The 115,343-nt window shown below is 51.4% G+C and carries 98 protein-coding genes and 1 pseudogene (2 of these 99 running past the window's edge); 38 read left to right on the top strand and 61 right to left on the bottom strand.

Features of this window, described 5'->3' with window-relative positions; all coding sequences use genetic code 11:
* From AC4BAN_RS01010 to AC4BAN_RS00995, 4 genes are all read right to left on the bottom strand, one after another.
* A protein-coding gene (locus AC4BAN_RS01010; RefSeq protein ID WP_490562495.1) for a HEAT repeat domain-containing protein crosses the window boundary here: on the bottom strand, nt 1–401 show its 5' portion. It extends 247 nt beyond the left edge of the window; 401 of the gene's 648 nt are visible here — the first part of the coding sequence; it begins with the start codon at nt 399–401; its stop codon lies beyond the left edge, outside the window.
* 458 nt (nt 402–859) lie between these two features.
* On the bottom strand, nt 860–2,095 hold the full coding sequence (locus AC4BAN_RS01005) for a YaiO family outer membrane beta-barrel protein (RefSeq protein ID WP_490562494.1): 1,236 nt from the start codon (nt 2,093–2,095) through the stop codon (nt 860–862).
* Nucleotides 2,092–2,463, bottom strand: coding sequence for a response regulator transcription factor (locus AC4BAN_RS01000; protein ID WP_490562493.1), 372 nt, complete (start codon nt 2,461–2,463; stop codon nt 2,092–2,094). The genes AC4BAN_RS01005 and AC4BAN_RS01000 overlap by 4 nt, the downstream gene beginning before the upstream one ends.
* 47 nt (nt 2,464–2,510) lie before the next feature.
* Nucleotides 2,511–2,894, bottom strand: coding sequence for an Hpt domain-containing protein (locus AC4BAN_RS00995; RefSeq protein ID WP_490562492.1), 384 nt, complete (start codon nt 2,892–2,894; stop codon nt 2,511–2,513).
* Between the two features lie 225 nt (nt 2,895–3,119).
* Between AC4BAN_RS00995 and AC4BAN_RS00990 the strand changes: the two genes are divergently transcribed.
* Entirely contained in the window at nt 3,120–4,895 is a 1,776-nt protein-coding gene (locus AC4BAN_RS00990) for an aminopeptidase P family protein (protein ID WP_490562491.1), read from the top strand.
* 175 nt (nt 4,896–5,070) lie between these two features.
* Here the strand turns inward: AC4BAN_RS00990 and AC4BAN_RS00985 are convergent, their stop codons facing one another.
* A complete protein-coding gene (locus tag AC4BAN_RS00985; protein WP_490562490.1) occupies nt 5,071–5,709 on the bottom strand; it encodes a hypothetical protein in 639 nt (212 codons plus the stop codon).
* 54 nt (nt 5,710–5,763) lie between these two features.
* Complete coding sequence (locus tag AC4BAN_RS00980; RefSeq protein WP_490562489.1) at nt 5,764–6,297, bottom strand: CopD family protein; 534 nt, start codon at nt 6,295–6,297, stop codon at nt 5,764–5,766.
* 254 nt (nt 6,298–6,551) lie between these two features.
* Between AC4BAN_RS00980 and AC4BAN_RS00975 the strand changes: the two genes are divergently transcribed.
* Nucleotides 6,552–7,670, top strand: coding sequence for an alanine racemase (locus tag AC4BAN_RS00975; RefSeq protein ID WP_490562488.1), 1,119 nt, complete (start codon nt 6,552–6,554; stop codon nt 7,668–7,670).
* Nucleotides 7,671–7,703: 33 nt separating this feature from the next.
* Nucleotides 7,704–8,498 (top strand): glycoside hydrolase family 25 protein, encoded by a 795-nt coding sequence (locus AC4BAN_RS00970; protein WP_490562487.1) that lies wholly within the window; start codon nt 7,704–7,706, stop codon nt 8,496–8,498.
* 87 nt (nt 8,499–8,585) lie between these two features.
* Here AC4BAN_RS00970 and AC4BAN_RS00965 read toward each other — a convergent pair whose 3' ends face one another.
* The gene (locus tag AC4BAN_RS00965) at nt 8,586–9,515 is read right to left on the bottom strand and encodes a dermokine domain-containing protein (RefSeq protein WP_490562486.1); all 930 of its coding nucleotides are present in this window, start codon (nt 9,513–9,515) and stop codon (nt 8,586–8,588) included.
* 113 nt (nt 9,516–9,628) lie between these two features.
* Nucleotides 9,629–11,362 carry a glycosyltransferase family 2 protein gene (locus AC4BAN_RS00960; RefSeq protein WP_490562485.1) on the bottom strand — a complete coding sequence of 578 codons (1,734 nt, stop codon included), beginning with the start codon at nt 11,360–11,362 and terminating at the stop codon, nt 9,629–9,631.
* A 385-nt stretch (nt 11,363–11,747) separates the two neighbouring features.
* Here AC4BAN_RS00960 and AC4BAN_RS00955 point away from each other — a divergent pair, with 385 nt between their 5' ends.
* The 4 genes from AC4BAN_RS00955 to AC4BAN_RS00940 all read left to right on the top strand — a co-directional run bounded on the left by AC4BAN_RS00955 (nt 11,748) and on the right by AC4BAN_RS00940 (nt 15,973).
* Complete coding sequence (locus tag AC4BAN_RS00955) at nt 11,748–12,959, top strand: glycoside hydrolase family 2 TIM barrel-domain containing protein (protein ID WP_490562484.1); 1,212 nt, start codon at nt 11,748–11,750, stop codon at nt 12,957–12,959.
* A gap of 233 nt (nt 12,960–13,192) precedes the next feature.
* Nucleotides 13,193–13,948 carry a nucleotidyltransferase gene (locus AC4BAN_RS00950; RefSeq protein WP_490562483.1) on the top strand — a complete coding sequence of 252 codons (756 nt, stop codon included), beginning with the start codon at nt 13,193–13,195 and terminating at the stop codon, nt 13,946–13,948.
* A 3-nt stretch (nt 13,949–13,951) separates the two neighbouring features.
* Entirely contained in the window at nt 13,952–14,710 is a 759-nt protein-coding gene (locus AC4BAN_RS00945; RefSeq protein WP_490562482.1) for a metallophosphoesterase family protein, read from the top strand.
* Nucleotides 14,711–14,902: 192 nt separating this feature from the next.
* The gene (locus AC4BAN_RS00940) at nt 14,903–15,973 is read left to right on the top strand and encodes a fatty acid desaturase family protein (protein ID WP_490562481.1); all 1,071 of its coding nucleotides are present in this window, start codon (nt 14,903–14,905) and stop codon (nt 15,971–15,973) included.
* 74 nt (nt 15,974–16,047) lie between these two features.
* On the opposite strand, the gene AC4BAN_RS00935 is transcribed toward AC4BAN_RS00940, so the two are convergent.
* The 9 genes from AC4BAN_RS00935 to AC4BAN_RS00895 form a co-directional block, all read right to left on the bottom strand.
* Entirely contained in the window at nt 16,048–16,530 is a 483-nt protein-coding gene (locus tag AC4BAN_RS00935) for a DUF4126 family protein (RefSeq protein ID WP_490562480.1), read from the bottom strand.
* A 165-nt stretch (nt 16,531–16,695) separates the two neighbouring features.
* The gene (locus AC4BAN_RS00930; protein WP_490562479.1) at nt 16,696–16,956 is read right to left on the bottom strand and encodes an acyl carrier protein; all 261 of its coding nucleotides are present in this window, start codon (nt 16,954–16,956) and stop codon (nt 16,696–16,698) included.
* Nucleotides 16,957–17,085: 129 nt separating this feature from the next.
* Nucleotides 17,086–20,265: an efflux RND transporter permease subunit gene (locus AC4BAN_RS00925; protein ID WP_490562478.1), complete on the bottom strand. Its 3,180-nt coding sequence runs from the start codon at nt 20,263–20,265 to the stop codon at nt 17,086–17,088.
* A gap of 230 nt (nt 20,266–20,495) precedes the next feature.
* Nucleotides 20,496–21,548: an efflux RND transporter periplasmic adaptor subunit gene (locus AC4BAN_RS00920; RefSeq protein WP_490562477.1), complete on the bottom strand. Its 1,053-nt coding sequence runs from the start codon at nt 21,546–21,548 to the stop codon at nt 20,496–20,498.
* 13 nt (nt 21,549–21,561) lie between these two features.
* Nucleotides 21,562–22,917, bottom strand: a complete 1,356-nt coding sequence (locus tag AC4BAN_RS00915) for a TolC family protein (RefSeq protein ID WP_490562476.1) — start codon at nt 22,915–22,917, stop codon at nt 21,562–21,564.
* A 72-nt stretch (nt 22,918–22,989) separates the two neighbouring features.
* Nucleotides 22,990–23,451: a GbsR/MarR family transcriptional regulator gene (locus tag AC4BAN_RS00910; protein WP_490562475.1), complete on the bottom strand. Its 462-nt coding sequence runs from the start codon at nt 23,449–23,451 to the stop codon at nt 22,990–22,992.
* Between the two features lie 211 nt (nt 23,452–23,662).
* Entirely contained in the window at nt 23,663–24,112 is a 450-nt protein-coding gene (locus AC4BAN_RS00905) for a hypothetical protein (RefSeq protein WP_490562474.1), read from the bottom strand.
* Between the two features lie 367 nt (nt 24,113–24,479).
* On the bottom strand, nt 24,480–25,505 hold the full coding sequence (locus tag AC4BAN_RS00900; RefSeq protein ID WP_490562473.1) for an SDR family oxidoreductase: 1,026 nt from the start codon (nt 25,503–25,505) through the stop codon (nt 24,480–24,482).
* Nucleotides 25,506–25,917: 412 nt separating this feature from the next.
* The gene (locus tag AC4BAN_RS00895) at nt 25,918–26,559 is read right to left on the bottom strand and encodes a hypothetical protein (protein ID WP_490562472.1); all 642 of its coding nucleotides are present in this window, start codon (nt 26,557–26,559) and stop codon (nt 25,918–25,920) included.
* 175 nt (nt 26,560–26,734) lie between these two features.
* On the opposite strand from AC4BAN_RS00895, the gene AC4BAN_RS00890 reads away from it, so the two are divergent.
* The 3 genes and pseudogenes from AC4BAN_RS00890 (at nt 26,735) to AC4BAN_RS00880 (ending at nt 29,971) form a co-directional block, all read left to right on the top strand.
* Complete coding sequence (locus tag AC4BAN_RS00890) at nt 26,735–28,294, top strand: vitamin K epoxide reductase family protein (RefSeq protein WP_490562471.1); 1,560 nt, start codon at nt 26,735–26,737, stop codon at nt 28,292–28,294.
* Nucleotides 28,294–29,607, top strand: a pseudogene (locus tag AC4BAN_RS00885) (amylo-alpha-1,6-glucosidase). The gene AC4BAN_RS00890 and the pseudogene AC4BAN_RS00885 overlap by 1 nt, the downstream one beginning before the upstream one ends.
* Before the next feature lie 130 nt (nt 29,608–29,737).
* Entirely contained in the window at nt 29,738–29,971 is a 234-nt protein-coding gene (locus AC4BAN_RS00880; protein ID WP_490562470.1) for a hypothetical protein, read from the top strand.
* 47 nt (nt 29,972–30,018) lie between these two features.
* Here the strand turns inward: AC4BAN_RS00880 and AC4BAN_RS00875 are convergent, their stop codons facing one another.
* From AC4BAN_RS00875 to AC4BAN_RS00810, 14 genes are all read right to left on the bottom strand, one after another.
* A complete protein-coding gene (locus tag AC4BAN_RS00875; RefSeq protein WP_490562469.1) occupies nt 30,019–30,468 on the bottom strand; it encodes a DMT family transporter in 450 nt (149 codons plus the stop codon).
* 150 nt (nt 30,469–30,618) lie between these two features.
* On the bottom strand, nt 30,619–31,251 hold the full coding sequence (locus AC4BAN_RS00870; RefSeq protein ID WP_490562468.1) for a DUF3347 domain-containing protein: 633 nt from the start codon (nt 31,249–31,251) through the stop codon (nt 30,619–30,621).
* A 142-nt stretch (nt 31,252–31,393) separates the two neighbouring features.
* The gene (locus tag AC4BAN_RS00865; protein WP_490562467.1) at nt 31,394–32,605 is read right to left on the bottom strand and encodes an efflux RND transporter periplasmic adaptor subunit; all 1,212 of its coding nucleotides are present in this window, start codon (nt 32,603–32,605) and stop codon (nt 31,394–31,396) included.
* 61 nt (nt 32,606–32,666) lie between these two features.
* Nucleotides 32,667–33,983, bottom strand: coding sequence for a heavy metal-binding domain-containing protein (locus tag AC4BAN_RS00860; protein ID WP_490562466.1), 1,317 nt, complete (start codon nt 33,981–33,983; stop codon nt 32,667–32,669).
* Between the two features lie 83 nt (nt 33,984–34,066).
* Nucleotides 34,067–35,275, bottom strand: a complete 1,209-nt coding sequence (locus tag AC4BAN_RS00855; protein ID WP_490562465.1) for a TolC family protein — start codon at nt 35,273–35,275, stop codon at nt 34,067–34,069.
* 100 nt (nt 35,276–35,375) lie between these two features.
* Nucleotides 35,376–37,274, bottom strand: coding sequence for an efflux RND transporter permease subunit (locus AC4BAN_RS00850; RefSeq protein ID WP_490562464.1), 1,899 nt, complete (start codon nt 37,272–37,274; stop codon nt 35,376–35,378).
* Between the two features lie 109 nt (nt 37,275–37,383).
* Nucleotides 37,384–38,679: an efflux RND transporter permease subunit gene (locus AC4BAN_RS00845; protein ID WP_490562463.1), complete on the bottom strand. Its 1,296-nt coding sequence runs from the start codon at nt 38,677–38,679 to the stop codon at nt 37,384–37,386.
* Nucleotides 38,680–38,835: 156 nt separating this feature from the next.
* The gene (locus tag AC4BAN_RS00840) at nt 38,836–39,270 is read right to left on the bottom strand and encodes an HYC_CC_PP family protein (protein ID WP_490562462.1); all 435 of its coding nucleotides are present in this window, start codon (nt 39,268–39,270) and stop codon (nt 38,836–38,838) included.
* A gap of 313 nt (nt 39,271–39,583) precedes the next feature.
* Nucleotides 39,584–40,987 (bottom strand): alkaline phosphatase family protein, encoded by a 1,404-nt coding sequence (locus AC4BAN_RS00835; protein WP_490562461.1) that lies wholly within the window; start codon nt 40,985–40,987, stop codon nt 39,584–39,586.
* Nucleotides 40,932–42,212: a metabolite traffic protein EboE gene (gene eboE / locus AC4BAN_RS00830; RefSeq protein ID WP_490562460.1), complete on the bottom strand. Its 1,281-nt coding sequence runs from the start codon at nt 42,210–42,212 to the stop codon at nt 40,932–40,934. Before eboE ends, AC4BAN_RS00835 begins: the two co-directional genes overlap by 56 nt.
* Nucleotides 42,213–42,273: 61 nt before the next feature.
* The gene (locus tag AC4BAN_RS00825) at nt 42,274–43,446 is read right to left on the bottom strand and encodes a 3-dehydroquinate synthase (RefSeq protein ID WP_490562459.1); all 1,173 of its coding nucleotides are present in this window, start codon (nt 43,444–43,446) and stop codon (nt 42,274–42,276) included.
* A gap of 116 nt (nt 43,447–43,562) precedes the next feature.
* Nucleotides 43,563–44,471: a UbiA-like protein EboC gene (eboC, locus tag AC4BAN_RS00820; protein ID WP_490562458.1), complete on the bottom strand. Its 909-nt coding sequence runs from the start codon at nt 44,469–44,471 to the stop codon at nt 43,563–43,565.
* A 1-nt stretch (nt 44,472) separates the two neighbouring features.
* Complete coding sequence (locus AC4BAN_RS00815) at nt 44,473–45,414, bottom strand: TatD family hydrolase (RefSeq protein ID WP_490562457.1); 942 nt, start codon at nt 45,412–45,414, stop codon at nt 44,473–44,475.
* Nucleotides 45,415–45,457: 43 nt separating this feature from the next.
* Entirely contained in the window at nt 45,458–46,354 is an 897-nt protein-coding gene (locus tag AC4BAN_RS00810; RefSeq protein WP_490562456.1) for an EboA domain-containing protein, read from the bottom strand.
* A gap of 413 nt (nt 46,355–46,767) precedes the next feature.
* Here AC4BAN_RS00810 and AC4BAN_RS00805 point away from each other — a divergent pair, with 413 nt between their 5' ends.
* Nucleotides 46,768–47,037 (top strand): hypothetical protein, encoded by a 270-nt coding sequence (locus AC4BAN_RS00805; protein ID WP_490562455.1) that lies wholly within the window; start codon nt 46,768–46,770, stop codon nt 47,035–47,037.
* Nucleotides 47,038–47,347: 310 nt separating this feature from the next.
* The gene (gene glgP, locus AC4BAN_RS00800) at nt 47,348–49,045 is read left to right on the top strand and encodes an alpha-glucan family phosphorylase (protein ID WP_490562454.1); all 1,698 of its coding nucleotides are present in this window, start codon (nt 47,348–47,350) and stop codon (nt 49,043–49,045) included.
* A gap of 88 nt (nt 49,046–49,133) precedes the next feature.
* On the opposite strand, the gene AC4BAN_RS00795 is transcribed toward glgP, so the two are convergent.
* From AC4BAN_RS00795 to AC4BAN_RS00770, 6 genes are all read right to left on the bottom strand, one after another.
* The gene (locus tag AC4BAN_RS00795) at nt 49,134–50,597 is read right to left on the bottom strand and encodes an aminoacyl-histidine dipeptidase (protein ID WP_490562453.1); all 1,464 of its coding nucleotides are present in this window, start codon (nt 50,595–50,597) and stop codon (nt 49,134–49,136) included.
* A 119-nt stretch (nt 50,598–50,716) separates the two neighbouring features.
* Nucleotides 50,717–51,355, bottom strand: a complete 639-nt coding sequence (locus AC4BAN_RS00790; RefSeq protein WP_490562452.1) for a YczE/YyaS/YitT family protein — start codon at nt 51,353–51,355, stop codon at nt 50,717–50,719.
* A gap of 154 nt (nt 51,356–51,509) precedes the next feature.
* The gene (locus AC4BAN_RS00785) at nt 51,510–52,403 is read right to left on the bottom strand and encodes a transglutaminase-like domain-containing protein (RefSeq protein WP_490562451.1); all 894 of its coding nucleotides are present in this window, start codon (nt 52,401–52,403) and stop codon (nt 51,510–51,512) included.
* A gap of 245 nt (nt 52,404–52,648) precedes the next feature.
* The gene (locus AC4BAN_RS00780) at nt 52,649–53,203 is read right to left on the bottom strand and encodes a GNAT family N-acetyltransferase (protein WP_490562450.1); all 555 of its coding nucleotides are present in this window, start codon (nt 53,201–53,203) and stop codon (nt 52,649–52,651) included.
* A 213-nt stretch (nt 53,204–53,416) separates the two neighbouring features.
* Nucleotides 53,417–54,403: a hypothetical protein gene (locus tag AC4BAN_RS00775; RefSeq protein WP_490562449.1), complete on the bottom strand. Its 987-nt coding sequence runs from the start codon at nt 54,401–54,403 to the stop codon at nt 53,417–53,419.
* 214 nt (nt 54,404–54,617) lie between these two features.
* Nucleotides 54,618–55,427, bottom strand: a complete 810-nt coding sequence (locus AC4BAN_RS00770; protein ID WP_490562448.1) for an FRG domain-containing protein — start codon at nt 55,425–55,427, stop codon at nt 54,618–54,620.
* 370 nt (nt 55,428–55,797) lie between these two features.
* On the opposite strand from AC4BAN_RS00770, the gene AC4BAN_RS00765 reads away from it, so the two are divergent.
* The 4 genes from AC4BAN_RS00765 to AC4BAN_RS00750 all read left to right on the top strand — a co-directional run bounded on the left by AC4BAN_RS00765 (nt 55,798) and on the right by AC4BAN_RS00750 (nt 59,842).
* Nucleotides 55,798–57,102 carry a PQQ-dependent sugar dehydrogenase gene (locus AC4BAN_RS00765; protein WP_490562447.1) on the top strand — a complete coding sequence of 435 codons (1,305 nt, stop codon included), beginning with the start codon at nt 55,798–55,800 and terminating at the stop codon, nt 57,100–57,102.
* A gap of 51 nt (nt 57,103–57,153) precedes the next feature.
* A complete protein-coding gene (locus AC4BAN_RS00760) occupies nt 57,154–57,834 on the top strand; it encodes a type 1 glutamine amidotransferase domain-containing protein (protein ID WP_490562446.1) in 681 nt (226 codons plus the stop codon).
* Between the two features lie 123 nt (nt 57,835–57,957).
* Nucleotides 57,958–58,839 carry a cysteine synthase CysM gene (cysM, locus tag AC4BAN_RS00755; RefSeq protein WP_490562445.1) on the top strand — a complete coding sequence of 294 codons (882 nt, stop codon included), beginning with the start codon at nt 57,958–57,960 and terminating at the stop codon, nt 58,837–58,839.
* A 148-nt stretch (nt 58,840–58,987) separates the two neighbouring features.
* Nucleotides 58,988–59,842, top strand: a complete 855-nt coding sequence (locus tag AC4BAN_RS00750; RefSeq protein WP_490562444.1) for a pirin family protein — start codon at nt 58,988–58,990, stop codon at nt 59,840–59,842.
* A 131-nt stretch (nt 59,843–59,973) separates the two neighbouring features.
* Here the strand turns inward: AC4BAN_RS00750 and AC4BAN_RS00745 are convergent, their stop codons facing one another.
* From AC4BAN_RS00745 to AC4BAN_RS00735, 3 genes are all read right to left on the bottom strand, one after another.
* Nucleotides 59,974–61,002, bottom strand: coding sequence for a pseudouridine synthase (locus tag AC4BAN_RS00745; protein ID WP_490562443.1), 1,029 nt, complete (start codon nt 61,000–61,002; stop codon nt 59,974–59,976).
* A 125-nt stretch (nt 61,003–61,127) separates the two neighbouring features.
* Nucleotides 61,128–62,099 (bottom strand): 23S rRNA pseudouridine(2604) synthase RluF, encoded by a 972-nt coding sequence (gene rluF, locus AC4BAN_RS00740; RefSeq protein ID WP_490562442.1) that lies wholly within the window; start codon nt 62,097–62,099, stop codon nt 61,128–61,130.
* Between the two features lie 237 nt (nt 62,100–62,336).
* Entirely contained in the window at nt 62,337–62,957 is a 621-nt protein-coding gene (locus AC4BAN_RS00735) for an HAD family hydrolase (RefSeq protein WP_490562441.1), read from the bottom strand.
* Between the two features lie 273 nt (nt 62,958–63,230).
* Between AC4BAN_RS00735 and AC4BAN_RS00730 the strand changes: the two genes are divergently transcribed.
* Nucleotides 63,231–63,494 carry a hypothetical protein gene (locus AC4BAN_RS00730; protein ID WP_490562440.1) on the top strand — a complete coding sequence of 88 codons (264 nt, stop codon included), beginning with the start codon at nt 63,231–63,233 and terminating at the stop codon, nt 63,492–63,494.
* A 71-nt stretch (nt 63,495–63,565) separates the two neighbouring features.
* Here AC4BAN_RS00730 and AC4BAN_RS00725 read toward each other — a convergent pair whose 3' ends face one another.
* Nucleotides 63,566–66,010 (bottom strand): zinc-dependent metalloprotease, encoded by a 2,445-nt coding sequence (locus AC4BAN_RS00725; RefSeq protein WP_490562439.1) that lies wholly within the window; start codon nt 66,008–66,010, stop codon nt 63,566–63,568.
* Nucleotides 66,011–66,153: 143 nt separating this feature from the next.
* Between AC4BAN_RS00725 and AC4BAN_RS00720 the strand changes: the two genes are divergently transcribed.
* Together AC4BAN_RS00720 and AC4BAN_RS00715 are read left to right on the top strand one after the other, a co-directional pair.
* Complete coding sequence (locus AC4BAN_RS00720) at nt 66,154–66,630, top strand: c-type cytochrome (RefSeq protein ID WP_490562438.1); 477 nt, start codon at nt 66,154–66,156, stop codon at nt 66,628–66,630.
* Between the two features lie 43 nt (nt 66,631–66,673).
* Nucleotides 66,674–67,558 (top strand): SMP-30/gluconolactonase/LRE family protein, encoded by an 885-nt coding sequence (locus tag AC4BAN_RS00715; RefSeq protein ID WP_490562437.1) that lies wholly within the window; start codon nt 66,674–66,676, stop codon nt 67,556–67,558.
* A 13-nt stretch (nt 67,559–67,571) separates the two neighbouring features.
* Here AC4BAN_RS00715 and AC4BAN_RS00710 read toward each other — a convergent pair whose 3' ends face one another.
* On the bottom strand, nt 67,572–68,195 hold the full coding sequence (locus tag AC4BAN_RS00710) for a class I SAM-dependent methyltransferase (RefSeq protein ID WP_490562436.1): 624 nt from the start codon (nt 68,193–68,195) through the stop codon (nt 67,572–67,574).
* A gap of 123 nt (nt 68,196–68,318) precedes the next feature.
* On the opposite strand from AC4BAN_RS00710, the gene hutU reads away from it, so the two are divergent.
* The 3 genes from hutU to hutG all read left to right on the top strand — a co-directional run bounded on the left by hutU (nt 68,319) and on the right by hutG (nt 72,440).
* The gene (gene hutU, locus AC4BAN_RS00705; RefSeq protein ID WP_490562435.1) at nt 68,319–70,028 is read left to right on the top strand and encodes a urocanate hydratase; all 1,710 of its coding nucleotides are present in this window, start codon (nt 68,319–68,321) and stop codon (nt 70,026–70,028) included.
* A 169-nt stretch (nt 70,029–70,197) separates the two neighbouring features.
* Nucleotides 70,198–71,454, top strand: coding sequence for an imidazolonepropionase (gene hutI / locus AC4BAN_RS00700; RefSeq protein ID WP_490562434.1), 1,257 nt, complete (start codon nt 70,198–70,200; stop codon nt 71,452–71,454).
* 11 nt (nt 71,455–71,465) lie between these two features.
* A complete protein-coding gene (gene hutG / locus AC4BAN_RS00695; protein ID WP_490562433.1) occupies nt 71,466–72,440 on the top strand; it encodes a formimidoylglutamase in 975 nt (324 codons plus the stop codon).
* A 38-nt stretch (nt 72,441–72,478) separates the two neighbouring features.
* Here hutG and AC4BAN_RS00690 read toward each other — a convergent pair whose 3' ends face one another.
* The 8 genes from AC4BAN_RS00690 to AC4BAN_RS00655 form a co-directional block, all read right to left on the bottom strand.
* Nucleotides 72,479–72,895 carry a T9SS type A sorting domain-containing protein gene (locus AC4BAN_RS00690; protein ID WP_490562432.1) on the bottom strand — a complete coding sequence of 139 codons (417 nt, stop codon included), beginning with the start codon at nt 72,893–72,895 and terminating at the stop codon, nt 72,479–72,481.
* 54 nt (nt 72,896–72,949) lie between these two features.
* Entirely contained in the window at nt 72,950–73,876 is a 927-nt protein-coding gene (locus tag AC4BAN_RS00685) for a DUF1835 domain-containing protein (protein ID WP_490562431.1), read from the bottom strand.
* A 101-nt stretch (nt 73,877–73,977) separates the two neighbouring features.
* Nucleotides 73,978–74,853 (bottom strand): NHL repeat-containing protein, encoded by an 876-nt coding sequence (locus AC4BAN_RS00680; RefSeq protein WP_490562430.1) that lies wholly within the window; start codon nt 74,851–74,853, stop codon nt 73,978–73,980.
* A 65-nt stretch (nt 74,854–74,918) separates the two neighbouring features.
* Nucleotides 74,919–76,034, bottom strand: coding sequence for an AMP-binding protein (locus AC4BAN_RS00675; protein WP_490562429.1), 1,116 nt, complete (start codon nt 76,032–76,034; stop codon nt 74,919–74,921).
* A 364-nt stretch (nt 76,035–76,398) separates the two neighbouring features.
* Nucleotides 76,399–76,854 carry a DoxX family protein gene (locus AC4BAN_RS00670; RefSeq protein WP_490562428.1) on the bottom strand — a complete coding sequence of 152 codons (456 nt, stop codon included), beginning with the start codon at nt 76,852–76,854 and terminating at the stop codon, nt 76,399–76,401.
* Between the two features lie 189 nt (nt 76,855–77,043).
* The gene (gene menD / locus AC4BAN_RS00665; protein WP_490562427.1) at nt 77,044–78,744 is read right to left on the bottom strand and encodes a 2-succinyl-5-enolpyruvyl-6-hydroxy-3-cyclohexene-1-carboxylic-acid synthase; all 1,701 of its coding nucleotides are present in this window, start codon (nt 78,742–78,744) and stop codon (nt 77,044–77,046) included.
* 18 nt (nt 78,745–78,762) lie between these two features.
* Nucleotides 78,763–79,944 (bottom strand): chorismate-binding protein, encoded by a 1,182-nt coding sequence (locus tag AC4BAN_RS00660; protein WP_490562426.1) that lies wholly within the window; start codon nt 79,942–79,944, stop codon nt 78,763–78,765.
* Between the two features lie 3 nt (nt 79,945–79,947).
* The gene (locus tag AC4BAN_RS00655) at nt 79,948–80,367 is read right to left on the bottom strand and encodes a hotdog fold thioesterase (protein WP_490562425.1); all 420 of its coding nucleotides are present in this window, start codon (nt 80,365–80,367) and stop codon (nt 79,948–79,950) included.
* 59 nt (nt 80,368–80,426) lie between these two features.
* Between AC4BAN_RS00655 and AC4BAN_RS00650 the strand changes: the two genes are divergently transcribed.
* The 3 genes from AC4BAN_RS00650 to AC4BAN_RS00640 all read left to right on the top strand — a co-directional run bounded on the left by AC4BAN_RS00650 (nt 80,427) and on the right by AC4BAN_RS00640 (nt 84,865).
* Nucleotides 80,427–81,086, top strand: a complete 660-nt coding sequence (locus AC4BAN_RS00650) for a histidine phosphatase family protein (protein ID WP_490562424.1) — start codon at nt 80,427–80,429, stop codon at nt 81,084–81,086.
* Between the two features lie 88 nt (nt 81,087–81,174).
* Nucleotides 81,175–82,887 carry a pyruvate dehydrogenase complex dihydrolipoamide acetyltransferase gene (locus AC4BAN_RS00645; protein WP_490562423.1) on the top strand — a complete coding sequence of 571 codons (1,713 nt, stop codon included), beginning with the start codon at nt 81,175–81,177 and terminating at the stop codon, nt 82,885–82,887.
* Between the two features lie 145 nt (nt 82,888–83,032).
* On the top strand, nt 83,033–84,865 hold the full coding sequence (locus AC4BAN_RS00640) for a glycoside hydrolase family 15 protein (RefSeq protein WP_490562422.1): 1,833 nt from the start codon (nt 83,033–83,035) through the stop codon (nt 84,863–84,865).
* A 27-nt stretch (nt 84,866–84,892) separates the two neighbouring features.
* Here AC4BAN_RS00640 and AC4BAN_RS00635 read toward each other — a convergent pair whose 3' ends face one another.
* Complete coding sequence (locus AC4BAN_RS00635; protein WP_490562421.1) at nt 84,893–85,417, bottom strand: GreA/GreB family elongation factor; 525 nt, start codon at nt 85,415–85,417, stop codon at nt 84,893–84,895.
* Between the two features lie 179 nt (nt 85,418–85,596).
* Here AC4BAN_RS00635 and hslV point away from each other — a divergent pair, with 179 nt between their 5' ends.
* The 3 genes from hslV (at nt 85,597) to AC4BAN_RS00620 (ending at nt 88,631) form a co-directional block, all read left to right on the top strand.
* Complete coding sequence (gene hslV, locus AC4BAN_RS00630) at nt 85,597–86,139, top strand: ATP-dependent protease subunit HslV (RefSeq protein ID WP_490562420.1); 543 nt, start codon at nt 85,597–85,599, stop codon at nt 86,137–86,139.
* A 162-nt stretch (nt 86,140–86,301) separates the two neighbouring features.
* Nucleotides 86,302–87,273, top strand: a complete 972-nt coding sequence (locus tag AC4BAN_RS00625) for a deoxyhypusine synthase family protein (RefSeq protein ID WP_490562419.1) — start codon at nt 86,302–86,304, stop codon at nt 87,271–87,273.
* 104 nt (nt 87,274–87,377) lie between these two features.
* Complete coding sequence (locus AC4BAN_RS00620; protein ID WP_490562418.1) at nt 87,378–88,631, top strand: porin family protein; 1,254 nt, start codon at nt 87,378–87,380, stop codon at nt 88,629–88,631.
* A gap of 74 nt (nt 88,632–88,705) precedes the next feature.
* Here AC4BAN_RS00620 and AC4BAN_RS00615 read toward each other — a convergent pair whose 3' ends face one another.
* Both AC4BAN_RS00615 and AC4BAN_RS00610 read right to left on the bottom strand, forming a co-directional pair.
* Nucleotides 88,706–91,306, bottom strand: a complete 2,601-nt coding sequence (locus tag AC4BAN_RS00615; protein ID WP_490562417.1) for a M1 family metallopeptidase — start codon at nt 91,304–91,306, stop codon at nt 88,706–88,708.
* Between the two features lie 74 nt (nt 91,307–91,380).
* On the bottom strand, nt 91,381–91,932 hold the full coding sequence (locus AC4BAN_RS00610; protein WP_490562416.1) for a 2'-5' RNA ligase family protein: 552 nt from the start codon (nt 91,930–91,932) through the stop codon (nt 91,381–91,383).
* Between the two features lie 340 nt (nt 91,933–92,272).
* Here AC4BAN_RS00610 and AC4BAN_RS00605 point away from each other — a divergent pair, with 340 nt between their 5' ends.
* A complete protein-coding gene (locus AC4BAN_RS00605) occupies nt 92,273–94,207 on the top strand; it encodes an ABC-F family ATP-binding cassette domain-containing protein (RefSeq protein ID WP_490562415.1) in 1,935 nt (644 codons plus the stop codon).
* 53 nt (nt 94,208–94,260) lie between these two features.
* Here the strand turns inward: AC4BAN_RS00605 and AC4BAN_RS00600 are convergent, their stop codons facing one another.
* Nucleotides 94,261–95,862, bottom strand: coding sequence for an alpha-amylase family glycosyl hydrolase (locus tag AC4BAN_RS00600; protein WP_490562414.1), 1,602 nt, complete (start codon nt 95,860–95,862; stop codon nt 94,261–94,263).
* 450 nt (nt 95,863–96,312) lie between these two features.
* Here AC4BAN_RS00600 and AC4BAN_RS00595 point away from each other — a divergent pair, with 450 nt between their 5' ends.
* From AC4BAN_RS00595 to AC4BAN_RS00585, 3 genes are all read left to right on the top strand, one after another.
* Complete coding sequence (locus tag AC4BAN_RS00595; protein ID WP_490562413.1) at nt 96,313–96,759, top strand: OsmC family protein; 447 nt, start codon at nt 96,313–96,315, stop codon at nt 96,757–96,759.
* A 133-nt stretch (nt 96,760–96,892) separates the two neighbouring features.
* Entirely contained in the window at nt 96,893–98,218 is a 1,326-nt protein-coding gene (locus AC4BAN_RS00590; protein WP_490562412.1) for a type IX secretion system plug protein, read from the top strand.
* A 226-nt stretch (nt 98,219–98,444) separates the two neighbouring features.
* Complete coding sequence (locus AC4BAN_RS00585; protein WP_490562411.1) at nt 98,445–99,386, top strand: prolyl oligopeptidase family protein; 942 nt, start codon at nt 98,445–98,447, stop codon at nt 99,384–99,386.
* Between the two features lie 78 nt (nt 99,387–99,464).
* Here the strand turns inward: AC4BAN_RS00585 and ychF are convergent, their stop codons facing one another.
* Both ychF and AC4BAN_RS00575 read right to left on the bottom strand, forming a co-directional pair.
* The gene (gene ychF / locus AC4BAN_RS00580) at nt 99,465–100,562 is read right to left on the bottom strand and encodes a redox-regulated ATPase YchF (protein WP_490562410.1); all 1,098 of its coding nucleotides are present in this window, start codon (nt 100,560–100,562) and stop codon (nt 99,465–99,467) included.
* 300 nt (nt 100,563–100,862) lie between these two features.
* Complete coding sequence (locus tag AC4BAN_RS00575) at nt 100,863–101,225, bottom strand: DUF3276 family protein (RefSeq protein ID WP_490562981.1); 363 nt, start codon at nt 101,223–101,225, stop codon at nt 100,863–100,865.
* Nucleotides 101,226–101,356: 131 nt separating this feature from the next.
* Between AC4BAN_RS00575 and AC4BAN_RS00570 the strand changes: the two genes are divergently transcribed.
* Nucleotides 101,357–101,770: a septal ring lytic transglycosylase RlpA family protein gene (locus AC4BAN_RS00570; protein ID WP_490562409.1), complete on the top strand. Its 414-nt coding sequence runs from the start codon at nt 101,357–101,359 to the stop codon at nt 101,768–101,770.
* A 12-nt stretch (nt 101,771–101,782) separates the two neighbouring features.
* Complete coding sequence (locus tag AC4BAN_RS00565) at nt 101,783–102,694, top strand: DUF58 domain-containing protein (RefSeq protein ID WP_490562408.1); 912 nt, start codon at nt 101,783–101,785, stop codon at nt 102,692–102,694.
* 100 nt (nt 102,695–102,794) lie between these two features.
* Here the strand turns inward: AC4BAN_RS00565 and AC4BAN_RS00560 are convergent, their stop codons facing one another.
* Together AC4BAN_RS00560 and pgi are read right to left on the bottom strand one after the other, a co-directional pair.
* Nucleotides 102,795–104,384 carry a hypothetical protein gene (locus AC4BAN_RS00560; RefSeq protein ID WP_490562407.1) on the bottom strand — a complete coding sequence of 530 codons (1,590 nt, stop codon included), beginning with the start codon at nt 104,382–104,384 and terminating at the stop codon, nt 102,795–102,797.
* Nucleotides 104,385–104,499: 115 nt separating this feature from the next.
* Entirely contained in the window at nt 104,500–106,164 is a 1,665-nt protein-coding gene (pgi, locus tag AC4BAN_RS00555) for a glucose-6-phosphate isomerase (RefSeq protein ID WP_490562406.1), read from the bottom strand.
* A gap of 385 nt (nt 106,165–106,549) precedes the next feature.
* Between pgi and otsB the strand changes: the two genes are divergently transcribed.
* Together otsB and AC4BAN_RS00545 are read left to right on the top strand one after the other, a co-directional pair.
* Nucleotides 106,550–107,383 carry a trehalose-phosphatase gene (otsB, locus tag AC4BAN_RS00550; protein WP_490562405.1) on the top strand — a complete coding sequence of 278 codons (834 nt, stop codon included), beginning with the start codon at nt 106,550–106,552 and terminating at the stop codon, nt 107,381–107,383.
* A gap of 139 nt (nt 107,384–107,522) precedes the next feature.
* Nucleotides 107,523–108,521 (top strand): 1-phosphofructokinase family hexose kinase, encoded by a 999-nt coding sequence (locus tag AC4BAN_RS00545; RefSeq protein ID WP_490562404.1) that lies wholly within the window; start codon nt 107,523–107,525, stop codon nt 108,519–108,521.
* A gap of 54 nt (nt 108,522–108,575) precedes the next feature.
* Here the strand turns inward: AC4BAN_RS00545 and fbaA are convergent, their stop codons facing one another.
* The 3 genes from fbaA to AC4BAN_RS00530 all read right to left on the bottom strand — a co-directional run bounded on the left by fbaA (nt 108,576) and on the right by AC4BAN_RS00530 (nt 112,434).
* Nucleotides 108,576–109,652 carry a class II fructose-bisphosphate aldolase gene (fbaA, locus tag AC4BAN_RS00540; protein ID WP_490562403.1) on the bottom strand — a complete coding sequence of 359 codons (1,077 nt, stop codon included), beginning with the start codon at nt 109,650–109,652 and terminating at the stop codon, nt 108,576–108,578.
* 103 nt (nt 109,653–109,755) lie between these two features.
* Nucleotides 109,756–111,258, bottom strand: coding sequence for an exonuclease domain-containing protein (locus tag AC4BAN_RS00535; protein ID WP_490562402.1), 1,503 nt, complete (start codon nt 111,256–111,258; stop codon nt 109,756–109,758).
* 39 nt (nt 111,259–111,297) lie between these two features.
* The gene (locus AC4BAN_RS00530; protein WP_490562401.1) at nt 111,298–112,434 is read right to left on the bottom strand and encodes an AI-2E family transporter; all 1,137 of its coding nucleotides are present in this window, start codon (nt 112,432–112,434) and stop codon (nt 111,298–111,300) included.
* A 342-nt stretch (nt 112,435–112,776) separates the two neighbouring features.
* Between AC4BAN_RS00530 and AC4BAN_RS00525 the strand changes: the two genes are divergently transcribed.
* Together AC4BAN_RS00525 and AC4BAN_RS00520 are read left to right on the top strand one after the other, a co-directional pair.
* A complete protein-coding gene (locus AC4BAN_RS00525) occupies nt 112,777–114,639 on the top strand; it encodes a DNA topoisomerase IV subunit B (protein ID WP_490562400.1) in 1,863 nt (620 codons plus the stop codon).
* Nucleotides 114,632–115,343 carry the 5' end (the start) of a DNA gyrase/topoisomerase IV subunit A gene (locus AC4BAN_RS00520; RefSeq protein ID WP_490562399.1) on the top strand. The gene runs 2,057 nt beyond the window's last position, so only the first 712 of its 2,769 coding nucleotides appear in the window; the start codon lies at nt 114,632–114,634; its stop codon lies off the right edge, out of view. Before AC4BAN_RS00525 ends, AC4BAN_RS00520 begins: the two co-directional genes overlap by 8 nt.

Genomic DNA, 115,343 nt, shown 5'->3' with positions numbered 1-115,343 from the left:
ATGCCGGTTAGCACAGGTGCAGCCTCATGGGCTTCCAGGTTTCGGAGTGTCACAATAGCCTCTTCCAATACCCGCTCAGAAGGGTGCCCGAGTAACTGCATGATATGGGGGAGGGCACTGTGCTGCCCGTAATAGGAGATCATGCGAAGACTGAAAACGACAATGGTCTCCTCGGCGTTATTAAGCCATTTTTTAAACTCAGGGATGGTCAGGAGCTCTGCCTTTGTGGCAGCGCGGGCTAGCTGTAACTGTTGCCAGTCGGATAAAGGCTCTTGCAGCTCATCCAAAATGGTGACTAAACCGTTGCTTTTAAGCTTTAGAAGCGCAACTTGCGCTTCCGACCTAATAACCGGGTGCGGATGGTTTACAAAAGAGCGGATAAGCTCCGCGTATTCCCGCATATCCATTTGTGCTAACTCTCCAATGGCGGTCGCTATATCACTCCAATCCTGGGAATAAAGTTTTTGTTTTGCGTATCTGTTTAATCCTAATTGGTTGTAAAGTTTATGCAACTGTTCAGCCGATGCACCGATAACGCTTTTATGCAGGGCCAGTAGATTCTTTAACACGATAGCTCTGTTTTTGGGGCTCAGGACATAGCTAGTCCGGAAAGCCCCCAAATTTTCCGGGGTGTGAGTATCCTCAAAAATATAAACAGATAAAAAAGACTGGATATTTTTTTCGATACGGTTTGTACGTGCCTGGCGGAATCTGTCTATATACCTGCTGATCGTGATAAAGGCAAAAAGAAAAGCGGTTATGGATAAGAAAGTAGCCGAAAGTATAATGTTCGTGCGAAGCACACTGGCTTGCGGCAGAATACTCAGAAAAAAAGATATGTCGCCCTGGGGTTCCATTTTTAAAACTTGTGTTGCAGAGTAAGGCCGGTAGAGAAACGTTTACGGGAACTGCTCTCCGTGTATTTCTCCCATTCATATTGTAATGCTCCTCCCATAAGCAATTTTGGGCCTATACGGAACTGTCCATCTAAACCCACTTTGGTTGCATCCAACCGGTCTATCTCCTGCAAGGCAACCTGTATGGCAGGTGTGCTGCCCTTTGAGAAGGACATATTCAGGTACTCATCGGCATGCTTAAAATACCTCCTGAACTGTAAGATGCCGGTGGCTTGCCAGTTATCGTGTTGGTATTGCACGAAGGGCCGCACTGAAACCCAGTATTTGTTAAAATACTTTCCGACATGGCCTGTGTAAAGCCATACGGTTTCCTGCGCATAGAATAAGGAACGGAAACCCAGGGAGGCCTCCATGTGGTGTGGCAGGATCTTGTAAAGTTCGGCGCCTGCCCGGAAATCAGGAAAGAGCTGGCTTGCAGAGAATCCGGCATTCAGGTAAGCGTAGGTTTTATCGTTCAACCTGGGCCAGGCATCTACCTCGCCCTGAACTGCCCTTTTTCCAAAACGCTCAGCGTAATTCAGTTTCGAAGTAAGGATTCCTTTCGAGGTGTTGCGGGTGTACTGCACAGTGCCCAGCTGCCAATTAGGAATGTCCTGATCGAAGGTTGAGAATTGGTAACTAACGCCTATCAGGTTCAGACGGGCTAAATCTTCAATTTGTGCTTTAAGTGCTATAATGCTGGAGTCCGAAATATTTTGGGCTATGGCAGCCTTTAAAAAGGCAGTTGCCTCGTGGTATTTTTTTAGATCGCGCAAAGCGGAAGCCCTGGCAAGTATGAGCTCAACGGATGTGGGCGCATAGGCCAGGCCTTGCTCTGCGTAGCCCAGGGACTGAGCAGGTTTGCCGTCCCATAGCTCGACAGATGCCAGCACCAAAAGCACCTGCTGGGGAGCGTCAGTGTTTGCCAGGGCAGGCAGAAGTACAGCGCGAGCCGAGTCGTAGGCCTGTTCCCATGCATAGGTGCGCCCGATCAGCAATGTGGCGTCAGTGTAACCTGGCGCAATGGCCAGCACTTGCAGTGCCTTTTGGCGTGCGGCTGCAAAATATTTTTGTGAGGCCAGCTGCTGCGCTTCCTGCAAAAGAGAGTCGGAGTTTAATCCGGACTGGGCAATAGCGCTGCTACTGGTAAAAGTGAGCACGGCAAGGCAGCAAAGAAAAGTAAGCAGCGGGAGTCTCATCGGGAAGAGGAACTGCGAATGAGCAAACGCTTCACCCGCAAGGATAACTCGCCGGGACTAAAGGGTTTGGCAATGAAATCGTCAGCACCCAGCTTAAATGCCTCCATCACAGTGCTTTCTTCGTCGGCGGCAGAAAGCACGATAACGGGCAAGTCCGGGTTAACCGATTTAATATAGGCAAGCAGTTCCATTCCCATCACAAAGGGGAGCATCAGGTCTGTTATGACTAAATGATAGCTTCCGGTCTTCAGCTTTTCCAGGGCTTCTTTGCCTGTGCGCGCCATATCTACCTCATAGTTCTCTTTCTTAAGCCTGAATTCAAGCGCAAGCAGGATCATCTCGTCGTCTTCAATAACCAGGATTTTCATTCCGCCGAAAGTTAAATTATTTTAAGTATGGTGGATATTAAACTGTATTAAGCAAGAAGCGGTTCCAGTTCTACCTGTATGGCTTTAAATATTTGTGCCAGTCTTCTGTGTAAAGCACTTAACTCGGCGCTGCCAAGTCCTGCCGCTATCGCTTCTTCGGTGTCTTTCACTACAAGTTGCATGCTCTCAGCGCCTACCATGGCGGTAGAAGACTTCATTTTATGTGCAATATTTTTTGCTGTCGCTACATCACCCTCCGTTGCCGCCAGATTAAGCTTCTCCAGCTCCGTGGGAACTTGAGTCAGAAACAGCCGGACCATCTCCTTTATAAAATTTTTATCCCCGCCTGACATACGGTGCAAATATGCAAGGTCACAGAGCATCAACGGATTGGTTTCATCAGGAAATGCGGGAGTAAGTTTCTGACTCATCTCTATATCTAATTGCTAGGCTAACCTACTTAAAATGAAAGCGGAACCACGCCAGGTTGGCAGTGATTCTATCCTTGCAAATGTCATTATAAAATTGGTATTTATACAATAAAGGGTAAAAGAAATTTAGTGGCCCCACGAAATCGATTCGGTGTTACAAATGAATGGCATGCAGGTTTTCTCCCGATCTTTCTTTAATTTGCCTCAAACAGTAACACGATGCATATGACCTACAAAGAAAGATTATTAGCTATCCGAAGCCAGATGAAGGGCGAGGGGGTAAATGCTTACATCATTCCTTCTGCAGATCCCCATATAAGTGAGTATCTCCCGGACCGATACAAGTGTATTGAATTTGCCTCGGGTTTTACGGGTTCAGCCGGAACCCTGGTAATTACAGAAGATTTTGCCGGGCTTTGGACCGATGCCCGTTATTTTGTACAAGCCAAGGAGCAGCTGGAGGGCACCGGGTTTGAACTGGTAAAGCTAGGGGTGCAGCACGCACCTGAATACATTACCTGGTTGGGGGAGCGTTTGCAGGAAGGCGCCACAGTGGCTTATGATGCGAAACTGATCTCAGTGGGGCTGGCTCAACAGTTGGAGGCCCTCCTGTCGCCGTTGGGTGTGCAACTTAACAGCGACCGCGATTACCTGAACCCTATCTGGAACGACAGGCCGGGACTGCCTGACGCACCGGCCTATCTGGTGGGTGAGGAGGTCGTGGGCGAGTCACTGGGGAGCAAGTTGGAGCGGCTGCGCGCGGCCCTTTCCAAAAGCAGGGCCGACTATCACCTGATCTCCTCCTTAGACGACCTGGCCTGGCTGTTTAACATCCGGGGCGCTGACGTGAAGTGTAACCCGGTGGTCTTGTGCTTTGCCCTGATCAGCCAGGATAAGGCCATGCTTTTTATTGACGCGACTAAACTGAGCGGGCAGGATCAGCAGAAGTTACAGGATGCCGGCGTAGAGCTAGAGCCCTATGACCTGGTAGAGAAAGCCATTGCCAACCTGCCTGCCAGCAGCATGCTGATCGACCCGAAGCGAAATTGCTTTGCCTTGTTCAAACTGCTGCCAAAGTCGGTGAGAGTGGTGCAGGACACCAACCCAACCACTTTTTTTAAGGCCAGGAAAAACGAGGTGGAGATTGCCCAGACCCGCAAAACCATGATAAAGGACGGCGTGGCCCTGACCCGCTTCTTTAAGTGGCTGGAAGAGAACTTAGGCAAAACCAAGATATCCGAGCTTTCTGTGGCTGATAAAGTGCGTGCGTGCAGAGCCGAACAGGATGGTTTTGTAGGGGAAAGCTTTGATACTATTGCCGGATACAAAGCACATGGCGCCCTGCCACATTACCGCGTGACAAGTGAAAGCGATGCAGAACTGCAGCCGGATGGCTTATTCCTTGTCGATTCCGGTGGCCAGTATACTTCCGGCACAACCGATATCACACGCGTGGTGTCGTTGGGCAACCTGACAGAGGAGGAGCAGGTGGATTATACGCTGGTGCTGAAAGGGATGATTGACGGGTCTACAGCCCGGTACCCGAAAGGAACAAAAGGCTATCAGATTGATGCGATAACCCGCAAACCGCTCTGGGACCACGCCATTAACTTCGGGCACGGCACCGGGCACGGGGTCGGGTTCTTCCTGAATGTGCATGAAGGCCCGCACGTGCTGAACGCATCTCCTACGGCAGTAGACCTGGAACTAGGCATGATCTCGTCGGTGGAGCCGGGGATATACCGTGACGGTAAACATGGCATCCGGATCGAAAACCTGGTGCTTACAGTGCAGGATGAGACAAATGCGTTTGGCGAGTTCTATACTTTCGAGCACCTGACCATGGCCCTGATCGATACCGCGCCTGTGAAAAAGGAGCTTTTGGACGAGCGCCAGATTAGCTGGCTGAACGCCTATCATCAGGAAGTAGTGGAGAAACTCGGTCCGCACCTGCAAGAGGATGAGTTGGCCTGGCTCAAAGAGAAGGCGAAACCGATCTAACCAGCCTTTGCTTAAAAGCAGAGAGCGACTTTGTTTGTTAACGCAAACAAAGTCGCTCTCTTTTCATATTGGCAGGTGTTATTTAGAGTGCCACATCATCATACATTATCCGAGTGCACTGGCACCAATCGCTGATGCCTACTCAGTTTAAGAATTGGAGAGTTTGTTAAACGCACTAATCTTCTGGCTCCTGGTAAGTATCCAGTTTGATCTTTTCGATCAGGAGGTAATTTTTAAACTGGTGGATCAGCTTGTCCATCTCGCGTTCTTTTTCAGTCAGGGCCTCAACCTCTTCATCGGAGGTCTGAAGCACAGGGCGCAGGCGGAACAGGCTATCCTGTAACTGGGGAATAGCTGCCTCGGTATGTTGCCTTACCTCATCGTGCTGCTCTTGCAACAGGCTTTGCTCCAACTCCTGAATGTACAGCTCCAAAAACTCCACCATGTGCCAGGGGTTGTTCGGGCGGTTCCAGGTAAAGGTGGTATTGCAACGGCGACAGCGGTAGGTGTTACTCTTCCAGCCGTGTTCGTTGCTGGCCACGCCGTTTTTCTTCAACATGTCTGCCTTGCCGCATTTGGGGCACTGGGCATTGTCCTCTATCACCTTCTCCAGCCGCTCGCGCTTGTCCAGGATGGCAGCACGGTTTTTTGCATGGCTGTACAGCTGCGTTTCCAGGTTCTCACAGGCTTTTGTAAGCTGCTCGTGTTCCTGGCTCAGCTCACCGGTTTCCATAAGCAAGGCGGCGCGCTTACTAAAAAAACGAATAAGCTTAACTAATTCTCTCTCGTTGGCCTTCAATGCTGTATTATCCATATAAATAAGCTTTATACAAAGGTACTAAATTTCATTTAACTCCTTAATAATACCTCAATGGGCCTCTCTCAGGCGCTTGTAAATCCGGATGGCCAGCATCAGGATAAGTGAGAAAAGAATGAGCCCTATAATACCCCAAAGCATACTCAGCGAGCTTTTCAGCACCACCAGGAACACAATGCTGATCAGGAAAAGCGTTGCTACCTCGTTCCAGATGCGTAAAGCCGTAGAGCTATACCGGACAATGCCCTGTTGCTGTTGCCTGAAAATCTGGTGGCAGAGAAAATGATAGCCATACAGCCCTGCCACAAAAGCCAGTTTCCAAATGAGCCAGCCCGGTAAGGAGCCATACAGGTACAGCATGGTGCCACCAAATACAAGGGTAAGCACAGCCGAAGGCCAGGTAATGCCATACCACAGCCGCTTTTGCATGATCGCAAACTGGTTTAACAATATGGATCTCTCCGGCTCTGGCTTTTCAGCGGCTTCTGCATAGTAAATAAACAAACGCACGATATAGAACAAGCCCGCAAACCAGGTGACTACAAAAATGATGTGCAGCGCTTTTATATAGAAGAAGTAGCTCATGGGGGCAACAGGGTTTCTGCAAAGGTAATTGAAATGTTTAATTGCGAGAAAGCGGCGGTTGCGAAAAAGCGCAGGTCCACAGGTTGCTTTCTAAGGTGCAGCACCGGAACGTTATCTATGCAAAAGTATAGATGGCGTGTTCTCAGGGCCGGTGACAGCAGCTGGCAAAATTAAAGCGGGGCGCAGGTAAAGCAGGTTTGGCTAAAGATTATTAATTTCACCATACGTTAGGCACCAAATTGGTTTTTTGCAGCATGAGAATCACCGTCCCCACCCTGTTACTTGATAAACAAAAGGTTCTGAATAATATCCATAGGATGTCGGATAAAGCCGCCCATAACAATGTGCGGTTGCGCCCGCATTTTAAAACACATCAGTCGGCTCAGATAGGGGAGTGGTTCCGTGATTATGGCGTTCAGGCGATTACCGTGTCCTCGGTGCGCATGGCCGCTTATTTTGCCAGCCACGGGTGGACGGATATCCTAGTGGCATTCCCGGCCAACGTTCTGGAAATCGAAAGTATAAATAAACTGGCTGCCCGGATAGACTTGCATCTCGTGGCCGTAAACCTGGAAACCGTCCAGATCTTGGCTGAAAAGCTGCGCGCACCCGTGAAAGTCTGGCTGAAGATAGACACAGGCTACCGCCGAACCGGCATCCTGCCGCACGACCAGACAAGTATCGATCAGTTGCTTGCCGAGATCAAGCTGTCCGACAAGCTGCACTTTGAGGGTTTTATCGTACACGACGGGCACACCTACAAGCAAACAGACACAGACGCCATCCAAACGATTCACAACACCTCAGTCTACTTGCTGCACCTGTTGCGGGATCGGTATAAAAAGCAGTTTCCAAACCTGCAGCTTTCCATAGGCGATACGCCTTCCTGTAGCATTTTGCCCGATTTGAGCGGTGTGGATGAGATCAGGCCTGGCAATTTTGTGTTTTATGACCTGACCCAGCAACGCATTGGCTCCTGCACCTACGAAGACATTGCCGTTTGCCTCGCCTGCCCCATCGTGGCCATGCACCCGGAAAGGAATGAGCTGATCTTGTACGGGGGCAGCGTCCATTTTTCAAAGGATGTATTGCTGCACGAAGACGCCTCGCCAAGTTATGGCCGTATTGTAGCGCTTAACAGCAAGGGTTGGTCGGAGCCACTGGATGCCATAGACCTGGTTTCCCTGTCTCAGGAGCACGGCATCGTGCACGCTTCCCCGGACATGTTCAGCAAGTATAAAATCGGCGATGTATTAGGGGTGCTCCCCGTACATTCCTGCCTGACCGCTGACCTGATGCGTGGCTTTACTACCCTGGAAGGGGAGCAGTTGGAACACCTGTCCGGAATACCTCCATTGGAATTTACCAACTAAAGCACGCTTTATAAACCAATAGAAATAAGCGAGATGGCTTCCCCTATACTTCCTGCAAAACGCGTTACGCGCGCCAGGACAAAAAAGAAAAAGAAACCCGAAAATGCCTCGCTCAGGTTTTGGGTATGTGTTTCAGCACTGGGTGTGCTGGTGCTGCTGGTGCTATACGTAGAGTTTTTTGTAGCGAAAGCCCCGCCTAAGTGGCCTGAGGGGCATTCGGTGTACGGCGTTGATGTTTCGCATTTCCAGAAGGAGGTGAACTGGGCTAAAGTGCGCGAGAACCAGGTTGCGTTCGCTTTTATCAAGGCCTCTGAGGGTATCACTTTACAGGACAGTCAGTTTAAAAGCAACTGGATAGGGGCGGGCAGTGCCGGCATACTTCGGGGAGCGTACCATTTTTATCTGCCCTACCTGGCCCCGGAGAAGCAAGCAGCAAATTTTATTGCGAACGTTACGTTGCTGCCCGGCGACCTGCCCCCTGTGCTGGATGTGGAAAGGAAGGGGAAAAAGCCTGCAGAGCAATTAAGGCGCGACCTGAAAGTATGGCTCAACCAGGTAGAGCAGGCATACGGAACCCGGCCCATCATTTACACCGGATACTCTTTTTACAAAGATAACCTGGCAGGCTACTTTGACGAGTATCCCCTCTGGATCGCCCATTACGAAGTGCCTAAACTGAAACTCGAGAAAGACTACAAAACAAAACTGTCCTTTTGGCAACACACCGAACGGGGCAAAGTAGATGGCATTGGCGGTAAAGTAGACTGTAATGTTTTTTATGGCAGCATGCGCGAACTGCGCAGCCTTTGTATTCAGGGCAAACAATAGGTAAAGGGATTTCAACTACGCACCCAAAAAAGGAGGCATCGCTCACGAGCGTTGCCTCCTTTAAGTTAAAATAATTTTGCCCCAGGTTTAGAACCGATCATGCTCGCGCCCGCTGTTGCGTTTGCGGCCCTGGCTACCTCTAAAACTATGGTTTGGGTCATAATCATAGTCGCTGTCTGGGTGTTGTACCCTGGTATTATACTTATCGCGGGCATAGGTTTCGTTGGGATACTGCTTTCCGCGGCTGCCACTAAAAGAACCACTGCTGATGTAGGAGTCATCATTACCGGAGTTGCCTCTTTCATAAGAACCCATGGAACCGTAATTGCCAGTGCCATACTCCTGCTCCGATGTTCTGTTATAGCCACTGCCCATGTAATTACCCTCGGAGCCTCCGTAACTGGCTGAGCCAAAGTTCTCGCGATTACGTCCTGAACTGTAGCCAGACCTGTTTCTGTCCCGGTCGCTGTCCTGGTTAAAGTGGTAGCGGCCCTGATCGGTGCCCTGGAAACGCCTGGATACGTTATCTCCGTAGAGACTGGAGTCGTTTTCGCGGTTAAAGTTGGAGCCAGCACTGTCGTAATCGCTTCGGTAGCCGTAGGAGCGATGCGCGTCCGGGTGAGACCTGCCTGTTCTGGAGTCGCCTGTGGAGCCCATTCCGCTTTCGTAGTGATACAAGGAACCCTGGCTCTCGTGTCGTTGAGAAGGATACCCCCCTGTAGCTGACCCATAGCCCTGGGCTCCGCCATAGCTGCCCATGTTGCCGAAATTCCGGCTTGTGCTATAGGTGCCGCTTTGATCACGGCCGCTTCTGTTGCGAGAACCTCCCATTTCGTTACCCTGGTTTCCCCAGGTTCCGCTGTGCCCTTCGTCGCCGTAGCCTCCTCTCGATGAGGAGCCGTAGTCGTCGAAGCGGTACCTGCTTTCATTTTCGGGATGTCTGTAGCGCTCAGAGCGTGGTGTGTTGTAATTGCCGCGCTGATTTCTTTCGTAGCGGTCAGATTCGTTTCTGTTCATAGCTTTCGGATTTAAAATTGATAAAATGCGTTTTACTTTTTATCTAAACGAAAGCCACAGTCAGGGGTTAACATAAATGAGGCATCAGAAACTTTACATCACCTGGCCGCCATTTACCGGTGGTTGGTTAAAGTCACCGAAACGGGCTGCTTTTCTTGCTGTTGGGTTACAGGCACCTCCTTAAACGGCGTTTCTGACCAGATGTGCAAGACTTGTTCTTTGGCAAACGTGTATCCTGCTGAAATGATAAAGGCGATGATCACTACCACGATGGCCATACTTCTGATCCCATCATAGAATCCATGTCTCGTCCTCCAGATTAGCATGCGGATAGGGGAGAGCACCGGCCGCAAAAGAGAAGCATGCACAAAATGTCGCCTGACCCACTCCATAAAGCTTTCCTGCCCGATAACAACGATTGTTCCGATGATCATTACATTGGTAAGAGCAAACACGGCCATCATCTGCACATAAAAATTATCGTAGAGGTTACCGTATACATGTTGGCTGTACGCAATGGCGCCTATGCTTAGCAGGCATACCAGCAAGTTTGGCATACTGAGCAGGAAGTTGTTTTTGGGTTTATCATCTTTGGGTGTCGGGATGTAGGGTACCTTGATGCGCAGGATAGCATAGATGAACCCAAGCGAGAATATCCACCAGGTGCCCGTTCTCAAAATCCCCCCAAACAAGTGAAATCCCTTTTCATTTTTCTCGTGATACCATCGTTGGGCATATTGCCTGATACAGATGGAGATAAGCAGGAAGGGAAGAAACATGACCAGGAACTCCCCTAAAGAGACATACCATGGAAATTCGGCCAGCACCAGCGCCATCACGGGTATCAGGAAATCGATCAGGTTGAAAACGCCGAACAGGTAATACAGCGGCAGCGTGAAGTAATGTATCTTCTGGCGCAGGGTAAAGTGCCTGAACAGTTTGGGATAAACCGCAAAAAGCAGCTCAAAGGTGCCGCGTGCCCATTTGATCTGTTGTTTATAGTAGGAGCCCAGCGTTGCCGGAACAAGGCCCCTTGTCAGTATTTTAGGCACGTAGGTTGATTTCCATCCTTTGGCATGTAGCTGCATGGCGGTGTGCATGTCCTCGGCTAAACCTGCAGCATGCCCGCCAATGCTATCCAGTGCCTTTCTGCGGAACGTGCAGTTCGCACCGATGGCCTGCACTGTTCCGTAGCTGTTCATGCCCATCATCATGGGGCCATAAAAGCTGTAAGTCTGCTCGGCAGCCCCATAAGCGATCAGGCTCTCCTTCCGGTTGCTGTACGCCTGCACCACCTGTACGAACCCTATCTCCGGGTCCTCAAAATAGGGAAGCACTTCATCCAGAAATTCTGGATCCGGCACATGGTCAGGATCCAGGATCAGGCAGATGTCTCCGGTGGCCTGCCGTAATGCATTGTTAATGTTACCAGCTTTGGCATCAATTTTAACAGCCCGGGTAACATGCTTTACACCGAGGCGTTCACATTCGACTTTCAGAAGCGGGTCGTCGCCTTCGTCACATAAGTAAGTTGTATGCGGATTGCGGATCTTTTGAATGGCCTCTAAGGTGTTGATCACCATGCTGTGCGGTTCACCGGGGCAAAATGTAGTTAGGATATCTACGGAGTAGCTTTTAGTAAGCACAGGCCGGGTGGGGGCACTTACATTATAATAGTGGTACCACTCGTGCAGGGTTCGCAGCAGCTTAAAGCCCAGGGCAACGGTCAGGAGCCAGAAGAGGGGAGGATAGCCGATATGATCCTCGTCTAAGAACCAATAAAGGAAGAAGCCCATACAAATCAGGCCCAGTAGAATCATGGCCCTGATAATGCGTACTTCTCTCAATTTTGGGGCAAGGTCAGGTGAAACTACCGGACGTGGATGCTGATCAGGTGAAAAAAAAGACATCATTTTAGAATGTCGTAACAAGGGTATAGAAGTTTATTTAGCTCAATCAGCGGTAGGTTTGTTCTTATTAAATTGACTTTCGAAAGCAGGAACATATAAACCTTGGCTCCGTAACTATACCTTGTATTCTTTTAAAAGTTGGACTGATTCAGCGAAATATGTTCACTATATTTATATAGTTCTATTTTTTCACCCTATGTTAAAATTAAAGTCCCTTTTCCCCTTTTTGGGCTTCCTTTTCTTCTGTATATTTTTAATTTTCTGGTTAAGCTGCTCCTCCAAATCTCCTGCGCAAAACAAATATGTTCTCAGAGGCAGGAAGGTGGAGGTGGTCAAGGAGCAGAATCAGTTTGTACTTTACCGTAACGGCAAACCATACTTTATAAAAGGGGCAGCTGGCTATTCGTATTATGGTCGGTTAGCAGCCTATGGCGGCAACTCGGTGAGGGTGTGGCATGCCGAGGATGCCAAAGAAGTACTTGACGCGGCGCAGGAACAGGGCTTAACCGTTACGCTCGGCTTGTGGATGGCACGGGAACGGGAAGGATTTAATTACTACGATAAAGAGCAAGTGCAGCGGCAGCTGGAGGAAATGAGAGAGGTGGTAATGAGGTTTAAGGACCATCCGGCCTTGCTGATGTGGGGAATCGGGAATGAGTTGTACGCCGAAGGCTCCAATGTGAAAGTATGGGATGCCGTGAACCAGGTGGCGGAGATGATCCATGCCGAAGATCCCGACCACCCAACCACCACCACAATCATGAACGTGCCCCTTAAAGTGGTTAACCTGATCACGGACCGTTGCCCCGCCCTGGACGTGCTCTCCATCAACGCATTCGGTAGTTTAATCAACCTCCAGCAAGAATTAGCTAAAACCGATTGGCAAGGGCCCTACGTGATCTCGGAGTTTGGCGCACGGGGGTATTGGGAAGCGTATTATACCTGGTGGATGGCCCCCATCGAGCAAACCAGCTCTGAGAAAGCAGAATTTGTGAAGCAACGCTACCAGCAAACCGTTTTGCAGGATAAGGACAGATGCCTGGGGTCCTATATTTTTATGTGGGGCAATAAACAGGAAACCACCCAGACATGGTTTTCCTTATTCAACCCACTAGGCGAGGAAACCGCAATCGTACAGGTGATGGAAGAACTCTGGAGCCAGCGAAAAAGAAAGAATGAGGCTCCCTACATTGCGTTCGCCACCCTGGATGAACGCTTTGCCTTTGACCATATTTACCTGAAACCCGGGCAAAAATTTCAGGCAAAGGTTTTAACGTTCGATCCGGATCAGGACTCCCTGCAAATTGATTGGGAGCTTCTGCCTGAGGCGGAGGTTCAGGACGGCAACGCGGACCAACAGGTGAAACCCAACCCACTGCCAGGCCTGATCGCCACGGTGGCGAACGACAAAATTTCTTTAACCACTCCCCGGAAGGAGGGGCCTTACCGCCTTTTTGTGAATGTGCGTGATGGCCATAATAACCTGGCCACTGCCAACATCCCTTTCTTTGTAACACACAAACCCCTCCATTAAAATAAAAATAAATAAAGTTATATTTTAAGACTTTAGCGCCTGCTTCCCTGTCAATTCTTATGATTCGTTCTCAGCTGCGTAAATAAATATTTCACAACTATCTGTTTTCTAAACAAGTAAATGTCTCTAATGAGTATAGTTGGCTTAGTGCAAATTAGCATACAGGTTGCATAAGCCTTTCATGATTTGTACAGGGCCTTTTATTTAGAGACAGGGAAGAAGGAAATATAAGAATGGCAAAAGTAATTGAATTGAACGACGGAGTGCACCAACGTAAGGCGCATGATTTTTACAAGGACGCCCTGAAAATACTGACGGAGAGTAAAGTGGAGTTTTTGGTGGGAGGGGGTTTTGCTCTACGGTTGTACACAGACCTGATGCGCGATACGAAGGACCTGGATGTTTTTTGCAGATCAGGCGACTGCCCTGCCATTCTAAAGGCTTTTAAAGCCAACGGCTATGACACAGAACTGACGGACTCACGCTGGCTGGCCAAAGCGATCTGCGGTGAATACTTCATGGATATCATATTTAATAACCCCGGAAACCATTGCACAGTGGACGACGGTTGGTTTGAGCGATCCGTGAAAAGTGAGTTGTTAGGATTTAAGGTCCGCGTTATACCGGCTGAGGCCCTGATCTGGTCTAAACTGTACGTGCAGAACCGCGAGCGCTTCGATGGAGCTGATATTAACCACATTATTTTGCGCTATGGCCAGAAACTCGATTGGAAATGGCTTTGGACGCATATGGAAACACATTGGCAACTGGTGCTGGCACAAATTCTCAACTTCCAGTTTGTTTATCCTTCAGAGCGCGACCTGGTACCCAAGTGGTTGTTTGATGAGTTAATGAAAAGGGCGCAGGAACAATATGACATGCCGGTTCCGCTGGAGAAAATTTGCCGCGGCCCCTTGATTGATCAGACTCAATATGCAACCGATATAATAGAATGGGACTATAAAGTGGTTACCATCAGATCTGTTTAAAGTATGACAAAGGCACCAAAGGAAAAAGTAAAGGGAAATAGCACGAAGATTGCCGCCGTAGGCGACATACATGTCCGGGAAAACGATACGGGGAAATGGGAAGGTTTTTTCAGGGAAGTTTCGGAAAAGGCGGATGTTCTGCTGCTGTGCGGCGACTTGACTGATACCGGCAGGGTTTCGGAAGCCCGGGTGCTGGCCCATGAATTAAAGGCCTGCAACATTCCGGTGATCGCAGTACTCGGTAACCATGACTACGAGCGTGGGCAGCAGGAGGAGATTCGGAGCATACTGGTGCAGGAGGACGTGCACCTACTGGATGGGGACTACCTGGTGCTGGGTAACATTGGCTTTGCGGGGGTAAAGGGCTTTGGAGGTGGTTTCGACAAAGGGATGTTAGGTATGTTTGGTGAGCAGATGATCAAGGATTTTGTGCAGGAGGCTGTAGATGAGGCCCTCAAACTGGATGGTGCCCTCTCCAGGCTGGACAGTGAGCATGAAGACCTTAAAAAAGTGGTTCTATTGCATTATGCCCCCATTAAAGCAACCGTAGTGGGCGAACCAGAGCAAATCTTCCCGTTCCTGGGCTCCTCACGCCTGGCTGAGCCTTTAAACCGCCGTGGGGTTGAGGCGGCTTTTCACGGCCATGCCCATATCGGCACCCTGCAAGGGGAAACCTCAAAGGGTGTGAAAGTTTTTAATGTGTCGAAGCCCATATTGGATAAGGAAGGCTACGCTTTTCCTTTTTACCTGCTTGAATTATAGGCACAACTATTGCACTGGAATTGATAGAAACAGGATATTAGCTTTTCTGACTGAATTGCCTGGTATTCTCTTAACAACAAGCCCTTCTTACGTTTGAAAGTATTGTTAGAAATATGTGTTATCTTTAACACCTGTTTTAATGTGCCCATCCGTAACAATATAAACAGACGTTAACTTGCTTATTTATCACCTATGATTGCACCGAAGTTCAGAGCACAAAAAGATTCCTTTCATGCTGAGTTGAAAAGAAGAATAAACGATTATTTCCTGGAGGAGGGTATTTCAACCACAGGAAACTATAAACTTTACACCAAGGCTATTGTGTTAACTCTCAGCCTGTTACTGATCTACGTTCACCTGGTTTTCTTTACCCCGGCCTCTGTTTTGCTTGGTTTGCTGGAGTGCGCAATGCTAGGCGGACTAACCGCAGGTATTGGCTTTAATGTGGTGCATGATGGCTCGCATGGCAGCTTTAGTAAGAAAAAGAAGCTGAACGAGATGGCAGGCCTCTGCCTGAACGTGCTGGGCGCGAATGAGTTTATGTGGAATACCAAGCACAATGTGATTCATCATGCCTATACAAACATCGACGGCATAGATGATGATCTGGACGCTGGGCCGTTCTTAAGACTTTGCGAAACACAAAAACTGCGAAAGATACATCGTTTTCAGCATTTTTATTTCTGGGCGGCTTACTCCCTGCTTTTCTTCTTCTGGGTTTTCTTTTCTGATTACCAAAAATACTTTACCCAAAAAGTAGGAGCCATGCCGCTGAAAAAGATGAAGACCAAAGACCATGTTAGTTTTTGGGGATTTAAGGTTGCCCACGTGCTGTTTTTCGCGGTGCTGCCTATCTACACCGTCGGCTTTCTGCCTTGGCTGCTAGGCTTCGCTATTTATGGCATTGTGGTTGGCTTTGTCATGAGCATCGTTTTCCAGTTGGCACATACTGTTCGTGAAACGCATTTTCCGGTTGCTGAAATAGCTACCAACAAAATGGAGGATGAGTGGGCAATCCATCAGTTACGTACAACTGCCAATTTCGCCACCAATAACAAACTGGTAACGTGGTTTGCCGGCGGACTCAATTTTCAGGTGGAGCATCACCTTTTCCCCAAGATATCTCATATTCATTACCCGGCCCTGAGTAAGATTGTAGCGCAGGCCTGTGCAGATTTTAACATCCCATACCATAACATTCCAGGTATGCGCCTGGCCGTTATTTCGCACGTATCGCATTTAAAGCAGCTTTCCAGGGCATGAGGCCTTTGCAAGTATAAAACCACAAAGCCACTCCCATACGAGTGGCTTTGTGGTTTTATACTTTAATCGCCGGGCTAGCTTTTTGTGATGGCCAACCCGCTGCCGAGCAATATAGCATCTTCAATCACGCCGCTGAACGCATCCGGAAAATTGGTATGCTCCCGGACGAATTTTCGGAGGTAAAAGCTAGCATACGTTCCCGCTACTGCAGCCACGGCACCTAACGATGCGCCGATAATAGCTCTACCTTTATTGGCCTTATACAGGGTGGCACCCACCAGGGCGCCTGAAGCCGCCCGTCCCAGTAAAGCAGGGGAGCTTATTCTATCCGGAATACCCGGAAGCTTGTCGCCCAGCATTTCAGAGGCGGCGATCACCTGGAGCCCGGTAGCTACTACCCCTGCTTGCATGTAATGCAACGGGCTTTCAGACAACCTCGCCGTCGGGAGCCTGCTTAACTCATTGCTCAGTAGGGCAGGAGCCGATATGGCCCGCATTCCTGCAATGGCCCCTAATCCTATGGTCTTCCAAATGTAACTGTCTTTATCGTATAGCATCGTCTTTCCTTTATTAGCTGTATACGGTAAAAACGATTCGTGTTTAAGGACTTTCTAAAGTCGACTTAACAAGCGCCTTTGCAAAAAGCAGCCTCATAACATAAAAAAGGAGCTGAATACTATTCAGCTCCTTTTCGCATTTATACTTTTATATTTTAATAAAGATCAGCTAGCCGGATCCATGGTTTGCTTGCTAATGAAATTCACAAAGTCATCTACCGTGTAAACCGGCACATCATCCGGTATGTAGATGCTGTAGGTTTTTTCCACCTCCAGAATGATATCCACCACATCCAAAATGTCGAAGTTCAGCGCTGTCAGGTCATTGACCTCATGCAGCTTTTCAGGTTTTATTCTTTTAAGCGAACTGATAATGTGGATGACCTCCTCTCGAATGGACTGCGTAGAAAATTTAAATGTGCTCATAATGCCAATTTTAACCAAATTTTATTACGTGTGCAGAGACAGGTTTTAAATACGTTAAGGTATCTCTAGCTGCGTTTATTAACCGGAGTAGCAGTGAGGCTTGCTCGCCACACTACTACTCCGATAAATTTAATGCACCAGTTCGTGCGCCATCTTCTTCTCTTCCAACTCCTTTGTCTCGTGCTCCAGCTCTTCCAGCGACTTATCCTCCAGCTCGATATGCGTCTTTTTGTCTAAGCCGAACTTGGCCAGTACACGGTCGAAGCCGTAGTAGATGATTGGCACCACAATGAGTGTCAGGAACATGGAGGAGCTCAGGCCTCCGATCAAAGCCCAGGCAAGGCCGTTTTTTGTGGCGGCCACAGAGCCTCCTGCCAGTGCAATCGGCAACATACCGATCACCATCGCCAGCGTCGTCATCAGGATCGGACGGAAACGGATTCGCACCGCCTCAATCAACGCCTCCTTCACGAATACGCCTTCATCTTTCAGCTTGTTGGTAAAGTCCACTACCATAATGGCGTTCTTGGCTACCAGTCCGATCATCATGATAATACCCAAAATAGAGAAAATGCTCAGCGACTGCGCGGCCAGTGCCAGGGCAAGCAGGGCACCGATAATAGCCAGCGGAATAGAGAACAGCACCACCAGCGGGTACACGTACGAGTCGTACAGCGCCACCATGATCAGGTACACGAAAATGATGGAGGCCATCAAGGCAATACCCAGTGTGCCAAAACCTTCGCTCTGGTTCTTCTGGTTACCGCCAACCTCAATGCTGACGCCGTCAGGCATTTTCACTTCGGCAATCTTGGTCATGATATCGGCACCCACCGAACCAGACGGACGCCCGATCACCTGCGAGTTCACGTTTACCGAAGTCACCCGGTTGTAACGCTCCAGCTGCGATGGGCCTGTGGACTGCCTGATATCGGCGAACTGGGCCAGGCGAACCACCTGGCCTTTACTGTTCACAAAAGACAGGTTACCTATGTCGGTTACGCTGCGTCGGTCAAACTGATCCAGGCGGATGTTGATGTCGTAGTCTTCGGTGCCGGAGCGGAAGGTTACGTCTGAGTTGCCGCTGAAAGCCAGCTGCATGCTTGCGCCCACATTCTCCAATGACAGGCCAACGTTGGCCATCTTGTCGCGGTCCACTACCACCTCAATCTCCGGGTTTCCGCCCTCCACCGACATCTCCACGTCGGCTGTGCCTTGCACGCCCTCGGTGATGTGCATCACTTGCTGCGCGAATGTCATCACCGAGTCTAGGTTTGAGCCGGATATGATGAGCTGGATCGGCGCCTGGGAGGTTCCTACCAGGCCTACCGGAACCGGTGTCAGTTGCACGTTCGGTAACTTGCTTTCGATGTCGGCCTTGGCCTGGCGGCTAAACTGCTCAGTACTGAAGTCACGCTCTTTCACATCAACCAACGAAACCGAAACGTCTGCTTTGTAAGCGGTGTTCTGGCCAGCCTGTGCCGATGAGGTAGTACCTACTGTAGTGAACACCTTCTCTACTTCCGGGATAGCCTGCAGGTATTGCTCCACTTGCTTGGTGGCAAAGTTGGTTTGCTCTACCGTCGCGTTCTTGGGTAGCTCCAGCTGCAAGCTTACTTCGCCACGGTCGCCGGCAGGAATAAACTCCGATCCGATAAAGCCAAAAGGAACCAGCATAAACGAACCGACAAGCATTAACAGGGTAAGGGCCAGCGTGATAAACTTATGATTAAACGCCCAGTTCAGTGCGGCGGTAAAGCAATCAATGATGCTGTCCAGCAAGCGCTCGAAGGCAAGTATAAACCGTCCGAATATATTCTGGTCAGATATATGCTCTAACCTGGAGAAACGGCTGGCCAGCAGCGGAATCAGGGTAAAGGCCACGAACAGCGAGATCATGGTTGCCACCGCCACCACCACCGCAAACTGACGCAGAATATCAGACACCAGACCGGAGGAAAGGGCAATCGGGATGAACACCACCACAATCACCAGGGTAATGGACGTAACCGTCGCCATGATCTCGCGGATACCGTCGTAGGCAGCCTGCGCCGGTTTTTTACCCATCTCCATGTGGCGGTGAATGTTCTCGATCACCACAATGGCATCGTCCACGAGTATACCCACCACCAGCGAAAGCGCCAGCAGCGACATCAGGTTAAGCGAGTAGCCCAGCAGGTACATGCCGATGAAAGTTGCCACCAGCGATGCCGGTATAGAGATCATCACGATAATAGCGTTGCGCAGTGAGTGCAAAAACAGCAGCATCACGACAGCCACCAGTATAACCGCAATCAGCAGGTCGTGCATCACCGAGTCGGCTGCCTCCAGCGTAAAATCTGAGGAGTCGTTGGCGATGTTGAAGTTCAGGCCCTGGGCTGCGTATGTTTGCTCCAGTTTGGCAAGCGCCTCTTTTGTCTGGCGGCTCACTTCCACGGCGTTGGCATCCGACTGCTTCTGGATGGTGATACCCACAGATGCTTTGCCGTTATTACGGGTCAGTACCTCCACGTCTTTCTGCGTGTCCTGCACCTCGGCCACGTCGGCAAGGCGCACAATGCCGTTCTGGTCTTCGCGGATGATCAGGTTGCTCAGCTGGTCCAGCGACTGGAACTTGCCGGCCAAACGGATCTGTGTCTGTCCGCTTTCCTGCTTGATCTTACCCGTCGGGAAGTCGAGGTTAGAGTTGCGGATCTTCTGCTGCACCTGCAGGATAGACAGGTTGTAGGCCTCGAGTTTATCCGCATCGATGTTTACTTTGATCTCACGCTCCTGACCGCCCAGAATCTTAATGGCAGCCATACCGGGCACCCGCGACAGCTCCGGCTTGATCTTTTTGTCGATCAGGTCATAGAACTCGGTGGCCGGCAGGTTTGATGTGGCTCCCATCTTGATGATCGGCAGGTCGTCGAAATCGAACTTGTTCAGCGTTGGGGCATCGGCGTTATCCGGCAGTTTGGCCAGAATGGTGTTGATCTTTCGCTGTGCGTCCTGCAAGCTCAGGTCTACGTCGGTGCCCTGTTTCAGCTGGATGGTGATGATCGAAAAGCTCTCCAGGGAGGTGCTTTTCATCTCTTTCACGTTCTCCAGCGACGAAAGCGCGTCTTCAATCTCTTTGGTGACCGAGTTCTCTACTTCGTTCGGCGAAGCACCCGGGTAAATGGTGCTGATGGTCAGCACCGGTGGGCTGAACTTGGGTAACAGCTCGTAGTTAAGCGATTGGTAACTGACCACCCCGAGCAGCGTGAGGACGGTAAACACCACCACCACCAGGGTTGATCGCTGTATCGATAATTTTGTTATGTTCATTTTATATTTTCTCTTTAAAAGAAGTTATTGCTTTTACCAGCCTTAAACATGCCGCCAGTTTGAGCGTAGCGGTAACTGGCGGTTGCTACTAGCCGCCAGTTTGTAACTGGCATAATGCGAACTATAGTTTAGCCAGTTACAAACTGGCGCTATGCTCAGCCACAAGTTGCGCTGACGCTGAACTTGCGGCATAGGGGGAACCGAGGAATGATCAGTGCGTTGAAAGGCAACTACAGCACCATCACTTTCGTACCTTCGCGCAGGTTAATCTGGCCTGTCTGCACTACTTTCTCGCCGGGCTGCACACCTTCGAGTACCTCTACTTTGTCTTGTGTTACTTTGCCTACTTTTACCTGGCGCATAGAAGCTACACCGTCTTTCACCACATACACGCTCGGGTTCTGGATGCTGCCTACAATGGCCTCACGCGGCAACAGCTGCGCGTCGCGCTGGGCGGCAACATCGAAGAAAGCGGTGCCGTACATGCCTGCTCTCAGGTTGTTGGCAGCAGAGTTTTTCACTTCCACCTCCACATCAAACTTCAGCGTAGGGTCGGCTTGTGCCCCGATAGCGGTTACCACGCCTTCGTATTCCTGGCCAGAGCCGGCATCGGCCTTCACCGTCACTTGATCTCCTTTGTTGATCAGCAGCACTTCGCTTTCGTTCACCTTCGCCTCCAGCTTCAGCTTGTCCACATTCACGATGTCGTAGAGCTTGGTGCCGGAGTTCAGGAAAGAACCGACTTCTATATAGGTCTCGTTGATCTCGCCGCTGATAGGGGCCGTGATGCGTGTTTTAGCCAAACGCTGGCGGGCAGCCACTAGCTGCCCCTGTGTAGATTTGGCAGCCAGGCGGGCATCTTCCAGTTGCCTTTGCGTGATGGCGTCGCCGGCAGCCAGGTTCTCGAAACGCTCCAGGTCTCGTTTGGCTTTCTCAGCGTTTGTCTGGGCCGTAGCCAGGTTGGCCGCCATGGTGGTGCTTTCCACCACCGCCAGCAGTTCGCCGGCTTTTACCTTGTCGCCCTTGCGCTTCAGCACGCGCTTCACCTGGCCCTGCGTCTCCGACATCAAGGTCAGGCGCTGGACTGGGGCGAAGTTCCCCTGCGCGGTAAAGGACTTGTCCAGCTTTGCCGTTTCAACCGATGCTAATGTTACCGGAATGGCGTCGCTCTTGATCTCTGCCACTGCTGCCTTTGTCGCCATCTGCTCTTTGTTGCGCATCAGCTTAAAACCGATAGCGCCTAAAATTGCGATAACAACTACGATATAAATTACCTTCTTCATGTTCGTGTATGTCTTATTTGGTAAGTGATTCTAATTCTCCTTTGGCCTTCAGGTAGTTCAGCTGGGCCATCTGGTATTTCAGCTTCTCGTTGTTCAGGTTAGTCTTAGCCTCGCGGAGCGTCACCTCCGAGTCAAGCAGGTCTGTTAGTGGCGAAATGCCCTCCTTGTAAAGTTTGTTTGTGGTGTCGTAGACCTCCTGTGCCAGGCTCACGTTTTTTTCTTGTGCTGAAATGGCACGTTGGCTGTTCTGTAACTGGCTGATGGCATTGATCAGCTCTACCTGCACACTTTTATCGAACTTCTGGATGTCCGTTTCTATTTTTCTGGCTTCGAGTTCCCGTTGCTTTACCTGCGCGCTTTTCTTAAACCCGTCGAAAATGGGCACATTCAGTTGCAAGCCCACTACGGTTGTTTTAAACCAGGGCGTATCTGAGTTAAAAAGCTGCCCCTCGTTGCGCTGTGTTTGGTAGGCATAGCGGCCATAGGCCGACAGGGTAGGGTAGTAGCCGGAGCGGATACCCTGAATCTCAAGGTCTTTCAGTTCTTTCTGCTTGTTTAGCAGCTGGTATTGCGTGCGCAAGGCAGAAGCGTTCTCCTGGTGTGCTGTGGCAAACTGTGCTTCCATTGTTATTTCCGATTCGTGTAGCGCAATTTGCTCTTCCAGAGGCATGCCCATAAAGAACTTGAGCATGTTCAGTTGCTGCTCGTACCCTGTCTGCAGGTTTTGTTTGGTGTTTTCGAGGTTGGTGCGGTTTACCTGTATACGCGTCACATCCACTTTCTTCACCAAGTCGTTCTTATACTGCAGCGTCAGGATCTTTTCGAGCTGGGCCAGCTTTCCGAGGTTTGCGTCGATGTTCTTGAACTGCTCTTTGGTTTGCTGCACCTGGAAAAAAGCTGTCCCTACGCTGTAGATCACTTCCTGCGTCGTCATTTCTTTGCGCAAACGATACAGGTCCTCGGCGCTTTTGGCAGCCTTTAGCCCCACAAAGTACGATTGGCTGAAAAGCAGCTGTTGAAGCGTGATGCCTCCCTGCACATTATAATCCTTACCGAATTTCACCGGCACATCAGTACCAGGTTTGCCTATAATGGCACCCGGCAGGATTTGGGTCGGCAGGTTGGGGTAATAATCAAAACTACCGGTAGCGTTTACCTGTGGCAGTCCGGCACTTTTTGCTTCGTTTATCTGGAACCGGGAACCCATTTCATCGAACGAAGCTTTTTGGATATCCTCGTTATGCTCCAGGGCATAGTTTATACTTTCCTGCAGCGTCAACTCCTTCAGGCCGGCTACACCTTGCTCCTGTGCGAAGGCTGGCTGTAGGAAAACAGCCAGTAAACCTATGAGAATGCGTTTTTTGATCACGTTGTTTTGTTTATAATAATTTAATTAAAACTATTTAGTTCTGAATAAGATGAACTTATGGGCCAAAAAAAATCACGCCCTGCTTTTCTCCCACTTCTCTAGCAGTACCGGGAGTTCCTGCTGCATATACTCCAGAAAATCCACAAACTCGGAAAGGCAACTGTTAAACTCCGAGGCATTATCCGACCTGGTTTCGAGTACTTCAACCAAAAGCGACTTAAAGTTGATGATGTTGTTGAAACGCTTTGTCAGAGAGTCGCGCCAGTTAGAGGTCTTCAGCTTAAAGTAGCGCTTCCTATCGCCCGGAAAAGTGATATATTCCACAGGGCCGGTTTCAATCAGCAGATTAAGGGCGGTGCTGGTGGCACTCTTGCTGATCTTCAATGTCTCACGGATTTCGTCAAATGTAAGCTCCGGCCTGTCTGAGACAAACATCAGCCCCATGATACGCCCCGCCGCTGGCTGCATGCCGATCTTTTCATGGAATATGCCGATCTTCTCGATCAATGACTTTTTCTGGTCCGTTAAATTCATGGTGCAAATTTATTGTTCTATCTGAGAACAGCACAAAGGTAAGCTTAGTTCTTTTAGTTCGCAAACAAAAGAACTGAATTATTGGTTGTTCACAATCATGTCAAAGCGCTATGCAACTGTTAAAGGGTAGTCCTGAAGTATAAATTATTTAGGGAGTTAGAAGAGAATCAGACACGGTAACTGCAGAAACCAGGCAACACTTGGTTAAGCTTTAGTCGGTTGTCTGGGGCGTGTCGCTTAAGGCAGGGAGAGTATAATACTGACGGCTGGGTAAAAGCCATGCTTTGGCCTCTTCAGTGGTATCAAAGAACTCGATGCCCACAATTTTCCCAAATATCCTGTAGGCTTTCTCCCGCAGCATATTTCCCACCGACTTGGTTTCCTCGTGGTCAGCACGCACAATGGCAATGTACTTCAGATTGCTCTGCGCCAGAACAAGCGCCAGGGTTTCTGTAGTCCACTTTTGGTCTGCAGCGTTTAAAGAACTTAAACTAAGGCTTTCATGGAGCCATAAGCGGATTGTGGCTTTATGCACTACCTCAGCAAGGTGTTGCACACCCGAACGGTATTGTTCGCTGGTATAAGGCGCTTTCCATTTGCTATAAAGCAACATGTGCTCCGGGTCCACCCCATAGGTTATTAAATCCGATGCCTGTTCCATATCTAAAATCCTCCAACAGCCATTAAGTAATTAAGTTTAAGGGATATTTACAAATTTTGCACCAACTTTAGGGAGGAAGTAATATTAACAAATTTATATTTACAGGAATTTTTTAGAGCAGTTCTGAACGGTATTGGAGCTTAACCGAACCCTTTGCACATGGCTGTTTTCCGAACTATCAAAACCATCGGTACAGAGAAGTTTTTTTCAAGCATGGCACGTTCTCAAAATTAGAAAACCTGTTTAATTTTTTCCTTTTTATGGACAATAAAAAAAGGTTAAAACCGCTTACCACCTTATACAAAAAGTAAAAGCACACTGCTTTTAGCAAGTATGCTTTTACCTCTCGTCCATGAATATTTATGAACTATTCTCCGTCCTGCAACCATTTTTTGGCGGCCATGGTTCCGAGTAGCACCCCACCCAGGCCAAGTAGGCCGGTCATGATCTTGTTCTTGTTTTTACTTACCCAGAACTCAGGGCTAAAATTGGTGGCCTGGTCGCCGAAAGTACCATGTGCCCCGTGGTCCCCCGGAATCGGCTCCCACAGGTTGTTCTGGCGGTTAGGATCTTCCGGTTGATCTGTTTGCTGCCCTTCAAAACCTGTTTTCGCCAGAATATAGTCACCCAGCTCCGGGGCGATCTTGTCTCCTACAATGGCCTGCACAGTTGGGTAGCCGACATATATCTCGCGCCTGTCATTCTCAGCGGCGAAAAGAATGGCCCTGGCCGCCACCTCGGGCTGGAATATTTTGCCCATGGGCTTGGGTTTGTTGGGTAGGCGCGATTTTACAAAACTGAACTGGGTCGTGTTCATAGCGGGCAGTTGCACCATGGTTACTTTCACCTTGCTTTTATCATGCAGCAACTCAGAGCGCAAGGAGTCAAAAAAGCCCTGTATCGCGTGCTTGGAGCCGCAGTAAGCCGACTGCAGCGGGATTCCCCGGTAAGCCAGGGCCGAGCCTACAAGTACAATGGAACCCCGGTTGCGAGGCAACATGCGCTTGAGGGCCGATAGAGTGCCATATACCTGCCCCAGGTAGGTTACCTCGGTTACGCGCTTGTACTCATCGGGCTGCATTTCCTTCACCGGGCTGAACACGCTGTTCATGGCGTTGTTCACCCAAACGTCTATCTCCCCTAACTCTTCCTCTATTTTAGTGGCTGCTTTGTCCACGGCATCCGCATCGGCAACATCCACCTGCACATACACAGCCTTGCGTCCCATTTGCAATACCTCGTGTTTTGCCCCTTCCAGGCCGTCAAGTCCGCGAGCCAGTAAGCCCACGTCATACCCGTTTTTTGCAAATTCACGGGCGCAGGAGCGGCCTAATCCTGCCGATGCACCTGTAATCACGACCACACCTTTTCGTTCGTTGTTGTTTGTTTCCATTGTTTTAAGCTAAGTTCTTGATTGATATTTATTTGGTTAGTGGTACGCCGTGGCAGTACTGTAAGTTATTTCACCGCAGGAGTGGCAGATAAGTAACCGGCGGCCGCCTGATCAAACTGATAGGCTACATGTAAGCGCATCATCGCCTGGCTGAACCAACAAGTATGGTTTCTCCGATCAGGAAATTGCAGCTATACAGTGCGCAGGAGTTAGAGGGATTAGGGGAGAATGCAGGCAGTACAAAGTGTGGACTTTACCACACACAAAAGGCTCTGGTAGTGAAGCGTCAGGGGAATGTCTCAACGAGCAAGCTGCTGGGTTAAAACAAGGGTGTGAGAGTTAAAAATGTACTGTGATGGATACCTGTATGCAGCTAAGTGTAAAGTAAGCTATTGCAATCACGCTTGCGAACTTATTCTTCCGTTTCTTGCAGGTGCACCAGGTAGGAGGTCAGCTTATCCCATTGCAGCTCTTGTATGCCCGCCCAGCCGCCTTCTGCCATAAGGGTGTTTAGCAGCGAGCGTTCGCCAGCTTCCTCGCCCTGGTTGTTAATGCCTTCGTTCTTACCTATTTCATAGCCGATCAATGTATTCCCTCTCCGTTCAACCCGGAAAGTGCTGCTGGCTTCCTTTATAAAGAAATGTTCGGTTTTTGCATCTCCTGCGCCTGTTTCCTGGGGTTGCTCGCAAGGGTGTACGATGAATTCAGCAAGATTTTCCTGCACAAGCATATCTGTTATTCGTACCCAGTTGTCCAGGGTTGTGCCAGGCAATACTATTTTGATATGGTACCCCTTTTTAGGTTTTTTGGTTGTAGTAGGCTGCCCCTGCTGGTCAAAGAGTTGAAAGGTGGAGTTTATCCCCTCTAAGTTTGACCAGGAGTTGATGTCAAATAATTTTTCGACAGAGCGCTTAAATTCCCTTTGGGCTGTTGCATCGCTTTCAAAAGTATGCTTGTTCGTGTAAACTTTATCCTTGGTGGCTTCCCCTTGTAACACCTTCACTTCTTTCTTTACCTTATCTTTTACCTTCGAGAAAATATCCTTTAACGACATCGTTTTGACCCCTCCTTAAATTTAAATAGTTGATCCTGCCCTGAAAAGATACGCGAAGGCCTTGGCGATGTTAGTGGCAAAGCTGAAATAATTGTTGCAGTACAACAGAACCATATTATCCCTTAACAGCTGAAATCGTATAGGGTACCATGTAACTATAACCCTATCGGATAAAATGGAAAAAGACGGGAAAATTACATCTGGGGAGAACGGACAGAAGCAGGGAGGCATGGGGATGCGCGGCGTAACAAGGCCAATGGCAGAAAAGCAGATGCGGCAACAGCACAAAAAAATGCAGAGCGATGAGGAGTCGCAAAAGCACGAGCACATGGATCCGGAGATGCGAAAAAAAATGCTGCACATGCACCACATGCAAACGCTATGGGTTTACTGGCTCATCATCCTGCTGGGTGCCTGGGTAATGCTTTCGCCGCTCACCTTCGATTATGGCCTGGGTACCGTACTGCCTTCGGGCGGGCGCGAAGTATGGCTTTCGCTGCAGCAACGCATTGCATTAATGAAGTGGAGCGACATCATCAGTGGCGCTTTGTTGATTTTCTTTGGTTGGCGCGGCCTTACCCCAAATCGGCCCATCAGCCTCTGGATCTGCTGTTTTGTGGGTATTTGGCTTACCATGGCGCCCTTACTGTTCTGGTCGCCCACGGCGGTGGCCTATCTCAACGATACCCTGGTAGGGGCGCTGCTCATTGCCTTAACCATCCTCATTCCGGGCATGCCTAATATGATCATGTATATGAAAATGGGCCCCAAAATTCCGCCTGGGTGGACGTACAACCCCTCCAGTTGGCCGCAGCGCTGGATCATGATGGTGCTTGGCTTCTTGGGCTGGGTGGTGTCGCGCTACCTGGCAGCCTTTCAACTGGGTTACATCGATGCGGTGTGGGACCCGTTCTTCGGCGCACAGTCGGAGCAGGTACTAAACTCCAGCATGTCGCATTCCTTACCGATATCCGATGCCGGCTTGGGTGCCATTGCCTATACTTTTGAGTTCCTGATGGGTTGGATGGGCAGCCCGGCGCGGTGGCGCACCATGCCCTGGATGGTGGCTATTTTCGGTGTTCTGGTTATCCCGCTCGGGTTGGTGCATATTTTCCTGGTGATCTCGCAACCGATCCTGGTGGGCGCCTGGTGCACATTCTGCCTGATGGCCGCTGCCATTATGTTGCCGATGCTCCCGCTGGAAGTGGACGAGGTGATCGCCATGATCCAGTTCATGAAAAAGAAAATGCAACAAGGCGAGGGCTTCTGGAAGCTTTTCTGGAAAGGCGGCACGATAGAGGGAGGCGAGAAGGAAGAATATGCCACTGACCTGATTAACCTGCCCGAACAGCCGGTCAAAGTCTTTGCGGCCTCTATCTGGGGCATGAGCTTCCCCTGGACGTTAACTGTGTCCATGCTCTTAGGAATAGCCCTGGTTTTTGCTCCTGGTGTATTCGGTGTAGGCATACAGGCTACCGTGGCAGATATTTTCCACCTGTGCGGTTCGCTAATGGTGGTGGTATCGGTTATTTGCATGGGTGAGCCGATGCGTATCGGGCGTTATTTGAATGTTCTGCTTGGCCTTGCAGTAATCATTGCCCCCTGGTTGCTCGAAAACGTCCCGACAGGGCTTAGCCTTACAGGTGTGGCATTGGGTTTGGCTGTGGCAGCATTGGCAATTCCGCTTGGTCCTAAAACACAGGACTATGGTGCCTGGGACGAATACATCAAGTAATGGGTAAAGGGACAACTAACTTATTTACCGACAGCCAGATAAAGCAGCAGGTGCATGACATCCTGTATGCGAACATGATTGAAGGCCGGAATGGGGGCTATCAGTTCCATTATACCAAACCCTCACCGGGTACTTACCCTTTTCAGTATTTCTGGGATACCTGTTTCCATGTGTTCACTTTAACCTCGCTGGGAGATTATGCTATGGCCAGGAAGCACATAAACAGCTTGTTTCTGCTGCAGCAGCCAAATGGGTTTGTGGGACACATTTTGTACTGGAAACACACATTTCCGGCCCGTGTCACGGATATATTTCAGTTGTCTCCAGAATCCCTTTTCCGGCTCACTAAACCGCACATGTCCGCACTGATACAGCCTCCCCTGGTAGCAGAGGCCGTGTTACGCATTTACCATTGCACCAAAGATTTGTACTTTGTAAAGGAAATGCTGCCTAAGCTAAAAGCTTACTATAACTGGCTGGCGCAGCACCGGGACTTTGAAGGGGAAGGAATACTTTCGATCATATCTCCTTATGAGTCGGGTATGGATTGGAAGGCTAGTTACGATAAAGTACTTGGGTTTAAGGGTGACAAGGCAGACTGGAGGCTTTTCGTGCGGGTGCTATGGCTGGAAATGGGGAACTTCAGAAGGAACTACAACTTAGGTAAAGTTTACGAGGCAGATAATTTTATTGTAAAAGATGCCGGGTTTAACACGATCTACGCGCAGAACCTGCATGCCCTGGCCACCCTGTGCCAGCTTACTGCAGATCCTGACCAAAGGGTGTACTCGGAGCGGGCACAACGGTGCTGCCAGAGTATGCTAAAGTATATGTATGATCCGGAGCAGGAAGCTTTTTTTGATTTGGCAGGGAAAGACATGCGGCAACTAAAAACCAAAACTGCCACAATTTTCTTTCCGGCCATGCTACCCGATATGCCAGCAGAAGTTAGCAGGCGCGTGCTAAAGCGACACTTGTCGCGGTCAAATGGGTTTCACGTTCCATACCCTGTTCCTTCGCTGGCAACAGACGAACCCGCCTTTGACCCGGGCCAATCGGTATACATTTGGCGTGGGCCTACCTGGATTGTGTTTAATTGGTTTCTGCATCGCTACCTGGTCAAGAAAGGGTAATTTAGAGTAGCTGATGAATTACTGGAATCTATGAGAAGGTTGGTGTCTAAAAGCGGATTTCGGGAATATTATAACCCCTTCACAGGAGAAGGATTAGGGGCAAACAGTTTCACATGGTCAGGCTTGATACTGGACATGATCCATAACGGCAAACAGGGTAAAGAAAATCAAAGGTTCTAACTCATAAAGAGTTATAGAAATAATTCCTAAGGCTTATAGGTTTATAGCATAGCAACTATTGATAAAACCCAATAAAACCTTACGCGTTATAAGAGAGGCTTTTTACTTACAAAAATAAAATAGGTTATCTATGGAAAACGACGCTGGAGAATTTATCATGGGTTTTGGAATAATAGGTTTGATATTAGGACTCATACTTTTAGTCATATACCTCTGGAGTATTGTTTGGGCTTACCGCGATGCTGAGAGCAGGGGCAAGCCAGGATGGCTGGTAGCGATTGTGGTGGCTTTTCTGGCCTGGCCCTTAGGACTTTTGGTTTGGCTACTGGTGCGCCCCGATAATAAGACCACTTATAACTCCTAAGCAATAGCAGGCATAAAAAACAGAATGTAACCTTTACCCATCGGTTGCTACTTTCTGTTGATCAGGTATGCTCCTGCAATCAGTGCAAATGCACCGGCAAGCCGTGTAAGTGTAACCGGGCTCTGTTTGATACCGAGCAAGCCAAAATGATCGTATACCAGCGCCAGCGTCAATTGGCCCGCCACCACCAGGGCAAGCAGGTTGGCCACACTCATGCGCTGCACCGTAAAAATGACACTCGTAATAAAAAAAGCCCCTAAAAACCCACCTATGTATTTGTACCAAGCCACGCCTGCTAACTGACTGAATGCAGGGACCTGCTGTTTGGTGGCAAGTATCAGCGCAGCCAGTACCAGCGTGCCTACGCCAAAGGATATAAAGGCCGCCACCAACGGACTGCCCACCGAGGCCCGCAACTGGTTGTTAATGGCCGTCTGGGTTGCCACCGCAAAACCGGCAAGAAAAGGTAAAAGTATGATCCAGTTAGAGGAAGCCATGGCGCATTAAAAGAATTCTTCAAGTATAAAGGTAGTATTCCTGACACAGATTTTGTTCCTGACTACTTCAGAATTTTACAGCCCGGGGCGAGGAAATAAAAAAGCGAACCTCCCGGGAGGCTCGCTTTTTTATGTGTAACAAGCAGCTGACTAATTTTTGAAGACTTCCTCCGTGCTACCACAGGTCATCATGGCCTTACCGAAGTATGGGTTCTGAATCTTGTCGTTTGCGCTTAACCAATATCCCCCTTTGCCATTCATGGCCATTGGGCAATGCTGGTAATACAAAGTGTCATCTGCTGCTCCAAAGGCCTTGGCCATTGAGAACACAGATTCCGACAACAACTCCAGGTTCTCGCGCTGCGCGGCTACATCGCCTGCTGCTGCAATCTTCTGGGCACTGCTTACCACTTCCGCCGTCTTTTCCTCGGCAAACGCTTGCTCGTCGGTGGTCAGGGTGGCAAGAGGCATTGCTTTGGCCACGGTCAGCACTTCGTTGGCTGCCGCTTTGGCAGCAACCGCGTCGGAGGCTACCAAGGCATCCTTCAGCTTCATGTACTGACTTACCAGTTGCTTGGTTTGTGTTTGCATCGGCTCCGACACCGAAGCAAAGGTTGGGGTTTCTACTACTACCGTGCTAGGCATCTGTGCATGATCCATGTCACCATGCTCCATGTCGCCGTGGTTTTCGGTGGTAGCTTCTGTGTTTTCGGTGCTTGTCTCTGAGCAAGCTGTGAAGGCGAAGGCGGCTACTAGGGCCGCCGTAAAAAGGGTCTTTTTCATAATAGGACTTTTAGTTAATTGTTTTTTTTAATAAATGAATAAATAGATAACCGATAAAAATTTTGAAAAGCAGTTTTGGTATAAAGCACCCGGAGTCAATGAGCATGAAGTAAACAGGCACACAGACATTCAGAATACAGAATCAATGCCCATGCCCTGCCATAGGGTTAGCACCTTTCTTAAGCACGAACTCGCTGTAGAGCAGGTAGGCGCCGGTGGTCACTACTTTGTCGTTTTCCTGTATGCCCGAAAGGATGGCCACGTTTTCTGCACTCTCTTCACCCAGTGTAACCATGCGTGCCTGAAATGTGCTTTTCCCGGTCTGCACCCACACGTGGCTCCCTTTTTCATCACGGATTACGGCATCAGTAGGCAGTACCAGGCTGTTTCCATTTTTACCCGGTAGTGTTACGTTTACCTGCATACCCGGCAGATACTGGTCGTTGGGGTTGGGCAGCTCGGCCCGTAAGGTAGCTACCTGGGTGCCCTGGCGGTACTCCGGACTAATAAAGGTGACTTTGGCGGGCACCGGATCTCCGGCAAAGCCCTGCACAGAAACCAGCACCTGGTCACCGGCCTGCACATTGGCCAATTCCTGCGGATACAGTTCTGCTTCCACCCATATCTTGTTAAGCCTGCCAAGGCGGTAAAGCACCGCTCCCTCGGCTACATATTGGCCCTCAGCAGCGCCAACTTCGGTAACTACGCCGGCAGCAGGGGCCACAAAGGTGATGCGCGCATCCACCTGTTGCGAGCGTGCCAAACTTTTTACCTGCCCTTCCGTAAGGCCGAAAAGCAGTAGTTTTTGTTTGGCGGCCTTCAGAAAAGAGGCGAAACGGGGGTTTTCCTGGCCCAGTTCCTGGTTCTGCTTCAGGGCCAGCAGGTACTCGCGTTGCAGTGTCAGTAGCTCCTCAGAATACAGTTCATAAAGCGGCTGCCCTTTCTTCACTGTCTGGCCGGTTTCCTTGATGTAGAGTTTCTCTACCCGGCCCTGTGCGCGGCTGCTGATCACGTCGGTCTGGGTCTCGTCGAGCACAAGTTTGCCGGTGAGCAGCGCGTTGCTTTTCAATTCGCCAAACTTAATGCGCTGCGTACTGATGTTGCCCAGGGCGATCTGGCTCTCGCTCAGCATCAGCTCACCTTTTTCCTTCCCGCTTTGCGAAACAGGCACCAGGTCCATGCCGCAGATGGGGCAGGTGCCCGGCTCCTGCTGCACGATCTGGGGGTGCATTGGGCAGGTATAGGTTACACCGCCGGCGGCGTTCGCCTCACCGTGTTCGTGCGCCTGCTCACTTTGGCAGGCACTGAAGGCCACGAGCAGCAGCAGGAGACATATGTTCAGGTATCGTTTCATTTTTTATATTTTTAGCATTTGCACAACAGCATAGTTCACTATGCTGTTATGCAGCCATAATTTATTGATTATTCACTTTAACAAAACTTTCGCTATCCACCATAAACTGGGCATTGCTTGCGATGATGTCTGCTGGTTGCAGGCCGGAGGTGATCTGTGCCTGTCTGTTGGCGGTGGTTCCAACGGTAACAGCCACGGGTTTATAGGCACCGTTCATCATTTTGAAAACAACTGACCGTGTACCAAGGTCCAGCACAGCCTCGCGGGGAACCCATAGGGAAGGGGTCGTGGTAAAGGTTGCAGTACCTGTAACCAGTTGCCCAACCCGTGCCAGCTTCTGATCACCGGGCAGGTATACCCGTACTTTAGCAAAATTCTCTCCGGCTTCATAAAACGGCTGCACAAAGTCGACCTGCGCTTCCAGTTTTTCGCCGGGCAGCTGCGGAAAGGTGATTTGCACAGGAGCTCCTTTGGTAATGGCTGAAACCTCTCCGGCAGGCAGGTTAAATTCAGCCCAGAGTTGGCTTGGGTTTACCACGCGGAGAAGCGGCTGTCCGGTGCTCACGTACATGCCCTCTCGCAACTGCAACTCGCTGCCAGCCACAGGCACAGCTGTACTTGTGCCGGATGCACCCGCGCCACCCATTCCGGCACCCATTCCTCCTGCCCCGGCCGCAGCCGTAGGGGCAGCGCTTGGGGTGGCAGCCGGAGCTGTGGTGTTAAGGCCGATGACATACCCGTCGTAAGGGCTGTAGATACCAAAAGTATAGCTGGCCTCGCCAGAGCGGAGTAGGCGGCTGATCTGCGCGTCGGTTGCGCCTAGCAGGCGCAACTTCTGCCTGGAGGCCGCAATCAGTGCTTTATCCTCGGGTGCCGATTGTGTCAAATACAGCAGCTCTTTCTGTGCCGTGATCAATTCGGGACTGTACACCTCCATCAGCTTCTGTCCTTTGGTAACTGGCTGGTAGTTATATTTTACCAACAGCTGCTCGATGCGCCCACCCACACGGGCAGGTATGGAATAGATGCGACGCTCGTCGTAAGAAATGACCCCTTCCATCTTCACGGTGGCAGGTACAGTTTTCTGCTCTGTTTTTACCGTGCTGATGGTTGATACCACCGTTGCGTTTGTAGGTTTCAGTAAAAAGGCCAGGTCGTCGGTTATCTCGATGGCCTCCCCCTTAGCGTTCTGGGGCACCAGGTCCATTCCGCAGATGGGGCAGGTGCCCGGTTCATCCTGCACGATCTGGGGGTGCATCGGGCAGGTGTAAGCTGTTTCGTCGGCAGCCGCCACGCCATGCTCGTGCGCCTGCTCATTTTGGCAGGCACTGAAGGCCAGGAGCAGCAGCAGGAGGCATATGTTCAGGTATCGTTTCATTTTTTTTCTAATTATTGAATGTGTGGTTGAGCGAATGAGTAAGTGGAAGCAATATTCACGCATACATTCACTGAATCATTCATTTATTTCTCCAGCTCCCGCTCATACGTTACGGCCAGGCCGTAAAGCGCCTGCAGGTTGTTCAGGTACTCCATCTGGGCCATGTTCAGGGCCTCCCAGGCATCAATCACTTCTGGTAGCTCGGCGCTGTTCTGTTCATAGGCCAGCATGGTCACGTCGTAGTTCTTTTTCAGGGCCGGCAGGATCTTGGTGCGGTAGTTCTCTACCTGCTCCCGCTTTGCATTCAGCTCCAGGGCCATGTTGCGCACCATGCCCTGCGCCTCGTTCAGGATGTTCTCCCGCTCCCGCTGCATGGCCTCAATCTCAAGGTTCATGGCTTTGGTATTGGCTTTGTACATTTTGCTCGACCAGGGCGCAATCGGGATCGTGACCATGCCCATGGCAGTAAACTGGGTGGGCATCATGCTGTTGCGCGGGGCCATGTGGTCGAAGCGCAAGCGAAAGTCTGGTTTGCGCTCCAGCTTTTCCTGCACCACACCCAGGCGCATCGAGGCTATGGTCCGGTCCAGCTGGCGAATATCGCTTCGGGAATCGGTTAAGTACATGGTGTCGGTGGCCAATAGTACGGGTTCAGGAATGCTTACCAGTGTATCTATCTTGAATAGCTGCTCTTTGGGCAGGTTCATCAGGGTGTTGAGCACCACGTTCTGCTGCAATATCTCGTTGCGCGTCATCAGCTGCATGTTCTCTACCTCGTGCAGGCGTGCCTCTGCTTTGTAAATACTGCCCAGTTTGCCCTGGCTGTAGGGATAGCGGATGCGGGCCAGCTTCAACATATATTCCATGATGCGCTCGTTGTCCTGCAATACATCCAGCTTTTTCTCCAGCACCACCCAGTTAAAGTAAGCGGACTTGGCCTGCGCGCGGAGCTCATTGTACACCACCTCTCCCTTCGCCTGCTCAATGGCCGCGCGGGAGTCGAACACCGCCTTCTTTGCGCGCTGCTTGGCCGGGTTCGGAATAGCCTGTTCTGCCGAGATCATATAGGAACCCTCCCGCTCATCCCGCTCCACGCGCTGGCCTGGGTAGGGCAGCATAAACACGCCGGCACCCACCATGGGGGCCATCCAGCTGGTGGCACCTTCCGCATAGGCATCCTGCGCTTTGGCGCGCAGGCCGTACTGCAGCAGCATGGGGTTGTCGCTGCGGATGGTCTGCAGTACACTGTCCAGGCGCACGGGCTGTTGGGCTTGTGCCTGCAACGTAGCCATACTGATTAACAATATGAGCGAGGCAACTGTTTTAAACCCACCTCTACTCCCTCCTGGAAGGGGGCTGATTGCTCGAAAGAGGTAGTAGAATAAGTTTTTCTTAGTGCTTAACATCGTAAATTTCCAGTTTTCCGTATTTTTTTAACTCATACGCTTTCGTCATCTCAAACACCACTGGCGTTACCAGCAGGATATGGATGGACGAGGTAAACACCCCTCCGATCATAGGCAGCACGATAGGCAGCATCACATCTGTACCGATCCCGGATGCCCATAGCACCGGGATCAAGCCGAAAAGTGCTACCGAAACAGTCATGATCTTAGGGCGAAGGCGCTTTGCTGCACCCATGAACACATAATCGCTGATATCCTGCTTTGTGATGGTATCAGAGGAGTTGCCCTTCGTATCCACCAGCTGTTTCATGGCCTCGTTCAGGTACACCACCATCACCATGGCCGTCTCAATGGCCAGTCCGAAGAGGGCAATAAAGCCTACCGCCACCGCCACCGACAAATTTACGCCGTAGAAGTACACGATAAACACACCACCCACCAACGCGAACGGGATGGTGACCAGGTTCAGGAGCGCCTCCTTCATCGACTTAAAGCTGAAGTACAGGATCAGGAAGATAATGAGCAGCACCAGCGGGATGATGAACTGCAGCGTTTTCGTGGCCCGTACCTGGTTCTCCCACTGGCCGCTCCACTCCAGGTAATACCCCTCCGGAATCCCTTTCACCTCTGCATTGATCTTCGCCATGGCCTCCTGCACTGTGCCGCCCAGGTCTCGGTCGCGCACGTTAAAGAGCACGGCCCCGCGCAGCTGCGCATTCTCGGAGTTGATCATCGGCGGACCGTCGGTAAAGTGGATGTCTGCCACAGACGAAAGTGGTATGGTGCCTGCCGACAAGGTCTGGATCGGGATGCGCCTGATGCGCTCCACGCTGTTGCGGTACTCCTGGGCCAGGCGCACATTGATGGAAAAGCGCTCGCGCCCCTCGATGGTATTGCCAATGCTGGCCCCACCCACAGCAGACTCAATGGTCATGTTCACGTCGTCCACTGTCAGGCCATAGCGCCCGAGGGCTTCGCGGTTGATGTCGATCTCGAGGTATTTGCCCCCCGTGATCGGCTCGACATACAAGTCTTTCACTCCCGGAACGGCCTCCAGCTGCTGCTTTACGCGCTCCGAAACGGCATACACAGAATCCAGGTTTTGCCCGTATACCTTCACGCCCACGTCGGTCCGGATACCGGTGGAGAGCATGTTAATGCGATTGATGATGGGCTGCGTCCAGCCGTTTACCACGCCCGGTATCTGCAGCTTCGTGTCCAGTTCCCGGATGATGTCCTGCTTGGTGAGGCCATCGCGCCACTCCGAGCGTGGCTTCAGCATAATAATAGTCTCGATCATACTGATGGGGGAGTTGTCGGTGGCAGTGCTGGCGCGACCTGCCTTGCCAAGCACGCTTTCTACCTCGGGCACCGACTTGATGATCTTGTCCTGCACCTGCAGGATGCGCTTGGCCTCGGCGTTAGACACATCGGGCAGTGTGACCGGCATAAACAGGATGGATCCTTCGTCCAGGGGAGGCATAAACTCTGTGCCCAGGCTGAAGAGCATCGGGATGGCCACCAGCAGGGCCAGCACATTGAGGCCAATGGTGGTTTTGCGCCACTTCAGGCACCATTTCAGTACGGGGCCATATATCCGTTCCAGCCCCCGGTTAATGGGATTGGCGTTATCATCCCGGAACTTCCCTTTCAGAAAGAAGGAGATGAGCACCGGCGTCAGCGTAATGGCCACCACGGCATCCACGATCAGGATAAAGGTTTTGGTCCAGGCCAGCGGACTGAAAAGCTTTCCCTCCTGGCCCGTGAGCAGGAACACCGGCAGGAAAGAGGTGATCACGATGATGGTACTCCAGAACACGCTCGGGCCAACCTGCTTGCTAGCCTTTTCAATGATACGGAGCCTGGTTTCTTTATCTAATTTCATGTTGTTCAATTTTGAATGAACTTTGCTTCTTGTCCTCCCATTACCAGGAAGATGTGTACTTGTGTTATCAGCTCTGTGGAATCCTCGCACTGATCGAGCAGAAGAGCAGCTACGGGGTCACTTCTTCCTCAATCCTTTTCTTGCCTCTGGAAGCCTCCGCCAGGTGCCGGTAAGAGTTCTCCACCATCACAATGGCGTCGTCCACGATAACGCCCACCGACAGGGCAATACCTGTTAAGGACATGATGTTGGAGGAGATATCGAATGCGTTTAGCAGAATAAAGCCGATGGCCACGGATAAAGGCAGTTGAATGATGATGACCAGTGCACTGCGCCAGTGGAACAGAAAGAGAAACACCACAATGGAGGCCACGATCATTTCCTCTATAAGCGTGTGCTTTACTGAACTGATGCTTTCGTTGATCAACCCGCTGCGGTCATACACGATTTTGAAGTCCACACCCTGCGGTAAGCCTTTCGAAACCTCTGCCATTTTCGCCTTAACTCCCGAGATCACTTCTTCAGCGTTTTCGCCGTAGCGCATCACTACAATTCCACCTACAGCCTCGCCAGCGCCGTTAAGGTCGAATATGCCCAGTCGGCTCTCGCCCGTCATCTGCACGCTTGCCACGTCGCGCACCCGCACCGGAATAGTGTTGTTGGTGGTGATGGCAATATCCTCGATCTCACCAGCAGACTTCAGGTAACCCGTAGTCTTGATGATGTAGCCGATGTCGGAACGCTCGAACTTGCGGCCTCCGGCCTCATTGTTGTTGGCGCGCACGGCCTGTATCACCTGCGGCACAGTTAGGTTGTAGTAGGTAAGCTTGTTAGGGTCCACGGTAACCTGATACTGCTTCTGAAAGCCGCCAAAAGAGGCTACCTCGCTCACGCCGTCCACATTCTGGAGGGCGAACTTCACATACCAGTCCTGAATGGCACGCTGCTCGCCCAGGTCCATGCCGGGCGCATCCAGCGTGTACCACAGTACATGGCCCACGCCTGTCCCGTCGGGACCCAGGGTAGGGGTAACGCCCTGCGGCAGCATATTGCCCACCGAGTTAAGGCGTTCCAGCACCCGCGACCGGGCCCAGTAGATATCGGTGTCATCGTTAAAAATGAGGTAAATAAAGCTCATGCCGAACATTGAGGTGCCCCGTACATATTTCACTTCGGGTAAGCCCTGCAGGTTCGTTACAAGCGGGTAGGTTACCTGGTCCTCAATAATTTGCGGACTGCGGCCCATCCACTCAGTGAACACGATCACCTGGTTTTCGGATAGGTCTGGAATGGCGTCTACTTTGTTTGTTTGCACCGAGTACACACCCCAGCCAAAGAGCACGGCCGACACAAGCAGAACCAGCACACGGTTGCGCAGCGAAAAGGAAATTAACTTCTCAATCATGAAAAAATGTTCTAAACCTTGATATTACTAGGACTGGCCGCAGCGGAGGCGGCTAAAGGAAAGGGTGTTAGGGTATAAGCAAAGGCAAGGCTGAAGCTGGCGGCAAACTAACGCACAGCTGTTCAACGCGCCAAACCGGCACCCGAGGGTATTAGATTATAGAAGGAAAGCCTGGACCAGCACCGGAATATTTCGGGCCAGTGGGGGAGAGATGTAGCTTGTGAATGCTGGTGCTAAAGCCGATTCAGGGGCATAAAACTGGAGCACGACGGCCTTTACTACTGCGTACAGTTTAACTTGCTGCACAGGCGTTAGTACAGTAACGCTGTTAGCAGATGTATCGCTGAGTTTCTTTACATGTAGCTGATGGTCCTGGCAGCAATCGTTCGAATCGGCCTTTTTCTCTGTTGCTGCGTGACAGGCAGGAGGGGATACCTGTTGGTGGCCCATAGGGCATTCTGCCGCCGCTCCAAAAAAGGTGACATCGCGCAACTCCCCGCCGCACATGTGCATGCCCACAGCCATGCCCGTCGAGGAGACGAACACAAGTAGCGTTAAGGTTAGCATGACGATTCGGCGGTACAAAGGCATAGGTTGGTTTTATACTTGTAACAAAGATACTTCGTAACTAGCAGGTAAACTTACACAATTAACATAAAGTTTTATAAAATTGTTGCAGCCTTCCGAATTGGCTTTAAAGTTCTACCTGGTCTAACAGCTATGATACCGGTTAAATGTCAAAAACTGTGCCTTAAAGGCCCAAAGGGCTGGCAGGAAACGGCGACATTAGTATAATCGGTTCTCAACAAATCAAAGAATGATACCTGAGTGGCAACCCAGCTCCCAGCCCAACGAGATTAACCATTAGGCTAACTATCTCCATACCCTTGCTGGCTCGGATTTCTTAAGCACCCGCGATAAACACCGGTTCTGGCTTCGGTGCCTGCAGGTGCTCCAGTATCATAGAAAACACATTCACGGCCTGTACCTCATGCGGCAAGGCAGGCTTGTACTTTGTCAGGAGCAGCGGCCACTCGTTTTCATCTTCCGGGATACGGCCATGGGAGCCTTTGATCAGGGAGGCATCGAGGGGGATAATATCCAGCACGGTTCGGAAACCGAGTTTTTTTCGCAGCAGTTTACCCGCCACCAGGGGCAACGGAAATCTGATCTTCGGATCAATGAACATCTCCACGGGGTCGAAGCCAGGTTTTTTATGGATGTCTACCATGCGGGCATAGTCTGGGGCTTTGGCATCATCAAGCCAGAAATAGTAGGTAAACCAGGCATTGGCATTGGCCACTACCACGATTTCTCCGCAGCGTTCGTGCGCCAGGTTATACTTGTGGCGCTCATCGCCGGCCAATACCTCTGCAACACCAACAACTTGCTGCAGCAGCTGCTTTACTGCCTCAATTCGGGTTTTATCCTTAACGTATACATGCGCCACCTGGTGGTCTGCCACGGCAAAGGCCGCGCTCATGGCCGTGTCCAGCAGTTCTGTTCCCCGTTCTGTCCGCACGTTTATATAGCCGTTCTCGCGCAGCACCCGGTTCAGGTGCACCGGGTGGTTCACATCCGATATGCCATACTCCGAAAGCACCATCACCTGGGCTCCTTTTGCCTCATAAAAGGTGATCAGCCCACCCACCACGGCATCGATCTCCTGGAGGTCTTTGGCAATGCGCGGGTCTGAGGGGCCGAGGCGCTGCAAATTATAATCCAGGTGCGGCAGATAAATGAGCGTGAGCGTTGGGTTGTACAGGTCGTCGGTGATCTTGCTGGCATCGGCAATCCATTTGCTCGACTTGATGGAGGTTTTGGGGCCCCAGTAGTTAAAAAGCGGAAAAGTACCCAGCGCTGCCTGCAGCGTATCGCGCAGCTCGGCGGGTTGGGTGTAACAGTCGGGGAGTTTGCGGCCATCGGCCAGGTACTGCGGACGAGGCGTTAAAGTATAGTCGGCGGTGGTGTTCATGTTGTACCACCAGCCCATGTTGGCCACCGTGAATTCAGGGTCAGCGGCTTTGGCTACCTCCCATACGCTGGGTGCTTGCACCAGTTTGTTCGACTGGCGCCACAGCTTCACCTCATCCTCATCCCTGAAATACCAGCCGTTGGCGACAATGCCGTGCTCATAAGGCCACTTGCCTGTTAAATAGGTGGTTTGGGCCGTGCAGGTAACGGCCGGGAACGCGGGCTTTATACTTGTTTGCTGTGCTTCGGCGGCCCATTTGGCCAGAAAAGGGGTGTTTTTACCGATCAGTGACTTTGTAAGGCCTACTACGTTCAGCACTACCGTTTTCTGCATCTTGTTGTGTGTTTAGCGTTTCTAAAACCCATTCCAGCTCCCGCTGGATAGAGGTTGACAGGTCTGTTTTGATCTCTTCGGGCAGCACCTCCCAGGTATAAGTCTCCACCTCCAGGTGCTCCGTAAGCTGCTCTTGCTGCAACAAGTGCAACACGGCGGCCACATCCTGCTGCGTGGACTGCAGCCCGCTGTATTGTTCTGTAAAAAGGGGCACGTGAAAATGCGTGCGCCACTCTACCGCATTTGGCTTCCGGATATGCTGCAGTGCAAACGTCAGGTCCGGGTAATGGGTCAGGGCGCCGTCGTGGCCACGCTCCACTACCTGGTGCAGGTAAGTGGATTCGGCAAGCGTCGCCATGGTTTCCGCTATCTCACCCCGCGTTTCCACGTTTTTGGGCAACCGGGTTTTGATGGCGGCGCTCAGCTGAATTTTCCCGATCTTGATACCTGCCTGCTTTAATTTGGAAAACGCCTCCGCATGATGCTCGTAAGCAAGCGCGAAATGGCACACATCGTAACAAAGCTGCAAATGCCTGTACACGGCTTGTTGCGCCTGCTCTTTGCCGAGGTCCCTGGACTCCTGTAATTTCTTTACACCAACCGGCAGCAGCCATTCCTTATAATAGGCAATCACCTGTTTCGAGTTTTCCAGGAAGCCATCGGGCTCTGGCTCGATGTCAACGTGTATAAATTTCCCGGTTTTCTGCTCAAGGTCCAGCAATGCCCCCACTAGTTCAATCAGGTTGTCTGTACAAGTGGCATACACGGTTTTCGCCTTCGATTCCTCCGCTCCCAGCAGCCAGGGCCTATATGACAACGGAGACGTTGAGATGCCCCCTGCCATGCCGTCGGGTAGTAATTCGGCCAGTATTTTTGCCAGCCTGATCGTATAGTTCAATCGTTTTTCAGATGTCCAGTCCGGCTTGTGCACCGCATCTTTTACCTCCTGGTGATGGAAGCCTCCATAGGGAAAGCCATTCATCGTAAACACGTATAAACTATTTTGCTGCAGCCATCCTTTAAATTCCTGCAGCACATCGTTGCTCAGCAGTTCTTTGCTCGCCTTGTCTGATAGCCGTAAACCGATGCCGAATGGTTTACCGGGAGCCAGTTTCTGCTGAAGTGGGGGGACATACGTTTTAAGGTTCTGGTAAACCTCTTCCCATGTTTCGCCGGGGTGTATGTTGGTGCAATAGGTAAGATGATAGCCTTTATCGAGGTACATAATTAAACGCTTTAGGTAAGATAGCCGCAAGTTAAACCGGCTGCACTGCCTGTAGTTATACTTAGGAATGCGGCTGGAGTTGGTGCTTTTGCCGCAACATTTCAACCGCGCGTTGTACAAGCGCTTCCTCGATATGGTGTACCTCTAGGCCAACGCCTATTTTTTGGAGGAGCATAATGGTCAGTTCACCGCCCAGGTGCTCCCGGAATTCGCTTAGTCCCTGCAGTACGGAGAGTTGTCCGTTTGCAGCCTGTGCTGCGAGCTCAGGTACATAGATGTCGAACCCGATCTGCTGCAACAGGTCTAACACCTGGTTGCATTCGTGCTCCGACAACATGCCCATAAGATAGGAATATACCACATCAAGGGCGATACCAACGGCCACGGCCTCACCGTGCCGCAAGCGGTAATCAGAGATCTGCTCTAACTTATGCGCTGACCAGTGGCCGAAATCCAGGGGCCTGGAGGAACCCAGCTCAAAGGGGTCTGCGCCTCCGATGTGCTCTACATGCAACTCAGCACATCGATGGATCAGCTGCTGCATGGCTTCCAGATCGCGGTTGGCCAGTTGGGTTGCGTTTCGGGAAATGTCCTGGTAAAAAGCAGCATCCTTGATTAAGGCCACTTTAATGGCTTCTGAAATGCCTGCGCGCCAGTCACGGTCCTCGAGTGTCAGTAAAAAATCACTGTCGTTGATAACAGCTACCGGAGGAGCAAAGGTACCCGTGAAATTTTTTTTGCCAAAGGCATTGACTCCGTTCTTCACCCCCACGCCGGAGTCGTTTTGCGACAGCACAGTGGTGGGAATCCGGATGTGGCGTATGCCCCTGTGCGCAACGGCCGCGGCAAATCCAACCAGGTCAAGTACCGCGCCACCCCCAATAGCCACCAGGTAAGAGTGGCGGCAGATGCCATACGCATTCACCGCTGCCAAAAGCTGATGCAGCAGATCGGGGTCGTTTTTCGCCTCTTCGCCTCCCGGCACGAGGAAGGGAGGTGCCACTAACGTTATAGTGCTGGCATACCGCGCAGCGTATTGCTCAATTTGCTGCACCAGCTGCGGAAGTGCCCTGCCCACCCCACTGTCTAATACAAACAGGAGTTTACGCGCTTCCGCCTTCCCATCCTGCGCTAAAAGTTGCGACAGTAAGGGATTGTCCGGGGTAAAGAGTCCTGCTGTGAAGTGAACCCCATAGCTGAACTGCACGGCAAACTTCTGTTCTAATGTCCTCATCTAATGGGTATAGTGTAAAAATCAGGCTATCAATTACTCATACGGGGAGGAATTTCAAGCGTGTAAATAGCGGCTTATTTTTCTAAAGATAAGGCAAGATACTAGAAAGATGTACTTCATGTAACGGCAAAATTTCGGGCAATGTAAACAGACACGGGTAAAAGCAATAGCACAAGCAGGCCGTACTGCCAACCGGCAAAGCCTGCGGCCATACTGGCATTCATCACAATCAGAGCCAATATTCCGGCTTTAACTGCTTTTATAATATTCTTGGGCTCATTGGCGGGCAACGCACGAATAAGGGGCGGAAAGATAATGTATGCGAAGAGGAGTAAAAACGGCAGACTATACAGTAAGTTGAATTGCGGAAGCAGCGTCAGGCTAAATATTCCCGCAAACACCAGTGCGTAAAGCAGTACAGCCCCTTTTAAGGCAGCCTTATTGCCGCCGTGCACTTCCCCGCGGCTAACCATGGTAATGGCGGCGATGTAGATGATCGGGATCAAGGCAATGAACCAAATGTTTTCGAGCGCAGCAGGAAAAGCGCTCACTCCCAGCAACAGGTTGCCTCCCCGGCAAGCCCCCATGTTTATGGGTCCGAACAAAGGCTGGTGCTTTCCTTTCCAATCGTACAGCAGGGCAAGGCACGCCACCACTAAGGCAATGGCCGCACTTATTCCGGACACCTGCCAGGCTGCCAGTACTCCGCCTGTTAATAAAACTCCGCCCAGTAGACTGGCTCCTAAAACGGATGCGCTGCCACTCGGGATGGGACGCTCGGGGCGCTCTACCCGGTCCAGGTCAGCGTCAAACACATCGTTGAAAACCACACCACCGCCATATAACCCAATGGTGGCAAGCACAAGCCAACCGAGCGGCTGCAGCACTGCCATGTCAAAGCCAGAATTCCAGAAGGGGAGTGCCAGTAAAGCGCCAGATGCAGCAAAACCCAGCATGATGTCGGCGATGGCGGTTATAATGTTGGCGGGCCGCATTAACTGCACGTAAGCTTTCATGGGAGTCATGTTAGCGTATGATGTTTGATGCCAGGCCATCTGCAGCGGGGAGGTCACCCACTACTGGTTCCTGGCCGCCTCTTAACACCGAATTTTCTGAGAATTTCTCACGCTGGTCCACCAGTGCCGGGGTAAGCCAGTCTGACTCGTGCATCTGGCCGCTTTTACCAAAGGAGTCCAGGGCATTCTGGTAGCAGGTTTTGCGTACATCCTCCAGGGCAATACCGCGCTCCAGCATCAAAGCAGCCGTTTTAGGCACAGACAACGGATCGGATACTCCCCAGTCGGCGGAACTATTCACGATAATGCGCTCCGAGCCATACTGTTTTACGATCTCCACCATGCGCTCATTCCCCATTTTGGAGTTCGGGTATATGGTAAAGGCAGCCCAAAACCCCCTGTCGAGCACATCTTTCACCGTTTCCTCGTTGTTATGGTCTATCACCACCATGTCTGGTGCAATGCCATGCTCCAGGCATACTTCCATACTCCGGATGGTGCCTGCTTTTTTATCACGGTGCGGTGTGTGAACCTGCACGGGCATGCCCACTTCCTTGGCCAGTTCCAGTTGCGCCCGGAAGTACTTGTCCTCGGCTTGCGTCTGGTCGTCGTATCCGATCTCACCCACGCCCACCACACCTTCTTTGCAGACGAAGAGCGGCAGCAACTCCATTACCTGTTCGGCTAGCGCCTCGTTGTTGGCTTCTTTGGAGTTGAGGCCGATGGTACAGTAATGCTTTATACCAAACTGACTGGCCCTGAAGCGCTCCCAGCCTACAAGGCTGCTGTAGTAATCTTTAAAGGAACCTGCCTCGGTGCGCGGTTGCCCCAACCAGAACGCGGGCTCAATTATAGCGACAATGCCTGCCTGCCGCATGCGTTCATAATCATCTGTTGTGCGCGATGTCATGTGTATGTGCGGATCGATCAGCATCAGGTTGTGCGTGTTCATAAGCGGAGGGTGTAAGTATAAAAGGTGGTTGAAGTATAAGTTCTTAGTTCACAGCAAGCGCGTCCCGGCCAATCTGGTCCCAGGTGATCTCGCCGTTTTCTACCCGCGACTTTAGCTGCGGGTGTTGGCTCAGGAGTTCTTTTGCCGCTGGCGACTCGCTCTGCCAACAGGTCAGTGCGGCGGCTTCTTGCTCCAGTGGATTTGCCTGTGAAAATAGCTTTTCAATGTCTTGCAGTAGCGCCTCATCCAAATACGGACCCACAGGCCGCCATAGCTCCGGAGAAACAGGGCGTGCTGCTGCCCAGCGTTCGTGTGCGTAGTCTGATAATATGCGTGCCAGCGCGGCGTTTGCCCGCTGCTCGATGCCGTAGATGCGGAAAATGGGTTTGCCTACAAACAGGGTTTTCAGCACCATGTTGTTCCAAGCGTCCTGCTCCATAAAATCAGCGGGATAAGGATTTTCCAGGGCGATGGCCTCGAACACGTCGCCCATGTTGGTGCGAAAACCCTCGGCCGCCCTTTTCTTAAAGATGGCAGGATGCGGAAGTAGGGGCAAGGCGGCGTACAGGGTAACCAACTCACCCATGTCGGCTGTATTAAACAGGGTCTCGATCTGCTGCTGGAAGCTAACCGGGTCGGTATGTGGAATAGCCAGTACAAGCATCGTGCGTGCAGCCTGCGCTACTGTCCAGTGTGCAGGGTTAAACCCTTTTCGGAGCGCGCTGGCTTTACGAATATCTGCCTCTTTACAGTTTAATTTCTCTTTACCGACAAAACGTGGCGCGGCGCTGAAGGCCATGTAAAGGTCCCTGGGTTTTGCCGATGCCAAGGCGAGCAATTCTAATTTTTGGTTGAGCCACTCCATCCCCTGTGGCGAGACGTTCCGTTGAAGTAACGCATCCAGAAATGCTCGGATTTCGCTGATGTCTGCTTGATACACGTAAAGTAGAGCTTTGGGTATTAAAGTGGTTCCTGTGACAAAGCCGCCCCATAAAGGGCTCTTGTTGTAAACAGCCACTTTCTACGCCATTTATTGAAATCTGAAACAGGCAGTAGAAATTGGAAGCGGCTATAATTATACACTATTTACTATATAGTAGTAATAAAATTTTGTTTACGAATACGTTTTTACGTTTTGCACTTAATTAGGTTGTCGAATCCGGCTGAATATTAAAAGAGGAAACTGTAGATTTAATCTACGAACTATACCTACACTTTAAAAAACTTTTTCTTACATACATTCACCCTGAAAAAAGTACTGCTTGCTGATAAATATTAACACCTTGTAATAAGTTGCTAATTTGTTGAACTTTATTCCGTTATAAAATGTGTTAAAGGTATAAATCTACAGCTATGAAGGAGTTAGACAGACTGAAAGACGGCTTAACAAAAAGCCACGTGTTGCTTTACAAAAACGACGAACACGGCCTTAAATGTTCTTTTGTAAGAGAGGGCATGGTAGTCGATTCGTTTATTATTGAAGATGATGTGCTGGCTAATGCGCTAAGTGAAAAAGGAATACATGGCGTGGTAGAAGGAAGCAACCTCTATTCGCTAAGAAATGAGTATGATAGGTTCTCCCTAAGTGTGAAAACTAAGAAATTGCTGCACGAGTTGAGGTAAGCTATCTCTTTGTTTTTATTGAATTTTTCAATCGTTGTTCTCACTTTCTGAACAACCGAAACCTGGCCCTGGTGCCAGGTTTTTTTATTTTCCTGCTCCATTAGTCACCAAAGGAGTATTCCCACAGCATGTACCCGCAGCATATTACCTGCATGAATTTAAATGCCCAATAGGCTCCTTTTTTAGGGTCTGATTTTGGGTGGTTGCCTGCCTGGTGCTAGGAATAAAGTCCTGAATTTATTTTCGTGGATTGGTAAATCTGTATAGTTTTTGCGTTTATTGACGTAAAGTTTGCAATAGCGGATAAAAGATGCCTTTATATGCTAAAGACGGACATGCACCTAATTTTAAAAACATGACACATTACAACAGGTGGTCACATCCACATGATATCGATACTAGATTTACAAAAAAGATAGCCTATTTTAGTATGGAGTTTGCCATTCACCAAGCCCTTAAGATCTACTCGGGTGGGCTGGGGTTCCTGGCTGGCTCGCACATGCGGAGTGCCTTTGACCTGCGGCAGAATATGATCGGGATCGGCATGCTCTGGAAGTATGGCTATTACGACCAGGAGCGGAACGAGGACCAGACCATGCGGGTGCTCTTCCAGAAAAAATATTATACGTACCTGGAGGACAGTGGCATAACCGTCAGTGTAGATATCAACGGCCATCCTGTTCTGGTAAAAGCCCTGGTGTTAAAGCCAGAGACATTTGGCACCGTGCCCATGTATTTCCTTACTACAGAAGTACCCGAGAATGATCACCTGGCCCAGACCATTACGCAGCGTTTGTATGACCCGGAGCCAATGGCGCGCATCGCACAGAGTATAGTGCTGGGCATTGGGGGCGCGAAAGTGGTGGATGCCTTGGGTGGCGCAGATATTTACCACATGAACGAAGGGCACGCCCTTCCGCTGGCTTTTCACCTCTACCATAAGTTCCGAAACCTGGAGCAGGTGCGCCAGCACATGGTATTTACGACGCATACACCCGAGAAGGCTGGAAATGAAGAGCATGATATCCATTTACTGGATAGTATGGGCTTTTTTAATGCCATCCCGCTGGAGGAAGCCCGCAAAATAACAGGCATGCATGCCCTCATGTTCAACCATACCCTGGCTGCCCTCCGGCTGTCCAAGGTGTCGAACGGTGTATCGCAGCTGCATGGCGAGGTAGCCAGGGAGATGTGGTACGATAACGAAGGCGTTTGTGAGATAAAAGCCATCACCAATGCCCAAAACGTGCCCTACTGGATGGACAAGACCATGCAGGATGCCCTGGAAAAAGACGACGACAAGGAACTCTTGCGACGCAAAGCCGAAATGAAGAAGCAGCTGTTCGAGCTGGTGGCCAACCAAACCGGAAAGCTTTTCCGGCCCGAGGTGCTAACCATTGTCTGGGCCAGGCGCTTTGCCGCCTACAAACGCGCCGACTTGCTGCTGCGCGACCTGGACCGCTTTTTCAGATTGATCTATAACCCCCATTTCCCGGTTCAAGTAATATGGGCAGGTAAACCTTATCCTTTTGACCAGGGCGCAGTGCAAACCTTTAACCGACTGGTGAAGGTAGCCTATAAGCAAGATAATGTCGCCGTGCTGACGGGATATGAGCTGGAGCTCTCCCGCAAATTGAAGCAGGGGTCAGACATCTGGCTGAATACCCCCCGAAGGCCGCGGGAGGCATCCGGTACCAGTGGCATGACAGCGGCCATGAACGGCTCGGTGAACTTTTCAGTGCAGGACGGCTGGATACCAGAGTTTTCTCGCCACGGCGAGAACAGCTTTATTATACCGGTGGCGGATGTGACGCTTCCGGACCATATGCAGGACGATGCGGATCATGAACACATGATGCGCATCCTGGAGCAGGAAATTCTGCCAACCTACTACCAAAACCGTGAAAAGTGGACAAAAATTGTGAAGCAAAGTATGAACGACGTGATCCCAGCCTTCAGTGCAGACAGAATGGCGCAGGAGTACTATGAACAGATGTATAACTGTTGAGGTTGCTCGCTTCGCCAAGGATTAAATGACAAATGCCCCGCAGGTTTAACTGCGGGGCATTTGTCATGGTGGGCAATGACAGTTTAGCTTACGCCTGCTCTGGAACCCTTTTCAGGGTTTCCAACAGGAAGCCCCAGTACTTTTGCACAGAGCTGATCTGTACTTTCTCGTCGGGGGAGTGGGCACCCCGGATGTTGGGGCCGAAGGAGATCATTTCCATCTCCGGATAATTAGCCCCCAGGATACCGCATTCCAAACCGGCATGGCAGGCATTTACGTCCGGGGCTTCGTTAAACTGGCTGCGGTACAGGTCGCTCATCAGTTTTACGATGGCAGCATCTGGCTTTGGCATCCAGCCGGGGTAGGAGCCGCCAAGTTCCACAGAGGCACCTGCCAGCTCCAACGCGGCTTTGATGGCGCGGGCCAGATCCATTTTCTCGGTGTCTACGGAGCTGCGGGTGAGGCACAGGATGGTGTACTCGCCGTCTTTCATCAGCACGCGGGCCAGGTTGTTGGATGTTTGCACCAGGTGCTGGATGTCGGGGCTCATGCGGTAGATACCGTTCGGACAGGCATACAGCGCCCGGAGCAACTGACTTGAAAACTCTTTGGAGGCTACCTGTGCCGGGGCCGATGTTTCCTCCAGTATAAGCCGCAGGTTAGGGTCGGTGGTGGCATGCTCGTTTTGAAGGATAGTCTGTTGCTCTTCCACAAAAGCATTGAAGTTCGCTTTTTCTGTAACGGGCACGGCTACAAGGGCATACGCTTCACGCGGAATGGCATTGCGTAAACCGCCGCCATCCATCACGGAAAGGCTTATTCCGAATTGCTCCTGGGCTTGTAACAAAATTCTGTTCAACAGTTTATTGGCATTGCCCCGGCCCAGGTAAATGTCCATACCGGAGTGGCCTCCGGTTAGGCCTTTGATGCTTAGCTTAAAGCCTGTGGCGCTGTCTGTGGTTTTCTCCAGTTCATACTTGCCTGTGGCTGTAATGTCCACGCCGCCGGCGCAGCCAATGGTTAGCTCGCGGTCGTCCTCGGTGTCCAGGTTCAGCATGATGCTGGCTTCCAGCAACCCGCCTTTTAAACCCATGGCCCCGGTCATGCCCGTTTCTTCGTCAATGGTGAAAAGGGCCTCCAGGGCAGGGTGAGCAATATCGGTAGCGGCGAGCAGGGTCATGATCGAGGCAACCCCCAGGCCATTGTCAGCACCCAGTGTGGTGCCCTTCGCTTTTACCCAGTCTCCCTCCACGAACATTTCAATACCCTGTGTGTCGAAATCAAATGCGGTATCGGCATTCTTTTGGTGCACCATGTCCAGGTGGCTTTGGATGGCAATGGTCTGGCGATTTTCCATGCCTTTGGTGGCAGGTTTCTTAATGATCACGTTGCCGGTTTCATCCTCGTAAGTTTCCAGGCCAAGGCGCTCGCCAAAGTCTTTGATGAACTTTATGACGCGGGCCTCCTTTTTGGAAGGACGGGGAACTGCGTTCAGGTCTGCAAAATTGTTCCAGAGCGCCTCAGGCTCCAGGTTTCTAACTTCAGTATTCATAGTTTGTAATGATTATGTGGCAGCAGGCTCTCGGATTTCAACCGCAGTCAGCTTTTAAATTGAGTTAAAGGTACTACGGATAGCATTAAAAAATAGCAGAGTAGGTTGCTTTTTGCGAGCTAGGCTTTTACCTTCTGAGGCGTTTTCAGGTTGCTCAGGCTGTCACGAAGCCTGACGAAGAATTTCAAAGTGAATTGAAAAACCGGGCTAAAAAGCAAGGTATAAAAGAAGGTGACCAGAGCCACCGGCCCACCCATCAGCCAGCCAACCACCAGCACAAGCGATTCCACCACAATCCTGGCTTTGCTAATGGAGAGGCCCGTTCTGTCGGAGATGGAAAGCATGAAGCCATCGCGAGGGCCGGCCCCGATGCCGCCGGCCACATACAAGCCGCCTCCCGTGCCCCCGATAAGTATGGCAGCCAGCAGGTACAGGTAATCCAGCCAGGTTCCGGTCTGGTCGGGCAGGATATCTAGCCAAAGGAACAAGTCCATGAAAGAGCCGATGAGTAGGGCGTTCAGAAAAGTGCCCACATTGATATACTTTTGGTTCACAAACCAGGAGATACCTACCAGGAATAGGCCAGTCAGCACACTCCAGGTGCCAATGGTAAATCCGAATTTTTGCCAAAACGCTACATTCAACACCTCCCAGGGGTGCAGGCCCAGGTACTTTACTTTAACGGCCAGGGCATTGCCCAGTCCAAACAACAGCAAACCCAGGAAGAAAAAGCTATAGCGTATGATCCAATTTCGCATGGGTAAGTATAGATGCAGGATGAATGATACTTTAACCTTACTTTAAAGCATATGCAAGATTACAAAAACTTCACAACAATAAAATCACCGACTTGCTAGAGGGGATCTGCGAACAAACCAAAAGTATGGGTTAGTAACTAGATAAGCAGCCCGCTTAATTTGTGAACGTGATCACACTGTAAAGCTCCGGCTCCAGGAAGGGGCCACCCGGATACTGCGCCGTATAGTCGAAATTGATCCAAAGTTCATCACCGGTTTCATGGAAATGTATTTTCCCTCCGTTGATCTCATCCGGGAAAAGGGTGCGCAGGGCATAACTCACCTTATCAATATCGGCCACTGTGCCCACCTTTACTTCGGTATACATGTGGTTCGGAGAAATCACAATGCGCGCCTCGCCCCCGATCGCCATCACAGAAGATGCCATCAGAATAGCGTAGTCGTCGCAGTCGCCGGCGAGCAGGCCCATACTCTCGGTGGGAGGGGAGTAGTAGTCCATCCCCAAAGGATCGTTCACATACTTCCAGTTAATGCGGATGTGCTTGAAGAGCGAGAAGTAGCGGGTTACTTTCCCGAACTTGCGGTAATACTCATCGTGGAAATAGCGGGTGGAGTTTTCTACGGCAAAGGCGCGTACTTTGGGGTGGGTAGGCTGCATGGCGCTTTTCACCCGATGATCCTGGAAATAAGTGCCCCGCACCGGTTTAAAGTAGGAGAGTTTGTGCGGGTTGCTGGTCATGTTCACCAGCATGGCGTTGTAATCGGCGTAAATGCCGTCGAGTGTCTGGTCTTTGAAGGTACTGTTAAAGGCCAAAATGCTTAAAATGCCAATGAACATCAGCACGATCAGCTTCGGACTGATGCGTGTTACGATCACAGATACAGCGGCGGCAAACATCAGGCAAAGCAGGAAATGCAGTTCGTAGTCCAATGAGCCGAAAGGAGGCACATAAAAACTAAGCAGCACCGCCATCGGAAACACAATGATGATCTGTATAAACCGTACGATGAAGTTCAGTAAACGCGAAAGTCTAAAATACTGCGTCATATAATCTCATATTTGAGGTTCCTGGCGCTTCGGGACAGGGGGGGCTTTACTAAAAAAGCAAAGCCTGAAGGCTCTCTATTCTTGTAACGCAAAAGGTGAGCCTTTTTACTCCTTAAAACAAAATTAATTTAAACTTTTTTCCAGGCTGGGTTCTGCTGGCAGTTTGCAGTTGTTTCAAAGCCAGATTGAGGCAAAAAATCAGGTGTAAAAGTACCAGTTGGTGCCTTTCTATAACAGTTTGGAATTCACATAGGTGCAGAAAGGGTTATCCGATTAAAGTCTTCCTTTGTCAAGCACCAGCGATTCACCTCTTGCTCAAAATTTAAAGAACCTGGTATGGTCGTATAAGTTTTCTCAAATGTAAACCCCACCTTCTCCAGTGTCCTGTTTGGTGCCGGGTTCAGGGCGTATGGCTCACAGATCAATTCCTGTAATTTCAGGTTGGCGAAAAAATAAGGCAGCGATTGCTTCACCAGCGCAGTCCCGATTCCTTTATGCCTTTCCCCGGATTTCCAAATGTGCAGGTGCATGTGGGCTGACTGCCCATACGCGATCGAATTCACATTCGTATGCCCAATGGGTTCCCCGGCATGCAGCCAGATCAAAGCATAGGATGTTTTTGCGGCCAGTGGCGTTTGTAACTGCTGATGCAACAGGTGGGTAAGGCCCTCCCTTGTCGGCAGTTTGTTTAAGGCAACACCCATACTTTCCAAAAATCCGGGATCAGCGTCTAGCCAATAATTGGCTATCCGTTCGATGTCCTCGACTTGCATCTCGCGTACTGAAAAGTGCTCTTTCATTTTCTTAAGCTTGAGCGCTGAAACTTTTGTCGTAAGAAAGGGCAGTGTTTTCTACTTTTCTTTGGGCCACGCGTACCCACCAGGATAAATGTTTCCTTTATACGAAACCTAAATCCAGTATTAACTGGTAATAAAACGACTGTCGTCAGTTAAACGAACTTTTCTGTACTACAGTTAATCTTTTCGGAAATAGCAAACAGCCTATCCCAGCTCCTACTGATACTGAATGTAGAGTGGAGTCGGTGTCAGGGCAAGCACCTCGTCCGGCGTCATCAGACGCGAGTTGTTCTTGGTGTCGTTCTTATAGAAGATCTTAAAACCCGTGAACTGTACCGGCTCGTTCTTGATATAGCGACGGTAGGTGTCTCTTTTCAGGGAAGGAGGTCCCCAACCATCCATGTGCATCACGATCTGTACCTCCGGCTTTAATTTGATATCGTCTGAGTTCGTGATCATGCCCTGCGTAAAGCGGTGCACGACCAGCAACTTGGGCGGCAGGTTGTGCTCTTTGGCCAGGTCAGCCAAAAACGTGGTGGCATAGTTAATGTCTTTGGCATCGAAAGTGCCGATGCGCCTACCTGGCACGCCGCCATTTTTCATCGAGAACTCCGCATCGATGCCCAGGTGCACCTGGGGCAATTTCAGGTATTCAGCCAGGCGTGGCAATTCTTCCTGCAGGGTGCTCTGCCCAACCTGGATGTCGAGGAAGACAATGGCATCCCGCTTCTTTGCCATTTCAAGCACGCCGTCAATCATTTTATCGGTCATGCGCAGGCGGTACTTGCCTCCTGCGCTGGGCTTACCCTGGGCTGTTACCACAATGGCATGCAGGGCAGGCTTCACGGGGGTTTTCGGGTCGGCTTTGGTCCAGTTGGCTACCTCCTGATCCAGTTTTGCCAACACCTGCTCCTCTGGGAGCTCACCCAAAATGCCCATGCCTTTGGAGAGGGGGTTACCGTAATAGGCCAAAATACGATTGTGGGGTAAAATAGCGCCGGGCAGCGGCTTCGGACCCGGGTATACATAGGCCGAATCTATTGCCGGAGCCTTAACCTTATCCAGCGTTGAGCTGTCCGGTTTCGGAGCAACGGGAACTGCAGCAGCAACAGTATCCTTCAGCGTGGTTTCTGTGGGTGTTTTGGTTATGGCAGTGGCCGAATGCGCCTCCTGTTCCTGTGAACAGCCTGTGTTCAGCAACAAGCCGCACAAAATAGTTGCAGCGGCGGCCTTTTGTGTTACTCTTCTAAATAAAGTTATGGGTAATAAAGTGTTTATACTCGGAGCAAAAGTATTTGTCATTAAGGGTCTGCGCGGATTCATCAAAGTTAAAAGAAATAGAAGTGTGTAATTACTGCGGAATATACAGCTTAAAGTAGCAAAGCCTTTTGTTTTATAGAATAACTTGGTGAAATTTTTATTTATGGGTGTAGTGGCGCTTCAACCATTCGCTTAATCCTGACAGGCCGGGGAATAGTACACGCTCTGTAATATTGGCCTGATCGAGTTTGTCGCGTATCTCCCATTTCAGGTGCGCCGGTATAATTACCCTGAAATAAAGCTCCGAGTGGTTCAGGAGCCATATACCTAATTCGGTTTTCACATCAGACATCATCGAGAACAGGGCATACTGATGCACAATGCGGGCATCCAGCGAGGGTGGCTCCAGAAAAACAACGTAATCTTCTTTCTGGAAACTCTGCAAGGCTTTCAGGGAGGGGGCCACGGGCTCCAGCACCTCAGGAGTAAATACGTTCGAACCTTCCTCATCCAGGGCGTTCTTGAGCGGGGAGGGCAGGTAGTCCCTGGTTTTAACATAGTTCACGCACCACACGCAGCCGTCCTGGTCGAAGGTGGCAGGGTCTTCTGTTGCAAAATGCAGGGCCACGTACGGCGAATAGGTCCAGTCGAGCAGGCGGGTGGGCAGGCCGTGGTGCTGGGCAACGGCCAGCCAATTCCAGAACGAGTCGCCGGGGGCCGCGTTGTTGTGGGCATACTTTCGGAAGTTGCGCAGCAGGTGCTGTTCCAGCAAGTCGAACTTCGGGCCGATGCGCATGATGCTGGTGCTCAGGTTCAGGTCTTTGCTGTAAGTGCCCCGGTACACGTAGGCCGAGCGGAACCGCTCGATCTTATCATCCCAGCTGTGGTCAAAGAGAGCTACCTGCAGCTCTGCCCAGCTGTTTACCACAATGTCATCTACCGGATAATTCATTGGCTGCTCATTCATAGGCTGAAAAATCGCGTTTTTTATTACAAAAGTATGTACTGGTACTACTTCTGATAGTTACAGGCAGGCAGGAACAGTGCCATTCCCTCTTGCTGCCCGGCGGTAGATAAACCTCAGTGGGAAGTTAAGTAAACTATTCGGATTTCAGATACCCATCCGCATTGCTTTCAAAACCCTTGAGGCGAAAGCCTGTTTATTAAAACCTTACTGATGCAGCTGTCGATGGATGCCAGTATTTGTGACATAGCCTCTGGAAAGTGTAGCTGGAAACGAGAAGCTGACCTAAGGCTGGTGGTACGCGATGCGAACAGAAAAAAGCTTTATGTGGCACATTGCCGTATAACAAAACCTGAACTAACATACGAAATCTATGAAATCAACTGTAAGCATATCTTTTATTAGCCTGCTGGTAGCGACCTTGGTCGTGAGCTGCAGTGAGTCGAAGCAGATGGCCGAAGGCCAGGACACTAGCACCACAGCTGTTACCTATAACCCCGATGCCGACACCGTTACCACCGAGACTGTGGAGAAACTTTATCTGCCTGCACCCGACACCAACCACCGGGCCGAAAAGTTCAGTAAGGCCATTGGTTGGCCGGCTGGCAAAACGCCGCAGGCCCCGGCTGGCTTCGCCGTCAGTAAATTTGCCGAGGGCTTGCAGCATCCCCGTTGGATCTATGTAGCACCGAATAACGATATATTTGTAGCCGAGACGGACGATGGCGAAAAAAGCGCGAACAGAATTACCCTGTTCCGGGATAAAGATGCCGATGGGGTGCCGGAAACACGGGAAACCTTCATGACGGGCCTGAAGCAGCCTTTCGGGATGTTGGTGATGGACGGTTATTTCTATGTGGCTCAGGTAGACGCGCTGCTACGGTTTCCTTACAAAGCAGGGCAGAATAAGATCACAGGCAAAGGGGAGAAAATTCTGGACCTGCCAGCCGGCGGGTACAACCACCATTGGACCCGCAACATCATCGCGAGCCCCGACAACTCCAAAATTTACATTTCAGTCGGCTCGGCCAGTAATGTCGGCGAATATGGCATGGACGAAGAAAAGCGGCGGGCCAACATTCTGGTCATCAACCCCGACGGATCAGGAGAGCGCATTTTCGCCAGTGGCCTGCGCAACCCCGTAGGGATGGACTGGGCACCCGGCACCAACACGCTCTGGACGGCCGTGAATGAGCGCGACCTGCTCGGCAATGAACTGGTGCCCGATTACATGACCAGCGTGAAGGAAGGCGCTTTTTATGGCTGGCCCTATTCTTATTACGGACAGAACATTGATCCGCGCCGCAAAGGAGAGCGGCCCGACCTGGTTCAGAAAGCCACTGTGCCCGATGTGCCGCTTGGAGCACACACAGCTTCGCTGGGTTTATCTTTTTATGAAGGCGACACCTTTCCGGCTAAGTATAAAAATGGGGCCTTTGTAGGGCAGCACGGGTCCTGGAACCGCGAAAACTTCTCCGGCTACAAAGTGGTGTTCGTGCCCTTCCAAAACGGCCAGCCAAGCGGCAAACCCGAGGATTTTCTAACAGGCTTTATCGCAAACGAAGCCAGGTCGGAAGTATACGGACGCCCCGTAGGGGTAACCGTACTGCCCGACGGCTCGCTGCTGGTGGCAGACGATGACGCGAACACGATCTGGCGCGTAACGGCCAAAAAATAAGGCAACAAAAGTTCGGTATCTTATAACTAACAAACGATTTAACATCAAGCTATGAAAGTATTAATTGTGTTAACCTCGCATGCACAGCTCGGGGACACCGGCAAGAAGACTGGTTTTTGGGTGGAGGAATTTGCAGCGCCTTATTACACACTGGCCGATGCAGGCGTGGAAATCACGCTGGCCTCCCCCAAAGGGGGGCAGCCGCCTATCGACCCAAGCAGTGAGGCCCCCGATGCCCAGACAAAAGCCACGAAACGGTATTACCAGGACAAGGAATTACAGCAGAAACTGGCCAGCACCAAAAAACTAAGCGAGGTGAAGGCAGCGGATTTTGACGGTGTCTTCTACCCGGGGGGCCACGGGCCACTATGGGATCTGGCTAATGATGTCGACTCTATTGATCTGATCGAGCGTTTTGTGAAACAGCATAAGCCTGTCGCTTTTGTGTGCCACGCGCCCGCAGCACTGGCTCAGGTGAAAGATCCCGAAGGCAATCCATTGGTAAAAGGGAAAAAGGTCACCGGGTTTACAAATTCAGAGGAAGAAGCCGTGCAGTTAACGGACGTAGTGCCTTTTCTGGTGGAGGACAAACTGAAGGAGCTTGGCGGCGATTACAGCAAGGCCGACGACTGGCAGGAGTATGTGCTGAAAGATGGCCTGCTGATCACGGGGCAGAATCCGGCCTCATCGGAAGGGGCTGCCAAAGCGCTGCTTACACTGCTGAAAAAGTAATTACAAATTTTACTATTCAAAAGTATAAACCTGGCATCCTTTAGGGATGAGCGGAAATTATGCCGGGCTAAAACCCGGCGTAATTTTTACTGGTTTTGTCTTTATTTCCACCTATAGACACACATGGCAACTGTACTCGATTTTATTGGGAATACCCCTTTGGTAGAGCTAAAGCATATCAATACCCGGCCTGGCATCAAGCTTTACGGAAAACTGGAGGGCCACAACCCGGGCGGAAGTGTAAAAGACCGCGCTGCCTATAGTATGATAAAAGGCGCCCTGGACCGGGGCGACCTTAAACCGGGCATGAAGCTGATTGAAGCCACAAGTGGTAACACCGGTATTGCGCTAGCCATGATCGCACGGCTTTTTGAGGTGGAGATCGAACTGGTGATGCCGGCAAGCGCCACTAAAGAGCGTGTGCAGACCATGGAGGCTTATGGGGCTAAGGTTATACTTACGCCAGCCGACAGGTCGATGGAAGGGGCCATTGATTTTGTTGCCGAGAAGGTGGGGAAGGGAGGCTACCTGGTGCTGAACCAGTTTGGAAACCCCGACAATTACCTGGCGCATGTGCGTACCACCGGCCCCGAAATATGGCGCGACACTGCCGGTTCCGTCACGCACTTTGTATCCTCGATGGGCACCACCGGCACCATCATGGGGGTGTCGCGGTACCTGAAAGCACAAAACCCCAATGTGCAGATTGTGGGAGCACAGCCTGTGGAGGGTTCCCAGATTCCGGGTATACGGCGCTGGCCAAAAGCATACCTTCCCAAAATTTTCGAGGCGGATCGGGTAGACACCACCCTGGATGTGAGCCAGGCGGAGGCCACTGCCATGACCCGCAGGCTGGCCCGCGAGGAAGGCATCTTTGCCGGTATGAGCAGCGGCGGTGCCGTGCACGTGGCCACCAGGCTGATAGAGAACTTGGAGACTGGGGTTGTCGTCTGCATTATCTGTGACCGGGGAGACCGCTACCTGTCCTCGAGCCTTTTTGGGTAAAACAGCGCGAGGCTTACTTTGGAACAGGTAAAGGTGGTTTATTTTATAGGACTAAGTTAGTATGAGTGAAAGTATAAGCGTGGATTTTTTTTTGTGAACTTAACAGGGAATGCGTAGATTAGTGTACGTACATTAAAAATATACTTACATGCGAAAAATTAAGAAAATACATAAAGCAGTGAATGCACCCATGGATGACCTGGTCACGTACAGGGCCCTGCCAACCCGCGAGGTTTCGTACATCGATCCCTTCCTTTTCCTGAATCATCACGGACCCCAGGTCTATAAACCGGGCAACCGTGGGCTGCCTTTTGGCCCGCACCCGCACCGGGGCTTCGAAACCCTTACTTTTATTCTGGAGGGCGACATTACGCACCAGGATACCGGGGGTGGCAAAGATGTGATCGAGGCGGGAGGCGTGCAGTGGATGACGGCAGGTTCCGGTCTGATCCATGCGGAGGTTTCGTCGGAGAAGTTTAAGAGGGAGGGAGGGCCGCTTGAGATCTTGCAGTTGTGGTTTAACCTCCCGGCCAAGTATAAAATGACCCAGCCCAAATACGTGGGACTTCAGAAAGATAAAATCCCCACCGTGTTAGAAGATAATGGCAAAGTGCAGGTGCATGTCGTGTCCGGAAACTGGGGAGAAACCCAGGGGCCAATTCCCTCCCTAAGCGACATCCACATGGCCAGTATCAGCTTGCAGGATGGCGGCAGCTTTAGCACCCGCGTAGCGGCCGAGCGCAATATCTTTTTCTACGTGGTGCGCGGTGCCGTTACGGTAAACGGCGAAACGGCACCGAAGCTGCACCTGGTGGAATTTACCAACGAAGGAGAGGAGATAAAGGTAACAGCGCAGGAAGATAGCTACATCCTTTTCGGCCACGCCCACCCGTTTAACGAACCCGTGGTATCGCATGGCCCTTTTGTAATGAACACTGAACAGGAAATAGAGGAGGCTTTCCGCGATTACCAGCAAGGAAAAATGGGAACCTGGGAAGGGTAAAGTAACGCACCAATGCACACGTAGATGCGTGGCAATGTGACCACTAGCCGTTACAATGTAGCAACAAAGTCAAAGCGCCGCTGCAGTCATACCTGCAGCGGCGCTTTAATGTAGCACATGTCTCGGTTTACTTATCCGGCTCGTTTGGAGGAACTACCTCGGGACGGGCTGCTTTTTTTGGCGCCACCTTTCAGGCCGGCTTTTCCAGTTCCTGGTTTACCGGTGCTTTTTACGCCTCCTCTGCTGCCTTTCGATTTGTCTGTGGCCGTTTGTTTTGGCCTCGACTTGCCTACCCGCATGCCAGGGCCTCCCTGGGCTGACCCGGCAGATTTTCCTGCTTTTGCAGTGCCGCTTCTGGCGGTGGTGTTTCTCTCAGCAGTTTGGCTGTCCCGGAGGCCACGCGCTGTAAATTCCCTGGAATCCGATTTGGCTCGGGCTATTGGCTTGGCAGGCCTTGCCGAAGCAACCTGCTTTAACGACTCGATCTCGGTAGCGGTGAGGGTGCGCCAGTGCCCTTTCTGCAGCTTGGTAAGGGTAATGCCCTGAATTCGGATGCGCTGCATAAATGTGACTGTGTAGCCCAACGACTCGCACAGCTTTTTTATGCTATGGTTCATGCCTGGCTCCAGAACAATCCGAAAGCGCGTCGAGGACTCTTTGTGCACGGTGGCTTTCTTCGGTACCCCATCCTCGAAAGAGGCCGAAGCCTGGCTGATCTTGGAGATGAACTCTGAGGAGAAAGGCTTGCTGACGGTCACGATCAACTCCTTTTCCAGCTTGCTGTCGGCCTTGGTCAGCAGCCGCACAAAGTCCCCGTCGTTGCTGAGCAACAGTACCCCCTCGTCATCCCGGTCCAGACGGCCAACGGGCTGCAGCGAAGCGGGGTGGTTAATGGCACGTACCACATTGTCGCGCACCCCCATGTCTGCCGTGGCCGACATGGCCGCTGGCTTGTTCAGGACCAGGAACACGGGCGCCTCATCCCGAACGGTCAGGGTCTGGTCGTCAATCCGGATCCTGTCTTTGGGGGTAACCCGGGTGCCGGGCTCGGGTTCTTTGCCGTTCACGGTCACCCGGCCTTCTTCAATGAGCCGGTCCGCCTCGCGCCTGGAACAGAAACCTGTGTCACTTATAAATTTGTTTAATCGCTTTGGTTCCATGATGGTGTTGTAACGCAATCAGGTAAATCACGCTTCCCTGCTGCGTTTATAAGTATGGTGTTAAAGTTACGAAATTGACAGGAACTACCCTTCCTATCTCAAAGGTGTAGGAGCAGGGCTGCAGTTTATTTCCTGCGTCCTTTGCCTGCAGATCCTTTGGGGCCGCCTTTCGAGGCACCCCGTGAGCCTCTCGCTGAGGAAGCTGCCTTTGGTTTGTTGCTTTTGCCGGCGGCGGCGCTTTTGCCCCTTTTCGCTGTTCCCCCGGCGCGGCTGGGCTTGCCGCCTTCTAAGCCGCCGCTGCTGCGGGGCCTGGGCTTGTTGGTTTGGGCGGGTGCTGAAGATTCTCCGCCTAGTGCTCTTTTCTTACTTACCGAAGCCTCCTCGGTCTTGGTTGAGCCCGCAACCAGCCGCTGCAGCTCTGCCACTTCCGTGTCTGTCATGTTGCGCCACTGCCCCAGGGGAATTTTGGTCAGAGTAAGGTGCATGATGCGGGTGCGTTGCAGGGTTTGGACCTCGTAGCCCAGTGCTTCGCACATGCGCCGAATCTGGCGGTTCATGCCCTGTGTGAGCACAATACGGAAACGGTTAACCCCTTCCTGCGTAACCTTGCATTTTTTGGTGTTCACCCCCAGTATGGCCACTCCGCTGCTCATTTTCTCCACAAAATCCTGGTTGATCGGCTTGTCTACCATCACCACGTACTCCTTCTCGTGCCGGTTGCCTGCCCGCAGGATCTTGTTCACGATATCCCCGTCGTTGGTCAGGATAATGAGTCCTTCGGAGTCCTTGTCCAGGCGACCAACCGGGAAAATGCGTTCCGGGTAATTGGTGAACCTGATGATATTGTCGCGCTGCGAAGTGTCGGTTGTGGTCTCGATACCGGCGGGTTTGTTAAGGAGCAAGTACACCGGATCCACGGCATCCACCTGCACCGTGCTGCCATCCACCTGCACTTTGTCCTTTGCCGACACCTTTGCCCCGATCTCCGGGCGCTTGCCGTTCAACATCACCCGCCCTTGCTCTATCAGCTTGTCTGCCTCCCGGCGGGAGCAGATGCCAGCGTCACTTAAATATTTGTTCAGTCTGATCGGTTCCATAGGGTGCTGGTGCTTTTGGCGGAGTTTTTTTGGGAAGGTAAATTCCATAAACGCCCCGTGGTGCACTTTAATTATAAACACTTTGAGCCCCAAAAGTACTGCAAAGCAGCTGATTTACCTATTCTGACGGAGGGGGAGTTAAAGATGCCCCGGGGTGTTTTACTATTGCGATGCGGAACTCATGTGTGAGCTTAGCTGGCTGGGGTTCACCTGTAGCGGGAAGAGGCATGCCTTTATTTAACCTTGATAGGGGGTTATTGTTCCATCTTTCACTAAAAAGGCTTTGTCAGCCTTGTCCAGAATCGCCTCCTTGCTATCAGAATACGCCTCAATTATCTTGTAGGGCTTTCCCTTTAAAAGCTTTTCCAGCCGCTCTAGCTTTTCATCGTCTTTGCAAGCCTTGCCAATCACTTTATACGTATTGTCCTCATACTTTACCATGGTGCCTGCAAAGCCATCGATGGGGTACAGGGCGAACAAAGGCTTTACATACAGTTCCAGTCCTCCAGTGGCGCAATAAATCTGCACCCCTTGTTTCTTCAGGTCACTGAAGCGGCCTTGCAGTTGTTTATTAAAATTAACAGGGAATTCCGCTTGCCAGAATTCCATAGCATATTTTTCCACCTGCTCAGGTGTCAGGTCATCCAGGTAATTGAAGAAGTTTTCCTTGAACTCTGTTTTCCGGATCTGGTGCATTTTCCGCAAGACCTTGTAATAGGTCATCTGAAAAATGTACGTAAATCTGCCAGGTTTTTTAGTGAGCAGGAATCTGAAAAACGCGTCTTTAGAGCTTTTGTTATAGAACGTGCCGTTCAGGTCGAACACCACAATCTTCGTTTCTTTGTCGCTGCTTGCCATAGGGTTGGTCCAGTTAATGCCTGGCGCATTCCCTATCACGCCAACAACGCCATTTTGTTTGCTTTTTGTTTCATATTAGTTTAAAATAGCACTGTATGTTAGGTTTAAGTATAAGGGCTGGTTCGCAGGGAGTAGCAGAACCTCTCCTTTACTAGGAAACAAAGAAACTTATCGGGCTCTATCATAATTATAAATAAGCACCCAAACGTCAGCTGCAACGTATTGTATGGCTTATAATGCGTACTTCCATCAATTACAACCGGTTTTTAGCGTATGCAGGAATATTCCTTATTTGACAAACTCCCTTTCCAGAGCCAGGTGGAGTCGTTGGCCCAGGACGGCATCTGGCTTGCCCGACGCAGGTGTAACCAGTGGGAAGTAACCTTGTATGCCCTGCATGGTACTTTTGTGGAGCACTGGGCGGGGGAGAAGGTGCAGGTGTATAGCACGTTTAAAAAAGGCGCTCCGGCACTGGCAATCTTAGAGCCCTACCTCGAAGGCCTGAATGCGCAGGAACTCAGCAAATATAACAGGTAAGTGAAAAGCCCTGTTTTTATATTCTAGGCACAGGCCTTCTCACTTACATGCGTTTCTGTTTCTGTTCCTGTTTAATCACATCCTAGAATCTCACCGCTGCCAATGGGCGAGCCTGGCGGAAGCGCTAGTGAACGGCCTGGTTTTACTTCTTCAGCGTGCGGGTTTTGTAAGCGCTCCAGTGCAAAGGCAAGATGCGCATGGTAAGCGCCCTGCTTGTTGGTGCGTAACCTGGTTTTGATGTAGGTTTCGAGGTCCTGGAGGGAGGCAGTAGCCTGTGCCCGTGCCTGGTAAGAGGCATCTTCGTCATGGGCCAGCGCCAGCAGGTGCGTCAGGATCAGTTGCTCTGTTTGCAGCTGCACGACTTCCTGCAGCCCTTTCTCGCGGCGGCTTTTCCAGGTTTTGTCAACCATTTGCTCCAGTACACTCTGCAGGCTCAGGCTATTGCCACGGGCTCCCAGCTCCACCAGGCGAGAGGCGCGTTCGGGGTGCAGCAGAAAAGAGAGTGTGAAATCGGCGGATGCCTCGGCGGCGGCCAGGGGATCGAACGTGAGGCCGGTGCGTTTCTCGAATAGCTCGCGGCTGGTGCGCAGTCCCGGAGCGCGCGGAGGAATCAGGGCGATGATGTGCTCCGGCAACGTGAGTACTTCCGGCGAGATAGTCTTCAGCAGCGCGTCCAGCGCCTTTTGCTGTTCGGCCCGCGGCACAACTTCCGTAACCAGCTGCTTGTCGCCGCGCACGGCGTAGGTGTAATTCACGCCCCCCACCAGCTTGGCCGCAGCCTCGGTTTGGTACCGGTGGTAGTTGTAGATGGGCACCAGCACATCTTCCAGGGTGCTCATGGCCGCACCGGGCTTAATGTTGTTTTCCGAGAAATTCTCCAGCGCCTTCTCCCGCACGCGCAACACATGCTGCAACTCATCGGCAGCGCTTTTACCGTTATCCCACAGGTGTGCCACCGGGTGCGCGCCACCCGGCGCGCGGGCATCGCGGTCAGAAATGAACAGTAGGCCGTCTACGCGGCTCTTTGCCAGAATCTCCTCCAGCCCCTTTTTTTGATTCGCTCCTTGCGGGAAGTCCTGGTAACCGTAGGCGATGGCCACTTTATCCCAGTCGCCGATGCCAGCGGCATAGGCCTTGCTGAGGTCGATGTTGCCGGTGCGGTCCAGCTTGACCTGCGGGTGCGGGTAATCCATAACGGAGGCGTTGTTGTTGGCGGCATAGTTGTGCATGATGCCCAGGGTGTGGCCCGTTTCGTGCGCCGCCAGCTGCCGGATGCGCGCCAGGGCCATCTCCATCATGGCTTTGTCCTCGGGCTTTCCGTCTTTGTAAGGCGCCAGCAAACCCTCCGCAATCAGGTAATCCTGGCGCACGCGCAGCGAGCCTAACGATACATGGCCTTTAATGATCTCCCCGGTGCGCGGGTCTACCACCGAGGCGCCGTAAGACCAGCCGCGGGTGCTGCGGTGCACCCACTGAATAACGTTGTAACGCACGTCCATCGGGTCAGCGGAATCGGGGAGTATCTCTACCCTAAAAGCATTTTTGTACCCGGCCGCCTCAAAGGCCTGGTTCCACCAGCGGGCTCCCTCCAGCAGGGCCGTCCGGATAGGCTCCGGCGCGCCGTTGTCCACATAATAAACGATTGGTTTCACGGGCTCGGATACCTTGGCGGTAGGGTCTTTTTTCTGCAGGCGGTGGCGCGCGATAAAATGGCGGTCGATGTTCTCATTTACCGGCGTGGCGTAATCGAGGTAAGAAATGCCGAAAAAACCGGAACGCGGATCCATTTCGCGCGGCTCAAAGCCCTTGTCGGGCAACTCGATAAAGGAGTGGTGCTGCCGGAGGGTAATAGCCTGCGCATCGGGGGCCACCTCCCGTACAAAACGTCCGGCGTCCTCGCCGCCGGTAAAGGTCAGGGTGGCCTCAAACTCCGTGTTCTTCGGGTAGTTTTTAGTGCGCGGTAAATAAAGCGCCGAACGGCTGGCATCCGGTCTGTAGTTGCCTTGTTTGCTGCGCTTTATACTTCCGGCCACATCATGGGCATCGCGCAGCAGAAAATCAGTGGCATCTACCAGTACCTTGTTCCCCTCGGCAGCCTCGGCCTTAAAGCCCCAAAGTATAGATTGCGCAAACGACTCCTCCACCGCACGCCGTTCGTTGGCATTGTCGGTGATGGCCCGATACGCGAGGTTGGGCTGTACCAGCATCACTTTAGGCCCTTGCCTGTTAAAGTACACCACGCGTTCCCCGCCCAGTTGCCCGCGGTCCAGGCCGATGTCGTTAGAGCCCAAACCTGCCGGCAACGAATTAACATACAGCAACTCCTGGTTCAGCTTGTCAATCTCCAGCCAGATTTTCCCGGTTTCATCATCGTAGTAAAACGTCAGGTAGCCGGGGTATTTTTTCATGCCTGTTGTTTTATCGGCAATGGTTGGCAGCTGCTGCGCCAAGGTAGCCATCGTTATGAAAAGCGGCAGAAGCAACAAGCACAGGTATTTAAGAGCGGATGAGGTCATATTATGAGGTTGGTTAAGACACAAGATGCTGTAAGATAGAAAATTTAAGCCTTTTTGCCCTTCTAATCTTTCAGGCGTACGTTTACCACGACGCCTTGCCGAACTTTCCGTATAGCTAATCAAAACCCTAAAATCCCGCATCTATGAAAAAAATACAAGCCATTACCTTTCTGAGCAGCGCCCTTTTACTGGCGGCATGTGGGGGAAATCAGTCGGAATACGATGACTATTATGACCAGAACAAAACTGAGGCCGCCACGGAAGCGGATGATGGGCCTGTGGCGCAAACGAAGATCGGGGCCGCTGCCGGCGTGAACGACATGCAGGACAGCGCCACCACGCTTTTGCAGGAAGACAACTATGCACAGGGAGAAAAGCTAATCTCCTTTTCTGACTGCCTCTCGTGCCACAAGATAAACGAAAAATTGGTAGGCCCCGCTTATCAGGACGTGGCGGCAAAGTATGCCTTCAACGACAAAAACGTGGACTACCTGGCTGGTAAAATCATAAAGGGGGGTGCAGGCGTTTGGGGGCAGGTGCCTATGACGCCCCACCCCGATATCAGCCAGGAAGATGCCCGTACCATGGCACGCTACATACTTTCGCTGCATAAAAAATAAACCAGGCTTGCCAGAACGATCGAACACAAAATGCCTGCAAGCAATGCTGGAACTAAAAGCGGAGGCCAGGCTGGGAGAAGGCGCCATCTGGCATCCGGAGCAAAACGTGTTGCTGTGGGTGGATATTGAAGGCAAGTCGCTGCATGTGTATGATCCGGAAAAAGGAACAGACAAAGTGCTGGACGTTGGCGCAAGAATCGGGACGGTGGTGCCAGCTCAGGTTTCCGGTTATGCCCTGGCCGCCCTGCAAAATGGCATTCATCAGGTAAACCTGGAAACCGGTGACCTGACTTTTCTCTGCAACCCGATCCAGGAAAGGGATATCCGCTTCAACGATGGAAAGTGCGACCCGGAGGGGAGGTTCTGGGTAGGCACCATGGCTTTGGATACACGGCAGGGTGCGGCAAAACTATTTCGAGTGAACGTGGATGGCAGCCAGGAGGTGGCGCTGCGTAACCTCACCATCTCAAACGGGATAGTCTGGTCAGGGGATCAACGCACCATGTACTTTACCGACACCCCCACGCACCAGATAAAAGCCTTTGCTTATAACAGGCAAACCGGGGAGATCAGCAAAGGGCGAACCATCATTACCATTCCGGAGGCAGATGGCATGCCGGACGGCATGACGCTGGACCGGACAGGCAAGCTTTGGGTGGCATTGCACGGAGCGGGCAGGGTGGCGCAGTACGATCCGGAAACCGGCAAATTGCTGCAGTTCGTGAACGTGCCGGCCCCCAACACGACCTCCTGCGCCTTCGGGGGAAAGCTCCTGGACACGCTTTTCATTACCACCGCCCGCGAAGGCCTCAGTCAGGAGCAATTAGAAAAATACCCCCAGAGCGGCAGCCTTTTCTCTGTGAAACCCGGAGTCAGTGGATTGCCTGCCAGTCTGTGTAAAGTAGAGGTACCCAGCCGAACAGATTGATAAAGGCTTTCAGCTAGCCTTTGCGCAGTACCCAGGTTGTCATGCTCCGTTCCTGTTCCACTACAACAGTTTTGAGCGGCTCCAGCCGTTCGGCATTCATTTCCAGCTCCATATGTTTTAACAAAGCTTCATCGGCCAGAAACCAAACCGGCCCGTGCGGCATCTGGTAATGCCACCCCAGCACCTGCGGTAGTTTCCCCTCCAGGCCTATGGTTGTACTGAGGCGGCAGAACAGCATCCCTTCTTTTTTCAGCACGCGCCACAGCTGCTGCACCATACTTTTAAAATGAGCTTCATCACGAGCGAAATGCAGCACGGCACTGCATACCACCACATCGAATGCCGCTGTTTTAAAGGGCAGCGAGGCCAGGTCAGCCACCACAAAGTTTTTCGTTGGCAGGGTAGGCGCAACAGCCTTTGCCATACTTTGTGCCGCTGCGATGGCTTCGGCAGAACGATCCGCACCGAATACCTGTACACCGGCCTGCATCAGGTATGTAATGTTCCGGCTATTGCCACAGCCGGCATCCAGAAGCTGCATGCCTTTGGTGATCCTGCCTTTCAGAAGCTGGTCGAACAGGTAAATGTCGATGTCGCCGAACTGCTGCCGGATAGAGGAGAGGGGGAGGTGAAACATAACCGGTTTTTTATGCTGTTAACTTTAAAATGGCTTCAGAAAGCTAAATTAAGCTGAAAAATCCTGTCCTTTCTGCTTAATTTTTCAGAATATTGAATCAATTAGTTTCGATAACCTACCACTATGAAGATGTCATCCAGCCAAACCCAGGACAGATCAGGTTTATCTGTCGCGGAGTTTATCCAGAAATACGCCAACCATCCTACGTATATCCCGCCCACAGGCACGCAACTGAATGCCCTGAACTGGCAAACGGAAGCCGCCCTGCGCATGTTCCTAAACAACCTGACAGACGAGGTTGCTGAAGACCCCAGCCGCCTGGTGGTATATGGGGGTATCGGGCAGGCAGCCCGTACCGTGGCCGATGCCCGGAAAATAATCGAAGTACTGCTGACATTGGAGGCGGATGAGAGTCTGCTGGTTCAGTCGGGGAAACCGGTTGGGAAAGTGCGCACGCATGCCGAGGCACCCCGTGTGCTTATTGCCAACAGCAACCTGGTGCCGCATTGGGCCACCTGGGAACATTTTAACGAACTGCGCGAGCGTGGCCTGATGATGTACGGGCAGATGACGGCGGGCAGCTGGATCTATATCGGCACGCAGGGCATTCTGCAGGGCACCTACGAAACCTTTGCCGCCTGCGGCAGGATTCACTTTAACGGCGATTTGCGGCACAAGCTGCTCGTGACGGGCGGACTGGGAGGTATGGGGGGAGCGCAGCCACTTGCCGCAACTATGGCCGGCGCCACGTTTTTGGGAGTGGACGTGGATCCGGAGCGGATTAAAAAACGCCTGGAAACCCGGTACATCGATAGGATGACCCATAGCTATGAAGAAGCTATTGCCTGGGCCCTGGAAGCGAAAGAAAAGGGTAAGGCTGTTTCCATTGGCCTGGTAGGCGACATAGGAGATGTACTGGAGCGCCTGGTGCAGGATAATATTACCCCTGATATCCTGACCGACCAGACCTCTGCCCATGACCCGATCAATGGGTACGTGCCCAACGGCATTACGCTGGATGAAGCCCGGAAGCTACGCGAAAAAGACCCTCAAAAGCATAAGGACATGGCCCTGAAAAGTATGGCTCGCCATGTAGGCTTTATGCTGGAGCTGATGCGCCGCGGCAGCCGCACCTTTGACTACGGAAACAACCTGCGTGAATTCGCAAGGCAGGGGGGCGAGGAGAACGCTTTCCGCATACCCGGGTTTGTGCCCGAATACATGCGTCCCCTTTTCTGCGAGGGCAAAGGCCCGTTTCGTTGGGCTGCACTGTCCGGCGACCCGGAAGATATTAAAGTTACGGATGCGGCCCTGAAGGAGCTTTTCCCCGAGAATGCGCACATGATCCGGTGGCTGAATGAGGCGGAGGAAAAAGTAGCATTCCAGGGTTTGCCTTGCCGTATTTGCTGGCTGGGGATGGGCGAACGGGAGAAAGCCGGACTGCTATTCAATAAACTGGTTCGGGAGGGAAAAGTGAAGGCACCGATCGTCATTGGCAGGGATCACCTCGACTGCGGTTCTGTGGCCTCGCCTTACCGCGAAACTGAAGGCATGCTGGATGGCTCGGATGCCGTTTCGGACTGGCCCTTGCTCAACCTGATGTCCAACACTGCCGGCGGCGCTACCTGGGTTTCCTTCCACCATGGGGGCGGCGTAGGCATCGGTTACTCGCAGCATGCGGGCATGGTGATCGTGGCCGATGGCACCGAGCGCGCCGATCGCTGCCTGAGCCGCGTGCTCTACAACGATCCGGCCATGGGTATTTTCCGTCACGCAGACGCCGGCTACGAAAGCGCGCAGGAGAATGCTGAGAAATTCGGCCTGGAATTATAAACACGCTATGTCTAGCCCGGTCCGTGTGCAAAACGAAGGACTAGCATGCATACTTCGTTTTGGAAGTTAACGGCAGTTGAATTGTTGTCAGGCGTCATCCCTGCGAGCCAAAGCGCGTAGATAGAAACTGTGTCATGCAGGAGATAAACTTAAAAGAACTACTTCAAGAATGAACCAGGACATTGCAAAACATACGTTGATCGGCCCCTTCACGCAACTGCTTACCATGGCGCATTTGCCGGACGCCGGACCTATTGCCGACAATCAGTTGCAGGTGCTGGAGCAGGCAGGGGTGCTGGTGCAGGGTGAAATAATCGTGAAAGTAGGGGATTATGTCAAGCTGATGCAGGAAGCGGAGAAGTATGACTATCAGCTGGAAACCATTGACAGCCCCATGGTACTGCTTCCGGGATTAATAGATGCCCATACCCATATTTGTTTTGCCGGTTCCAGGGCCAACGATTACGCCTTGCGGGTAGCAGGAAAATCATACCTGGAGATTGCCCACAGCGGTGGCGGCATTCTGGACAGTGTGCGCAAAACGCGTGAGGCCACGCTGATCGAACTGGTGGACCTGTTGAAAAAAAGGTGTGACCGGCATTTGAAGGAAGGTGTAACGACCTGTGAGGTAAAAAGCGGTTATGGACTGACCGTGGAGGATGAGATCAAGATGCTGGAGGCTATCCAGCTGGTGAACAAGCACCACCCCCTCGACCTGGTCCCTACCTGCCTGGCTGCTCACATGCGTGCGCCCGAGTACACGGATTCCAAGAAATACCTCTCTGATGTTCTGAAAGATCTTTTGCCGATGGTGAAAGAGCAGCAACTGGCCAGACGGGTGGATATTTTTATAGAAGATTCAGCCTTTACCGAAGAAGAAGCTACGGATTACCTACTGGAAGCGCAGAAAATGGGCTTTGAAATTACGGTGCATGCCGACCAGTTTAGCCGGGGCGGCAGTAAAGTAGCGGCCACAGTCGGCGCGGTGAGCGCCGACCACCTGGAGGCCAGCGGAGAAGCGGAATACACGGCCCTGCGCGAGGCAGCGGTTGTGGCTACGGTATTGCCCGGCGCCACGCTGGGCCTGGGCATGCACTATGCCCAGGCAAGGGAAATGCTTGACAACGGGCTCTGTGTGGCCATTGCCACAGATTGGAATCCCGGCTCTGCCCCCATGGGCGATCTATTACTGCAGGCCGCCTTGCTGGGTGCTTCCGAGAAATTGACCACCGCCGAAACCCTGGCCGGCATCACCTGCCGCGCGGCCCGGGCCCTAAACTTATCCGACAGGGGCAAGCTCATGAAAGGGCAGCTGGCAGATATGATCGCCTTCCCAACATCGGACTATAAAGAAATTTTATACTTCCAGGGGAAAGTTAAGCCCGCCAGGATCTGGAAAAAAGGCAAGGCGCTTGCAGCTCATTAACCCCTTGCACCATGTATAAACCAAGCACGAAAGCAGCCTGGAAAGGCAGGGTAGATACGCAGGACGGGGAACTGGGGCTCCGGTGGCACCAGGCAGTGCAGCTGATCAACCTTTCAGAGGAGATCATTAATGTTCCGGATGGAGCAGGAGCGTTTGCGTTCCTGGGCTTTTGCTGCGATGAGGGGGTTCGGCGAAACCAGGGCAGGGCAGGGGCGGCTGCCGGTCCGGCGGCCTTACGAGCGGCCATGGCCTCCTTCGCCTTTCATTTGCCCGGGCATATACAGCTTTTTGATGCCGGGGATGTGTTGTGCACGGACCAGCACCTGGAGGAAGCCCAGGAACAACTAGGAAAAAAAATCTCCCTGCTGCTGCAGCACGGCTTCCGGCCCCTGGTGCTGGGCGGAGGTCACGAAATCGCTTTCGGGCATTTTCTGGGCTTAGAGAAAGCCATTGGCAAGCAAAAGCTGGGCATCCTTAATTTTGACGCGCACTTTGATCTGAGAAGCTACGCGCTCCAACCCAGTTCAGGAACTCCTTTTCTCCAGATCGCGGATAAGCTTAAAGCGCAACAGCAGCCGTTCCTGTACAATGTTTTGGGGCTACAGGAGTACGGAAACACCCAAATACTATTCCAGACAGCAGCTAAACTGCACGTTAACTATACCGAAGCCGAAAATGTGCGCCTATTGAAACTGCCACAGTTAAAGCAGAACCTACATGCCTTCTTAAACCAGGTAGACAAACTATACCTCACCATTGACCTGGACGTATTTGCCGCAGGCCATGCCCCAGGCGTTAGCGCCGTAAACGCGCTGGGCCTGGAACCGGAAGTAGTTTTGGAGTTGCTTAAAGTAGTTATAGAGAGCGGTAAATTGCTTAGTGTGGATGTGGCAGAACTCAACCCGGCTTTTGACCCCGACAACAGAACATCCAAACTAGCCGCAGGCATTCTCTACCATCTGGTGCGAAATTGGAGTACAGTTTAAGGAGTAAGCCATCCAGCAATTAGCCAGAGCTGCTCATATCAGTCTCCTATCTTGAATTTTGTCCAGTAAGTTGTGTCGCTTGTTTTAATCTCGACCAGGTAGATGCTCGGCTGAAGTTTGCCAACGTTAAAACGCCAGGCCTTTTTGTTGGCAGCAATGCTGATCGGTTTTTGGAACACCATTCTGCCTGCAGCGTTTGTAATCCGAAGCATGGCATTCTCTTTTAAATCCTGTGAAAAATCAAGCTGGAAAGTGCCTTTTTGAACCGGACGCAGGTTAATGCCGGACAGTGTTTCCAGTTTGGGTTCACCTGCAATGGAATGTTCAGCCGCCACCAGGATATGCTCCTTCTTTTGGTCTGGCATTGGGTTGGTCTGCGCGGAGGCAGTTAAAAACAAAGCGACCAGGGGAAGACTGGCCATAAATGCTTTAGCGTGTTTTTGTATGATTCTCATTGTTTCAGGGTAAAGTTTACGTATAACCCTGCTATTGCATATTTGGGGCCAGTTTTACCTGCTGTTTCCTAAAGCCTTCAATTCTCCCGTTCCCTTGTTAAAACAAATTTGGTTTGATCCTGCTATTTTGGTGCCGGCCAGCCACCGCGGTTTGGGCGTAGCTGTGGCCAGGCCCTGCATCACGCGCTCCCCGAAAAAACTTAAGCGTAAGGCTTCCCGCCCTTGCACCAGGTCAGGTTGCAGTCGGTGCAGGATTTCCATCAGCTGATAATCTGCAAAGCCGTACGCCGGTTGCGTTTCCCAAAAATGACGCATCAGTTCTGCCGGGCTCTCAGCACCGTTCGCGATCAGCTCCAGTATAACGCTCTCCGGATGGCTTAAACCTGTATGGCAATCCGGGAAGCGCTTGAAGAAGAAATTCAGTGCCTGCTGTAATTGTGGGAGTAAAACCTTGCGCTGCTGCAAGTATAGCTGTAGGTGGAGCGGGTTAGGGCCGCCATAAAGTTCCCATAGTTCCTGTGCCTGTGCTAATTGTGAAACTGTCATTTGTACCCGCGACTCGAATAGCTGAAGCAGTTCTTTCTGATTTAAATGCGCGATGTTCTTGCCTTCTGCTGGGGTGCAAACCGATACTAAATTTGGTTTAGTACTATGCAGCTTCTGGAGTAAGTATAAAAGGTTTACCTGGCACATCAGGTCCTCGTCGAACCAGAGGATGACTTCAAAGAACGAGCCTGTTTCGTTGAGCTTCGGTAGTTCATCCAGCACTTTGATCTTGTATTGGGCGGCGCTTTCCTGATAAGTGGATGTAATGAACTCTTCCCGTCTTTGCCAGAATTCTGTTGTCGGAACAGAGGCGATTGCGGGTCCTTCAGATAATATCTCGCGCCAGACAAGCAGTGCGCCGGGCAAGCCTGCTGCCTTGAAAGCGGGCAGTGAGGCGTCGCCGTTCAAGATATGGAGTGTAGGAAGCTGTTTCATTTATAGGGACATAAAAATTAAAGCGATGCAGCGGATACGGGCCTGTCCCGCTGTATCGCTTTAACGTGTTACTTCTAAATAAACAGGAAATAAAATGCTGTTTATCGCCGCGAGAGCCTGTAAGCCACTACGCGATTGTCGTTGAACGTGGGCACAAGCAATAACCCCAACCGATCCGCGTAACTGATATCCGCAGCGTTTACTTTCTTATCCTTTGTATCCAGTACACGCCATTTTTTCCCTTCGCTGTTTACAAAGTATACTTCCCCGTCCCAGCTGGAAACCAGGTATTCGCCTGTGCCCAACTCTGCAATGCCATCCGCAGATTTGATGCCTTCAGCCCAGTTGGTCCAGTTCTTCGTTTCCGGATCCAGGAAGCGCACGTCACCGCTGCTCATGAAGGCTACGATCAGCCGCTTGCCGTCGATTAAGATCCCGTTCGGTTTTTCGCGGTCTGTGTTTTCCATCCAGGTGCTCACCCTGCCGTTACGCAACTGGTAAATGCGCTTCTGCTCGGAGTCAGTTACGTATACGGTACCAGAATTATCCACGGCTACATCGTTCAGGAACCTGGCGTTTTCTGCTTCGTAACGCCCTAACACTGCGCCGGTCTGAGTTGAGATGGCCACAATCTCGTTCACATCTGCCACATAGAGCACATTGTTGTACAGCGCCATGCCTTTAGGGTCGTTTAAGCCGGATACCCAGTACAATTCCGTTACCTCTCCGTTATTACCCAGCTTGGAGATAAAGCCATCGCCATCTTTTTTATTGCCCGACATTTTGTTGATGTTAGAGACATAAATGATGTTTCGCTGCGCATCATAAAGCGTGGATTCCGGTGTTCGGAGTGTATTGTCAGTCGCCCAGGCCTGCTCTAACTCCACGGGCGCCTTGGCTGTGAAGAGGCTGCTTTTGCAACCGGTAAATGTCAGTAAAAGAAAAAGGGTGCCAGCACCCTTGCATAAATTCCGCATAAAAGTTCTGCATTTAGTAAGTTCCCTTTTACGGGTGCAGGCGCCTGCCGTTATATTTTATGGTTTTAACCGCTATAAAGACCCAATTTTTGCAACGTTCTTTTCCTGGAAATTTTGCCTGTCGCGGTTTCTACGAATGAGCGAATGGCATATATTTGGCGGGGTACCTCAAACTTCCGCAAAAGCCCCTTTAAAGAGGCGAAAAATGCGGCTTCTTTTTCACTTGAAAACAGGGGTCCTTCCAATACAAGCACAATACGCTCTCCCAGAAGCTCATCGGGCTGTGGCGCTATAAAAAACCGAGGGGGATCATCGGGCAAGGCAGCGAATGCCGTTGCAATGGCCAGCTCCACTTTTTCGATCTGCACCTTCAGCCCCCCGGTATTGATGGTATTGTCGATCCGGCCTATCCAGCGGAAGCGCTTGGGGGTAAGCAACTCCACGATGTCGTTGGTGACCAGTATTTCCCGATTGGTTACGTCGCCGGCGATGGTAAGGCAGCCACGTTTATCCTGTCCTATTTTAATCGGTTCCAACACCTGGTAATATTCCGCAGCATCAGCGCCGTTTAAGCGGCGGAGTGCAATGTGCGAGGCAGTTTCCGTCATGCCGTAGGTATGGTACACCGGGGCCTGTAGAACTTGTAGCAAGCGCTGCAGCGTAGGACTAACCGGCGCGCCACCCACCAAAATTCCTTTCATTCCATTAAGTTGCGGCATTACTTCCGGCGTTTCCTGCAACATGGTTTGTAATTGCATCGGCACAAAAGAAGCGAAATCAACTTTCTCATCAGAGGGCACCAGCGACAAAGGATTGCTGACCGGCTCGACGATAAGCATCCTGAGGTTCGCGAGAAACCCCCGCACCAGCATCATCATGCCGGCAATGTACTCGGTATTCAGGCACACCAGCGTACAATCGCCTGCCTTTAATTTCAGGAGGTTGATCGTGCGCCGGCCACTGTCCTCCATTTGTTTACGGGTGAGGTTTATGGTTTTTGGCACCCCTGTCGAACCAGAGGTTTGGATAGGGAACTCCTGAAGGCCGTTCAGCCAGTTCCGGCAGAATTCAAGTGTTTTAGTTTCGTACCCATTAAGCGGAATACTCTCGCGAAAGGAGTAGTTGGCAATCTCGTCATAGTAAAATTTCTTATCGTTGAGTAACAGGTAATTTTCAGTCATGGAGCGATCGTGCGTTTCAGATACCAATTAACAGTAAACTATACTTTTAATTAGAGCTACATGCTAGTATAGTTTCACAAAAGTGCGAAATATTGGTTAAGAATAAATATAGAACAGGCAAAGGTTAGCACACAGCAAGTCATGGAACATAGGCAACGCAGCAGGGAAGGGCTAAGTTTTGGGATCACTCTGTTCGCCGAGGCACAAAGTGGTGTTCCCGCAGGGTGTTAATTCGCCTGCTGGCCTAATGGATAGATGCATCAGGAAAAGTTTCGGTTGTGAACCTAACATCTTAAACTGCTTGCGGCCCATCACACGTTTCAGGCGCAAGGCTTGAAAGCAAACTGCGTATTAACCGGGCGCTTTAGTAAAGCCAGTCCTTCTTCGATTTCCGGATCATGCGGTCTACCGAGAACCTGCCCGATCCGAAGATCAGGAAAAAGATAAGCAGGACCAACACGATGATGGAAGCCCACAACTCCGTGTTCTCGGAATAAAATCCACGGTTAGGATTGATAAAGAACACAGCGCCTAACAGAATCGGGATCTGGAAGAGGATTGCCACCCGGGTGATCATGCCGATGGCGATTAAGAAGCCGCCCACCAGGTGCGCAAAAGCAACATAGTGCGCCAGCCCGACGGATACCCAGGGGAACTCGCTTTTACGCATGATGCTGAATAAAGCATCTGTATTCTGAATGAACATGATGCCTTTCACCATGAGAAATACCCCTAAACCAAACCTGATCAAATCCAGCCAAACCGGGTGGTGTGTATCCCCCCAATGCCCGATGCGGTTAAAATCTTGTGATAAATTCATCGTTGAAAACAGTTTAGTGAAACATAGTGGTCTAGTATGATTTAACGGGTTTAAAGTTAAAGTGGACACAGTTTTATCCATGGAGTAGCATGCCGGTTGCGCATCGGGGGAGGAATGTGTAAAACTCTTATTGTGGTAAAAGCAGTCTTCGAATTCAAGCCTCTTGTGCTCAACGCAATAACGGAGGACTTAATATTTTATATCCTGCACCTGCCTCCGGTAAACATCAAACGCCGCCGCATTTTTAGTGCTGTCCGTGAATATCTCCAGAATGCCGGCTCCGGCCTCCGGGGCAAAAAAACCGGCAAGGGCCTGAACAACTTCCTCTATGGTGCTGGCAGCGGTGTACCGCAGATTAAAATCGCGTGCAGTGTGCTGTGCTGACAGGCTCTGGGCAGTTTCAAAGTAGGGCTCCAGTTCAGGTTGCTGCCTGGGTCCGTCTATTAACCGGAAAATGCCCCCAGCGTGGTTATTTAGCAACACGATCCGCAGGTTATGGGGCAGGTAATTGTGCCAGAGCCCGTTGCGGTCATAGAAAAAAGCAAGGTCGCCAGTTAACAGCGTGGTAATGCCAGTGCTGGTCAGGGCGCAGCCCACGGCGGTGCTGGTGCTGCCGTCGATGCCACTGGTGCCACGGTTCGCATAAACTGAAACCTCCTGTTCGGGGCGCAGCCCGATGATATTGGCGTAACGCACGGCCATGCTGTTGGCCAGGTGTAAGTTGCTGTGGGCTGGGAGGTGCTGCAAGAGACTGCTCACGATGCTTAACTCGTTATAGCCGCTACTTGCCGTGTAAGCACGCAGGAAAGCGCCAGCCTGCCTGTTCCTGCCGAGCCATGCCTGGCGAAAGGTTTCCTCTATTTTGGTGCTGCCCGTTAAACCTGAAAGGAAATTTTCAGGGCTGCTGCGGACAATTTTCGTGAGCGCCTGAAAGGGATCCGATACGTAGCCGGCAGGTTGCACATGCCAGTGCGCCTCGGGCTTATACTTACGCAGAAATAACTTCAGGCTCTTGGAGATAACGGAATTGCCAAAGGTGATCAGAAGATCCGGTTTCAGTTGCTGGAGCTTCTCCGCATCCGGGCAAGCAAGGAAAACATCCTGAAAACGCACCGCGTTCGGCAGCTTCTGTATATTGCTAATCACATCGCCGACTACAACCGCGCCCGTAGACTCCGAAAAGGCATGCAGGTATTGCAGCAGATGCGCATCCCGTTTATGCTGGCCGGCCACAACCAGCACTTTCCTAAAGCGCAGGATCTGCTCCTGCAGCTGCAGCGATACACCAGCGCTCAAGAAGTAATCCGGGCCTTCGTCAGTGATGACTTTTACCTTTGTGTCAAACTGAAGCGTTTCGCCCGGAGCCGGATAAAAAGGCTCGCGCAAGGGAATGTTAATGTGCACCGGACCGGCAGGATAAGCCACGGCTTCGTTCAGTGCTTCGGATACCATCCGCTCGCTGTACCAAACCGCATCGGGACTCGAAAAGTCAACCGGGAAAGTATAGCTTTGCTTGATGTGCCTGCCAAAGATGTCTCGCTGGCGGATCGTCTGCCCGTCCTGCTGGTCAATCCACTCGGGTGGGCGGTCGGCGGTGAGGACAAGTAGTGGCACTTGCTGGAAAAAAGCCTCGGCCACAGCCGGGGCGTAGTTTAAAGCCGCCGTGCCGGAGGTGCAGACCAATACCGTTGGCTTACCCGTGGTAAGGGCCATACCCAGCGCAATAAACGCCGCGGCACGCTCGTCGCTGACCGTGCGCACAGTAAATGCTTTATGTCGCGCAAAACCGATGGTAAGCGGCGCGCAGCGCGAACCCGGCGAAAGCACCACCTGTTCCACTCCCTTGCGGGCACATATCTCAGCAATGTTTACAACAGGTTGGATGATCATAGTAGGTATGGGGGTCACTTATTCAAAATTAGACAGAATGCTTCGCATGGTCTGCATTTTATGCTCTGTTTCCTGCCACTCCTTTTGGGGGTTGGAATCGCTGGTGATGCCGGCCCCTGCATAAAGTATAGCTTTATGCCGCAGTAGTTCCATACAACGTAAATTTACATAAAGGTGGGTGCCTGCCCGACTGCCCACCGGGCCCAGGAAACCGCTATAATAAGCCCGGTTATACCCTTCCGCTGCAAGTATAAAGCCCAAAGCGGGCTCCTTTGGCAAACCGCATACAGCCGATGTGGGGTGGAGCAAGGCAAGCATATCGGTGCCCAGCGTCGGGAAGTCCACTTCCTTGAGGTCTACCCTGAAATCGGTGCGCAGGTGCATCAGGTTACCTGCCACTATTGTGCGGGGGCCCACCTCGGTATATTCGCGCAGCCGCAGGCTTTTAAAACAGCTCAGAATATACCGTTCCACCATGCCCTGCTCCTCGATCTCCTTTTGGCGCCAGATGGCGTCTTCTACCAGTGCTACTGCGGGCTGTGTGCCCGCCAACGCTACCGTATGAAATACCTGCTCTTGATTTATACTTACCAGTATCTCAGGGGAGGCGCCCATCCAGGTGCCCACGCCCGGAACCGACACCAACGACACGAACGCGTTCGGGTAAGCCTGCTGCATGACCTCAAATGCCAGCAAAGGGGAAAAGGAGGGCGGCAGCATTTGCGGCGAATTTCTCGAGAGCACCACTTTTTCCATCTCCAGGCGGGCAATTGCCGCAATAGCCCGATGAACCGCCTCGGTAAAGCCCGGCTCCGTCTGGTGCGGTTTGTCAGTTGCCTGGTTGGGGGAATGCCAGGCAAATTGCCCGGAGCCTCCAGCATTTAGTGCTTTATTAAAATCTTGTAAAGCAGTAGCTGGTGCATCTGATGCAAATTGCAGCTGCCCGGTTGCGGTACTATAATGCACATCCGCCTTGATAAAGGTATTGTGTTGTCCGTTTAACTGCTGAAAGGGGCAGAAGAGAAAGCCAAAAGCGCTTTGCTCCAAAACAGGTTTCCCGATCGTAACCTCCTCCTGTAACGAAACACAAATATGGATCTCCTGGGTATTGGGCAAAAGCCAGACAGCCACAGCCCGCTTCTGATCAATGGCAGTCCTGAAAACAGATGCAACCGTATGTGCCTGGGGCGCTAAACCCATGTTTTATCGCTTATCAATTACAGCCACGGTCATGCGGCTTAAACACACCACATCGCCTGCCTCGTTCGTGATTCTTGTTTCCCAAACCTGAGTGGTCTTGCCCAGGTGCAGGGCCGATGCTTTGCCAAACACCCAGCCTTCGCGCACGCCCCGTATATGGTTGGCGTTAATTTCTAAACCAACACAAGCTTTTTGGGTTTGATCTACGTGAATGTTGGCGCCGATACTGGCCAGGGTTTCAGCCAACGCCACAGAGGCGCCGCCATGCAGCAGGCCCATGGGCTGGTGTGTGCGGTGATCGACGGGCATTTTGCCGTAAATAAAGCCATCCCCAAAGTCAGTGATCTCAATGCCCAGGTGTTCCACCATGGTATTTTTTCGCCACTCGTTCAGGGTATCCAACGTAATAGAGGTTTTAAGCATGGGCTGCGATGTCTATATTCGCGGTTACGTTTCATTAACAAGACAAAAGTAGCGGAATTTTGAGTAGTAAGAAAGTATACCTGATCCGGCACGGGCAAACCGACTACAACCTGCAGGGCATTGTGCAGGGCAGTGGGGTGGACTCGAGCCTGAACGAAGCGGGAAGATCACAGGCAGCCAGATTTTTTGACAAATATAAAGCAGTGCCTTTCGATAAGGTGTATACCTCCACCTTGCAGCGCAGCAGGCAATCGGTAGAAGGCTTTATTGAACTGGGCATCCCCACGGAACAGCATGCAGGCTTAAACGAGATAAACTGGGGCACGCGGGAAGGGACCCGCATCACGCCCGAAGAGGATGCCTATTACCAGAACATGCTGGAGCGCTGGTGCAGCGGAGAAACCGGCTATTGCATAGAAGGGGGTGAAAGTCCGGAAGAAGTGGCCGCGCGGCAAGCCCCGTTCCTCGAACTGCTGACAGGCAGGCCCGATGAGCAGCACGTGCTGGTGTGCATGCATGGCCGCGCCATGCGCATTCTGCTGTGCCAGCTGCTGCACTACCCCTTAAAATGTATGGATGAGTTTCTGCACCGGAATTTGTGCCTCTACCTGCTGGAATATACGGGTAGCATGTTCGTGGTAAAAAGTTACTGCGACGTGACACACCTGAAAACGGACGAAGGAGTAGAAACCCACAAGCGGGGCATTACAACAAATTAGCCCCATATAGTTTGAATAAAATATTTTTAAATCTAATTTTGGGGGATAACACGCGACCTGATTTGGGCGACTAAACAACACGATATTTATGGCTGAAGTTATAAGAATGCCTAAGATGAGCGACACGATGACTGAAGGGGTGATTGCATCTTGGCAGAAGAAAGAAGGCGACAAAGTGAGTTCCGGTGATATACTGGCAGAGGTAGAGACTGACAAAGCAACGATGGAGCTGGAATCTTATGAAGATGGAACCCTCTTATACATCGGTCCCAAAAAAGGTGATTCTGTACCTGTAGATGCCGTGATCGCTATTATCGGGAAGGAAGGCGAAGACATTGCCGGCCTTCTGGAAGAAGTGAAAGGAAACGGCAAACCAGCGGCTGCCAAAGAAGATAAGGAAGTGGCGAAGGAAGAGAAACCCGCTGCGACGAAAGAAGAAAGCAAACCCGCTGTTGCCAAAGAAGAAGCATCCGCAGCCAAAACCACCGTTGATACCAACAACATCAAAGCCTCTGTTATCCGGATGCCGAAAATGAGCGATACCATGACGGAGGGGGTGCTGGTAAGCTGGCAGAAAAAAGAAGGCGATAAGGTAAAATCAGGCGATATACTGGCAGAAGTGGAAACCGATAAGGCAACCATGGAGCTGGAGGCCTATGAAGATGGCACTTTGCTATACATCGGCGTAAAGGAAGGCGAATCTGTGGCAGTGGATGCCATTATTGCTATAATCGGCGAAGAAGGCGCAGACTTTAAGACCTTGCTGGAAATAGCATCCTCCAACAAGCAATCGCGACAGGAAAACGTGAAAACTGACGCGGCCATTGAGGAAAGCGTGGAAGACGTTACCCCGGATAAAGTAGAGGAAGAGAAGGTGCCCGGACCTGAGTCTGCCGAAAGATCGGAAGGGGAGGGTGCCTCAGAGAATGGCCGCATCAAGGCTTCTCCGTTGGCTAAGAAAATGGCCGAGGAGAAAGGCTTTAAACTTTCCGATATCAAAGGAACCGGCGAAGGTGGCCGCATCGTGCAGCGCGACATCGAGAATTACAAACCTGCCGCCGCTCCACAGAAAGCCGCTATGCCACAGGCTGCGCAGGCTGCCGTGCCGGGTGCCCCGGCCGATGCATACGAAGAGGTAGCCGTTTCGCAAATGCGCAAGGTAATTGCCCGCCGCCTGGCAGAAAGCAAATTCTCTGCCCCGCACTTCTACCTGACCATGGAAATAGATATGGACAAGGCGATGGAGGCGCGAGTAAGTATAAATGAGGTATCCCCGGTTAAAGTATCGTTCAACGACTTGGTAATTAAAGCCGCTGCCGCTGCCCTGCGCCAGCATCCGGGGGTAAACTCCTCCTGGTTAGGCGATAAGATCCGCTACAACAAGCACATCAACATTGGGGTGGCTGTGGCGGTGGAAGAAGGCCTGCTGGTACCGGTTGTGCGCAACGCCGACTATAAGTCGCTTTCGGCAATTGCAGCGGAGGTGAAAGACCTGGGCGGCAAGGCCAAGAGCAAGAAACTGCAGCCATCAGACTGGGAAGGTAACACGTTTACCATCTCTAACCTGGGCATGTTCGGCATCGAGGAGTTCACCGCCATCATCAACCCGCCGGATGCCTGCATTATGGCAGTAGGCGGCATTAAGCAGACCCCTGTGGTTCGCAATGGCGAGATAAGGATCGGTAACGTGATGAAGGTGACACTCTCCTGCGATCACCGCGTGGTAGACGGGGCCGTGGGTTCTGCCTTCCTGCAAACGTTTAAAAACCTGCTGGAGAACCCGGTGCGCATACTGGTTTAATCGCAGCAAAGAATAAAGTATAGAGAAGAGCCCCTCCAACATTGGAGGGGCTCTTCTGTTTTTACACTAATTCCAAAAAGTGCTTCTCAACTATGCTTACCGGCCATCGTACCCCTATATAGAATTTAAAAAAACTAAAAACTTCATGCGTAAAACAGGGAAGGAATATTTGCCGATAGCAGATCATGGGGTGATAGGGGACCTGAACACAGTGGCTTTGGTTGGTTTGAATGGCACCATCGATTACATGTGTTTCCCATACTTTGACTCCCCGACAATTTTCGCAGCTTTGCTGGATCAAGAGAAGGGAGGAAGTTTCTCAATTGAGCCCACCTGCGATGATATGAAGCATAAGCAGTTGTACTTGCCTGATACCAATGTGCTGTTAACCAGGTATTTGTCTGACAAGGGAATTGGTGAAGTAACGGATTTCATGCCCGTGGAGGCGCAGGAGCAGGGGAACATGCTGATCCGCAGGGTTTCCTGTGTGCACGGCAATATCACCTTTCGCATGCAGTGCAGTCCGCGGTTCAACTACGCGCGCTCCAACCACAAGATAGAGCAGCTAAATGACCATGAGGTGGTTTTCACAAGCGAGGGACCGGATGGCACGCATATCAGGCTAAAAAGCAAAGTTCCCATTACAATGAATAACGGCGATGCTACCGCCACTTTCTCGCTGAAAACAGGCGAGAAAGTGGACTTTCTGCTGGACCTGATCACCTGCGATACGCCCCCAGCCCGAAACCTGGATGAGTTTGTGACCCTGGCCCTGTTTGACACGATCAACTATTGGAAAGACTGGATAGGCAAGTGTACCTACAAAGGCCGCTGGATGGAAATTATTAACCGATCGGCGCTGGTGCTCAAGCTGATGACCTCACACGAAAATGGTTCTATCGTTGCCTCGCCTACCTTCGGGCTGCCGGAGCAGATAGGCGGCACGCGCAACTGGGATTATCGGTATACCTGGATTCGGGATGCCTCCTTTACCATGTATGCCTTGTTGCGGCTAGGGTACCGGGAAGAGGCAAAGGACTTTATCAGCTGGGTAGACAGGCAGTGCGATGACGTGGGAAGCGCAGGCCACCTGCGACTGATGTACACGCTGGGAGGCAAGCTGGAGCTGAAGGAGGTGATACTAGACCATTTGGAAGGTTATAAAGGCTCCCGGCCGGTGCGCATTGGCAATGGCGCCTACGACCAGGTACAGCTCGATATTTACGGGGAGCTGCTGGATTCGGTCTATCTGTACGATAAGTATGGGGAACCTATCTCGTTTGAGTTCTGGGACGACCTGCGGCAGCAAGTGGAATGGGTATGCGATAACTGGCAGGTAGAGGATGAGGGAATCTGGGAAGTGCGCGGGGGGAAAAAGCACTTTCTGTATTCCCGCATGATGTGTTGGGTAGCCATAGACAGGGCCATGAAAATAGCCGCCAACCACTCTTACCCGCTGTCAGCCCGATGGCGCGAGGAGCGCGATAAGATTTTCTTTTCTATCCATCAGGACTTTTGGAATGAGGAACTGCAGTGCTTTGTGCAATACAAGGGTGCCGACACCGTGGATGCTGCCACCTTGCTTATGCCACTCATCCGTTTTATCAGCCCCAAGGACCCGAGATGGCTCTCTACCCTGGACCGCATTGAGAAGCGCCTGGCCTCCGATGCGCTCGTTTTCAGGTATCGCAACGAGGAGGCCTTTGATGGCTTACAGGGCGGAGAAGGAACCTTCTCGATGTGTACGTTTTGGTTTGTGGAGTGCCTGGCGAAGTCCGGGCAGGTTGACAAGGCCAGGCTGTACTTCGAAAAAATGCTGGGTTACGCCAATCACCTGGGCCTGTACGCCGAGATGCTGGGGCTGAACGGGGATCAGCTGGGCAATTTTCCGCAGGCGTTCACACACCTGGGGCTGATCAGTGCGGCCTTAAGTATAAATGATATCCTGGAAGGAAAGGAAAATAAAAAGAAGATGTAATAGCGCAGGAAGGGTTTTGTACGAGTATCAGGCGTTATCATAAGTGATGCCCGTTACTTCCACCACTTCTTGGTTTCTGCCCATTTGCAGTGTTACATTGTCGCCTTTTTTCTTCCCGATCACGGCGCGGGCAATAGGGGCTACAAAGCCAATGCGGCCTTCCTCAATCGAGGCTTCATCCACCCCTACAATCGAAAAAACGCGCCTTGTATTCGCTTTGCCGCCACCGATAGTTTTCAGGGTAACGGTGGCCCCGAAGCGTACCTCGTCAGTAGGCTGCTCGTTCGGGTTGATGATCTTGGCGGTGGCCAGCCGTTGTTTCAGCGCACTGATCCTGCCCTTCAGAATGGTGATTTGCCTGGTACGCTCCGCCTCATCGTCGTGGTTGGCCTCTGCTTTGGCCCGTTCTTCCTCCAGCTGCTCCATCTCGGTGCGCAACAGCTCTATCCCCCTGGGGGTTACGTAGTTTGTTGCACCCGCAGGCAACGAAGCCCGGGGTGGTATAATGGGCGCCACTAAGGCATCATCTTCTTTTGCGAATGCTCTGCTCATAGTTTTTATAACGGGGTGCCGGGTTGTATGTTCAGCAGCAGGTGCAAAACTAGAGGCAGACAATATGGCGTGAAGCCCCACTTTGGCTTTTTGTTTGAAGATGCGTTAGCTTTACAGCAAACAGGGGTAGCCAGCCGGCTAGTGCCTGCGGATGTTAAACGAGAACCATACTTATACAGATGACGAAAATAAGATCGACCACCGTGTGTGGTATCTACCATAACGGCGAGGTTGCACTGGGTGCCGACGGACAGGCGACCATGGACAAACACATCGCCAAGAGCAACGTTAAAAAGATCCGGAAACTGTTGGACGGCAAGATCGTGACGGGCTTTGCTGGCTCTACCGCCGATGCTTTTACCCTGCTGGAGCGCTTCGAGGAGAAGCTGAACGCTTACCAGAGCAACATGAAACGCGCCGCCATAGAACTGGCCAAGGACTGGCGCAAAGACCAGTACCTGCGCAAGCTGGAAGCCATGATGGTGGTGGCCAATAAGGATGAGCTGTTGATCATTTCGGGTACCGGCGATGTGCTGGAGCCGGACAACCAGATCGCGGCCATCGGTTCGGGCAGCATGTATGCCCATGCTGCCGCTTTGGCGCTTAAGAAACACGCTCCGCACCTATCGGCAGAGGAAATGGTGCGCGAGTCGCTTAACATTGCCGCCGACATCTGCATCTACACCAACCATAACCTGATCATTGAGAAACCGGCATTGTAAAGTTTAGGGGTGGGGTATAAAAGGTTCTGCAGGGCTTTCTTTAAAGTTGAAAGTATGAACCTTGTAGCTGCTTACTCCGAATAACTATAACTTAAACGATTTATGTCTTAACTTGCTGCCTCCAACAGCTATGTACGGCAGCCCAGGCTTTATTAACAACATATGAACGTATCAGAATTCCTTAAGAAACACTACAAGCACTTTAACGCAGCCTCCGTGATAGACGCTGCCGAAGGATATAAAAATCACCTGAACCAGGGTGGCAAGATGCTGGTAACGCTGGCCGGAGCCATGTCTACGGCGGAGATGGGCATCATTCTGGCTGAGATGATCCGGCAGGACAAGATACACGCCATCTCCTGCACAGGCGCTAACCTGGAGGAGGATATCTTTAACCTGGTGGCCCATGATTATTACGAGCGGGTGCCCCATTACCGCGAGCTTTCTGCCGCCGATGAGGAGGAGTTGCTGAGCCGCCACCTGAACCGTGTAACCGACACCTGCATTCCGGAGGAAGAGGCCATGCGCCGCCTGGAGCATGTTGTGCTCAAGTTCTGGGAGAAAGCTGACAAGGCCGGTGAGGCCTACTTCCCGCATGAGTTCTTTTACCAGATCCTGTTAAGCGGCGAGTTGGAGCAGTATTACCAGATAGACCCGAAAAACAGCTGGATGCTGGAAGCAGCCAAGAAGAACCTCCCGATCATCTGCCCGGGCTGGGAAGACTCCACGCTGGGTAATATTTTCACCGGCCACGTGATCAGCGGCGATATCAAGAATGTACACACGGTAAAAACAGGCATCCAGTACATGATAGAGCTGGCCGACTGGTATACCAAAACCGCCAAAGAGGAGTCAACCATCGGTTTCTTCCAGGTAGGCGGCGGCATTGCCGGCGACTTCCCAATATGCGTGGTGCCGATGCTGCACCAGGACCTGCAACGCAGCGGTGTGCCGCTTTGGGGCTATTTTGCTCAGATATCAGATTCCACCACCAGCTACGGCTCCTACTCCGGCGCCGTGCCCAACGAGAAAATCACCTGGGGGAAACTGGGTAAGGACACACCAAAATTCATGATCGAGTCGGATGCCACCATCGTGGCCCCGCTTATATTCGCTTTGGTGCTGGACATGTAGTAACTAATTTAGTGCGTGATATAAAAAAGACCGGTAACCTGTGTTATCGGTCTTTTTTCTTTATATAATATCACATATATTTGCTATTCACTTATTTGATACAGATGAAAACACTCTTTACGCTTTTGTTTACTTTCCTGGTTTCTGCCTCGTTTGCGCAGCGGAACTTTATACCAGGGCACTACATCACCGCACAGGGCGATACCGTGCAGGCACAGATCGACGATCAGAACTGGGAAACAAACCCTCTGTTTATTGAGGTAAAAAGCACCGGGGGCAGTTCAGAGGTGCGGCGGTTTAGCGCGGCAGACCTCAAAGGCTTTAGGCTTTCTACAGGCGATGTGTATGAAGCCTTTGTAGTGGATGTGGACAAGTCTCCGATCAAATACGAGGACATAAGCATTGGCAGCCTGCCGGTAATAGAGAAAGACACTGTTTTTCTTCGTGTATTGGTAAAAGGTGACGCCAGCCTGTATCACCTGGCATACAATAACTCGCAGAACCACTATTATATCCGAAAGGGCACTGAAACGCCCAATGAGCTGATCTACAGAACCATCCGGCATATAAACGGCTATAACAAGCTTCCCATTTACAGAGGCCAGCTGAAGGCAACCTTCTCCGATTGCCCCACCGTAACTGCGAAAGCTGACAAGGTGAAATTCAGTATGGAACAGTTTAAAAAAATTGTAGGCGATTACAACCAGTGTGTGAGCGGTACAAAAGGAGCGTATGCAGCCTCCAAAGAAAAAGTGCAGACGCAAATTAGGGTTTTAGGAGGTGCGTCGTATTACGCGATGGCGATTAAGGGAGAAGGGGAAAGGCTTTTGGTCGGACAGGACTTTACGGGAACAAACTATACTTTTGGCATCTCAGTACTGTCCTCCTCGCCTCGGGGCCACGGTAGAATGGGCTTACAAAATGACCTTATGTTTAAGCCTGTTAGCATGACTGGGTTCATGGAAGAGGGCAACCCGGAGTCTGGCCCCCGCTATACCAAAACAAAGACTAACTTTGACATGACCTACATTGGATTAAACTCCATGTTCAGGTACCGGCTTACAAACTCGCAGCTCAGTTCGTACATAAGCGGCGGCATTTCGAACAGCTTTATGGTGGCAAACAACAGCAACCAGCAGGTGTTCTCCATACATTATGGTAAGGAATATAACTCAGAGAGGCAGCCTTTGCAAAACTACCGCAAATATGAGATCGGTTTTATCGTGGGGGCTGGCCTTGCCCTGAATAATTACTTTGTGGAGGTGAAGCTGGAAAAAGGGAACGGCTTTATCGACCACAAGACCATGTTGGGATATAAGAACGCAGTGTCATTACAGCTGGGGTATACCATTAAATAACCGTAGTCATACTGCTATAAAAAGCGGCAGCTCAATTTGGGCTGTCGCTTTTTTGCTTTATGCAAACACCTGCGCTACTCACGTGCCTGCTGCATCAGCTTCTCGGCCCGGAACAGGTTATCCGCGGCCTGCAGCACTTTCGCTTTCAGCTTCGGGTTGTAATCCGGGTGGCCCAGCAAAAAGTTGCGCACCACTGCGGCGGCAGCGGGTGTCTGGTAGCTGCCCAGCGTAGCGCTCAGCCAATTAGCCGGGAAAAATATATCGCCTGTCATTTGAATTTCCTCCAGCAACTCCAGGCTCTGCCGCAGGTACTTCTCTGACGTGTCGGCACGCAGCGGATGGTGCAGGTATGCAAGCGCGGCAGCTACCCAGGCTTCCTTCTCCCGGTTCCTTGCATCGGTCAGCGACGTGAAAAAGGCATCCCGCACCGCTAGGTCAGCCGATAAGGCAGGCGTCAGGAATTGAAGCCGCTTGCGCCGATCCGGATTTTTAATGCGCGCCAGCTGCTGCTCAAGTATAGAGTTGCCCTCCGGATAAGCTCTAAGCGCTAACGCCAGGGCCAGTGAGGTATAATCGTCCTCGGTGAGCTTGATGCCGTCAGGTGCCCTCTGCGACTCCCAAACCTGGTAAAGGCGCTGCTTTGCCTCTTGGGTAAGCCCGATGTTCTGGTAAAGTTTGAACAGTATCTTTTTGTGGTTTGGCTCCGATGCTTGTAGCAGGGCCTCCCAGGTTTCCCGTTCCAGCGCTTTTGCCAATTCCTGGCGTTCGGAAGGGGAGGTAAAACTCCAGAAAATATCTCCCACCTGGGTGGAGATCAACTTCAGGTTCAGCTCTTCCTGCTCTTTGGATAGCTGTGCCCTATAGATCTGCAGTAACTGTGCAGGTTTTATTCCCTGGCCGTTGAGCATGCTCTCATACAGGTTAATGTAAGCTGAGGCACGCATTACCGGGTCTTTCAAGGTATTCAGCTTCGGCAGCATCTGTGCATCAACCGGAAACTGGCCGTATCCCTGCCCCGAAGAATTAAAAAGGATGAATGCCGGTATAGGGAGCCCGGCCGCTTTCTCCAGGTTCACTTCGGCACTGTCCATGTGCACAGTTAGCTCTATCACCCGATCCGGGTAAACCAGGGCCACCTCAAAGTATTGCGGCCACACCCGATCCGACCCGTCCTCGCCTTGCTGCCTGATGGTGAAGGAGGTGATGTTGCCTTTCGCGGTTTTCAGGGAATAGTCAAATTGGGGTCTGCCGGGTTCATTCACCCATACCTCGTTCCAGCTTTGCAGGTCGGTGGGCGTATGGCTATCCAGAATCTCGATAAGGTCGGGCCAGGAGGCATTGCCGTGCGCATACTTTTGGATGTAGGCACGCAGGCCGTTTCTGAAGGCTTCCTTGCCCATCAGCCGCTCCAGTTGCCGCATCACCACAGGCGCTTTGTGATAAATGATGCTGCCATACAACGAACCGGCGTCCTGCAGGTTGTCGAGTGGCTGACGGATGGGGTTGGCCCCCCCAGTGCGGTCTACGGCATAGGCTGCCGGAAAGTGATCGAGCAGAAACTTGAGGTCGTAGTTGGCCTCCGCCACAGTGATCTGGGAAATCTTATCGGCCATAAAATTGGCGAAAACCTCTTTCATCCACACATCATTGAACCAGCGCATGGTTACCAGGTCGCCGAACCACATGTGGGCCGTTTCGTGGGCGATCAGGTTGGAGCGGGCTATTTTCTGGTCCTGGGTAGCGCCTTCGTCCAGGAACAGGGTAGAGGCCTTGTAATCGATGGCCCCAACGTGTTCCATGCCGCCATACTGGAAATCGGGAATTGCCACGAAATCGAATTTCTGGAAAGGGTAGGGCACCAGCGTGTACTCCTCCATAAAAGCCAGCGCCTGCCGGTGGATCTTAAAAATGGGATCGATGCTGAGTGCGATCTTGCTGCTGTCTGTTTCGCGATGGTAGAAATTCATCAAACGCCCGCTTTCCTTTCGGGTAAGCAAGTCGAAGTCGCCGGCTACAAACGAGAAAAGGTATGTGCTGATAGAGTCGGACTCCTGGAAACGGTATGTTTTCTGCTCGTCGCGCGCCACGATATCGCGAAGGGGCGCATTGGCCAGTGCTTTCCAGTTCTGCGGGATCGTGAGGGTAAGCGTAAACGTGGCTTTGATATCGGGCTGATCAAACACCGGGAATACCGTGCGGGCTCTGTCGGGCACCAGCAGCGTATAGAGGTAGTCCTCGTTGCGGTTCAGCGACAGATCGCCGGCAATAAAATCGATCGTGATCCGGTTAGGCCCGGCTTTCAGGTAGCGCTGCTCCACAATTATGTGCTCTTTCTCAAACACCAGCGGAATGCTTTTCCCGTTTACCTGCACTTTTTTCAGATGATCCGGCTGCTCTTTAAAATCGATCTGTAAAGGAAACTCATTTTCCTGTAAGTCCAGGGAGATAGTCTCGGAGGCCATGATTGCCTCAGTGAGCTGATCCGGAATGTTCAGGTGCAGGTCGTACTTCACGTGGTGCAACACCCGGTTGCGGTAATTGGCCAGCTCCGCAGAAACACCGGTTTCTACCGCGATGGATTTAGACTGGGTGGCCGTTTTACTACAGGACAAAAAAGTGAGGAGGGCCAGAGAAAATGCGCTTGCTTTTAAAGTATATCGAAATGTTTTCTTCATGCACATGCTTAAGGATTATGGTAAATATAAGCATTAAGGGCATGGCATAACAGGGGAGCAGGCCAAAAAAGCAACTAGCTGATCAACTCGCTTCGCCCAAAACGGAATTCCTCCTCCTTCAGGTAATAGTCGCCACATTTCTGAAGTATGGTCAGGTTATCGATCTTAATCTCCCAGTTAAAGTTGTACTCGCAAAGGAAAGCAAGCACCGGGCCCAGCATTTCGGGGGTAGTATCGCCGAGGGCGAGCGTGATGTGGGGAAGCCAGAGGTTGGTGTTATAGTATAAGCCCATTTCCGTGCTCATTTCTGCAATGTCGCGGTGTAGTTCATCATGAAAATGGTTTAGTGGCGGCGTGCGCAGAATCGGGATATACACCACCGGGTTCTCGCCCGGGAAGATGCCGATGCCCGTCGTGCGAACTGTGAAAGTCTCTTTCTCCAGACAAATGTTTTCGAGGTATTCTTTGAATTCTGTCATGTCTGGGATCTCTGCCGTGAGCAGTGTCAGGTGCGGATAGGGCGTGACTTGTACCCCGGTCAGTCCGAATTTATTCTCCAGATGCCCGGTAAGTTCCATCACACGATCAGAATTCTTCTTGTCTAAAAGCGAGGCAAGTGCAATCATAGAATATAGCTTTTAGTACAGGTGCATAAATGTAAAAAACGTTGGCAGCAATTTTTGGTTTAACAGCAAATCCGTTTTAATTTTTAGAATTTTTCAACAGGCGGTCTGTTGCTGTTGTTATGAAGTGCCTGCCCGGGATTCACTGCAAACAAAGCTTGTGTATACTGCCTGGCGGATAATAGGTTTTCAGTTTATGTGAGCCGCTACCCGCATACAGTAGCAAAGCCAACTTAACCTGCTTTTAGTCTGAAATATCCGGGGCGCACTTTTTCTCTATGCGCATTGTTTTTATCGGACAGCCAAAAATAAGTACCTTTGTGTTTCCATTTTAGCGTAGCAAATGATTTCCATCAATAACCTGAATTTCCATTTTGGCAGTCGCCCGATGTACGAGGATGCCAACCTGCATATCAAACCCAAAGATAAAATAGGCCTTATCGGTTTGAACGGTACCGGCAAATCGACCTTGCTGCGCATAATTGTGGGGGAGTACAAACCGGATGGGGGCAGCATTCAGATGAGCAAGGAGACCACCATCGGTTTCCTGAACCAGGATTTGCTTAGTTACGAGACACACGAAAGCATTCTGGCTGTGGCCATGCAGGCCTTTGAGGAGGCCATGGGACTGCAGCAGGAAATTGACAAGGTGCTGGTGGAGTTCGAAAATAATTTTCATGATAACCTGGTGGATAAGCTGGCCAACCTGCAGGAGCGTTTTGAGGCGCTGGGCGGGTATACGATGCAAGCTGAGGCCGAGGCGATTCTGGAGGGCCTGGGCTTTAGCACCGAAGAGCTGAAACAACCGCTGGCCTCATTTTCCGGGGGCTGGCGCATGCGCGTCATGCTGGCCAAGATACTGTTACAGAAACCCTCGCTGCTGCTGCTCGATGAGCCCACCAACCACCTCGACCTGCCTTCCATAAAATGGCTGGAGGCCTATCTGGAGCGTTTTGAGGGAGCCGTGGTGATTGTCTCGCACGACCGGGAGTTCCTCGATAAAACCACCAACATGACCGTGGAGGTATCCAACTCCAAGCTGAACGTGTATGCGGGTAACTATAGCTTCTATGCCGAGGAGAAAGTGCTCAGAAACGAGATACAAAAAGGCGCTTACGAAAATCAGCAGGCCCATATCAAACAGACCGAGCGCTTTATCGAGCGTTTTAAGGCCAAGGCGACCAAAGCCAAGCAGGCCCAAAGCCGCATGAAGCAGCTAGACCGGCTGGACCGGATCGAAGAGGTAGCCCCTGACGCGGCCAAGGTGAATTTCAGCTTTAAATTTAACACGAAGCCAGGGCGGCATATCCTGCGCCTGGAGCACATGAGCAAAGCCTATGGCGAGAAGGTGATCTTCAGGGACACGAACGTGCATGTGGAGCGCGGCGATAAAATCGCCCTTATCGGTGCGAACGGTAAAGGTAAATCCACGCTGTTGCGCATTATTGCAGGCACTGAGCCCATTAAAGGCAAGCATGAGCTGGGTCATAACGTGATCATGTCGTTTTACGCCCAGCATCAGCTGGAGTCGCTGAACGTGGACAACGAGATGCTGCAGGAAATGCAGCAGGCAGGTTCTAAAAAAACGGAGATGGAGCTGCGCACCCTGCTGGGCTCTTTCCTGTTTACCGGCGATGAGGTGTTCAAGAAGATCAAAGTGCTCTCGGGTGGAGAGAAATCGCGGGTGGCGCTGGCCAAAACCCTGATCTCAGAGGCCAACTTCCTGATGCTTGATGAACCTACCAACCACCTCGACATGCAATCTGTGAACATCCTGATACAGGCCCTGGAGCAATATGAGGGCACGTTCATCATCATCTCCCACGACCGTTACTTTGTGGAGAACGTGGCCACCAAGATATGGTACATCGAGGATTACCAACTGAAGGAATATCCCGGCACGTACCACGAGTACGAGCAGTTTCAGGAGAAGCGGGAGAAAGAAGCCAAAAAAGAGGCGGTTGCAGCTGCCGAATCAAAGCAGAACAACCAACCGAAGCCACCCAAGGAAAAAAGTGAGTACAGCCAGTTAAGCAGCCAGCTAAAGCAGGTTAACAGGCAACTGAGCGAAGTGGAGAAACAGGTACAGCAGCTGGAGCAGCAACTGAAAGCTTTTGAAACGGAACTGGCCAGCCCCAAAGTATACAGCGACATCAACCTGCTGCAGGAAACCACTGCCAGGTTTGAGCAGGTGCAGCAGGAGTTGAACGTGGTGCAGGAGAAATGGGAGCAGCTGATGCTGGAGGTAGAAGACCTGGAAGCGAAGCTGGCTGAGTAGCCTCGCCTCCGGGCCCCGGAGGGCACACCGAGTTTCTAAACCGGCTGCCGGCTTTACGTTAAGCTGATTAGGATGCCTTCATCCCCCGCCAGGCTGATGTTTCCTGCTACCCTGGTGTTTTCCCATTCCGGATCGGTGGCCAGTACCACGGTACCTTTAAAATCCTGGTTTTCGGGCCGGAACACGCAGGGCTTGTGGCTGAGGTTGAGCACGATCAGGAACCTGCGGCTCAGGTGTTTGCGCACGTAGGCAAGCAAGGGCGCTTTGGCAAGCGTGGGCTCGTAATCCCCGATGTGCAGAGCCGGTTCCTGCTGCCGCAGCGCGATCAGGCGCTTGTAAAACGTCAGCATGGAGTACGGGTAATGGCGTTGCACCTCCACATTCAGCCTTTTGTAATCACGGGGCAGGGGCAGCCAGGGCTCCCGCGACGAGAACCCGGCATGCTCACCGGCATCCCATTGCATGGGTGTCCGCTCCGGGTCACGGCTCAGGTCCTTGTCGGGCATGTTCAGCCCCTGGGGGTCCTGTATCTTTTCCGGGGGGATGGGCACGTCTCGCATGCCAATCTCATCGCCATAGTAGAGGGTAGGGATGCCGCGCAGCGTTAGCAGCAGCATACCGGCCACCTTGGCCTGCGAAACGCCTACGCGGCTTGTTATGCGCGACTGATCGTGGTTCCCAATCACCCAGTTCGGCCAGCCTCCTGCCGGAAGCGCCCCCTCGTACTCATCGATGTGCGCTTTCAAAACGGCCGCATCCCAATCCAGCGTGATCAGCATAAAGTTAAAAGGCAGGTGCGCCTCCTTCTGCTCAGAGCCGTAGTAGGTGACCAACCGGTGTATAGGCAGGTAGATTTCCCCGATGAGCACACGCTGCTCGTACTCGTCCGTTACAGCGCGCATTTTAGCCACAATCTCGTGCACCTCCTGCTGGTCAGTGGAGAAGGCCGGAATCAATTGCTCATATGTTGCCTGATGCGGTTGATAGTTGGGGTTGGGCGGGTTGTCGCGCAGTTGCCTGTCCTTGATCATGTGCCACATCACATCCACCCTGAAGCCATCCACGCCCTTATCCAGCCAGAAGCGCATCACGTTAAACATGGCCTGCTGCACCTCCGGGTTGCGCCAGTTCAGGTCTGGCTGCTCCTTCAGGAAAGCATGGTAGTAGTACTGTTCTGTGTGCTCGTCCCATTCCCAGGCGCTGCCGCCAAACACGGCCAGCCAGTTGTTGGGCTCGCTGCCGTCCGGCTTGGGGTCTTCCCACAGGTACCAGTCCCGTTTGGGGTTATCCCTGGACGAGCGGGACTCCAGGAACCAGGGGTGCTGGCTGGAGGTATGGTTGGGCACCAGGTCCAGGATCAGCTTCATGTCACGGGCATGCACCTCCTTCAATAGCGCATCAAAATCATCCATGGTGCCGAAAAGCGGGTGAATGCCGCAGTAGTCAGCGATATCGTACCCAAAGTCAGCCATCGGTGAGGGGTAGATCGGCGAGACCCAGACTGCTTTCGCACCCAACTCCTGCAGGTAATCCAGCCTGCTGCTGATGCCTTGCAGGTCGCCTACACCGTCGCCGTCACTGTCCTGGAAAGAGCGGGGATATATTTGATACACAATGCCGGATTGCCACCATAGGTATTGCTCTTGCTGCGTCATAGTCTCGTAATTTGTTTAGGGTTGTATGTACGAAGCCATCCGCCAGGAGATATGTCGTTTTTTAAAACCTTAACTACAAGTAGGCCCCTGCATATTGTTTTGTTCTCTTTTAAGAGATACTACAGTATATACCAGTGCTTCCTAAAAAGCCGGCATGTCTGAAATAACTGTGGCGATAACCAAGACAACAGCTTGCATCGGTAAAAGGCATGCTTGAGGGCTGAAGGTGCATTAAGAAAGGTGGTGCCGCCGTAGGTGCATCAGGTAACCATAGCTCTGGCCAGCCATACCTTGGTTTGCCGGTTATAGGCGCGATGAGTATGTGCCTACTTTTGATCCAGAAAACGGCAGCGAATAGCCTGCCCGCCGGCGCTCCGCCTGCATCAATAAAACCTTTCGCCTTGCTTTTACTTATACCTTAGCGCATCAAGCAAAGTAAAAATCAGAGCAATGAGTGTACTGGAAAAAGAAGGATTTGTAAAGGTGAGTGCCGACAGCAGCGCACCCATGGTCGCCAACATTAGCGCCGGATCCGAGCAAATGACAATAGATGAGTCGGGCATCGCCCAAGGCGTTAAGGCCGGTGCCGACCCCTATGATTATATCCTGGCAGCGCTGGGCTCCTGCACCGTGATTACCCTGCACATGTATGCGCAGCGCAAAAAGTGGCCCCTGGAGAGGGCAGAGGTAAGCCTGCGCCACGAAAGGGTACACGCCAAGGACTGTGAACAGTGCGGGGAGAATGAAGCCAGGTTAACGCAGGTAACAAAACGTTTGAAGCTGATCGGCGACCTGACAGAGGCACAACGGCAACGGCTGGAAGTTATCTCATCCAAGTGCCCTGTACAGAAGACACTGACAGCGGGCATTGCCGTGGAGACTTTTCTGGAAAAGTAAGGTTTGCACGCTGCTCACAAAAGTATGGCACTTTGTAGGGTAAGCTTGTGATTTATGGGTAAGGCGTTTTTCCTTTAAATGACTATCTTCGTTCCGGGTTGAACAATGGTAGCTTGTGCACAAATTTTATCGGATGAATTTAAAATCTGCTTCTAACTTCTTTATGGCGGCCGTGCTGGGCTGCAGTCTGTCAGCCTGCGTACCTCTGGAAGAACAGGGGCAGGGCAGTGGCGGAGGTACGGCAAGTGCGCAGCCGCGACTTCGGTTCGAGGATTATGTGTACCACGAAAGTATAAACTCCGTGCAGACCTACCTGGCCACCGGCGGCCCCGATCAGGTGCTGAACCCGGCAGTAACCCCCCTTAGTCAAGAGGTGCCCCTTGTCCTGGAATTCGACAGGGTAAATGCGGGACCGCAGCGCCTGGTGGCCAAACTGGTGCATTGCAATGCCGACTGGACCCCCTCCGGCCTGAACGTAACGCAGTACCTCAACGACTTTAACGAGTTTTATATCACCGATGTGCAGAACTCGGTGAATACCCGTGTGCCTTATGTGCACTACCGCTTTCGAATTCCGCGTGTGAAGCTCAGTGGCAATTACCTGCTGGCCGTAACCGAGGAGGGCGGCAACCCACTGCTTACCCAACGCCTGCTGGTATACCAGAACACCGTAACAGTAGTCGCCAGGTTGGGCGCACCGCTGGGTCCGGGAGGGCGGGAAACCAGGCAGCCCGTGGAGTTCAACGTTTTTTACAAGGATTACCCCATCGTAAACCCATCGCAGGAAGTGAAGGCGGTAATGCGCCAGAATTACCGCTGGGATAATGCCAAATTTATAGGCAAGCCCACGTTTATTCAGGATGCGGAGCGCCGCCTGGAGTACGTTTTCTTTGAGCCCAAAGACCTGTTTAAAGGCCTGAGCGAGTTTCGATCGTTTGACACGCGCAGCCTGACCTTTAATGGCATCGGCGTGCAAAATATAAACCTGCAGGCAAGCCCGGTGGAGGTAAACCTGCGGCTTGATAGAAACCGGCAGACTGCCGTGTACAGCCAGGAGCCCGATATCAACGGCAGGCGTATTTTTGGCAACCGGCAGTATGGCAGCGGCGAGGTAAACGGTGATTACAGCTGGGTAGATTTTGAGCTTCAGGCTCCGGAGACGTCCGGATCGGTGTACATCATGGGCGAACTGACCAACTGGCGAACGAAAGAGGATGCCCGCATGGTCTATGATAGTGAGCGGCAGGTATATTCCGGCAGGCTATTGCTGAAACAGGGCTACTACAATTACTATTATGCCCTTGCGCCCGGCAGTGCCGCAGAGGCAGATGCCAGTTACTTTGAAGGCAGCCACTTTGAAACAGACAACATTTACGATATCCTGATCTACTACCGCCCACCCGGCACCCGCGCTGATTTGCTGATCGGGTATGAGGAGCTTTTCTTTAACAGGAAATAGAGCACCGCACTATAACTCGCATACTTCCTGTGCAAACCTATACACGCTGGCATGCATTTAAAATGGTAGCAATTCAAATAATTTGCTGCTCGTTTACTTCACTGCTTTGTTAGTTTCATTGCTTCTCTTTTAAAAAAATTGCACTAATTTAGCTTTAGAATTAGGCTTGCAGCGCAAGGTATTTACCTATTGCTGCAGCCGGGCATCTTTACAACCAACCTTTTTTATGAAACAAATTATACTTCCCTTACTCATATTTTTAAAAGCCGGCCAACTATTAGCGCAAAATCTTGAGTACCCTCTCACCAAAAAAGTTGCTATAGCAGACACCTTTCATCAGCAGTTTGTAGTTCCGGATGAGTACAGATGGCTTGAGGAGCAGCAAAGTCCGGAGGTGAACGAGTGGGTGGAGCAGCAAAACAAGCTGTCAAAGAAATTTCTGGCAAAAGCCTCTAATCAAACCAACGCTTTTCTGGCTATTGATAAATATTCCTATGCCAGTGCCGCGCACAATTTCTGGAAAGAAGGCAAATACTATTTCCGGTATTATTATTACAATAATGGCGGAACCCCAGCTTTGTATTACAAAAACGACCTTAGTAAAGACCCGCAGCTGGATAACCTAAACATGCTGGTTGATCCATCCCAGATCTCTGCCAAGGACCGGATCGTGCTGAAAGGGTATTGTGTGTCGAAAAACTCGGAGTTGCTGGCCTACCAGTTCAGCCGCAACGGGAGTGATTGGGCCGAGATAAAAGTGGTGGAGCTCAAAAGCGCCGTCGCGCGGAAAGACCATCTTGAAAATGTAAAGTTTTCTAATATCGCCTGGAAAGATAGTGGCTTTTTTTACGCGGCCTATCCGGATGGCAAAGGGCAGAAGGTGTTCTTTCATAAAATTGGAACGCAGCAGCAGGAGGATAAATTGGTGTTTGAGCGCAACAGCCTAACCACAACCTTCAACTTTTTTACCACCGATGACGAACGATTCTTTGTGCTGACAGAGAATAACGAAAAGACGGGTTTAAAAAATTATTTTATTATTGATTACCAGGACCCGGAGCTAAAACCGCTGCTGACAAATATTGACTTTGGCTTGACCATTTTGGGGAGTTACAACGGGAAGTTTATTGCTGAAACGAGCCATAAAGCCAATAATGAAATCTCATAAAACAACAAAACCGACAAAAGCAGCAGGGGCGGCAAGTACTAAACTTGCCGCCCCTGCTGCTTTAGAAAAATGGTGTAACTATACGTTGAAACGGAAGTGCATAATGTCACCATCCTGCACCACGTACTCCTTGCCTTCCACAGCCATTTTACCGGCTTCTTTGATCTTTGCCTCGGTCTTGTACTCCTGATAGTCCTTTAGCTTGATTACTTCGGCCCGGATAAAGCCTTTCTCAAAGTCAGTATGGATCACACCGGCAGCGGCAGGGGCTTTCCATCCTTTCCCGACAGTCCAGGCACGCACTTCTTTCACGCCGGCGGTAAAGTATGTGATCAGGTTCAGCAAGCTGTAAGATGCTTTGATCAGCTTACTCAGGCCCGACTCCTTTAGGTTATACTCGGCCAGAAACATTTCCTTTTCTTCCGGGTCGGTTAGTTCGGCGATCTGCGCTTCGATGGAGGCGGAGATAAGCACCACTTGCGCATTCTCGTTTTTCACGTTCGCCTCTAGCGCCTCTGAGAATTTATTGCCGGTATTCACCGATTCCTCATCCACGTTGGCGGCATAGATCACGGGCTTGGCGGTCAACAGTTTCAGGTCCTCCACTGCATCCAGGTCCTCTTCGGTCACCTCCAGGCTGCGCACGCTCAGGCCGGCTTCCAGGTGTGTCTTATACTTCTCCAGGCTGGCCAACTCCTTTTTTGCTTTAGCGTCACCGGACTTCGCCGAACGCACTACCTTTAATATTTTCTTGTCAACCGACTCCAGGTCTTTCAGCTGAAGCTCGGTATCAATGATCTCTTTATCTGAAACAGGGTCTACTTTACCGGAAACGTGCACGATGTTGGGGTCTTCAAAGCAGCGCACCACGTGAATGATGGCATCTACCTCGCGAATATTGGCCAGAAATTTGTTTCCAAGGCCTTCTCCTTTGCTGGCTCCTTCCACCAGGCCGGCAATGTCCACGAACTCAATTACGGTAGGCAGCACACGTTCCGGGTGCACCAGTTCCTCTAATATCTGCAGGCGCTCATCAGGCACAGTAATCACGCCCACGTTAGGCTCGATGGTACAGAAAGGATAATTGGCAGATTCTGCCTTAGCGTTAGAAATAGCGTTGAACAGTGTTGACTTCCCCACATTCGGAAGTCCTACAATACCGCATCTTAGTCCCATGTATACTTTATATAATTTTCAGGGCGCAAAGTTAATACAATTTAGAGAGTATTGCTTACTTGTTGCAGTCTATTGTGGCAATGTTTCGAAACGCAGCGAAGCTTATAGTTAACCATAACTAAGTAAGAAATACAGCAATGAAGAATAGGAGGGATTTACAGGCAACGGTGTGGACAGGCTGGTTAATTCAGCATAAGGGAGGGTGTGCGGCAGATTGGCCAGGCTACGGGCAGGTTTTATCCCAAAAAAATGCCCCATCCTGTTTAAAGGAAGGGGCAGGTATCTTAATTTAGCGGAGCACTACTCCCACTTTAACTCCTCGTCGAAAGGGGAGGCGGCGGCGGTAGTGGCAGTAGCTTCTACTTCAATTTCTGTTTCTAGTGGTGCTTCGAGCGAAGCAAGGGCTTCTTCTGTTAGGAGCTCTGACTTTACGTGGTCAATCGTTTCCTGGAGTGCATCAATGAACTTGGCAAAATCTTCTTTGTACAGGAAAATTTTGTGCTTCTCATAAGAAAAGGTGTCGTCGTTAAACTTTCTCTTACTCTCAGTGATGGTCACGTAATAGTCGTTTGAGCGAGTTGACTTCACATCAAAGAAATACGTTCTCTTCCCGGCTCTTACCCTTTGGGAATAAATCTCTGCTTTTTCGTTGTTCTCTTCCACCGTTTTAATAGACGTTAAATTCAACTTTGTGAATCTAAAAGTAACATATACTTCTGATATATAAAAATAATGGAATTTAAATTTCTTAAATATTTAATTCTATATTTGCAATCGGACCAACGTAGTATATTATGAATGTATGTTCAGTTATACTAATACTTCTGCTTTCGTTTTTTAATAATACCACTCCTTATACCGCAGAAGGAAAAGCATCATATTACGCAGATCGTATGCAAGGCCAGCGCACAGCGAGTGGCGAAAAATACGACAAAACGCGCTTCACGGCAGCTCATGCCTCCCTCCCCTTCGACACGATGGTTGAGGTGACCAACCCCAAAAACGGCAAAGCAATTGTGGTCAGGATCAACGACAGGATGGCCCGCACCAAACACCGGGTAATAGACCTTTCGCGGGCTGCGGCAGAAGAGATAGGCCTTGTACGGGCCGGGGTAGGCCTTGTGCGGATAAAACAAGTGCCCGATGAACCGGAGAAGCAACAAGATGCGCCTTTGGCCGTTTCTAAAGCAGCATCCAGTTCCAAATGATAGCCTCCCCACATGAAAAAGCCCCTGACCCTCGCCGATGTCCAGCAATTTGGGAACATGGAGTTCCTGGCAAAACAACTGGTGGAGGGCTTTATCACCGGCTTGCATCAATCTCCCTATCACGGCTTTTCTGTCGAATTCTCGGAGCACCGCCTCTATAACAGCGGCGAGAGCACCCGCCACATCGACTGGAAGGTGTTTGCCCGCACCGACAAGCTGTTTGTCAAGCGCTTTGAGGAGGAAACGAACCTGCGCTGCCACATGCTGCTCGATGTGTCTCCTTCCATGTATTACCCCACCGATCGGAACGGCAAGCTTACTTTTTCTGTGTTTTGTGCCGCCGCGTTGGCCACGCTGCTGCGTAAACAGCGCGATGCGATAGGCCTGGTCACTTTCTCGGATAAAGTGGAGCTACAGACACCCGTGCGCTCTACAGCCTCGCACCTGCATACCCTGTTACTGCTGCTGCAGAAACAGCTGGAGATAAAACCAGAGGCCAAAGGCACGCATGTGGCGCAGGTTGTGCACCAGATCGCACAGCAGATTCCCAAGCGCTCGCTGGTGATCATCTTCAGCGACATGCTTAGCAGGCAGGACGATAGCGATGCCATCTTTGCGGCCCTGCAGCACCTGAAACACCAAAAGCACGAGGTATTGATTTTTCATGTGATGGACCGCAAAACAGAGGAAGACTTTGATTTTGAGGAACGACCCTACATTTTTGTGGATGCGGAGTCAGGGGAGGAGCTTAAACTGCAGCCCTCGCAGGTGCGCGCGCAGTACCGTGCTGCCGTGGAAGCCTACAAGAAGGAGCTGGCACTGAAGTGTGGGCAGTATAAAATTGATTTTGTGCCCGTAGACATCAGCGAATCCTTCGACAAGGTGCTTTATGCTTACCTGGTTAAGCGGGCAAAAGTAAAGTAGGCTTCGGGCAGCATAAAACTGTTTCATTTGATGCTGCAGGCTGTTAAGTGCCAGAGTTATACTTTGAACGGCAACGGATCAGGCGTGCTTCCAAAACAAATCAGTTCCCTTCTCTGTCGTAAGCATGCACTTTTACGTCGCGGGTGGTTTTATCTTTTGCCTCTGAACCGAAAAACAGCTCATTGCCCCGCTCGGTGTCATATATCCGCGTGTACTTTTTCCAGCCACGCACCTGCGAAATGTCCGTGATCTTATCAGCTCCCAATCCGCCGTATACTTTCAACGGGATGCCTTTGCTCACCTTGCCGCTTATTTCAAACACATCCTCATCGCCCAGTCCGTACAGCCTGATCACTTCGGTTTGATCTCTGTAAAATACGCGATGGTATATTCGCCCCGCCGGAATATCATGGTGGCCCATCCGGTATACGTTCACCACCGTGCGGTCATCATCCAGGCGCTTCACCTCAAAGTATTCCTCTTCGTCAGAGCCCACCACGGTCACGTTTCGGGCTAAGATCCTGTACATCCGGGCGGCAGCCGCTGGCAAAAGGTCGCGCCGGCTTTTTAACTTCCGGGTCAGGCTTTTACCCAGTTGCTGATAAATGGGGGGGGGAAGCTGGCGCACTGCGCGCTCAATGGTCTTATCTGTGAGCTGCCGCTGCATTTGCTGCGCGATTTGTTGCCAGTCCTGCAGCGTGAGTTCGTTCAGCAGGCGCTCATCCAGGAAGCGGGCATTGATCATGTAGGCCCTCACATCGCTGAAGTCATCGTCGAAGGAGTGGAATTTGCGGGCCAGCAGTTTGCTGGTGGCGATGGCCGGAATCAGGCCGTCGCCCATTTGCATGAAAACCTGGTCGCGGTCTTTGGGGATGGGGTAATAGTAGCTAAGTTCACCCTGGCGGCGCACCGCCCAGTCCCACTGCCCTTTGTGCCTGTCCCAGTCGCCCAAAAGCAAGTCGAAAAGACGGGCGCGGGCAAAGGCACGCTGCTCAAACAGGTGGGTGTTATTTTCGAAGCGCTCCCGCAGCGCATCCTCAGAATCCTCGAAGCCAGCTACTTTAAATGGGGCAGACAGGTTGCTTTGCTGATCCTCAAACTTCTCTTCGAGAAGAAAGATCTTCCCGCCGGCCTGGGCAGCGTACACGCCAAATCCAGGGGCGTTCCGGGGCACGTAGTAGAGCTGCGGATTCGTGTGGAACACACCCACTGCGGCCGCCAACGGCGGTACCACCAGCGCTCCGTAAGGGTTGGCGGCAGAGGTCTGGTCGCGGAGCACATTGCTCACAAACGTAGGTCGCCAGAACTTACTCACCACATGGATCGGGTCTTTATCGATGGAGCGGAGGGCATAGCGGCGCCCCGTACTGTCGGCTAAATGAAAGGAGGTAGTCTGGTAGCCGCCGCCTTTCTTTACGATCTGCAAACCGCCTTTTACTGTATTGAGGTGAAAAACAGGTAGTTTTACAGGGGTGGCCCAAAGCTGGCGGTTGTGGTTGCCCCAGAAAAAACGGTGCACTGCACTTCGGTTGTAATGCCTGCCGGCTATCACCCACGTACTGTCAGGGCCGGCGGGTTTTTTACCGACTAGCTCCTCGGGGGTTGCCAAAGCGTCTTTCTGAAAAAAATTGTCGTCCGCGCAACTGCTCAGCAACAGCAAGGAAAGCAGCAACACTAGCGGGCGCCTCAAGATCATCAAATTATAAGGTTGAGCATTTTGGGTGAAAATTACAGAAGTCATCAAACCTGTTTATGGGTACGCAATTCCTGCTTATACTACTTTGTTTTCAGCCCTAAACTTTAAACTAATCTTTTTTATGTGTGCGGTGATGGTTGTAGTAGGCGATAAGCCCGGCTGTCGAGCTGTCATGGTGTGCCTGCTTTACGCTCAGTAGCTCATCTTCTATCTTACCGGCCAGCTGTTTGCCAAGTTCCACGCCCCACTGGTCGAAACTGTAGATGTTCCAGATCACGCCTTGCACAAACGTCTTGTGTTCGTAGAGCGCAAGAAGACTACCCAGAGAGAACGGCGTGAGCTGCAGCGGCATGATGGACGTAGTGGGCCTGTTGCCTTCAAACACTTTGTGCGGCGCCAGCTCCTGGATCTCCTTCTCGCTCAGGTTGCCTGGCTGCCGTAGTTCGTTTTCCACCTCCTCGCGTGTTTTGCCTTTCATCAGCGCCTCTGTCTGGGCGAAAAAGTTAGACAGGAGCATGGGGTGATGCTGCCCGATGGGGTTGTTGCTGATAACAGGCGCTATAAAATCGCAAGGGATCAGGATAGTGCCCTGGTGGATCAGCTGGAAGAAAGAGTGCTGCCCATTCGTGCCGGCCGCACCCCAGATAACGGGCTGTGTCTGGTAATCCACGGTTTCGCCGTTGCGGGTGGCGCTTTTGCCGTTGCTTTCCATCAGCAGCTGTTGCAGGAACTCCGGCAGCAGGCGCAGGTACTGGTCGTAAGGCAAGACGGCATGCGTCTGGCAACCGAAGAAATTGGTGTACCAGATGCTCAAAAGCCCCAGTACAACCGGCATGTTCCGGGTAAGCGGGGTTTCGCGGAAATGCTTGTCCATGGCCTCAGCGCCTTTCAACAACTGCTCGAAGTTATCGTAGCCAACGGCACAGGCAATGGATAGGCCAATGGCTGACCAGAGCGAAAAGCGGCCCCCTACCCAGTCCCAGAAGCGGAAGGTGTTTTCAGGCGCAATGCCAAACGCTTCCACGGCGGCGGTGTTGGTGGAGAGCGCAACAAAATGCTTCTTGATGTGCTCCCTGTCTCCGGCCATACTTAAAAACCAATCGCGGGACGTATGGGCATTCGCTAAGGTTTCTTTGGTAGTGAATGTTTTGGAGGCGATGATGAAAAGCGTCGTCTCCGGGTCCAGTTTGCGTAGCACCTCTGCCGCGTCTGTACCGTCCACGTTCGAGATAAAGCTGATCCCGATGCCCGGCTGCTGAAACTTCTTCAGCGCCTCGGTTACCATTTGCGGACCCAGGTGTGAACCCCCTATGCCGATGTTCACCACATGGTTAATGGCCTTGCCGGTAAAGCCTTTCCATTCACCGCTGTGCAGTTTATGGCAGAAAGTTTTTATCTGATGCAGCACATCGTGTACCTCTGCCAGGGCGTTTTCCCCCTCCACCTCCAGTTGCTTATCCGAGAAATTGCGTAGAGCCGTGTGCAGCACAGCGCGCTCCTCGGTGGCGTTTATCTGCTGGCCTGTAAACATGCTTTCGATCGCCGCGGGCAATGCCATTTCCTCAGCCAGTTCGTTGAGCAGCGCCAGGGTTTGGGAGGTGATGCGGTTCTTGGAAAGGTCATAGAGGGTATCGCCTACTGTATAGGAGAATTTCTCAAATCGCTCGGGGTCTTCTGAGAACAGCTCTCGCAGATGCTTTGGCTGTATCTGTTCGAAGTGGGCCTGCAGCTTTTTCCAGGCATCGGTACGGGTAGGCGTGAGATTTTTTAACATCGTTTTATAAGAATAGATATAAGCCTTTTCGGGCTCAAATACTTTGATTTCCTGCTTTGGGTTGCAACGCTTAAGCATAGAGTAGGAGCAAGAGGCAGGTTTTTAAGCCTGGCAACAGCAGCCTTCCGCAATATATATAATAATCTCTTTTACTCCTTTATCCAGAGGCTTGGCCTGCCAGATTCCCTTCTGCAACATCAAAAACCGGGTGCCTGCGTAGTGAAGGTATACCATTCAGTTTTACAACGAAAGGAATGGGTTGGCGCGGGAGCGTATTCAAGTACCTTGCTCAGACCAGTATTTTCCTGCCAGTAAATCATACCGGTATAAAGTATACCTGCTCAGCCGCCAGTGCGGCAACAGTATTTTCAGATAAACAGATTATATGCTAAACGAAACCAAGAACGAAATTTTAAAAAGTGAACCAGGCAAACTGCCATCCGCCATGCTCGGGGTACCGAACCAATTGTATAACAAAAACCCGGTGCTCTTCCTGGATTATGACGGCTGCCTGACCCCAATCGTGGAGGACCCCGACAAAGCGGTTCTTTCTGATGCGATGCGGAACACCTTAGAGCAACTTGCGTCCGTTTGTGCTGTGGCCGTGGTGAGTGGCCGCGACCGTGCCGATGTGGCGGAAAAGGTGCAGCTTGATAATATCTATTATGCAGGATCGCATGGGTTCGACATCTCCGGCCCTGCCCACATGCATATTGAGCCCGGGGACGCGAAGGATGCCTTGCCGGACCTGGACAAAGCGGATCAGGAATTAAAGGAAAAGTTGAAAGTGGTAGCCGGCGTGTTGGTTGAGCGAAAGCGCTATGCGATTGCCGTTCATTACCGAAACGTAGCTGCGGACAAAGAAGCGTTTGTTAAAAATACAACAGAAGAAGTGCTGAAAAAATATCCGGGTCTGAAAAAGGGTCTCGGGAAAAAAATAATAGAACTGAAGCCCAACCTGGACTGGCATAAGGGCAAAGCGGTACTTTGGCTGATGGATAAACTGGATCTTAACAAACCGGGGACCGTGCCTGTTTATATTGGTGATGATATCACGGATGAGGACGCATTTGCCAGTTTGCAGGGTAGGGGCATAGGTGTGCTGGTAGGGGAGCACGGTGCGAAAACCGCCGCAGGATACAGGCTTAAGAATGTGGAAGAGGTCAGGTCTTTTCTGAATATCCTCACCATGATGATCAAAAAACAGCAGCCTGCCTAAAGGGAATATTTTGACAAATAAAGTATAAAACTGAAACGTAACCTGTATCAGAATAAGCTTCTGGCCTCCAATAATTCCATACTGCAAAAAGCGGGGGCTTCAAACACTGCTTAGTCGGGTTTCCGAAAGCAGGCAAAGTATGGAACATCAACAAATCAAGGCCAGGCTTGCAATGAAAGAGAACATGCACGAGATCATTACCATTACCCTAAACCCGGCCTTGGACAAAAGCACCCGCGTGGCGCAGGTGTTGCCCGAAAGGAAGCTGCGTTGCGAAGCGCCGGTTTTCGAGCCCGGCGGCGGCGGGATCAACGTCTCCAGGGCCATTAAAAAGCTTGGCGGCAACTCTTGCGCCTGGTTCCTGCAGGGTGGCCCGCCCGGGCAGATTCTATGCGAACTGCTACAAAAGGAAGGGGTGCCGCTGTGGGCTATAAAAACGAAGAACTGGACCCGTGAAAACTTCATGGCCCTGGAAGAAGCTACAGGGAATCAGTTCCGGTTTGGCATGCCGGGCCCCGAAACGCTGGAAAGCGAGTGGAAACAGTGCCTGGAGCGCCTGGAGCAGATGCCTATAAAGGAGCTCCCGAAGTATGTAGTAGCCAGCGGCAGCCTTTCTCCTGGCGTACCCGATGATTTTTACCTGCGCCTGGCGAAGCTAGCCAACCAGAAAGGCTTCCGCCTGATCATTGACACCTCGGGAGCAGCTTTGTTAAAGGCAGCCGGAGAGGGCGTTTACCTTTTAAAGCCCAACGTAGGCGAACTTGCCGCCCTGGCAGGGAAGGAGAAGATCTCGGCGATGGGACAGGAAGAAATAGCGCGGCAGGTGCTGGATGAGGGCAAGTGCCAGGTATTGGTCGTGTCGCTGGGACCCCGTGGCGCCATGCTGGCCTCGAAAGAAACAGGCATCAGTTATGTGGTGCCGCCTACTGTGCCCCAGCAAAGCGCAGTGGGGGCAGGCGACAGCATGGTGGCAGGCATGGTGATGAGCCTGGTGAAAGGGTGTAAGCTGGAGGAGGTGGTGCGCTACGGAGTGGCCGCTGGCACTGCCGCCACCATGACCCCCGGCTCGGAGTTGTGCCGCAAAGAAGACACCGAAGTGATTTTCAAGTGGCTGCAGGAGCACAAGGTACATATGTAAAACAAGTATGGCCGGGCATTCGCCCGGCCATACTTGTTTTACATATGCTGTTCGTTAGTTACGGTTGTTCGCGTTCAGGTCGGTAAACGCCTCCTTTAAACGCTCTATGAAGTTCTTCTCGCCCTCGCGCAGCCATACGCGCGGATCGTAGTACTTCTTGTTAGGAGAGTCCTCGCCATCGGGGTTGCCGATCTGGCTTTGCAGGTAGCCTTTCTTGCCCTCGTAGTAATTACGAACGCCTTCCCAGAAGGCCCACTGCATGTCGGTGTCGATGTTCATTTTGATGGCCCCGTATTCAATGGCTTCCTTGATCTGGTGTTTCTCAGAACCGGATCCGCCATGAAACACGAAGTTCACCGGGTTAGGACCTGTGCCGAATTTCTTTTGGATAAACTCCTGTGAGTTTTTAAGGATTTCGGGGCGCAGCTCCACATTACCTGGTTTGTAAACGCCATGCACGTTTCCGAACGCCGCCGCTATGGTAAAGCGGTCACTGATCTTTTTCAACTCCTCGTAAGCATAGGCAACCTCCTCCGGCTGGGTATACAGGTGCGTACTATCCACATCAGAGTTGTCCACGCCATCTTCCTCGCCACCGGTCACGCCCAACTCGATCTCCACGGTCATGCCAATGTTGTTCATGCGTTTCAGGTAGCTGGCGCAGGTAGTAATGTTCTCCTCTATCTCCTCCTCAGACAAATCGAGCATGTGAGAGCTGAAAAGGGGTTTGCCATGCTGCTCGTAATATTTCTCACCGGCATCCAGCAGGCCGTCGATCCAGGGTAAGAGTTTTTTGGCGGCATGGTCGGTGTGTAACACTACAGGCACGCCATAGGCTTCGGCCATCAGGTGCACGTGCTGCGCCCCGGAAATGCCGCCTGCAATGGCTGCTTTCTGCTCGTCGTTAGCCAGGCCTTTTCCGGCGAAGAACTGGGCGCCGCCATGCGAGAACTGGATGATGACAGGAGAGTTGACAGCCTTAGCCGTTTCCAGTACGGCATTTACCGAGTCAGTACCGATGACGTTGACAGCCGGCAGGGCAAAATTATTTTCGTTGGCGTACTTGAAAAGCTCGGTAACTTCTTCTCCGAAAAGCACCCCGGGTCTGAATTTTGTTTTTGTTTCGTTCACAGTTAAATTTTATTGACTTAATGAATTTGAAAATAAGAGCGTATTAATTGAATAGGCAAATTAATAAGATATACCAAAGGGAGCAAAATGCCGGCCCTGCGCACTAGTCAAATACAATAACCTTATCCTTGTGCTTGCCGCGCATGTGCCCCCGGATAATCTGCTGTATATCTTTATTGTCGTTATACCGCGTAATGGGCTCTTTGAAATCGGAGAGCGTTGAGGCAGAAAAGGTCTCGTCCACAAACCCGAAGCCCAGGTAAATGCCATGCTCCACCACCACCACCGATTTCTCACCGGGCTCGCGGCCTTTGCCAAGTATAACAAAGCTGTTGTGCTCGTAGGTAAATGAGTCTATCGCCTCATCCACGCGCCGGTTATACTCCTCCGGCGACTCAGCCCCGATACAGGCCCCGCGGCATTGGTGCACCTGGTGATCAAAGCACGCCCCGTTGGTTTTATACAGGTCGCAGAGCTTTTGGCACAGGTTAAACTTGGCTACTTTATGGTACAAAAACCCCTTAGCCTTAAATTGATTGGAAAGCGCCACCAAAGGGGGCATGCTTTCGTTGTCAGCGCTGTTTACGCGCCCAAACGACAAACGTTTATAACCGGCAGCATCTTCGTACACAAAAATGCCTGTGTTAAACACGCTGCGCCGCTGTTGCCGGTTATACTGGGGCTTCATGCGCTTGATCTCTGAGGACTCGAACAGCAGGGCCACCAGCTCATTGCCCATCGGCTGGTAGGTAATGTCGGCGATGTTGTTCTTGAAGTCAAGCGACTTACGGCTTTTGTAATCAATGCTGAAATGCTGGATGATGCGTTTTTTAATGCTGATGCTTTTGCCTACATAGATCACCTCGCCCTGCTCGTTATAGAAGTAGTACACCCCGGCAACCATCGGGAGCGCATCTACCTGTTCTTTTGAAATATTGGGAGGCAGCAATGAGGTTTTGATTTCCTGTTTCAGCATTTGCGAGGGTTCGGATGCCATTTGCAGGTTGCCGTCCACCACCGGGCGGTTTATTTTGATCAGCCTGTCGAAAAGTTTGGCGGTGGCCTCCGCATCGCCGATGGCGCGGTGCCGCTGGTTGAGCGGGATGTCGATGCTCTTGCAAAGTTTGCCCAGGCTGTAAGACGGCAGGCCTGGCAGCAGCGACCTGCTCAGGCGCACGGTGCACAGCGTTTTGCGCTGAAAAGTATAGCCCAGATCGGCAAATTCTTTCTTGACAAAGGAATAGTCGAAACGGACGTTATGCGCCACGAATATTTTGCCTTCCGTAAACTCCACAATCTCTTTGGCCACCTCAAAGAACTTGGGCGCGTCCTGCACCATGTCATCGGTGATGCCGGTGAGTTGTGAGATAAAGTAGGGGATGGGGCGCTGGGGATTGATGAGCGTGTTATACGTGTCCACCACTTTCTGGCCGTCGTGTATAAAAATGGCGATCTCTGTTATCCTGTCCTGAGCAGGCTGCCCGCCTGTGGTCTCAATGTCGATTATAGCGTACAAATGGTTTGGCTTAAAGTCCGGTTCTGCCAGTGCGCCAGCGGCTGCCAAAGGCTCTTCTCCTAAACCAATCTTTTTAGTATTCCGTTTCAATTTTTCTTCTCTTGGGGGAAAGGCGAAAGATATTAGCAATTACTCCTCTTCTTTTCGTTTGCCATGCCAGATGCCGTTCCATATCTCGTTCAGCCAGGAGCTTATTTTACCAGGTTTTTTATGGTTTACCTCATCAATGTCAGCCAACAGGAAACCCATAGGCGCAAGCGGCGGGTAAGCATCGAACACTACTTTTAGCATGGCGATAAATGGAATGGAGAGGATCATGCCTGCCGCTCCCCATATCTCACCCCCGATAAGCAACGCTACGATGGCGGCAAAAGGGTTAATGCTGACCTTAGAACCAACAACAAACGGGGTGATGAAATTGCCCTCCAAGAACTGCACAAACATAAAGACCAGTACCACCAACACCGCATCAAACAAGTGGCCGGTGGTGGCTAGCGTGAACATAGCGGGCACGGTAGCCCCGATCAGAATGCCGATGTAAGGGATGATGGTCAGGATGGAGGCGAAGATGCCAAAAAAGATGGCGTATTTTACACCCAGTAGCAGCAAGCCAGCCGAATTAAGCAGGGAAACAATAAAGATCACGATCATCAGTCCGGAGATGTAACTTTGCACCACATGCTGAATGTTGATCATGGTTTGGATCAGGCCGCCGCGCCTGTCTTTAGTGACGAATTTAAACAGGAACTGCTCCAGGTGGTCCCGGTAATACAGAAAGCAGAAAACAAAAATAGGCACGATGGTCAGGGCGGCCAGGGCCCCGGTTGTCATGGAGATGGTGCTGCCCAGAAAAGTGGTGGTGATATCCTGCAGGCCCCCGATGGCATTGCGCACCAGCACGGAACGGTTGGAAGGCTCCAGTCCGAACTTTTCATACAAAAAGTGCTGTACCTTGTCCACCAGGTCGCCAATATTTTTGCCGATGGTGTCCAGCTCGGATGTAAGGCTGATCAACTGCATGGACAAAAACCAGATGATGGTGCCGAGCACCGACACGACCAACACAATGCAGATAAAAATAGCCAGGGGGCGGGGTACGCGCAGGCGCTCCAAATCTTTAGTGAGCGGCAGAAGCAGTAAAGCAAACAGCAGGGCGAAGGCAAGCGGAACCAGAATGGATTTAAAAGTTTGCAAAAGTGTTACCAGCAGGATGATGCCAAGCAAAACGATTACATATTTTAGGTATTGGGGTAACTTTATTTCCATGAAGAGTTCTGTGGCGCTGTAAACGCAGTGATTTGACTACGAAAGTAACGAATTGTTTCGCTTTTTAATAGAAGTTTTAATATATTAATTTGCTAAAAAAATTGGCTAAGCAAAAAGCCAATAATCTTGTTTTTATTGAACCGGAGCCTTAATTTTATGGTTCTGTATCTGTGCAATGCCTCGACTTCATTACCAGATTTTTCAATTTAACTAATATAATTAGTAAATAGCCGATCAGTTTTTGAAAAGAGGGATGCAGGAACTAATTGTTGTGCCGAGTCGCTTTTATTTTTTTATATTTCCGATTGATTTTACCTAAACAACTATACTTACGCTTACAGGATGGCAGAGTTAGAGCATAATTATACCGAAGACAGCATCAGATCGCTTGAGCCCCGCGAGCATATCAGGTTACGGCCGGGGATGTACATCGGGAAGCTGGGAGATGGGTCTTCGGCCGACGACGGAATTTACATTTTGGTGAAAGAGGTCATCGATAACTCTATTGACGAACATGTGATGGGTTTCGGTAAAACCATCGAGATTAAAATATCAGACCACAAAGTACAGGTACGCGATTACGGACGCGGTATTCCGTTGGGCAAGGTAATCGACTGCGTCAGCAAAATTAACACCGGCGGAAAGTATGACAGCAAGGCTTTCCAGAAGTCAGTGGGACTGAACGGGGTGGGTACCAAAGCGGTTAATGCACTTTCCAGCTATTTCCGTATCCAGTCGGTGCGCGATGGCCTGATGAAGGCCGCCGAATTTGACAGGGGGGTGCTGCTGGAAGACTTTGAATTGCAGGAAACCTCGCAGCGCAACGGCACCCTCACCGTGTTCACGCCCGACGATACCATCTTCAAGAACTACCAGTACAACCCGGATTATCTGGAAAACCAGATTTGGAACTACGTTTACCTGAATGCCGGCCTTACGATTAATTTTAACGGCAAGAAATACTACTCCGAGAACGGCTTGCTGGACCTGCTGCGTAACAAGGCCGATGAGGATAGCATGCGCTACCCCATCATTCACCTGAAGGCCGATGACATTGAGCTAGCCCTGACGCACGGAAACGATTATGGCGAGGAATATTATTCGTTTGTGAACGGGCAGTACACCACTATGGGCGGAACCCACCTGGCGGCTTTTCGGGAGGCACTGGTAAAAACTATCCGCGATTTCTACAAGAAGGATTTTGACGCTGCCGACATACGCGGCTCCATTGTGGGGGCTATTTCCCTGCGGGTGCAGGAGCCTGTGTTTGAGTCGCAAACCAAAACCAAGCTGGGCTCTATTGAGATGGGGCCTGACGGGCCGGCGGTGCGTGCTTTCATTAACGACTTCATCAAAGAGAACCTCGACAACTACCTGCATAAGAACCCGGCAACCGCCGAAGCGCTGCTGAAACGCATTATGCAGAGCGAGCGGGAGCGCAAGGACATGGCCGGCGTGAAGAAGCTGGCCAACCAGCGGGCCAAGAAAGCTAACCTGCACAACCGCAAGCTGCGCGACTGCCGCCTGCACTTCACCGAGGACAAGGACGAGCGCAACCTGCTGTCCACGCTCTTTATAACAGAGGGTGACTCAGCGAGCGGTTCCATTACCAAGTCGCGGAACGTGGACACGGAGGCGGTGTTCAGTTTAAGGGGCAAGCCCCTAAACTGCTTTGGCCTGAAGAAAAAGGTGGTTTACGAAAACGAGGAGTTTAACCTGCTGCAGCACGCCCTTAATATTGAGGAAGGTCTGGACGGCCTGCGCTATAATCGCGTAGTGATCGCCACCGATGCCGACGTGGACGGGATGCACATCCGCCTGCTGCTGCTTACCTTCTTTCTGCAGTTTTTCCCTGACCTGGTTAAAAACGGACACGTGTACATACTGGAGACCCCGCTTTTCAGGGTGCGCAACAAAAAAGAAACGGTCTATTGTTACAATGAGACCGAGAAGCAGGAGGCCATCCAGAAACTGGGCAAGCGGCCAGAGATCACCCGCTTCAAGGGCCTGGGTGAGATCTCGCCGGATGAATTTGGGAAATTCATCGGTGATAACATTAAACTCAAGCCGGTGATCTTGCAGAAAGACACGACCATCCAAAAGATGCTGGGCTACTACATGGGCAAGAACACGCCCGAACGGCAGCAGTTCATCATTGAGAATTTGAAGATTGAGAAAGACATAGTAGAGGAATTATATGCCTAACGACGAACTGAATAACAAGGACGAAGTGAATAACGAGCTGGAAAGAGATGACGAGCTGCATGTGGCGTTCACTGACGGTGAGGAGGAGACGATCCATAATGTGACACCTGTTTCGGGGTTGTATGAAAACTGGTTCCTGGAGTATGCCTCCTATGTGATTCTGGAGCGTGCTGTGCCCTCTATTGAGGATGGCCTGAAGCCCGTGCAAAGGCGTATTCTGCACGCCATGAAAGAGATGGACGATGGCCGCTTTAACAAAGTGGCCAACGTGATCGGGCAAACCATGCAGTATCACCCGCACGGCGATGCCTCCATTGGCGATGCGATGGTAAACCTGGGGCAGAAGGACCTGTTGATCGAGACGCAGGGTAACTGGGGCGATGTGCGCACCGGAGACAGCGCTGCGGCACCCCGTTACATAGAGGCGCGCCTCTCCAAGTTTGCGCTGGACGTGGTGTTTAACCCCCAGACGACACCGTGGCAGTTAAGTTACGATGGGCGCAAGAACGAGCCGATCACGCTGCCCGTTAAGTTTCCGCTGCTGCTTGCGCAAGGCGTGGAGGGTATTGCCGTGGGCTTGTCCACGAAGATCATGCCGCACAACTTTAAGGAGCTTTTAAAAGGCTCTATTGATGTGCTGAAGGGGCGGAGCACCACCCTGTTGCCGGATTTCCCGAACGGGGGGCAGGTGGATGTCACCAATT

Source organism: Pontibacter sp. GD13 (assembly GCF_058216355.1).
This window is presented reverse-complemented; position numbering and strand designations above follow the sequence as displayed.

Bases quoted from the DNA above. Each gene is read 5' to 3' on its own strand.
- AC4BAN_RS00940 (WP_490562481.1), top strand. From the start codon at position 14,903: ATGATTGCACCGAAGTTCAGAGCACAAAAAGATTCCTTTCATGCTGAG.
- AC4BAN_RS00625 (WP_490562419.1), top strand. From the start codon at position 86,302: ATGAACGTATCAGAATTCCTTAAGAAACACTACAAGCACTTTAACGCA.
- AC4BAN_RS00605 (WP_490562415.1), top strand. From the start codon at position 92,273: ATGATTTCCATCAATAACCTGAATTTCCATTTTGGCAGTCGCCCGATG.
- AC4BAN_RS00920 (WP_490562477.1), bottom strand. From the start codon at position 21,548: ATGAAGAAGGTAATTTATATCGTAGTTGTTATCGCAATTTTAGGCGCT.
- AC4BAN_RS00905 (WP_490562474.1), bottom strand. From the start codon at position 24,112: ATGGAACAGGCATCGGATTTAATAACCTATGGGGTGGACCCGGAGCAC.
- AC4BAN_RS00785 (WP_490562451.1), bottom strand. From the start codon at position 52,403: ATGACGCAGTATTTTAGACTTTCGCGTTTACTGAACTTCATCGTACGG.
- AC4BAN_RS00725 (WP_490562439.1), bottom strand. From the start codon at position 66,010: ATGACCTCATCCGCTCTTAAATACCTGTGCTTGTTGCTTCTGCCGCTT.
- AC4BAN_RS00890 (WP_490562471.1), top strand. From the start codon at position 26,735: ATGGAAAAAGACGGGAAAATTACATCTGGGGAGAACGGACAGAAGCAG.
- AC4BAN_RS00690 (WP_490562432.1), bottom strand. From the start codon at position 72,895: ATGAGAATCATACAAAAACACGCTAAAGCATTTATGGCCAGTCTTCCC.
- AC4BAN_RS00925 (WP_490562478.1), bottom strand. From the start codon at position 20,265: ATGAACATAACAAAATTATCGATACAGCGATCAACCCTGGTGGTGGTG.
- AC4BAN_RS00825 (WP_490562459.1), bottom strand. From the start codon at position 43,446: ATGAGGACATTAGAACAGAAGTTTGCCGTGCAGTTCAGCTATGGGGTT.
- hslV (WP_490562420.1), top strand. From the start codon at position 85,597: ATGACGAAAATAAGATCGACCACCGTGTGTGGTATCTACCATAACGGC.
- AC4BAN_RS00990 (WP_490562491.1), top strand. From the start codon at position 3,120: ATGACCTACAAAGAAAGATTATTAGCTATCCGAAGCCAGATGAAGGGC.
- AC4BAN_RS00950 (WP_490562483.1), top strand. From the start codon at position 13,193: ATGGCAAAAGTAATTGAATTGAACGACGGAGTGCACCAACGTAAGGCG.
- eboE (WP_490562460.1), bottom strand. From the start codon at position 42,212: ATGTACCTCGATAAAGGCTATCATCTTACCTATTGCACCAACATACAC.
- AC4BAN_RS00910 (WP_490562475.1), bottom strand. From the start codon at position 23,451: ATGAATTTAACGGACCAGAAAAAGTCATTGATCGAGAAGATCGGCATA.
- ychF (WP_490562410.1), bottom strand. From the start codon at position 100,562: ATGGGACTAAGATGCGGTATTGTAGGACTTCCGAATGTGGGGAAGTCA.
- hutG (WP_490562433.1), top strand. From the start codon at position 71,466: ATGTATAAACCAAGCACGAAAGCAGCCTGGAAAGGCAGGGTAGATACG.
- AC4BAN_RS00945 (WP_490562482.1), top strand. From the start codon at position 13,952: ATGACAAAGGCACCAAAGGAAAAAGTAAAGGGAAATAGCACGAAGATT.
- AC4BAN_RS00615 (WP_490562417.1), bottom strand. From the start codon at position 91,306: ATGAAGAAAACATTTCGATATACTTTAAAAGCAAGCGCATTTTCTCTG.
- AC4BAN_RS00865 (WP_490562467.1), bottom strand. From the start codon at position 32,605: ATGAAACGATACCTGAACATATGTCTCCTGCTGCTGCTCGTGGCCTTC.
- cysM (WP_490562445.1), top strand. From the start codon at position 57,958: ATGGCAACTGTACTCGATTTTATTGGGAATACCCCTTTGGTAGAGCTA.
- eboC (WP_490562458.1), bottom strand. From the start codon at position 44,471: ATGACTCCCATGAAAGCTTACGTGCAGTTAATGCGGCCCGCCAACATT.
- AC4BAN_RS00635 (WP_490562421.1), bottom strand. From the start codon at position 85,417: ATGAGCAGAGCATTCGCAAAAGAAGATGATGCCTTAGTGGCGCCCATT.
- AC4BAN_RS00855 (WP_490562465.1), bottom strand. From the start codon at position 35,275: ATGGCTACGTTGCAGGCACAAGCCCAACAGCCCGTGCGCCTGGACAGT.
- AC4BAN_RS00770 (WP_490562448.1), bottom strand. From the start codon at position 55,427: ATGAATGAGCAGCCAATGAATTATCCGGTAGATGACATTGTGGTAAAC.
- AC4BAN_RS00790 (WP_490562452.1), bottom strand. From the start codon at position 51,355: ATGCGAAATTGGATCATACGCTATAGCTTTTTCTTCCTGGGTTTGCTG.
- AC4BAN_RS00715 (WP_490562437.1), top strand. From the start codon at position 66,674: ATGCTGGAACTAAAAGCGGAGGCCAGGCTGGGAGAAGGCGCCATCTGG.
- hutI (WP_490562434.1), top strand. From the start codon at position 70,198: ATGAACCAGGACATTGCAAAACATACGTTGATCGGCCCCTTCACGCAA.
- AC4BAN_RS00525 (WP_490562400.1), top strand. From the start codon at position 112,777: ATGGCAGAGTTAGAGCATAATTATACCGAAGACAGCATCAGATCGCTT.
- AC4BAN_RS00720 (WP_490562438.1), top strand. From the start codon at position 66,154: ATGAAAAAAATACAAGCCATTACCTTTCTGAGCAGCGCCCTTTTACTG.
- AC4BAN_RS00805 (WP_490562455.1), top strand. From the start codon at position 46,768: ATGAAGGAGTTAGACAGACTGAAAGACGGCTTAACAAAAAGCCACGTG.
- AC4BAN_RS00565 (WP_490562408.1), top strand. From the start codon at position 101,783: ATGAAAAAGCCCCTGACCCTCGCCGATGTCCAGCAATTTGGGAACATG.
- AC4BAN_RS00735 (WP_490562441.1), bottom strand. From the start codon at position 62,957: ATGGCAAGCAGCGACAAAGAAACGAAGATTGTGGTGTTCGACCTGAAC.
- AC4BAN_RS00760 (WP_490562446.1), top strand. From the start codon at position 57,154: ATGAAAGTATTAATTGTGTTAACCTCGCATGCACAGCTCGGGGACACC.
- AC4BAN_RS00655 (WP_490562425.1), bottom strand. From the start codon at position 80,367: ATGCTTAAAACCTCTATTACGTTGGATACCCTGAACGAGTGGCGAAAA.
- AC4BAN_RS00995 (WP_490562492.1), bottom strand. From the start codon at position 2,894: ATGAGTCAGAAACTTACTCCCGCATTTCCTGATGAAACCAATCCGTTG.
- AC4BAN_RS00710 (WP_490562436.1), bottom strand. From the start codon at position 68,195: ATGTTTCACCTCCCCCTCTCCTCTATCCGGCAGCAGTTCGGCGACATC.
- otsB (WP_490562405.1), top strand. From the start codon at position 106,550: ATGCTAAACGAAACCAAGAACGAAATTTTAAAAAGTGAACCAGGCAAA.
- AC4BAN_RS00795 (WP_490562453.1), bottom strand. From the start codon at position 50,597: ATGAATACTGAAGTTAGAAACCTGGAGCCTGAGGCGCTCTGGAACAAT.
- AC4BAN_RS00935 (WP_490562480.1), bottom strand. From the start codon at position 16,530: ATGCTATACGATAAAGACAGTTACATTTGGAAGACCATAGGATTAGGG.
- AC4BAN_RS00985 (WP_490562490.1), bottom strand. From the start codon at position 5,709: ATGGATAATACAGCATTGAAGGCCAACGAGAGAGAATTAGTTAAGCTT.
- AC4BAN_RS00895 (WP_490562472.1), bottom strand. From the start codon at position 26,559: ATGTCGTTAAAGGATATTTTCTCGAAGGTAAAAGATAAGGTAAAGAAA.
- pgi (WP_490562406.1), bottom strand. From the start codon at position 106,164: ATGTTAAAAAATCTCACGCCTACCCGTACCGATGCCTGGAAAAAGCTG.
- AC4BAN_RS00845 (WP_490562463.1), bottom strand. From the start codon at position 38,679: ATGATTGAGAAGTTAATTTCCTTTTCGCTGCGCAACCGTGTGCTGGTT.
- AC4BAN_RS00530 (WP_490562401.1), bottom strand. From the start codon at position 112,434: ATGGAAATAAAGTTACCCCAATACCTAAAATATGTAATCGTTTTGCTT.
- AC4BAN_RS00850 (WP_490562464.1), bottom strand. From the start codon at position 37,274: ATGAAATTAGATAAAGAAACCAGGCTCCGTATCATTGAAAAGGCTAGC.
- AC4BAN_RS00870 (WP_490562468.1), bottom strand. From the start codon at position 31,251: ATGAAAAAGACCCTTTTTACGGCGGCCCTAGTAGCCGCCTTCGCCTTC.
- AC4BAN_RS00660 (WP_490562426.1), bottom strand. From the start codon at position 79,944: ATGGGTTTAGCGCCCCAGGCACATACGGTTGCATCTGTTTTCAGGACT.
- AC4BAN_RS00840 (WP_490562462.1), bottom strand. From the start codon at position 39,270: ATGCCTTTGTACCGCCGAATCGTCATGCTAACCTTAACGCTACTTGTG.
- AC4BAN_RS00815 (WP_490562457.1), bottom strand. From the start codon at position 45,414: ATGAACACGCACAACCTGATGCTGATCGATCCGCACATACACATGACA.
- AC4BAN_RS00590 (WP_490562412.1), top strand. From the start codon at position 96,893: ATGAATTTAAAATCTGCTTCTAACTTCTTTATGGCGGCCGTGCTGGGC.
- AC4BAN_RS00670 (WP_490562428.1), bottom strand. From the start codon at position 76,854: ATGAATTTATCACAAGATTTTAACCGCATCGGGCATTGGGGGGATACA.
- AC4BAN_RS00645 (WP_490562423.1), top strand. From the start codon at position 81,175: ATGGCTGAAGTTATAAGAATGCCTAAGATGAGCGACACGATGACTGAA.
- hutU (WP_490562435.1), top strand. From the start codon at position 68,319: ATGAAGATGTCATCCAGCCAAACCCAGGACAGATCAGGTTTATCTGTC.
- AC4BAN_RS00730 (WP_490562440.1), top strand. From the start codon at position 63,231: ATGCAGGAATATTCCTTATTTGACAAACTCCCTTTCCAGAGCCAGGTG.
- AC4BAN_RS00965 (WP_490562486.1), bottom strand. From the start codon at position 9,515: ATGAACAGAAACGAATCTGACCGCTACGAAAGAAATCAGCGCGGCAAT.
- AC4BAN_RS00860 (WP_490562466.1), bottom strand. From the start codon at position 33,983: ATGAAACGATACCTGAACATATGCCTCCTGCTGCTGCTCCTGGCCTTC.
- AC4BAN_RS00975 (WP_490562488.1), top strand. From the start codon at position 6,552: ATGAGAATCACCGTCCCCACCCTGTTACTTGATAAACAAAAGGTTCTG.
- AC4BAN_RS00675 (WP_490562429.1), bottom strand. From the start codon at position 76,034: ATGACTGAAAATTACCTGTTACTCAACGATAAGAAATTTTACTATGAC.
- AC4BAN_RS00640 (WP_490562422.1), top strand. From the start codon at position 83,033: ATGCGTAAAACAGGGAAGGAATATTTGCCGATAGCAGATCATGGGGTG.
- AC4BAN_RS00600 (WP_490562414.1), bottom strand. From the start codon at position 95,862: ATGACGCAGCAAGAGCAATACCTATGGTGGCAATCCGGCATTGTGTAT.
- AC4BAN_RS00765 (WP_490562447.1), top strand. From the start codon at position 55,798: ATGAAATCAACTGTAAGCATATCTTTTATTAGCCTGCTGGTAGCGACC.
- AC4BAN_RS00835 (WP_490562461.1), bottom strand. From the start codon at position 40,987: ATGCAGAAAACGGTAGTGCTGAACGTAGTAGGCCTTACAAAGTCACTG.
- AC4BAN_RS00745 (WP_490562443.1), bottom strand. From the start codon at position 61,002: ATGGAACCAAAGCGATTAAACAAATTTATAAGTGACACAGGTTTCTGT.
- AC4BAN_RS00880 (WP_490562470.1), top strand. From the start codon at position 29,738: ATGGAAAACGACGCTGGAGAATTTATCATGGGTTTTGGAATAATAGGT.
- AC4BAN_RS00610 (WP_490562416.1), bottom strand. From the start codon at position 91,932: ATGATTGCACTTGCCTCGCTTTTAGACAAGAAGAATTCTGATCGTGTG.
- AC4BAN_RS00680 (WP_490562430.1), bottom strand. From the start codon at position 74,853: ATGCGGAATTTATGCAAGGGTGCTGGCACCCTTTTTCTTTTACTGACA.
- menD (WP_490562427.1), bottom strand. From the start codon at position 78,744: ATGATCATCCAACCTGTTGTAAACATTGCTGAGATATGTGCCCGCAAG.
- AC4BAN_RS00685 (WP_490562431.1), bottom strand. From the start codon at position 73,876: ATGAAACAGCTTCCTACACTCCATATCTTGAACGGCGACGCCTCACTG.
- AC4BAN_RS01000 (WP_490562493.1), bottom strand. From the start codon at position 2,463: ATGAAAATCCTGGTTATTGAAGACGACGAGATGATCCTGCTTGCGCTT.
- AC4BAN_RS00595 (WP_490562413.1), top strand. From the start codon at position 96,313: ATGAGTGTACTGGAAAAAGAAGGATTTGTAAAGGTGAGTGCCGACAGC.
- AC4BAN_RS00570 (WP_490562409.1), top strand. From the start codon at position 101,357: ATGAATGTATGTTCAGTTATACTAATACTTCTGCTTTCGTTTTTTAAT.
- AC4BAN_RS00545 (WP_490562404.1), top strand. From the start codon at position 107,523: ATGGAACATCAACAAATCAAGGCCAGGCTTGCAATGAAAGAGAACATG.
- AC4BAN_RS00750 (WP_490562444.1), top strand. From the start codon at position 58,988: ATGCGAAAAATTAAGAAAATACATAAAGCAGTGAATGCACCCATGGAT.
- AC4BAN_RS00980 (WP_490562489.1), bottom strand. From the start codon at position 6,297: ATGAGCTACTTCTTCTATATAAAAGCGCTGCACATCATTTTTGTAGTC.
- AC4BAN_RS00875 (WP_490562469.1), bottom strand. From the start codon at position 30,468: ATGGCTTCCTCTAACTGGATCATACTTTTACCTTTTCTTGCCGGTTTT.
- rluF (WP_490562442.1), bottom strand. From the start codon at position 62,099: ATGGAACCGATCAGACTGAACAAATATTTAAGTGACGCTGGCATCTGC.
- AC4BAN_RS00585 (WP_490562411.1), top strand. From the start codon at position 98,445: ATGAAACAAATTATACTTCCCTTACTCATATTTTTAAAAGCCGGCCAA.
- AC4BAN_RS00970 (WP_490562487.1), top strand. From the start codon at position 7,704: ATGGCTTCCCCTATACTTCCTGCAAAACGCGTTACGCGCGCCAGGACA.
- AC4BAN_RS00780 (WP_490562450.1), bottom strand. From the start codon at position 53,203: ATGAAAGAGCACTTTTCAGTACGCGAGATGCAAGTCGAGGACATCGAA.
- AC4BAN_RS01005 (WP_490562494.1), bottom strand. From the start codon at position 2,095: ATGAGACTCCCGCTGCTTACTTTTCTTTGCTGCCTTGCCGTGCTCACT.
- AC4BAN_RS00930 (WP_490562479.1), bottom strand. From the start codon at position 16,956: ATGAGCACATTTAAATTTTCTACGCAGTCCATTCGAGAGGAGGTCATC.
- AC4BAN_RS00620 (WP_490562418.1), top strand. From the start codon at position 87,378: ATGAAAACACTCTTTACGCTTTTGTTTACTTTCCTGGTTTCTGCCTCG.
- glgP (WP_490562454.1), top strand. From the start codon at position 47,348: ATGCCTTTATATGCTAAAGACGGACATGCACCTAATTTTAAAAACATG.
- AC4BAN_RS00900 (WP_490562473.1), bottom strand. From the start codon at position 25,505: ATGGAAACAAACAACAACGAACGAAAAGGTGTGGTCGTGATTACAGGT.